The sequence below is a fragment of the Qipengyuania psychrotolerans genome (assembly GCF_019711355.1).
In the GTDB taxonomy this organism is placed as follows: Bacteria; Pseudomonadota; Alphaproteobacteria; order Sphingomonadales; family Sphingomonadaceae; genus Qipengyuania; species Qipengyuania psychrotolerans.
Genome location: NZ_CP081297.1, coordinates 793,446 through 906,179, shown reverse-complemented (window position 1 = coordinate 906,179; position 112,734 = coordinate 793,446). Strand labels below are relative to the sequence as shown.

The window sequence follows — 112,734 nt, the reverse complement described above, 5'->3', positions numbered from 1 at the left end:
GTCGCCCGATCGAAGCACTTGCCGAAGAACCGCAGGAAGTGCGCGACAGGATCTTTTCCAACATGATCGAACTCGTGGGGCGCGAGCTGTTCGACTTCGGCTTCATGCAGACGGATCCCAACTTCGCCAATTACCGCTACCGCGCGGATACCGGGCAGATCGTGCTGCTGGATTTCGGTGCAGCCAGAACGGTGGCTCCGAAAGTCGCCGCCCATTATCGCAGCTTGCTGGAAGCGGGTCTTGCCCAGGACCGCGACAGAGTCCGCGAAGAAGCGATTGCCGCCGGGTTTATCGCTCCTCAGGCGGTAGAGCGTCACCCGGACCGCATCAACCGCGCCATCGATATCGTGGTGACCGAGATTGCGCGCGATGACCGGCTCGACTTCGGCGACCGCGCCTTCGTGGCGGAAATACGTGACGAGGTCATGCCCATCGCGAAGGACAAGGCAAGCTGGCACCTGCCCCCTCCCGAAACGCTGTTTGTCCAGCGCAAGGTGAGCGGAACAGCACTGCTTGGCGCCAAACTTGGCGCACGGGTTGATGTACGCGGGATCGTGTCACGGATTTTGACGGAGACTGCGTGAGCGATCTGGCGACAGCGATCGAAACAATCTGCGGGTCTCGCGTCTCCCGGTTTTATCGGTTTCCTGGCGGAAATATTTCGGGTGCGGCCCGTGTGGTACTCGAGGATGGCCGCACTGTGGTCGCGAAAACTGGTCCGGTTGTCGACGTAGAAGCCGGGATGCTGCGCGAACTCGAACGCGCTTCCACGCCTTCACCCAAGGTCCTGGGAATAGAAGATCAGGTTCTCGTGATCGAAGATCTACCCACTTCGGGAAGTCTGACGGATGCGTGGGATAGTCTTGCCGAAGCACTGCACGGGCTGCGCGGCCTGAGTGGCGAGAAGTATGGTTGGCACCAGAACTACGCACTGCGCCACGTGACCGTCGAGAATACGCATTGTTTAAACTGGGCAGAATTCTGGGCCGAGCGACGGCTGCGTTGCCACGTGCCGCACCTCGAGACCATCCTCGGGTCGCGGGTCACGCAGTTAGCGGATGCAATGCCAGGCATCCTCCCATCCCATCCGCAGGCGGTGTTCGTGCACGGAGATTTATGGGGTGGAAACATACTGGCCGACGGCGGCAAGATCAGCGGTCTGATCGACCCTTGCGCGTATTATGGTCATGATGAAGTCGATGCTGCATCGCTGACCGTATTCGACGATCCCCCGGACCGCTTCTTCGATGCGCTGGAATTGGGTCACGGTTGGCGTGAACGTCAACCTGCCTACCGGCTATGGATGTGGCTGCTTCACGTGCGCCTGTTCGGTGACAGCTATCGGCCCGCAGTGGAACGCGAACTGGATGCGCTGGGTTTCTAGCCCCCGCGCAAAGTCTTCACGCCGAAATCCCGTTCGAACAGATAGAGCAGCGTTCGCGCAGCCTCTCCGCGCTTGCCTTCAAGGCCGCCGTCACGCTCCATCAAAAGGCGCGCATCATCATGCGCCATGGGCAAAAGTTCCGTGATTTGCTCGAAGCTGGCAATGGTGAACGGTGTATCGCCCGACTGGCGCGTGCCGAGCAGCTCGCCTCCACCCCGCAGTCGAAGGTCTTCTTCGGCGAGCAGGAAGCCATCCTGTGTCTCGCGCATCAGGGACAGCCGCTTTTGCGCCGTTTCGGAAAGCGTCTCCCCGTGGAGGAGGACACAAAAGGATTTCTGGCTTCCCCGGCCAACACGCCCGCGCAGCTGGTGGAGCTGCGCCAGACCAAAGCGTTCTGCCTGTTCGATGACCATCAGCGTGGCGTTAGGAACGTCCACACCGACTTCGATGACGGTGGTCGCAACCAGCAGCTTTGCCTGTCCGCTGGCGAACCTTTGCATCGCTGCGTCCTTAAGCTCCGGCGTAAGCTGGCCGTGGACCATGACAACATCATCGCCGAACCGTTCTTTTAAGGAAGCATAGCGAGCTTCGGCGGCGGCAATATCCTCGGGCCCATCCATTTCGCGGACCATGGGACAAACCCAGTAAGCCTGCCGTCCCTCCGAAATTTGCGCTGCCAGCCGCTCTACCAGTGCAGGCAGCTTGTCTTGGCCCATAACGACCGTATCGATCGATTGCCTGCCGGGCGGCAATTCATCCAGCTTGCTCACGTCGAGCTCGCCGTATTGTGCCAGAGTCAGGGTGCGCGGGATCGGGGTTGCGGTCATGGCGAGCACGTGCGGGGCGCGTTTGCCCTTACTAGCCAGCATAAGCCGCTGCCCTACACCAAATCGGTGCTGTTCGTCGATCACCACCATCGCGAGGTTTCGGTAGGCAACCTTCTCCTGGAAAATTGCGTGAGTGCCCACGATTATATCGATGCTGCCGTCGAGCATTCCCATCAGCGTGGCTTCGCGCACCTTGCCCTTGTCGCGCCCGGTCAGCAGCGCGACCTGCGCACCGGTCGGTTCTGCCATCCGGCGCAGGCTTTCATAATGCTGTCGGGCCAAAATTTCGGTCGGGGCGAGCAGCGCCGCCTGTGCGCCGGCTTCCACCGCAATCAGCATCGCTTCCAGAGCAACCACTGTCTTGCCCGCGCCAACATCGCCTTGAAGCAGGCGCAGCATCGGAGCTTCTTGCGCCATGTCGCCTTCGATCTCGGCAATCGAACGCTTTTGCGCGCCCGTCAGCGGGAACGGCAGCTCCAGCTTGCCGCGGTAGCTGCCATTGCCGACCAGCGGCTGGCCCTTGCGTTTGCGATTGTCCGCCCGAACCAGCATCAGCGCGAGGCTGTTGGCGAGCAGTTCGTCATAGGCCAAGCGGTCGCGTGCGGCCTTGTGCTCTCCCTTGTGAGCAAGCTGCATCGCATCGCGCCAGGCTGGCCAATCTTCTTTCGCGACCTGTGTCGGCTCGATCCACTCGGGTAGCTCTGGGCACCGCGCGAGCGCCTGCGTCACCAACCCTGCAATCCTGGGCTGCGTCAGCCCTTCCGACAATCGGTAGACCGGCTCGCACAATCTCTGGAGCGTGTCGCCGCCTTCTTCCACAATGTGATCGGGATGGACGATCTGGAGCATGTCGCCATACCGCTCCAGTTTCCCCGCGACCCACCGCGTTTCGCCCACCGGAAGCTGTTTCTTCGCTGTGTAGGACGCGCGCCCGAAATAGGTGATGGTGAGTACGTTGCCGATGCTGTCCTGCGCCAAAACCTGGTACGGAGCGCGCGGTGAACGGCCACCGCGATGTTCGGTCACGGTCAGGCGTACGACGATGTTTTCACCCTCGCCCGCCTCGTCGATTGTCTCGACCGCACGGCGCGAAACGAAGCGCTCGGGCAGGTGATAGGCAACATCCCTGATGCGGGTCAGCCCTAGCTTGCCCAGAGGTTTCTTCAGCTTCGGCCCCACGCCTTCCAGCGTGTCGGTTTCGGCAAACAGGGGGTTGAGCACGTCGGGCCGCATAGTGAGATGCGCTATAGCTGCTTGCGCGCATTTGGCGAGTGCCCTACCCGCCCATTCATGCCTGAATTACTCACTTTCGATGGCCGCAAGCAGCGCGCCCGCTTCCGTGCCTGGCACCGCGGCACCCGCGAGGCCGACTACATGATCGGCGGTTTCTACGATCGCTACCACGAAGGCTGGGGCGCTGAAGAACTGGCCTGGTTCGAGGCACTGCTCGAAGAAGACGATGTCGATGTCATGGCCTGGGCGCTCAAGACACAGCCCACTCCGCCGCGCTTCCAGGGGGCGCTGATGGAGAAGATGCAGGAACTCGACTACGTCGATATTCCTCGCTGAGGCCGCAATAGTGCGTTGACGGGAACACGCGGCGCGCTATCGCGCTGTCCCTTCAATGCCCGATCTCTCCCGTATCCTCAAAGCAAGCCAGCCGCTGACGCTGGCACAAGTCGCCCGCGGCGCCCAGCCGATGGTCATGGCGGACCTCGCGCGCGCCAGCACCGGACGCGCGGTTTTCATCGCGCCGGACGATGCGGCCATGCGCGCAATCACCGACGCCGCGCATTTTTTCGCGCCCGAGCTGGAGGTCATCGAATTTCCGGCATGGGATTCGCTTCCCTATGACCGCGCAAGTCCGGCCCTGTCTATCAGTGCAAAACGCCTCGCTGCGCTGCACCGCCTCCAGACCGGCAAAGCCAAGGCGCAGTTGGTCGTTACCACGGCCAACGCCGTCCTTCAGCGCGTCCTCACACCATTCCGAATTCGCGAAAGCGTGCGCGAATTCAAACCCGGAACCGAGATTGGGCGCGAAAGCCTTGCGGCACTGCTCCAGCGGCAGGGCTACAGCCGAACCGATACCGTGATCGACAAGGGTGAATATGCCATCCGCGGCTCGATCGTGGACGTATTCCCGAGCGGTATGGACGAGGCGCTGCGGCTCGACTTCTTTGGCGACGAGCTGGAGAGCCTGCGCAGTTTCGATCCCAACACCCAGATGAGCACCGGGCGGCTGCAATCACACCTGCTCCTGCCCGCCAGCGAAGCGCTGCTGGACGAAGATAGCATCAAGCGTTTCCGCAGCCGATACCGCGAAATGTTCGGCGCGAACGCGACGCAGGACCCGCTGTACGAAGCAGTCAGCGAAGGGCGCAGACTGGCAGGGATGGAACATTGGCTTCCCCTGTTCGAGGAGCGTCTGACCACGATTTTCGATCATCTTGGCGATGATGATCTCGTGGTCATCGACCAGGCATCGCTCGCTGCGGCGGAAGAGCGTATCGGTGATGTGTCCGATTATTACGAACAGCGCACGGCAACCACCGGTCAGGCCAAGGGCAATTACCGCCCGCTCAAGCCCGACACGCTGTTCCTGACGGAAACCGAATTCAAATCCGCGCTCGCAAAAGCCCCTGCGCACCGCGCGACACCGTTTGACGAGCCGGAGAGCGATACCGTCATCGCCTTCGGTTTTCGTTCCGGCCGCGATTTCGCCCCCGAGCGTGCGCGCGGCGACAATGTCTACCCGGTGCTTGCCGATCACCTCAAGGCGCTGGGTAAATCGGGCAAACGTCCACTGCTGGCAGCCTATTCCGCCGGCAGCCGCGCCCGTATCGCATCGATTCTCGAGGAAGCTGGCCAACCAGTCGCGCTGGCCGATACCTGGCAGGAAGCGCTCGGCCTGTCTGCCAAGGGCAAACCGGCGGCCATGGTGCTGCCGCTCGAAGCCAGTTTCGCCAATGACGAGATGGAGCTGCTCACCGAGCAGGATATCCTTGGCGACCGGCTCGTCCGCCGCAAGAAAAAGCGCAAGGATGCCGACGCTTTCCTTGCCGAGTTGCAGGCGCTCAGCGTTGGCGATCTGATCGTCCATACCGAACACGGCATTGGCAAATACCTCGGCCTGGAACCCATCGCGGTAGGCAAGTCGAAGCATGACTGCGTGCAGCTTGAATATCGCGGCGGCGACAAGCTGTTTATCCCTGTCGAAAATATCGACGTTCTCAGCCGCTATGGCTCATCGGAAGACTTGGTCCAGCTGGACCGGCTCGGCGGCGAAGCATGGCAGAAGCGCCGCGCTCGCCTGAAGGAACGCATCCGCGAAATCGCGGGCGAACTGACGCTGGTGGCCGCGCAGCGCGCGCTCAAGAAAGCGCCCGTGCTGGAGGTTGAGGAAGGCCCGTACAACCAGTTCCTCGACCGCTTCCCTTGGGAAGAAACCGACGATCAGGAACGCGCCATTGCCGATGTCCTGTCCGATCTGGAAAGCGGCAAACCGATGGACCGCCTCGTCTGCGGCGACGTCGGCTTCGGCAAGACCGAAGTGGCTCTGCGAGCGGCGTTTGTCGCGGCCATGAACGGCCAGCAAGTCGCGGTTGTCGCGCCGACTACCTTGCTCGCTCGCCAGCATTTCCAGAACTTCAGCGAACGCTTTCACGGGTTCCCCCTGAAGATCGGGCGTCTGTCGCGCCTCGTCTCGAGCAAGGAGATGAAGGAAACGCGCGAAGGCCTTGAGAAAGGCGATATCGACATCGTCGTCGGTACCCATGCAATCCTTTCGAAGAACACCAAGTTCAAGGACCTTGGCCTGGTCATTGTCGACGAGGAACAGCGCTTCGGCGTCACGCATAAGGAAAAGCTGAAACAGCTGCGCGCCGATGTGCATATGCTGACGCTGACCGCCACGCCCATCCCGCGCACATTGCAGATGGCGATGACTGGCCTGCGCGAACTATCGACCATCCAGACCCCGCCTGTCGACCGGCTCGCCGTGCGGACTTATGTCATGGAGTGGGACGATATGGTGATGCGCGAAGCACTGCTGCGCGAACACCACCGCGGCGGGCAAAGCTTCATCGTCGTGCCGCGCATTTCCGATATGGAAGCGGTGTCTGACTGGCTCCACGAACACGTGCCCGAGGTGAAGTTCATTGCAGCCCACGGCCAGATGTCCGCCGGCGAAATCGAAGAACGCATGAGCGCGTTCTACGAAGGCAAATACGAGGTCTTGCTGGCCACGACCATCGTCGAGAGCGGGCTCGACCTTCCAAGCGCGAATACGATTATCATCCACCGTGCCGACATCTTCGGCCTTGCCCAGCTGTACCAGCTGCGCGGACGGGTCGGCCGCGCCAAGCTGCGCGCCTATGCCTACCTCACCTACGAAAAAGACACCCAGCTGTCCGAGGTCGCGGAAAAGCGCCTTAAGGTGCTCGGCGACCTCGATAGTCTTGGAGCAGGCTTCCAGCTCGCCAGCCACGATCTCGATATTCGCGGTGCAGGTAACCTCTTGGGCGACGAGCAATCTGGCCATATCCGCGAAGTTGGGTTCGAGCTTTACCAATCGATGCTGGAGGACGCCATTCTGGCAGCCAAGGCCGGCGAACTTGGTCTTGAACCCAGGCGCGAAACGGTCAGCCCGCAGATTACGGTAGATGCTCCGATCATGGTTCCGGAAGAATACGTCCCCGACCTCGCTGTGCGCATGGCGCTGTATCGCCGCCTCAACGATGCCGAAAACCAGGGCGAGATCGAGGCTTTGGCAGCCGAAATGATCGACCGCTTCGGCCCCCTACCTTCGGCGACGGAAAATCTCATCCGCCTGATCCAGATCAAGCTGCAGGCGATCGAGGCGAATATCGCCAAGATCGATGTCGGCGCGGCAGGAACGCTTGTTACCTTCCATCAGGATGATTTCGCCGACGGACCCGGCCTGATCGCTTATGTCGACAGGCTCAAAGGCACCGCCAAGCTGCGTCCCGACATGAAGCTGGTCATCAGCCGTGCCTGGAATTCTCCCGAGAGCCGTCTCAACGGCCTGTTCCAGCTAACGAAGGGCTTGTCGTCGATCGCCCGCAAGGCGAAAAAGCGCGACGCTGCCTAGGCTTGGACGAGACTAAGGAAATCCGCCGCCTGCATCGGCTTTGACCGCAGGAAGCCTTGGTAGTACTCGCACCCTTCCGCGGCGCAGAAATCGCGTTGCTCGGCCGATTCCACGCCTTCCACCAAGACGCTTAGCCCAAGCGCACGGGCCATACCCATAATAGCGCGAAAAACCGCCTGGTCGCGTTCGTCATCAATGACGCCTTCGACCATCGAACGGTCCAGCTTGATGCAGTCGAGCGGCAGCACCTTCAGATAGCGAAAATTGCAGAAGCCCGCGCCGAAATCATCGAGTGCGACGCGGCAATCGAGCATCTTGAGCTGGTCGAGGACGCTGCTGACCCGGTCGAGATCGCCTAGCAGGACCTGCTCCACGATTTCCAACGTAACCCGGTCCATCGGGAAGCCGATACGCTCGGACAATCGGGCAAACTCCAGCGCGAAGTTTTCGACGGCGAGGTCGGCTGGCGTAATGTTGAGAGAGAGCCGCAGATCGCCGGGCCAGTGCATCGCGCCTTCCAGTGCCCGCTGTGCGATATGGCGGGACAAATGCGCGACATGATCCGCCCGTTCGGCGATCTGGAACAACGAAGCGGCACCCATGCGGCCAACCACCGGATGATGCCAGCGCGCCAGCGCCTCCGCCCCGATCAGCCGGTCATCCTCGAGAGAATATTGCGGCTGGTAGAGTATTTCGATTTCGTCGCGGTCAATCGCGGCGAGCAGATCGGCCTCCAGCTCGTGATTGGACCGTTTCCCGGCGGCGATGATGCCGCTCGACCAGGCGATACGGGATCCTGCCGCCTGCCGGGTGCGTGCCGCGACGTCGGACAGCCGGTCAAGCATCGTGTCGGCATCGTCGTTCTCGCTCGCCCGCATCAAGGCAAGGCGCGGCCACAGGCGCAGGTTCGCGCCGCCTTCAGGATTGGCAATCGGGCACGCAATCGCATCCGCCAAGGCCTCAGCCAGCCATTGCCAGCGCTCCCGGCTGCATTCCTCGCGCGCCAGCAACATGAAGTTACCGCCGTTGAGGCGTGCGGCTAGCCACACACCGCTCTCAAGTTCGTCGGCGGCAAAATGACCGATGCGCTGGGCAATTTCGACCAAGGCCACGTCGCCAGCACTTTCGCCGAATGCCACGTTTACGGTGTCGATCCGGCCAATCGTCACAAGCATTGCGTGAATGGGGCAAGTACCCTCGCGTCCCGGCCAGTCATTCTGCCACTGCGCAACCGTTCGGCGCAATTGCGCCGGGTCGGCCAAGCCGGTCAGAATGTCTTTGGTTTCGTCCATGTCCGTACCGATAGCGTGACCCATGAGGATTGCTTATCCCCACTCTCTGGAAAATATGCCACTTTTTCTGCATTTGTTGCCAAATGGGACGTCGAGCAATACTGGTTCGCAGCAAGGTCACGCCAATTGGGCGGACGCAGGACGGGACAGGCAATGGGCGAATTTAGCCGACTGGCACTGCTGGTCTCGGATTCCGAACGGGCTCACCAAGCCGCGGAGGAGGTCTTTCGCCCCCTGGCCGACTGGGTGCCGCTGGAAGAAGCAGACGCTGCGGTCGTCTTGGGCGGCGATGGCTTTATGCTGCAAAGCCTGCATTCCATGCTCGATGCGGACCGGATCATTCCGGCCTACGGCGTGAATTTGGGCACCGTAGGCTTCCTGATGAACCGCAATCGCCAGCCCGAAAAGCTGCTTGCGCGCATTGCCCGCGCCAAGGAACTCCACATCAGCCCGCTGACGATGGAAGCGGTAACGCAGGACGGCCACACGCAAAGATTCTGCGCGATCAATGAAGTGTCGTTGCTGCGTGAAACCCGGCAGACAGCCAAGATCGAAGTATCGGTCGACAACAAGGTCCGGATCAAGGAACTGGTCTGCGATGGTGTCCTGCTGTCGACCCCTGCCGGATCGACGGCCTACAATTTGTCTGCGGACGGGCCGATCCTTCCGCTGGATTCGCAGCTGTTCGCGCTCACCCCGATTTCCGCCTTCCGCCCGCGCCGGTGGAAGGGAGCCATCCTACCGGACCGCAGCTGTGTGACCTTCCGTGTCCTCGAATCCGAAAAACGTCCGGTCGCAGTCGTTGCCGATCAACGCGAACTGAGAGACGTGGCAGAGGTTAGGCTGGAAATCGCCCGCGACAAGGCGCTCACCCTCCTGTTCGACCCGGGCCACACCCTGGATGAGCGCATTGTCGCGGAGCAATTCCAGGTCTGAATTTAGCCGATCGCGCTCACCTGCCCGATTTTTTGCAAAACCCTGCTTGCCAAAGCGAAATGCCGCCCATATAGGCGCACCCCTGCCGTACCGGCTGCTCCCCGATAGCTCAGCGGTAGAGTAGGTGACTGTTAATCACTTGGTCGTTGGTTCGAATCCAACTCGGGGAGCCACTTTTCTTTTACATTCCGGTAAGTAGGCGCGCGCCCACCCACGCGGTGAGTGCCGCCGTGCCCCAGCGTATCCAGCGCTGCGGCAGGTATTTAAGTGCCAGCAGGCTGCCGATCTGTCCGGCGATCGCTACGCAAACCAGCAACGGCAGGCCGATCTCGATCGCCGCGGCGAAGCGCCCTTCTCCTCCCTTGAGGATCTGGCCCGCAAGGCCGAACAGCGAATTGACGAGAATGAACAGGCTCGCCGTCGCCGCAATCGCTCGCGCTGAATTCCAGCGCACGAGATGGAGCAACGGGGCCAGGAAGATGCCTCCGCCAATGCCGACTATCCCGGCGAGGAATCCCAGCGGAGCAGCCACGAACGGCGCGAATTTCGCGAGGCGCGAAGGTTCACCCCCCTCGCCGCGCACGGGCAGGAGCATGGTGAGCGCTGTCAGCACCAAAGCCCCACCGAGCAGCAGCAGGAAGGTGCTTTCTCCGACAGGTGTCAGGCCGCCGAGAAATGCAGCCGGCGCAGCAATGGCTGTCAGCGTGAACGCTCCGCGCCAAGGTGTGACCCCGGCACGGCCAAATCGAACGGTACTTCCCGCGACAACGACGATGTTGCACGCCAACGCGATCAGCGGGAGGATGCGGTAATCCACTCCGGACAGGGCCAGCAAGGCATTGTAAGTTGAACCGCCGCCAAAACCGACACTCGCATAAAGCAGCGCCGTGATGAAGAAAGCGATCAGGAGCGCAGCCATGCCACAACCTAGACCGTGCATCGCGGCGCTACTAGTCTAACCAGCAGGGGGAACTGAAAATGCGAGCGGAAGATGTCGAGCTTGGGAGCGAACTCACTCCTTCGCGGCAGGAAGAGTGGCGGACCTTCGGCGATATTACTGCGGATGCCTTCCGCAACGATCCCTTCAATCTGTGGCTGTTTCGCAAGTTTGCCGGGATCAAGGCCCTGTTCCGTCACCAAGCCCGCCGGATATATCTCCCGCGCGGCTTCGCGTACCGTCTGGGGGACGAAGGGGCCTGCATGTGGGCGATGCCCGGCACCGATACGCAGTTCACCTTCGCCGATTACGCGATATTTGCCGTGCCAACATTGCTGACCTGCGGACCCGGTGCAGTCTCGCGCGCAATCGCGACGGGCGAAGCGATGGAACAGGCACACCCCAACTTCCCGCACGCTTACCTCTTCAGCATCGGAGTGCGGCAAGCAAGTCAGGGCAAGGGAATGGGGCGCAAGCTGATCCAGCCAGTGCTAAATGCGTGCGACCGCGCCAATATGCCTGCCTATCTTGAGAATTCGAACCCGGCCAATGCCGGCTTCTACGCCAGCTGCGGGTTCGAGCAGACTGGCGAAATCAAGCCGACCGATGACGCGCCGCCGTTGATACCGATGGTACGCCAGCCCCGCCGCCTCTGACAGCGGGGCTGAGCTAAATCAGGCCTTGGCGCTGACCGAGCCGTGGCAGTGCTTGTATTTACTGCCTGAACCGCACGGACACGGCGCATTACGGCTGATTTCCATGCCGGCAAACGGGTTTTCGCCCGCACCCGCCCCGCCCGGACTAGCGGCCGCGCGGGGGCTACCCGCGAGCGATCCGAAAAGTTCTGCTCGCTCCGCCGAACCGTCACCGTCGTCGGAATTATCGATGCCGGTAAGTGGATCGATATGGCCGGTCAGGAAGTCCGGCAGTTCCGGAAGTTCGACTTTGGGCAGCGGAGCGGGTTCTGCCAATTCGATACGCAGCAGCTTGGCGGTCACGTCCACGCGCAGACCTTCGAGCATGCGTTCGAACAAGGCGAATGCCTCCTGCTTGTATTCGTTGATCGGCTGCTTCTGCGCATGGGCGCGGAGCCATACCACCTGACGCAACGCATCGAGGGTGGAGAGGTGTTCCTTCCACTGGTGGTCGAGTTCCTGCAGCAGCAGGCTCTTCTCGATACGGCGCCATAGGCCAGCGTCAGCCTTGGCGATCTTCTGCTCCATACGGGCGTCGGCCTCGGCGACGATCCGTTCTTCGATCAGTTCAGGCTCGATCTGGTCTTCCTGCAGCCATTCCTCATAGGGGAACGTCATGCCGAAGGTTTCGTCGAGGCGCGTCTTCAGTCCTTCGATGTCCCATTGTTCGGGGTAGGATCCCGGCGGGCAATGTTCGGAGACGATGGCATTGATGGCGTCATGGCGCATATCGACGACCACATCGTCCACGGCCTCGCTATCCATGATTTCCGAGCGCTGTTCGTAGATGACCTTGCGCTGGTCGTTCATCACGTCATCGTATTGGACGACCTGTTTGCGGATTTCGTAGTTGCGCGCCTCGACCTTCTTCTGGGCGGTCTCGATGGCTTTTGACAGCCACTTGGAGCCGATGGCTTCACCGTCTTCCAGGTTCGAGTTCATCATGCGTGAGAACAGCGTGTCGGGGCCGAAGATGCGGAGAAGATCGTCTTCGAGACAGAGGTAGAAGCGCGACAGGCCCGGGTCACCCTGACGGCCGGCGCGGCCGCGCAGCTGGTTATCGATCCGGCGGCTTTCGTGGCGCTCGGTACCAAGTACGAACAGGCCGCCAGATTCGAGCACTTTCTTGCGCTCTTCGGCGACCTCTTCCTTGATCCTGGCGATAGCAGCGTCACGCTCTGGCCCTTCGGGCATCTCGGCGAGTTCTTCTTCGACGCGGAATTCGACGTTGCCGCCCAACTGGATGTCAGTACCCCGGCCCGCCATGTTTGTGGCGATGGTGACTGCACCGGGACGGCCTGCCTGCGCCACGATGTGCGCTTCACGCTCGTGCTGGCGCGCGTTGAGCACTTCGTGGACAACGCCTTCCTTTTCGAGGAACTGGCTCAAGAGTTCCGACTTTTCGATCGAGACCGTACCGACCAGCACCGGCTGGCCGTTGTCGTGCTTCTCCTTGATCGCCTTGGCGATGGCGGCAAACTTGTCGAGCGTGTTCTTGTAGAATTCATCGTCTTCGTCGATGCGTTCGACGGGAACATTGGTCGGGATCTCGACCACGTTCATCTTGTAGATGTCCCAGAATTCTGCCGCTTCCGTGGCCGCTGTACCGGTCATGCCGGACAATTTGGGATACATGCGGAAATAGTTCTGGAAAGTGATCGAGGCCAGCGTCTGGTTCTCCGGCTCGATCTTCACGCCTTCCTTGGCTTCGACTGCCTGATGCAGACCGTTGGACCAGCGGCGTCCGTCCATCATGCGCCCGGTAAACTCATCGATGATGACGACTTTTTCGTCCTTCACGATGTAGTCCGTATCCTTCTTGAACATGATGTTGGCCTTGAGAGCCTGGTCAAGATGATGGACGACCTGCGTGTTCTCGACATCGTAGAGGTTGTCGGTCTCGAGGAGGCCGGCTTGCTTCAGCTTTTCCTCGATCGCGTCAGTGCCCTCTTCAGTCCAAGTGATGTTCTTGGTTTTCTCGTCGGCATCATACCATTCCGCGTCGAGATCCTTCACGATCGCGTCGATCGAGGCATAAAGGTCCGACTTGTCTTCGGTCGGACCGGAAATGATCAGCGGGGTCCGCGCTTCGTCGATGAGGATGGAATCGACTTCGTCGATTACCGCGAAATTGAACGGACGCTGCACCATCTGGCCGCGCTCGTGCTTCATGTTGTCACGCAGGTAATCGAAACCGAATTCGTTGTTCGTACCGTAAGTGATGTCGGCGCCATAGGCATCGCGGCGTTCCATCTCGCTCAGGTTCGGCACGATCACGCCAATGGTCAGGCCCAGGAACTGGTGGAGACGCCCCATCCACTCGGCATCGCGGCTGGCGAGGTAATCGTTGACGGTGATTACGTGGACACCCTTGCCCTCGATAGCGTTGAGATAGGTTGCCAGTGTCGCAACCAGCGTCTTGCCTTCGCCGGTGCGCATTTCGGCGATCTCGCCGCGATGGAGGACAACGCCCCCGACCATCTGCACATCGAAATGCCGCATCCCGAGAACCCGGACCGACGCTTCGCGTACGGTGGCAAATGCTTCGGGCAGGATATCGTCCAGAGTGCTGCCATCCTGGAGCATGGCGCGAAACTTGTCAGTCTGCGCCCTCAGTTCATCATCCGAAAGGTCCTTAATTTGCGGCTCCAGCGCATTGACTTCATTGACGATTTTGCCGATCGACTTGACGTAACGATCGTTGGATGAGCCGAAAAGCGACTTGGCGACAGTCTTGAACATGATGGGTTGATTGCCTCGAATACGAGTAAACAGGGGAGCCTGTCTGGATAGACTCTAGGCGTGCATTGAAGAACGCCGATGTATGGAAAAATGCCCGCGCACAACGATGGTGCCGGGCAGGAAACTGGTTATTTCAGACGGGCGCTATTCGAAAGCGCGGTCTGGACCGAACATGACGGTGGGGATGTAGATCGTGACCGGCTGCTGTTTCTTGCAGGGGGTCATCTTGTCCGTGCGGGACTTCTGCTTGCGCTGCTTGTCTTCACAAGCGTTCTGCGCGTCCTTCGCATCGTCGGGATCGGCACGCTGTTCCACACCGATGCGGACATTGTTGTCATACGCCTGCGCAGGCACGCCAACGGCCGTAAGGCCAGTCAGGAGTGCAAGGAAGGCAAGGACTTGTCTAAGCATCTGGCCAGTTAGGTAGCGCAACTCGAGAATAGTTTAAAGTCATGCTGCCAAATTTTCTTCCACTGTGGGCATATTGCACAGCAAGACTGCGCGCTATAGCGGGAAACCATGGACATTGCCCCTTCACCGCTTGCCCGCCCGTTTCCGGAAATGCCCCCCATCGACGGCGCAATCTTGCGCGTCGCACGGGCGCACTACAAAACATGGGACCGCGCCGACCTCACCTATGCCGAACTGGCACCGGGTACTACGGTGGCCGGAGTTTTCACGACTAGCGCCTGCGCATCCAGCGAAGTCGAACTGGGCCGCGAGCAGGTCAAACTGGGCAGTGCCAGGGCGTTGATCGTCAATGCAGGCAATTCCAATGCCTTCACCGGCTTCCGAGGGCGCGAAGCGGTCGAGCAAATCATGGCACAGGTGGCCACCGCGCTTGGCTGCGAGCCTAGCGAAGTGCTCGTCTCTTCGACCGGGGTTATCGGAGTGCCCCTCCCCAAGGACAAGGCACGCGACGGCGTAGCTGCCGTTCTGGAAGCACAGCCTTGCAGCTGGGATGAAGCGGCCAGCGCCATTGGCACGACGGATACTTTCACCAAGGGCGCTCATGCAGCGGCGATGCTGGGCGACAAGCGCGCCGAGCTATGCGGGTTCATCAAGGGCAGCGGCATGATCGCACCCGATATGGCGACCATGCTGGGATACATCTTCACCGATGCAGCAGTCGAAGCCGCATTCCTGCAGGAAATGCTGGCCAAGGCGAATGCACAGACGTTCTCCTGTATCACTGTGGATGGCGACACTTCGACCAGCGATACCGTCCTAGCATTCGCAACAGGCAAGGCTGGCAATCCTCCGATTGCCTCATGGGACGATGCGGGTGCGGATGCCTTTTATGCCGCACTCCTCGCGGTCTGCCGCGAACTTGCGCAGCTTGTCGTGCGGGACGGCGAAGGCGCACAGAAGTTTATCGAGATCGCGGTTACGGGTGCCGACAACAACGCCAGCGCACAGCGCGTTGGCATGTCGATTGCCAATTCTCCCCTGGTCAAAACGGCGATCGCTGGCGGTGATGCGAATTGGGGCCGCGTGGTCATGGCGGTGGGCAAGGCAGGCGAGCCAGCAGACCGGGACAAGCTTTCTATCGGATTTGGCGGGGTCTGGGCAGCCAGGGACGGTCAGCCTCTGGCAGATTATGACGAGGCACCGGTCGCGCGCCATCTCGAGGGGCAGGAGATCCGCATCGATGTCGATCTGGGCATTGGCGATGGCCGCGCCACGGTATGGACCTGCGATCTCACGCATGGCTACATCTCGATCAACGCGGATTACCGGTCTTGAACGCACTCGACGCGGAAATACTGGCGCTGATGCAGCGTGTTAGCCAGCAGGTTATCCTGCCGCGCTATCGCAATCTTGCCAGCGGAGAGATCATCGAGAAAGCGCACGATGACCTGGTAACGATTGCCGACCGAGAGGCCGAGGACATGCTGGCCGAAGGCTTGGCCCGGATCGATTCCTCGCTCGCCATGGTCGGAGAAGAAGCGGCCCATAGTGATGAGGCTGTCCTCGATCATCTTTCCGGCGATTGCTGGATTATCGACCCCATCGACGGCACGCACAATTTCGCTCATGCGAAGCCGCCCTTCGGCATCCTGCTCGCCCAGGCCAGCGGCGGTTTGGCGCAGTCCGGGTGGATATATGACTGCCTTTCCGGCCGCTTCTGCAGCGCGCACCGTTCCGGCGGAGCGTTCGTAAATGGCGAGCGCATCGCCGCAAAGACTACGGGTGAGCCGTTACCTGTTGCTGCGATTTCGCTGATCTTCCTCGACCCGGAGCGGCGAAAATCAGTCGAACGGCATATTTCGACCCATTACCGGACCGTGGACATTCCGCGCTGCGCAGCCGAGCAATATCCGCGCCTTGTGCTGGGGCAGAACGATGTGTCCTTTTTCGAACGCACATTGGCTTGGGATCACGCCGCAGGGGCACTGTTCCTGCAAGAAGCCGGCGGCAGGATTGCGCGCCCGGACGGGTCCGAATACCGGGTGGACGAACATGGCCGTACCGGCCTGCTCGGTGCCGCCAGCCCCGACCTCTGGGATGATTTGGCGCGGCTCTACGCCCAATTGTAACAATTGCCCTGCATCCTCCGCTTTCGGAAATGCACACAATGGCTTTCCAATATTCTGCACGCCCCCTACTTTGGGGGTGAAGCCAACAAAGGATACTGAGTGACCTTAGGCAATTCTCCGAGTTCCGGTGACGACACCGAAACTGGCGATTCCCATCCCGGTGCACCGGTGGAGCCGCTGGCGTTGGAGGACCGCTACACCAACCGCGAATTGTCCTGGCTAAGCTTCAACCGGCGCGTTTTGGCGGAGAGTGAGAACGAACGTTATCCGCTGCTGGAGCGGCTGCGCTTTCTGTCGATTTCGGCCAGCAATCTCGATGAATTCACTACTGTTCGCATTGCCGGCCTCGAAGGACAGGTCCAGCGCGGCATCGAGACGCCCGGCATTGACGGGCTCAGCCCGCGCCAGCAGCTGGACGCCATTCGCGAACAAGTTCTCAAGCTCGAAGACAGGCAGCAAGACAGTCTTGAAAACCTGTGCAAACTGCTGATCGAGGAAGGCATCGAAATCTCGCCTGTCGGCAATCTGGAAAAGTCCGACCAGGCCTGGCTGGAAGAGTATTTCAAAACGGATATTCTCCCGCTTATCACCCCTCAGGCAATCGATCCGTCCCACCCTTTCCCCTTCGTCGCCAGCGGCGGAATGGGCCTGCTATTCCGCCTCAAACGCGCCAAGCGCAAGGGCGAGCTGGTCGAGATGGTATTGATCCCCAGCGGCGCTCCGCGCTTCGTCCGCCTGCCGGGCGACAAGGCGATATACGTGCCGATCGAGCAGTTGATCACTCAGTTTGCGAGCACACTGTTCCCGGGCTTCAAAATCCTGGGCGACGGAATTTTTCGCGTCCTGCGCGACAGCGACATCGAAGTGGAGGACGAGGCTGAAGATCTGGTGCGTTACTTCCGCACCGCAATCCAGCGCCGCCGCCGGGGCCGCGCCGTGATGCTCGAACTTGATGACGAATGCGACGCGTCGGCAGAAGCGCTGCTGCGCGAACAGTTCGATGTCGATGCGGCAATGATCGTGAAAACCGGCGGGATGCTGGGACTTCATGACCTCGATGCTATCTGCGAAGAACCGCGACCTGATCTCAAGTTTTCGCCATTCTCGCCGCGCTACCCCGAACGCATTCTTGCACATGACGGAGATTGCTTCTCCGCCATCCGCGAGAAGGATATCGTCATCCAGCACCCCTACGAAAGTTTCGAGGTGGTGGTCGATTTCCTGCACCAGGCAGCGATCGATCCGCACGTCGTCTCGATCAAGCAGACCCTTTATCGCGCGGGCGACCAGTCACCTGTGATCGCCGCCCTGGTCGAGGCTGCGCAGAACGGCAAAGCGGTTACTGCAGTCGTGGAATTGAAAGCCCGCTTCGATGAAGAGCGCAACATCCGTTGGGCCAACGAGCTTGAACGTGCCGGTGTGCAGGTCATCTACGGTTTCACGGAGTGGAAAACCCACGCGAAAGTCAGCCTCGTCGTGAGGCGGGAAGAAGACGGATACCGGACCTATTGCCACTTCGGGACAGGCAATTACCACCCGGTCAACGCGCGGATATACACCGACCTGAGCTACTTCACCGCCAATGCCGCGCTCGGGCGCGACGCGGCAAAGATGTTCAACTTCATCACCGGCTATATCGAACCCGGCCATCTGGAAAAGATCGCAATCTCGCCCGTAGGAATGCGCGAGCGGTTATACGATTTGATTGATGCAGAGATCGCAAATGCCAAGGCTGGCGAACCTTCCGGTATCTGGGTGAAAATGAACTCCGTCACCAATCGCGCGATGATCGACAAGCTTTACGAAGCCAGCCAGGCGGGGGTCGAAGTGAGGATGGTCGTCCGCGGTATATGCTCCCTGCGTCCCGGCGTGCCCGGCCTCAGCGAGAACATCAGCGTCAAATCGGTCATCGGCCGGTTTCTGGAGCATGGCCGCATGTGGGCCTTTGCCAACGGCAAGACCCTTCCGAGCAGGCAGGCCAAGGTTTTCCTTACCAGTGCCGACGCGATGAGCCGCAACCTCGACCGGCGCGTCGAAGTGCTGGTTCCGGTCACCAACAAGACAGTGCACGACCAGCTACTCGGACAGGTGATGCTCGCCAATATCCTCGACACAGAACAAAGCTGGCGGCTTGGTGCGGATGGTCAGTACGAACGAATGCGCAAGGGTGAAGACGGCTTCAATTGCCACGAATACTTCATGTCCAATCCATCGCTGTCGGGCCGCGGTTCGGCCCTGGAAACGCATGACGTGCCGCGTCTGACATTAGCCGGAGCGAAGGAATGACTTCAGCAAAAGGCCGCAGCGCTAAATGGCAACGCCGCCTGATCCATCCGCCGCGGGCAGTCATCGACATTGGCTCGAACACGGTCCGGCTGGTCATTTACGAAGGCACCGCCAGAGCGCCGGAAACCGTCTGGAACGAAAAAGTCGCCGCGCGGCTGGGCCGTGACCTCTCCGAGACCGGACGCATTCCTGAGGAGGCTATGGAAGAGGCCTTGGCCGCTCTCGCGCGCTATGCGGTAATTATCCAGGACCGCGGCATCGATAATGTGCAGACGGTTGCAACCGCTGCCGCACGCGACGCCGAGAACGGTCAGGAATTCCTCGACAAGGTTGCCAGGCTAGGTCTTTCGCCGCGATTACTTTCCGGCGAAGAAGAAGCCTGCGCCTCTGCCTTTGGCGCCATCGGCGCATTCCCCGGCGCACGAGGAATGATTGCAGACCTTGGTGGCGGTTCGCTCGAACTTGTTTCGATTGGCGATGGTGATTGCCAGGATGCCGTCAGCTTGCCGTTCGGCACACTGCGCCTTCCGGCACAGCGCGCCGCCAAGGGCAAATTTTCAAGCATGGTTCACGAAGCCTTGTCGGGTGCCGGATGGGCTTCAGGACACGGCGGCCCGCTTTACATGATTGGCGGCACATGGCGCGCGCTGGCCCACTACGCGATGGGCGATAGCGATTACCCGCTAACCGATCCGCATGGCTTCAGCCTGTCGGTAGAAGAAGCACGGCAACTGGCTGGAAAGCTGGTGGACACAAAGCCGGAAGACCTCATGGGGATTTCGGGCATCAGCGAAATGCGCGCAGGCTATTTGCCCGATGCTGCGGCGCTGTTGCAGGCACTGCTGGACGAACTTACGCCGCAATGCCTTGTTTTCTCGAGCTGGGGTATCCGCGAGGGATTGCTGTTCTCTCAACTTCCCGACCTCACGCGCTCACTCGACCCATTGCTGGCCGGGGTGCATGCTTTCGCAGAACCGCGCGATGCACCGGTGGTCGATGCGACACGGATTGTCGGCTGGACCGTCGATCTGGCGAATGGTCAGGGCAAGCGAAACGAACGCCTCCGCCTTGCCGCTGCTCAGCTGGCCCTTGCGCTCCAACGCGTAGAGCCCAACCTGCGGGTCAATCATGCGACGGAATGGGCGCTCGACAAGCGGTGGATCGATTGTGATGCTCGCGACCGCGCGATGCTGTGCGCGGCACTTTTCGGCAGCCTGGGCCGAACCGCCCTGCCCGCGAAACTTCGGGTTCTGGCAAGTGATGATGATCTGCGCGAAGGGATAACCTGGGGCCTTGGGTTCCGGCTTGCCCGAAGGCTCGGGGCCGGTGCCCGCATCGCGCTCGCATCGAGCAGGCTGCGCCTGAAGAAAAAGTCGCTAGTCCTGTATCTGGACGAAGCCCGGTCAGCCCTGGCAACATTGCCGCTGACGAACGATCTGGACTTGCTGGCCCAATGGCTGGAACGCAAACCGAAGATCAAGATCGGCGAATTCAAATTCGAGAACGACTTCGACGAAGACGAAGATTAGTTCGCGGTTGCGGGTGCTGCCAGCGGGAAGAAGGGAATACGAACCTCGAAGGGCGAGCCATCTTCGCGGTGGAAAGTATAAAATCCCTCCATCGAACCGAAAGGCGTTTCGAGCGGGCAACCCGACACATAGTCATGGCTTGCGCCCGGCGCGAGTAGTGGCTGTTCGCCAACCACACCTTCACCGTCCACATGAGCGACTGTGCCGCGCGCGTCGGTAATCCGCCAATGGCGTGTCTTGAGCTGAACGCTTTCGTGCGAGCCGTTTTCAAGCCGGATGTGATAGACCCAGAACCACTTGTCAGCCTCTGGCTGGGACTGTTCTGGCAGAAAATTCACGGCGACCCGGACGGTGATACCGTCGGTCGTGGCTGCGTGCTGAAATAGCTCCTTGATCACAGCTTATAAAGTAGGAATTCAGCCGTCCACGACAAGCCCTGTGATGCCAGAAATGGACGGTTATCCTCCGATTTTCACTCCGCGAAGGGAGGATTGTGCTTCTCGAGAAAAGCAACCAGCGCCTCGAGGAACTTCAATTCTTCCTCCTCCTTGAGCAGGTTGTGATTATCGTCGAGTTCGAGAGTTTCGATCGCGGCGCCGGTTTTCACGGCTTCGCTCACAAGGTCTTCGAACTGCGAAATCGGGACGCGCCGATCACTCGTGCCGTGCGCTACGAACAGCGGACGCTGGAGCCGGCTGATCTGGTCAGTCACCGAAATGGTGGAAAGGTCAAATTCCTCGTCACCGGTGATCCGCGGCACCCACTCCTTGTAATCCCGCCTGCCCATGAGATGGCGACCGAAGTATTCCCGGTCGTATTTGAGCAAGTCTTCCCAGTCGGTAACCCCGGCGAAGCTCGCTCCGCAGCGCCACCGCTCGGGATTGCGGATCACGCCCCACATCGACGCGTAACCGCCATAGCTCGCCCCATAGAGGCAAATGCGTGACGGATCCGCATAACCCTCGCCCACAGCCCAATCCATTGCATCACCGAGGTCATCCTGCATGGCTCGGCCGATCTGCCCGTCTCCAAGCTGCTCGAAAGCATCGCCATATCCGCCGGAACCGCGGTAGTTTGGCCGAAGCACGGCATATCCGCGGCTCGCGAGTAGCTGGGTCCAGTCGTCATAGACCATCGTGTCCCTGATCCCGTAGGGACCGCCATGAGGCATGATGATCATTGGCAAATTCCGCGGCTCGCGCCCTTGGGGTAGAGTAAGGAATGCGCGAAAGCTTGCCCCATCGCGAGCACGAATGCTGTGCGCGCTCGTCTCGGAGAGCTGGGTTTCGTCGATCTGCGGACGCAGATTGGCAAACAGATCAAGCCGCCCCTCGGCAGGCGTGAACACATAAAGCGCCCCGGGGTCGGACGAGCCGTTTTGAACAACCAGCATCCGATCCGTCCCAGACCGGTCGATTATTTCGATACGGCTACCGGGAAGTGCGGCTTCGAGCGCCTTCTGCCAGCGGTTCATTGCAGGGTCGAACCACTCGGTCCGCGGTTCGTCATCGGTAAAGGTCACACCCAACGGGCCAACCCCGGGCTTCATCATGACCCTATCGAGTCCCCAGCGCGGATTTTCCCAGACAATCCTGCCGAGCTGGCCGGTAGGATAATCGATTTCCCGCAAGATTGTCCGGCCATCTCCGGAATCAACCATCGCGTATCCGCTGTCACGGCCGGCGTAGATACCCATAACGTCCCACGCATCACGCCCTGCTTCATCATCGTTCTTGAGTTTCGTGACCCGTTCGAATTTCGATGAGGCGTCAGGACGATAGAATATCTTCACCGAACCACCGGTCGTGAAGCTCATCCCAAGGCGCACGACGCCCTGATCGTCGGCCCACCATTCATCGACGTCCTTCTGGGATTTAAGGATTCTCTCCGCGCCATCTTCACCGCTGCCGTCCAGCGGGAAGCGCCAAACCTCCGGATTTCGGAATGCGCGCTTGCTCACGGACAGAATGACATGTCTGCCAGCCGGATCGACGTGGAGGATGTCGTCCCCCTCCAGGCCTTGCCGGTCAAAGCCGATATATCGCGCTTCTTGAGTTTCAATGTCGTAGACCATCAGCCGCGAAATCGGCAGGAAAAGAAACCCGGCGGCGTGGGATCTTATCGAAATCAGAACCCGGTTGTCGCCAGCCCAGCGGAACCAGCGAAATTCATTGCCCGTGCCAAGGTCCACGGCAGCGAGCTGGTCCCGGCTATCGGAGTTATGAATCGACAGGACCAGTTTTTCGCCCTGCCAACTGATGAAAGCGAACCGTGAACCGTTTTCCGACAGGCGGGCCGAAGACAATTGGCTCTTCCCTGCGAAAGCGGAAATCGGAATATCCCGCGGAGAGGATACGCTCGACCTTTCGACATCGGCTTCCGGAGAACCACTGGGTTCTTGCGCGGAAAGCGAAACCGCAGTCGCCGCCAATAAAAGTGCCGCAAGTGAAATGAAACGCAAGTGCAACCTCATGAAATCCTTGCGATCTACTCTATTGGACTTTCAGTAAATCACAAGCGAACGCCTCAGAAATCCGTGAATTGGTAACTCCCGCACTACCCAGCATGGTTAAGATGGGTTTACCGCGGTTCGCGACGAACTCTTAGTTACATCTCGAATAATCCCTCAGCATCGAGAACCGCATAGACCGAGGGGCACGATGATGCGTAAGCGTATCGGGACATTTCTGGAGCGTCTCAGGAAAGATACCGGGGGCAATATCCTGCTGATGGCAGGGGCCGGGATCACCGTACTGGTCGGTGCGGCCGGCATCAGCGTGGACACGGTGCAGTGGTATCTGTGGAAGCGGCAAATGCAGCAAGCCGTCGATACCGGCGCAGTCGCCGGGGCCATGGCGATGACCTTCGGGCGCGATCACAATGGTGCGGTCACCAGTGAGGTTGGCCGCACAGCCAACACCACACATACGATCGAGACCGTCAACACGCCGCCTACCAGCGGAGCATGGTCCGGCGATGCCGGCGCCATCGAAGTCATCGCGACCACCAGCCAGGCGCTGCCCTTCTCGTCGGTATTCCTCAGCACTCCGCCAACCATTCGTACCCGTGCAGTGGCGACCGCCGTTGCGGTCGGCAACCCATGTGTTCGCGCACTGGCGGTGGACGGCACCGGCGTCGACGTATTCGGCGGCGCACAGGTCAATCTGGGCTGCCCTGTGTCTTCAAATTCACCGGGAGGCGTGTCGGTAGATCTTGGCGGCTCCAGCTATCTCAACACCGATCTGATCATGAGTGTGGGCGGCATCGACTACAGCGGCGGCAATGTACCCAGCGATGCCGCCCTGGTTTCGTACGGATTGCCAGTCGAAGATCCTCTCGCGAGCCGGTCGCTCGATTGGTCGCACATGACCTGTTCGCTCAACAACATGAATATCACACCGAGCCAGACAGTGGAGCTGGATCCATGCGTTTATCGCAACGGGTTGCGTATTCAGGGCGATGTTACGCTGAACGGCGGGCTCTACGTCATTCATGGCGGGACCCTCACCATCAACTCGAACGCCCGCATCCGCCTTGCAGGGACGGGCGGCGTAACCTTCATCCTGACAGGCAATACGCCCACAACCGTGGCCACGTTGTCCATAAATGGCGGCGCGGACATCGACATCCGGGCCCCCACCGCTGCCGAGGCGGCGAGCGCACCGGCCCATAATTTCGGGAGCATCCTGTTCTATCAGGATCCCATCGCATCGGACCTCAACAACACCATCAACGGCGGGTCCGACATCAACCTCCAGGGCGCGATTTACTTCCCGACCAACGACCTCGTCTACAATGGCGATTCCACGCAAACCGCCCAATGTCTCCTCATTGTTACCCAGCGCGTGCGCTTCGGCGGCACCAACAACATCGATAACAATTGCGATCCGGATCTGACCACGATCAATTCATCCGCGTTCACGATCCGGGTGGTGGAGTAAGACCATGCTGTATCACTTCCTGCGCAAACTCTATCGCGACTGCTCAGGCGTTGCCTTTGTCGAATTGGCCTTGGCGGCTCCGCTGATGGCGCTGATCTTCCTTGGGATGGTAGACCTTTCGGTGATTGTCTCGACACGGATCGATCTTGAGCAGGCGGCCCAGCGCACCACCGATTATGCCTTGGCCAAGCGGCCCACCAGCACAGATGTGAGCTACCTCGTGACCGAAGCTGCCACTGCCAGCGGCCGTCCGGCCAGCGACATCCGCGTGGATCTCATTCTTGAATGCGACGGCACGCCAATTGGCACATTCAATTCGTCATGCACTGCCGGCCAGGTCCAGAAACGCTTCGTCAGCGTCGAAATCGACCAGGCCGTTTCCACCGGGTTCAACTGGCGCGGAATGGCCGCGATGTTCGATGGCAACACCATCCCTTACGCCCCCACCACCGTGACCGGTGACAGCATCGTGAGGCTCCAGTGATGAAACTGCTACGTCAGCTACGCCGGGACGACACCGGATCTTTCGCCATCGAGTTCGCGATCGCACTGCCTGTGTTGATTGCGATGATGATCGGTATTCTCAATTTCGGCCTGGTCCTAAACGCCAACGGTTCGATGCGTAACGCAATGGGCGAAGGGCTGCGCTTGGCGAAGGTCGATCCGACCGCGACCGACGCCAGTGTGATCGCGGCGACGCGCTCGGCGCTGGTCGGAGTTGACCCGAATGCGGTCCAGGTTCTGACCTTCGCCCGGGGCACGTCGAACAATACCGAAACTGGCGCGATGACCATGTCGATCACGCTTCGGCCGATCATTCCCTTTGCGGAAATTCCGCCGATTGTGCTGACGGAAACCAAGCAGATTTACCTGCCGAGCTGAGACTGATCAGGGCTTGCCGCCGGCCAAATATTCTTCGATCTGGCCGAGCCGTTCCTTCCCGAACCACATTTCATCGCCAACGAAGAATGTGGGGATGCCAAAAGCACCGCGTTCAACCGCGTGCTCGGTATTATCTGCCAGCAGCTGCTTCACGTCGGGGTCCTGGGTCGCTGCCAGAAGGCGTTCTGCATCGAAGCCTGCATCTTCCAGCACGCTGCGCACTGCATCGGCGTCGCTGCAATCGATATTGCGTTCCCAGACCGCGGGCTGGAGCGCGTCGACCAGGGCCTGCATTTCGGCCTGGTTTTCAGCTGCGCACAGTATCCGTTGCAGCATGATGGAATTGAAGGGCAGCGCCGGATGGATCTTGAAACGGTCCATTTCGTGCCGGTCGAGAAATCGCTGAAATTCCAGCGCCGCGTAAGGCACCTTTCCCTTCACATCGGCGTCGCGCATCATGGGCGGCGAATTGCCCGTCATCTTGTGCATCCCGCCAAGGAACACGGGTGTTACAACCAGTTCTGCACCAGTTTTCGCCGCGATTTCCTTGAGTGGATACCACGCGAGATACCCATTGGGCGCAGCGAGATCCAGGATGAATTCAACCGTTTTGGTCATCAGAATTGCTCCTTCCAGGGCCGCAAATCCAGTTCATGCGTCCAGGCATCGCGCGGCTGCTTCCACAAACGAACATACTCCTCGGCGATATGGGCGGGCGTCAGCAAGCGATCATCGTCAAGCCGCTCTTGCCAATCGGGATAGAGCCCGCGGATGAATTCTCCATCGACCGCTCCGTCCAGCACGATATGGCCGACGTGGATTCCCTGTGGTCCCAACTCTCTTGCCATCGACTGGGCCAGCGCTCGCAGCGCATGCTTGGCTCCGGAAAAGGCGGAGAATCCCGCAGCGCCGCGCATGCTGGCAGTTGCCCCGGTAAACAGGATTGTCCCGCGGCCGCGCGGGACCATGTGCCGGGCAGCTTCCCTGCCTGCCAGAAAGCCTGAGAAGGCGGCCATCTCCCAGACCTTGCGGTAAACCTGCGCAGTCGTTTCGCGGATGCCAAAACGGACGTTGGCGCCGATGTTGAAAACCACGAGTTCCAGCGGCCCGACCTCACGCTCGACCTGCTGGAAGAGGTCAACGGTGTCTGCTTCTTCCCTCGCATCGACACCGAAACCGCGTGCTTTGCCACCTGCCTCTTCAATCTCGGCGACAAGTGACGCCAGCTTGTCTTCATGGCGCGGACGGCGGGTGACGCAAGCGGTAAGCCCTTCTCTGGCAAAGGCCTTGGCAATGGCCCCGCCGAGGCCGTCGCCAGCGCCGATGACAAGGGCGGCCCCGCTACTCAAAGGCCAGCCGCACCCAGCGCCACTTCGAGGTCTTCTTTCACGTCTTCGATATCTTCCAGTCCCACGTTGATCCGCAACAATCCTTCGGTCACGCCCATCGCGTCGCGGTCTTCCTGGCTCATCCCTGCGTGAGTGGTACTGGCGGGGTGGCACATGAGGCTGCGCGCATCGCCAATATTGTTCGAGATATCGACCAGTTCGAGCGCATCAAGAATGGCAAATGCCGTCTCCCGCTTCCCAACGTCGAACGCAAATATCGGACCGGTAGCAGTCATCTGGCTTACGGCGAGTTCGTGACGCGGGTGGCTGGGCAGGCCCGGGTGCAGCATGCGCGGCACCCGCGCCTCGATCGCCTTGCCCAGTTCGACAGCATTTTCGCTTTGACGGCGCGCCCTGAGGTCCAGCGTTTCCAGCCCCTTGAGCACGACCCACGCGTTGAACGGCGCGATATTCGGACCGGTATTGCGCTGGAACGGGAGGAGGACTTCCTCAATCCATTCCTGGGAACCGCAAACGGCACCGGCCAGTACGCGGCCTTGCCCGTCCATCAGTTTTGTCGCGCTATAGGCGACCACATCTGCGCCGAAATCCATCGGCTTCTGGAGGGCGCTGGTGGCAAACGCATTGTCCACCACTGTAGTAATACCGTGCGCTTTGGCCACACTGCAGACATGGGCCAGATCCACCACGTCGAGGGTGGGATTGGCAGGGGTTTCAAAGAAGAACACCTTGGTATTGGGGCGGATTGCCGCTTCCCATGCGTCATCATCAGCACTGTCGACTACCGTGGTTTCGATTCCAAAGCGCGGCAACAGGTGATCGAGCAACCAGCGGCACGATCCGAATGCTGCACGTGCGCCCACCACGTGATCGCCGGCAGACACCTGGCACAAAAGCGCCGTGGTCATGGCCGCCATTCCGCTGGCCTGTGCGCGGCAAGCCTCTGCGCCTTCCATCAGCGCGATGCGCTCTTCGAGCATGGCCACGGTTGGATTTTGCAATCGCGAATAGGTCATGCCCTGCGCCTCGCCCGCGAAGCGGTCGGCCACGGTCTGGGCGTTGTCGTAGGTGTATCCAGAAGTGAGGAACAGCGCCTCGCTGGTTTCCCCATGCTCGCTGCGCCATGTGCCGCCGCGAACAGCCTGCGTGGCTGGGCGCCATTTCGATGTGATTGAACGGTCGGTTCCGGAAGTCTTCTTCATGGCGCCCGGGATAGCACGCGCTGGCGCGGCGGCAAGCGTGTCACCCTTCGAGGGCGGCAAGCGCAGCTTCAGCAATATCCTGCCGGCCAACTGCGCCGAGCATTTGCGATCCTTCAATCAGCGTCAAAAGTAGCCGCGCCCCGCCCTTGGGATCGGGATCCTGCGCGGGCATATTCTGCTCCAGCCAGTCCAGCAGCTGTCCCATCGTCGCAGCAGCACTGCTGCGAAACGTGTCATTGCCTGCCGCTGCGGCTGCGACAATATCCCACCAGAGCCGAAAGAACGGTTGGAGTTCGGGCGAGGACGTCACCTGGAGGATGCGGGCAACCGTCGTCTTGCGGTCGGACGCGGGTTCACTGGGAAGCGCGCTGTCCAGAACGGCGGAAAAGAGATTCGCAAGATATTCGAGGAGCGCGTCGACCACACCCTCGCGATTGCCGAAATGATAGATCAGCATCCGGTCGCTGGTCCCGGCTGCCTTCGCCAGTGGACGCAGGCTGACCCCGGTGATGCCGTTCTCCAGAACGTAGGCGGCCATGGCGGGCAGCAGGGTTTCACGGCTCAATCGCTGTTTTGACATTCCGTCCTTGTAGCGGGTGCTACATAAGCCTACAAGTGTAGCACTCGCTACACCCGAATCGGAGCAGGCAATGTCACCTTTTGAAATTCTCGCTGCAAGCGGTGCCGCTGCCGCAATGGTGGTCATCATCTATATCGCGGTCAGCCACGGGCGGATCGGCAGCGCCGGTTTGGCCGCAGCGCTATCGGGAGCCTTCGCTGCCTTTACCGTGGTCACGATTGCGACCGAGGGTGTAATTCCCGTTTGGCTCAACCACACCCAGAACCTGTGGGGCGTGCAGGTCTGGTGGGACCTGCTTATTTCGGTCGGTGTGGCTTTGTTCTTCGTGGTGCCCCGCGCACGCGATCAGGGAATGAATGTCATTCCGTGGATCGTCTTGGTAGGCACGACTGCCAGCATCGGCCTGCTTGCAATGGTCGCCCGCCTGTTCTGGCTGGAGCAGCGCGCCGAAGCCTAATCGCGCTTGCGGCGCGTGCCCGGCTTTCGTAAGCCTGCCCGCGATGATCCGCACCCCCGAGCAGCCCCGCGATCCGTTGGCCTGGTGCGCCGCCTTTGCGCTCGCATTCTGGCTATTGCTGGTGTGGAACCTTGCCGTCCCATCGGCGCCTTATTTCGACGAGGTCCATTACATTCCAGCCGCCCGGGAATTGCTGGCGCTGGAACGTTATTCTAACCGCGAACACCCGCTTTTCGGGAAAGAGATGATTGCGCTTGGGATCGCGATCTTCGGCGATAATCCCTGGGGCTGGCGCATCTTCCCGTCACTGGCAGGTGCTACTGCATTGTTCGCAATCATGCGTGCAGTCTGGTTCGGAACGCTGAGCCGATTTGCAGTCATTGCCGCCGGTATCCTGATTGCCACGGGTTTCCCGCTCTTCGTCCATTCGCGCATCGCGATGCTCGACATCTTCATGGTCGCAGCGCTCGCGGTCGCATTCTGGCAATTGGCTGCAGCCATGCGAGAACCTGAAGAAGGGCGCTGGCGGCTCGCGCTAACCGGTATTGCACTGGGACTGGCAATGGCCAGCAAGTGGAATGCCATTCCGATAGCGGCTGTGCCAGGTCTGGGCTTCCTTGTGCTGCGATGGTCTGCCGGACGGCGACGGCTGTTTCTATCGCGCCGAGGTTCGCCGGTGCCCGGCATCACCCTGCTGGAAGCTTCTGTCTGGCTCGGGATCGTCCCCCTCGTTGTCTATGCCGTGACATTCTGGCCCGGCTACTGGTTCGAAAATTACCACATTTCACAAGGTATTGCTGCCCACCACCGGTTGATGTTCGAGCTTCAGACACAGGTTCTGAAAAGTCATCCTTACGAATCCACGTGGCCGGAATGGGTGCTGAACCTGCGCGCCATCTGGTATCTCTACGAGAACGTCGACGGCGCGCAGCGAGGCGTCATGCTGATCGGCAATCCGCTGACCATGTTGCTTGGCCTGCCTGCACTGCTGTGGTGCGCAACTCGCGGAGTGGCCCAGCGTGCCCCGGTGCACACGGCAGTCGTGATCCTCTACGCCGCGAGCCTGGGGCTGTGGCTGTTCGCCGCCAAATCGACGCAGTTCTATTATCATTATTTTCTGCCAAGTACGTTCCTGCTGGTGGCACTTGCTCTTACACTCGATGACGTCTGGAAGGCGGGCTGGCGCAAGATGGCGGCGGGCACCCTGGTCGCCAGCACGCTGATCTTTGCATTCTATTACAAGATCCTGGCCGCAGAACCGCTTGCCCGGCCAGACAGTTTCGCGGCCTGGACGTGGCTGGAAGGGTGGCGGTAGACGGTTAGAACCGGCCCCATACGAAACGGCTCGACAGCGCGTAATTCCATACCGAACCGATTGCGATGCCTACCAGCGCCGCGAGCATTTCATACAGGCCGCGCTCGTGGAGCATAGTCGCCACCGCGACATTGGCGAATGCCCCGATCGAACAAGCGGCGATGAAACTCGCCCACCCCCAGAATACCTTGCCTGCGGTTTTCAGGCGGCGATCGCGGTAAGTCAGGAAATTATTCAGCCAGAAGTTGAACGTCATCGCGCCAAAGGTCGCCGCCGTTTGACCCCATGTGAAACTGGCGCCAACGAAAACTAGCAATGCATACAGGATGGCCATGTGGACCAGCACGCCCAGCGCCCCGACCGTGCCGAACAGTGCAAAGCGGGTCGGAATGACACGGCCGAAGCTCTTGTCATAAAGTCCCGCAAGAAAATCGAGAGCAATAGCGCGGTCGAGCTTGCTTTCCCCCGACCGGCGCGCGCCGAATTGCATTGGAAAGTCCTTAACCTTCAGCGGTGTGTCCGAAGTGGCCAGAAGGTCGAGCAGGATCTTGAACCCGATACCCGAAAGGCCGGGAACAAGGCGCATGGCCGTTCGCGTGGGCAGCAGGAAGTAACCGCTCATGGGGTCGGACAATTCCACGCCGGTAAGTTTGCGTGCCAGGGCATTAGCCGCCCCGGAAAGCCGTTCGCGATCTGGCCTGTCCCACTCCTGGGTGCTGGCGCCTTCGGCAAAACGGCTGGCTACAGCGACCTCGGCCTCGCCCGTTTTCACGCTCAGGAGCATCGGGATCAGCAAATTCGGATCATGCTGGTGATCGGCATCCATGACCGCGCAATACGGTGCGGCGGTTGCACAGAAACCTTCGATCGCAGCACTGGACAGACCGCGGCGCCCGATTCTCTGGATTACACGCACCCGGTTGTCGTTCTTCGCCAGCCGGCGCGCTTCTTCTGCGGTGCCGTCTGACGAATTGTCATCCACCACCAGAACTTCCCAGCCCACACCTGTCAGCGCGCTTTCGATACGCTCGACCAAGGGGGCCAGATTGTCACGCTCGTTCAGCGTCGGAAGGATAATCGCCAGTTCCAGCGGCAGGTTAGCCGCCTCATCGCGGCGTGTTGGATTGGCCGGGGTCATGCAAGTTTCATCCCCGACAAACCGCAAAACCTCAAGCGATGCTTTTCAGGTTCCCGATCACCGCATCGCCGATTTCCTGGGTAGTTGCAGTTCCGCCAAGGTCTGCACCGCGAATGTCGCCGGTCAGCGTATTAGCCACGGCGCGTTCGATCTGGCCCGCTTCCGTCTCGCGTCCCAGCGAATGCCGCAGCAGCATTGCGAGTGAAAGGATCGCGGCAACCGGGTTTGCCTTGCCCTGCCCGGCGATATCGGGAGCGCTTCCGTGGATAGGCTCGTAAAGACCGAAAGTGCCGAGGTCGGTCTGCCGTTCTCCCAGGCTGGCACTGGCCAGCAATCCGATTGAGCCGACGCATGCGCTTGCCTGGTCGGACAGGATATCACCGAACAGATTGCCGGTCAGGATCACATCGAATTGGCCGGGGCTGCGCACAAGCTGCATTGCGGCATTGTCGACGTACATATGGTCGAGTTCGACGTCAGGGTATTGATCAGCGATTTGGACCACCACTTCGCGCCACACGCGGCTGGTCTCCAGTACATTGGCCTTGTCCACACTGGTCAGTTTCTTGCGGCGCTTTCGAGCGGCGCGAAATGCCGTGTGGGCGATCCGCTCCACCTCGGCCTCGTTATAGGACATCGCATCCCAGCCTTCGCGCCCGCCAGCACTTTCGCGCTCGCCCTTTTCGCCGAAATAGACATCGCCGTTGAGTTCGCGGACCACCAGCAGGTCGATCCCGCGGGCGAGTTCGGGTTTGAGCGGAGACAGGTCTTCAAGACCAGGGAAACCAGCTGCGGGCCGCAGGTTTGCGAACAGTCCAAGCTCGCTCCTCAGGCCAAGGATCGCCTGCTCGGGCCGGTGCTGCCTCGGTAGACTGTCGCATTCAGGATCGCCGACAGCACCAAACAGGACAGCATCGGCCGCTCGTGCCATGTCCAGTGTTTCCGACGGCAATGGGTGGCCGTGACGCTTGTAAGCGATGCCGCCAACATCGCCTTCGAACAGGGTGAGCTGCGGCAGGCTGAGCGCGTCCAGCACCTTGAGCGATTCGCGCGTGACTTCCGGACCAATCCCGTCTCCGGGCAATACCGCAATTTTCATCCGTCAATCCGTCCCAACCGCTGCCTCAATACAGTCCTAGCGGCTAGAACGTCAGCGCGTGTGTCGGCAAGCAGATAGCGTGCAATTTGGGGCTCCAGGCGGTCGAGAATTTCCAGAGCTTGCCCAAGCCCCGCTATCTCCGGCTTTTCGCCGCCATACCCAAGCTCACGCAGCAAAAGGCTTTCATAGCTCGCCAATGCAGGCGCCCAGCCGCGCGCGGACGGTGCGTTGCAGACTGCATCGAGCAAGGCAGACAGGGCATTGTAGAGGCTGGGATAGGGGTTGCGTTCGGGAAGCACGCTGGCGGTCAAAGCGCAGACCCATGAAATGGCGGATGCGGGCAGAGGTTCGGACAGCCACGGTCCCCGGCTTTGAGAAAGCTCCAGCCGCGCGAAGGGCAATTGGCTGTCCGATTTGGCGCGGATCTCGGCCTCGACCAGATTGCCCGGTATGACGACCGGGCGAAGCTGGCGCCCCCTGCCCCCTGCAACATAGCCAGCGACGACGCCGCTTTCTTCAGTGAACAGGCGTGCAATCACCGCCGTCTCGCCGTGTGGGCGAGCCGATATCAGGATTGCTGGAGCGCGCAGGTGCATCATTGCCCCCTACCCGAAGGCGGGGGTGAGCGTCACTTGTGCTTGGCTTCGAGGGCGGTGATGCGGTCGGCCAAATTGTCGCATTCTTCACGTGCCTTGCTGGCCATGGCCTTCACCGCGTCGAATTCTTCGCGGGTGACGAAATCCATGCCGCCAAACGCTTCCTTGGCGCGTTCACGCGCGGTTTCGCGCGCTTCACGGGTCATGCCCGCGAATGTTCCGGCAGCCGAATTGGCGAGTTTCACAAAATCGGCGATGAGCGGGTTCTGGCTTTGCATGACTGCTATCTAGGAGCGTTCGGCTCCGGCTTCAATTGCCGATGCGCACACGTTCGGACATACCTGCCGGCGTTCCGCCATCAGCGTCCGGATTAAGCTCGAGGAATTGCCAGTTCAGCGCTGTCGCGAACAGCACCCATGCGAGATACGGAAGCAGCAGCATTCCGGCGAGGCGGCGCACTTTCCAGAACAGCGCGATCACGATCACCAGCGTGATGTCGATCACGACCAGCAGCACCAGTGCCCAGGTAAGTTCCTTCATGCCGAAAAACACCGGCGTCCACGCCAGATTGAGCAGGAAATGGATAGCAAATGCGGTGAGCGCCGCACCCCGGCCCCGGGCACCCCATGCGGCGCAGATCAGCGCGACCGCCAAACCAATCATCACATACAGAATCGTCCAGACGATGCCGAATGCCGCTGGCGGCGGGTAAATGCCGGGCTTTTCAAGCGAGCGGAACCAGAAGCTGTCAGGCCCGCCAAGCTGCCCGGCAAGAAAGCCGAGCAGGACGCACAGCGGCACAGTGAAAAGTGCCCAGCGAATGAAACTTGCGCGCAACTGTCCGCGCGAAGCCAATACGTTCATCGAAAACCCCTAAGGCGATTCGTTTGATGGTGTTCTGACTACCGACAGGCGCGCTGGCAACACGCAGACGCAAACCATTCCGCAGCGGGACGGTTCAAACTTTAACGACGCCGTGTTCGATCAGGCTGTTGGCACAGTCCACAATGCTTTCTTCGGCAGCACGCGTTTCCCAGCCCAGCCGGTCTCTGGCGTGGCTGGCATCGACGTTTCTGGTCTTGCCCACCTCGTTCTTGATCGATGCGACGCCGGGATTGAACAGCGCGAGGACGGATACCATCCAGTTCGGCATCACGCGTTTCGGTACCTTGCGGGTTTTGTCTGCTGGCAAACGCTGCCTAAGAATGTCGGCGATCTCGATGATCTTCATGAACTTGCCCGCGGCAAGAAAACGCTCATTCGCAAGACCAGGCTCTTCCAGGCAGCGGACATGCAGATCCGCGACATCGCGTGTGTCCACAATGGCAAAACCCAAGTCGGGCGCCATCGGCATTTCGCCGCTAAGCACCTGCTTCACAGCTTCGACAGAAGGCGAAAAGTCGGCATCGTCCACAGGGCCGAGCACCATGGCCGGATTGACCGAGACAAATTCCATGTCGCCGCCCTCCGCTGCGATCCAGTCGCGGGCGGCGCGTTCGGAAATGGTCTTGGATTTGACGTAAGGATAGATGTCCGGATGCGTGATGTCCGTCCAGTCGCTCTCATCGACGGTATAGACTTTCTCAGCGCGACCATAGGCGACGGCTGCCATGGAACTCGTCTGCACGAACCTCTTTACGCCCGCATTCTTGGCGAAACGCAGCGCCCGCAGCGTGCCTTCACGCGCGGGGACGATCATGTCGTTTTCGTCCTTGGGTGTGGAAGTCGCGATCGGCGAAGCGACATGGGCGACATGCGTGCAGCCAGCCACCGCGTCTGCCCAGCCATCGTCGCTCATCAGGTCCGCTTCAAAAACTTTCAGCCGGTCATCGCCAGGGTCACCGAACAGGTCGCGCAGGCGAGCCTCGCTTTTCGCCTTGTTGCGCACAGTCGTATGGACGTTCCAGCCCTTTGCCAAAAGCTGTCGGATGAGTTCACCGGCAATATAGCCTGTGCCGCCGGTTACGAGTACTGTGCCTGTCATCCGCTTTCTCCCTCGGCGCGAACCTAGGGCGAAGGGTTGCAAAGGGCAACGTAGTGACGATGCGCAAGATCGATTTCGTGGTGATCGGCGCCGGTATCGCCGGACTTTCCGCCGCCAACCGGCTCGCTCGGCGCGGTTCGGTCCTGGTGTGCGAGACAGAGGAAGCTTGCGGCTTCCATGCTTCGGGGCGAAGCGCCGCATTTGCGCATTTCGATATGGATTCCCGACTGGTCCGTGCGCTCACCGCAGCAAGCCTGCCGTTGTTCGGCCGCACTGCCGCCCGGTTCCATCCGGCGCTTTTCATCGCCCTTGATGGCCAAGAGCGCAAGCTGAACTCCCTCGCTTCAGATTACCGGGAATGGGCGCCCCGCCTCGAGCGGTTGAGTGCAGATGAGGTACAAGGAATGGTGCCGATCTTACGCACCGGAAAAGGTGGAGTGGTCGGCGGCTTGCTCGATAAGGACGCGCGCAAACTCGATGCCCACGCGATGCTGGAGACGCACCGCAAATCGATCATTTCCGCTGGCGGGGAAATCGCCCTGCGTTCACCGATAAAAGGGCTCTCCAGGCAAGCTGGCCGCTGGATTGTCGACACCCCTTCGGCGAGTTATTCGGCCAAAGTCGTCATCAATGCGGCAGGTGCGTGGGTCGATGAAATTGCCCGCTTGGCTTCGGTCGCACCGATCGGCATCGCGCCGCTTCACCGGACCGTCATCACTTTCGATGTGGTTGGCCAGCACGATATGCGTGCCTGGCCCTTCACCAAGACTGCCGGTCCAGGCTTCTATATCGAGGCTGAAGGCACGAGCCGCCTGCTCGCATGCCCGATGGACGAGCACCCTAGTGCCCCCTGTGATGCGCAGCCTGGAGAAGAGGACGTGGCCCTCACCGCCTGGCGGATCGAACAAGCGACAACCCTCACGGTACCGCGCATAGCGAGTAAGTGGGCAGGCCTGAGAAGCTTCGCACCGGACCGGGAACCGGTTGTCGGCTTTGACGCCGCCGCTCCTGACTTTTTCTGGCTGGCCGGACAGGGCGGGTTCGGTCTGCAAACCTCGCCCGCGCTCGCCCTCGCTGCGGAAGCGATCGCTGCAGGTACCGACTGGCCCGAAGAATTGCGCGCCGTGGGTGTGGAAGCGGGCGCGCTTTCGCCTGCCCGCCTCGACTAACGCATCAGGACCAGTTCTTCCGCCATCGTCGGATGGATGGCGGTGGTTGCATCGAAGTCTGCTTTGGTCAGCCCTGCCTTCACCGCGATTGCTGCCGCCTGCATCATCTCCGGGGCTTCGGGCGCGATCATGTGGATGCCGACAATCTTGCCGCTGTCTCCGTCGCAGATCATCTTCATGAGGCTGCGTTCGTTGCGGCCTGCAAGGACGTTCTTCATGGGACGGAAATCGGACAGATAAACCTTGACGCTGCCGAGCTTGTTCTTCGCTTCGCCCTCGGTCATGCCGACTGCCGCGATGGGCGGGTGGCTGAATACTGCGCTGGGAATGCAGCTATGATCCACGGCAATCGGATCGCAGCCGCCGAAGACTGTATCGGCAAAGGCCTGGCCTTCGCGAATGGCAACGGGGGTAAGCTGGACGCGGTCGGTCACATCGCCAACGGCATAAATGTGATCGGCGCTCGTCTTGCTGAACTTGTCGACCTTGATCTCGCCATTGTCGCCCAGTTCGACGCCCGCATTCTCGAGGCCGAGACCTTCGGTGTTGGGAAGACGTCCAACCGCAAACATGACGAGGTCGGCATGTTCTTCCTCGCCGTCGGAAAGCTTCACGAAATATCCGCCGTCTTCGCACGGCTTGATGTATTCGAAGGTCGTGTTGAAGCGGAAGTTGATCCCCTTCATGATCGAAATCTGCAGCAAGCGGTCGCGCACCGCCTCGTCATAGCTACGCAGCAAGGTATCGCCGCGATTGACGATATCGACCTTGCAGCCGAATTCGTTGAAAATACCGGCAAATTCGTTGGCGATATATCCGCCGCCTGCGATAATGATCTTCTTCGGAAGCTCATCGAGATGGAATGCCTCGTTCGAGCTGATCGCGTGCTCTGCACCCTGGCATTCGGGCATCCGCGGACGCGCGCCGGTGGCGATAAGGATGTGCTTTGCAGTGACCTTCTTGCCGCTGGCCAGAGTGATCTCGTGCGGCCCGGTTATCTCGGCCCGCTCGTGAAAGATCGTGACGTCGTGGTTTTCCAACGTCTCGGTATAGGCGCCTTCGAGCCGGTCGACGTCGGCCAGCACATTGTCGCGCAGTTTCTTCCAGTCGAAGCTCTTGCCTTCGATTTCCCACCCGAACTTCTGGCAGTCCTCGAGATCTTCGGCAAAATGCGCGCCGTAGACGAGCATCTTTTTCGGCACGCAGCCGCGGATGACGCAGGTGCCGCCTACGCGGTGCTCCTCCGCAATCGCGACCCTGGCCCCATGAGCAGCCGAGACCCGGCTGGCGCGAACGCCACCCGAGCCAGCACCGATAGTGAAAAGGTCAAAGTCGTAATCGGTCTCGGCCATGCGGCGCTCCTGTCAGCGTGAGGGGGCGATATCGCTATCCGATAGGCGTTTGCCAAGCGCGCAGTTACGAACGCGTCCTAGTTAAGCGGAGGCTCCTCCGCCGCGAGACGTCTTGCGACTTGTGCAGTTTGCACCGCAAATAGCACAATCAAAAGCAGGCCAACTCCGCCAACGAACAAATCGAAAGGATTGAGATACCCGACTACCGGCGCTTCATGACCGACAAAATACATGGACATCGTCAGCGCGATCAGGACCAGCCGGAGCTCGGTTGGCCCGGCATTCATATAGGACAGACGCAGTTCACCCATCACTTTGACTGACAGGAAGGCATGGATGGACATGAGCAGATACCCTGCCAAAGCGACAAGCGCGACCTCGAGCAAAACATAGGGCGTCAGGCCAATTCCCACCACAAGCAGTGTGGTCGCAAACCCGTCGCAGCTGTGATCGAGGAAGTAGCCGTAACGTGGCCGTTCGATCTTGCGAAAGCGCGCCACACTGCCGTCGAGTGAATCTCCGAACCAATGAACAATGTAGCCTGCAACAACCAGCCACAACCAGTCCCGGTCAGCATTGCTGCCAATGTAACCAGCAAATACGAGCACAGCGCCGAACATCCCGAATGCGGTCAGCATGTCGGGGGAAATTTGACGCGGCAGATGAGCACATAGCCAGTCCAATGCACGCCGCTCGACACGAGCAACCAGATTGTGCTGGATCCTGTTGATGGGCGAAACAACCGGCTTCATGTCGGATTCCATTGAACTACTTTCGTAGGGCTGGGGGACCGCCGGCGTATATGCACCGGCGGCTCCGCACTATCCAGCATTTCATCTTTTATGCCGTGCGACTGGCACCCGACCTCCGGCGGCGATTGCCGCCGGGACGTCCGCCACGCGCCTGCCCGCCGCCGCTCGCGCCATCGCGATTGGGTGCGCCTGCACGGTTGGGGTGCTTGTTCTTGGGCTTGGGCTTCTTCGCTGCGCCGCCGGTGGGGCGCACCTTGGGCTTGGCCATGCGCTGGCCCGGCGCTGCGCGCTTGGTCGGGCCGACGCCTTCCACGACTGCTCGGAAATTGTCGGGCAGCGGCAGACGTTCGAATTCCGCGTCGGTTTTCTTGCGAATATCCTTGAGATAATCGCGTTCGTCCTCGGCGCAGAATGCGATGGCCACACCGTCGCGGCCTGCGCGTGCGGTACGGCCAATGCGGTGAACATACTGTTCCGGCACATTGGGCAGTTCGTAATTGATGACGTGGCTGACGCCCGGAATGTCGATCCCGCGCGCGGCGACATCCGTGGCGATCAGGATCGGTGTCTTGGCCCGCTTGAATTCGTTCAGGGCCCGCTCGCGCTGGGGCTGGCTCTTGTTACCATGGATGGCATTGGCCGGGATACCGACTTGAGCAAGCTTCTTCACGACACGGTCGCAGCCGTGCTTCGTACGCGCGAAGATCAGCACGCGTTCGAACTTGCCCGGAACCTGATGGCGTTCGGACAGCATCATTTCGAGCAACGTTTGCTTCTCGTCCTGCTGTACCATGAAGAGATACTGGTCGATGCGTTCAGCGGTCGAGCTTTCGGGCGTGACGCTGACAGTCACAGGATTGCGGCAATATTTGCCGACAAGTTCCTTGATCTGGCTCGGCATGGTGGCGCTGAAGAACAGCGTCTGGCGCTGTTCCGGCACGAGCTGGCTGATCCGGCGCAGAGCGTGGATGAAGCCGAGGTCGAGCATCTGGTCCGCTTCGTCGAGAACGAGGATCTCAACCTTGTCCAGCGTGAACGCCTTCTGGTCGATCAGGTCGAGCAGGCGGCCGGGCGTCGCGACGAGGATGTCGGTGCCGCGGTGCAGCTTGTTGCGGTCCTTGTTGACGGACGTGCCGCCGACGATCGAGTGGACCTTCAGGCCTGCCAATTGGCCGTAATCCTTGGCGCTTTCGGCGATCTGGCCAGCCAGTTCGCGCGTCGGTGCAAGCACCAGCATACGGCAGGACTTAAACGGAGTCTGGTTTTCGGCCTCACGGAGGCGGTCGATGCTGGGCAGCATGAAAGCTGCGGTCTTGCCGGTACCGGTCTGCGCGATACCCATGAGGTCGCGCCCCGAGAGCACTGGCGGGATAGCCTGCGCCTGAATGGGAGTGGGTTCGGTGTAGCCCTTGAGGTCAAGCGCTTGAAGCACGGGCTGCGAAAGCCCGAGGTCTGAAAATTGTGTCATGAAAACTCGCATAGCATGCGGCGCGCAGACGAATTTGTCGCGCGGCGCGGGTGTCAAACGACCCGCGTGAAAAGGGAAGTCTTTGGGAAAAAGACCGAGGCGCGGCTGGGGCAATGCGTTGTGTTCGCATCGCCGCTTCACGCTGGCTAGCGCGCTTCGATGGCCGGCATGTGGGCGCAACCGGCCGAAAAGTCAATGAGCGCCCGTTTTAAAGTGCGCCCACTGTGTAGATTAAGAAGCCGGCGTAGGCCGCCATCAACACGGCACCCTCGCGTCTGCCTAGGCGGCCGCCAGTCCAGGAAAATACGATCGCCGCGCTCGCCGCCGCGAACAGGATCCACAGATCCACGGTCAACACGCTATCGGGGATCGGTCCCGGCGCGACCAACCCGGTGATCCCGCCGATGAAGAAGATATTGTAGATGTTCGAGCCAAGCACGTTGCCGAGCGCAATATCGCTTTCCTTGCGGAATGCCGCGACCACGGTGGTGGCAAGTTCGGGCGCAGAGGTTCCGGCAGCAACCACGGTCAGGCCGATAACCGTATCGGATACGCCGAGATCCTCGGCGATTTCGATGGCCGCATCGACAAGAATAGTACCGCCCGCCACGATGACGCCGATACCGATCAGGAAGAATATGACCGCCTTGAGGATGCCTGTGCGATCTTCGTCTGGATGGCCGTGCAGGCCGGGGTCCACATGTTCAGCCGCTGCCGTGCGCTGGCTGGCAGCCTGCGGCGAATGACCGGTCTTCTCCTGATGATAGGCAAACGCCAGATATGCGATGAGGATTGCCAGGAACCCGAAACCTGCACCTCGGCCAAGGCCGATCGAATTGCCCGCAGCAAGCAGCACCGCGACCCCGAGCAAGCCCACCATCCCGTCACGCCATAGCACGCTTCCGCGCACCGTAATCGGAGCGATCAGGGCGGCTGCACCCAAGATCAGAAGCGTATTGGCAAGGTTGGACCCGACGATATTTCCGATCGCGATCCCCGGCGAACCGGCGAGCGCGGCCTGCACGCTGGCCGCGAGTTCGGGTGTCGATGTGCCCAGCCCCACGATCACGAGACCGACCAGCATTGGCGAAAGACCAAGCTCTTCAGCCAGGCGCGAAGCGCCGCGCACGAGCAGCTCGCCGCCGACCATCAGCAAGGCGAGCCCGGCCAATAAAAGCAGAATTGTCTCGGTCATTCGTTTAGCCCCGCAGCAGCCAGAAGACCTTCGGTGCTGGCGTCAAATTCATTCCCGCCTTCTTCGATGGCATTGGCCATCTGCTTACCAAGTTCGACACCGAACTGGTCGAATGGATTGATGCCCATCAGTACCGCATTGGCGAAGGTGCGATGCTCGTGGAACGCGATCAACGCCCCTAGAGTGGCGGAATCCAGATCGTCACACAAAATCGTCGCGGAAGGACGGTCCCCCGGATAATTGCGCGCAGGGTCCTTGCCCTTCTTGCCTGCCATCAACGCCGCGCCCTGGGCAAAGCAGTTCATAAGCAGGATCCGATGGTGCGCAGGGTCGAGATCATCGCCCGGCGCAATACTCGCGATGAAATCGACCGGGATCAGGTGGGTGCCCTGATGGAGCAGCTGGAACACAGCGTGCTGCGCGTCAGTACCGACACCGCCCCAGGTAATGGGCGCGGTCGGCCCATCGACCGGCTGCATGTCTGCCGTAACGCGCTTGCCATTGCTCTCCATCTCCAGCTGCTGGAGGTAGTCGGGAAACAGGCCCAGCCGCTCGTCATAGGCGAACACGGCACGTGTCTCGCATTTACGAACCCGCGAATAATACAGGTCCGAGAAGGCAGCGCGCAGGACCAGATTGCCGCGTCCATCCGTGTCACGGAAATGCACGTCGATCGCAGCAGCGCCCGCCAGCATTTCGCGGAAATCTTCCATCCCCACCGCCATCGCGATAGGAAATCCGATCGACGACCAGATGGAGTACCGGCCGCCGACACTTTCCTGAAACGGCAGAATGCGGGTCTCGTCGACGCCCCAATCCACCGCGCCTTGGGGATTGGCAGTCAGCGCAATTACGCGGCCCGAAGGATCATCGACGTCGTTGTCGGCGAGCCACTTCAGCGCGCTTTCCGCATTGGTCATGGTCTCGATCGTGGTGAATGTCTTGCTGGCGACCGCAATCAAGGTCTTGGCCGGATCGCATTTGGCAAAGGCGGCTTCCAGTGCCGCGCCGTCGATGTTCGAGACGACGTGCACATCGCAGAGCGACAGGTCCCGGCTGAGCGCATCCACACCCAGCGCCGGTCCAAGCGCGCTGCCGCCGATACCGATGTGGATGAGGTGGGCAATTTCGCCGAACGCGCCCTGGTGGATGGCTTCGACAAGCATTCCCATGCGGTCGATAAGGGCCGCCGCCTCTTCGACTTTTGCAGCGTCGCCGACACCGCGCAGCGTCGTGTGATCGGCGGCGCGGCCCTCGGTCGGATTGACAATCTCGCCCGCGAAAAGTTTGCTCCGGTGTTCGCCGAATTTCATCGCATCGGCCAGTTCTTCGAACTTGCCCAGCACAGCCCTGTCCAGATGGGTCTTGGACCAGTCAAACAGGATGCCGCCCGGTGCCATCGGATCGTCTTCGCGCCCGGCACCAAGTTCGAGTCGGCCAGTGAGCATTTCGACCCGCGCCTTGCCGCCCGGTTCGTCCACGCCCTCACCGCCATCGCGCTGCGAACTGAACAGTTCAAGCAGCGTTGGCTGAGGTATGCTTTCAAGCTCGTTCCACAGGTCTGCGGCAGTCTTGGTCATGGCTTGGCGAAAGTCCTTTCGTGACGGTCTTTGTGCGACTAGGGAATGCGGCGATGATTGAGAACCCCGCAAAGAGCGAAACCCGCGCGGATACGAATGTGACCGGTGCGAAAGAGGAAGACGAAAGCTGGGGCAGCTTTCTGAAATTCTGCCTCAAGCTCGTCCTTGTCGTGCTGTTGTTTCGTACGCTTGTCGCCAGCTTTTTCACGATTCCTTCCGAAAGCATGCTGCCGGGCCTGCGCATCGGGGACTATCTGATAGCGGCCAAATGGCCTTACGGTTACAATGAAAATTCGATGCCGCTGGGCCTCCCCGGCCCGAAAGAGCGCGTTTTCGGCAGCTTGCCCGCACGCGGTGACGTCGTGATTTTCAAGCACCCGGTCGACAAGACCGACTACGTGAAACGCGCCATCGGCCTTCCGGGCGACACCATTGCCGTGCGGGACGGCCAGTTGATCCTCAACGGTCAGGCTGTGCAGCGCGAAGATGCAGGCTACGTCGATATTCCAATGAGCACGAATACCGCCTGCCGCAGCGACGGCGGCCAAATAATCGACAATTTGTGCCGGTATCGTCAGTTCAAGGAAACGCTGCCCTCGGGCAAAAGCTACATGACCATCGATTTCGGCAGTTTCGGTGCGCGGCCATTGCGGACAGCCAGTGGACAATTGCTGGTCGACGCAAGCGGTCGCCCGGTCATGGTGGATCCCGACAACACTGCGCCGTTTATCGTTCCGGCAGGCAAAATCTTCGTCATGGGTGACAACCGCGATAATTCGCTCGACAGCCGGTTCCCTGCGGTGGGCGGACAAGGCGTCGGCGTCATCGATCAGGAATTGCTGGTCGGACGTGCAGGCTTTGTCCTGTGGTCGACCGATGGAAGCGCCGAATGGCTGTTGCCGTGGACATGGTTCACGGCGGCGCGGTGGGACCGTATCGGAGAAAGCATTTGAGCCAGCTCGAACCCGAAGCACGCGAATGGCTCGAAAAAACCGGCTTTACCGTTCGTGACGAGGCACTTTGGCAAGCCGCCCTCACGCATGGCAGCATGGGCGAGAAGCGCGATTACGAACGCTTGGAGTTTCTTGGCGACCGGGTACTGGGCCTGTCGATTGCCCAGTGGCTTTTCGACCAGAGCGACGCGCCCGAAGGCAAACTGGCCCAGCGCCTCAACGCTATCGTCAGCCGCGAAATGTGCGCAACCATTGCGCGCGGCATCGACCTGTCGGAGCATATTCGCATTTCACGCCAGGCGCGCGCGGATGGTGGCCGTGATAGCGACAATATTCTGGGCGATGTCATGGAATCGCTGCTAGGTGCGCAGTTCATCGACAACGGTTTCGACGAGGCGCGCGAGCTGGTCCAGCTCCTGTGGCGCCCCGCTCTCGAAGGCGGCGCAGGCGAAAGCAAGCATCCCAAGAGCGCGTTGCAGGAATGGGCAGCCGGCAGTCGGCGCAAACCGCCCGAATACGACGTCATCGACCGCAGCGGACCCGACCATGCCGCCAGGTTCACGGTCAGGGTAAAAGTTCACAAGGTCGGCGAAGCAGAAGCTACCGCCGCCAGCAAAGGCGAAGCCGAGAAGGCCGCCGCAAAGGCATTTATGGAGAAATACGCGTGACCGAAACCAGCAACACCAGATGCGGCGTGGTGGCCGTGCTGGGCGCGCCGAACGCCGGCAAATCCACGCTGGTGAATCAGCTCGTCGGCCAGAAGGTCGCGATCACAAGCGCCAAGGCACAGACCACGCGTGCCCGCATGATGGGCATCGCGCTGCATTCGGCCCCCTCCGGCGAAACGCAGATGATCCTGGTGGATACACCCGGCATTTTTGCCCCCAAACGCCGCCTCGACCGTGCAATGGTCAATGCGGCATGGGAAGGCGCTGAAGCTGCCGACGCGCTGCTTCTGCTGGTCGATCCGATCAAACAGCGCCGCCACGAGCTCGAGCCGCTGATTGAACAGATTGCAAAGCGCCCTGAACGCAAGATCCTCGTTCTGAACAAGGTGGACCGCGCGAAAAAAGAGCCCCTGCTGGCTTTGGCACAGGAACTTGGCGATCAGGTGGATTTCGAGGAAGTGTATTTCATCTCCGCGCTGACCGGTGACGGTGTGCCCGAAATGAAGGACGCGCTTGCCAAGATGATGCCCGAGGCCGAGTGGATGTATCCTGAGGACCAGGTCAGCGATGCGTCGGAACGCCTGCTCGCAACCGAAATCACCCGCGAACAGCTTTACAAGCAGCTGCACGAGGAACTGCCCTACGACAGCGCGGTGCGTCCCGAAAAGTACATCCAACGACCAGACGGCAGCGTGGAAATTCACCAGCAGATCGTGGTCATGCGCGACAACCAGCGCATGATCGTGCTCGGCAAGGGCGGCAGCCGTATCAAGGCAATCGGCCAGGCCGCGCGCGAGGAGTTATCCGAACTGCTAGGTCAAAAAGTCCATCTGTTCCTGCACGTCAAGACCGACGAACGCTGGAGCGATGACAAGGAAATGTTCGAGGAAATGGGCCTCGACTGGGTGAAGTGAGCCACGGCTGACTATGGACTGGACAGCGCAGCTTCCAAACCTCGGCGGAGCCCTTGCCATCGGATTGATGATGGGGCTGGAGCGCGGGTGGAACTTGCGCTCGGAACAGGATGGCCAGCGCGTTGCAGGCATCCGGACCTTCACCCTTCTCGCCTTGCTGGCCGGTCTCGCTGGGGTGCTTGGCAGCCTCGGCCAAATTCTGGCCGGAGGTGCGCTCGTTGTCGGCGCCGCGGCCATTGTGGCGATTGGCTATTCGCGCTCACTGTTGGCCAGTGGGAAACCCGATGCCACATCCGCAATCGCGGCATTGGTCGCTTTGGCGTTGGGCTATCTCGCTGGTTTCGGTGAGCCTGCTCTCGCCGTTGCTGGAGGGGCGGTCGTCACCCTGCTGCTCGCCCTGCGCAACGAGGTACATCGCTGGGTTGGCTCACTGGCGGAGGCCGACATCAAGGCGTTCGCGCGCTATGCCGTTATCGCCTTGGCTGTGTTCCCGTTCCTGCCGCAAGGTCGTTTCGGACCTTACGAGGCATGGGAACCGCGCACGCTGTGGCTGGTGGTCGTCATCGTCACCGGCTTTTCCTTCGCTGGCTATGTCGCGAACCGCTTGTTCGGTGCGCGCCGCGGAACGATCGCAACCGCAATCATCGGCGGAGCCTACAGCTCAACGGCAGTCACGCACTCATTCGCCCAGCGGGTCGGATCTGGTGAAGGTTCCGGCGCTGAAAATGCCGGTATCGCCCTGGCAAGCGCCGTAATGTACTTGCGCGTTATCGTGCTGGTCGCTATCCTTGCGACGAGCCTCCTGATCCCCTTCGTGACCATCGTTACGCCTGCCCTGCTTGCTGGCTTCGCGGCGGCATATTGGCTTTATCGCGATGCCCCGTCGAGCACCGGCCCAGCCCCTCCCGGCAATCCGATTGCGCTCTTGCCCGCCCTCACCTTCGTGACCTTCGTTGCCGTCGCAGCCGTCGCAGCGCGGTGGGCCGAAAGCCAGTTCGGGGAGCAAGGCATTGCCATCCTCCTGCTGCTGATGGGCAGCATGGACGTTGATGCCGCAATCGTGACTGCTGGCGGACTTGGACCGGGTACCATTTCACCTGATCTGGCCGCACTGGCCATCGCGGGCACGATCCTGGCCAATATGGCGGTTAAGCTGGGCGTGACACTCGCCTACGGCAAGCGCGAGGCGCGTCCGGCCGCACTTGCGCTGGCGGCCAGCATGGCTGCGCTGTCAGCCAGCCTCGTGGCAGGATACTTGCGGCTCTGATCGCCTGAGCGTTACCGCTTCTTCATGATCTCGATCTTGTTCTTCTTGGCGAAGTCCTTGGTCGATTCCTCGCTGCGGCCGATAGCTTTGGCAATTTCCTTCAGGCCCTTGCCCTTGCCCGCAAGCAACCTCAACTGACCGGCCTCTTCGGCCTTCCAGGGCTGCTTGTGCCGCTCGAAGCGTTCCTTGGCCATTATTCGGCCTTCTTCTTGGCTGCGGGCTTCTTTGCAGCGGGTTTTTTCGCTGCAGCCTTCTTCTTCGGCGCGGCCTTCTTCTTGGCCGGAGCCTTCTTCTTGGCTCCCTTCTTTTTGGCCGGTCCCTTTGCAGCACGAGCGTTGATGAGCTCGATGGCCTGCTCTTCGGTCACGTCCTCTGGCTTCACGTCCTTCGGGATCGTGGCATTGGTGGTGCCATCGGTGACATAGGGACCATAGCGGCCGGGCATGACCTTGATCTCGCCGCCTGAGGTCGGATGTTCGCCCAGCGTCTTGATCGGCTCGGCCTTCCCGCGCGTGCCGCCCTTGCGGTTGGCAGCCTCCGCCAGCAGCGTGACTGCCGTATTCATGCCGGTATCGAACACATCGCGGGTGCTGGTCAGCTTGGCGTACTTGCCGTCATGGCGCAGATACGGACCATAACGGCCGATGGCTGCTTCAATTTCCTTGCCGGTTTCGGGATGTGCGCCGACAATGCGCGGCAAAGCGAGCAGCTTCAGCGCCCATTCCAGATCGAAATCGTCGAGATCCTTGGGTATGCTCGCGCGCTTGGCCTCCTTGCCCTCGCCCAATTGGACGTAGGGGCCGAAACGGCCGGTCTTGCGTTCGACCGGCAGGCCCGTTTCCGGGTCTTCGCCGAGAACCGCATCCTGCCCGCCGTCATCGCCTTCGCTGCCCGGTTTGGCAAACTGGCGGGTGAACTTGCAGTCGGGGTAATTGGCGCAGGCAACAAAGGCGCCGAACCGTCCGCCGCGCAAGGCAAGTCGGCCGCCATCGCGGCCTTCCGTTTCGCACAGCGGGCAATGGCGGGGGTCCTTGCCGTCGGCCCGTTCGGGGAAGAGATAGTCGGACAGGAATTCGTCCAGAACCTCGGTGACTTCCGAGGGCTTCTTCTCCATGATCTCTTCGGTCTTAGGCTTGAAGTCCTTCCAGAATTCCTTGAGCAGCGCCTTCCATTCTTCTTCACCAGCGGAAACCTGATCGAGTTCATCCTCCATGCCGGCAGTGAATTCATAGGCCACGTAACGCTCGAAGAAGCGTTCGAGAAATGCCGTCAGCAGACGGCCCGATTCCTCTGCAAAGAAACGGTTTTTCTCCATCCGCACATATTCACGATCACGGATCGTCTGGATTGTACTGGCGTAGGTCGAGGGGCGGCCGATGCCGAGCTCTTCCAGCTTTTTCACCAGGCTCGCTTCCGAAAAACGCGGCGGCGGCTGGGTGAAATGCTGGCTGGCTTCGACCTGCTTCTTGGCAGGCGTGTCGCCCTTGCTCATGTTGGGGAGCAGGCCGTCCTCATCATCGTCGGAGCTATCGTCGCGGCCTTCCTGGTATACAGCGAAAAAGCCGGGGAATTTAACGACCTGGCCGGTCGCGCGAAGTTCATGCCGGCCGGTGCCGTCGCGCATGGTGACCGTGGTGCGCTCAAGCTGCGCGGAGGCCATCTGGCTGGCCATCGCTCGCTTGAAGATGAGGTCGTAAAGCTTGCCCTCATCGCCTGATCCGGCGCGGTCCCGGGTGAAATCGGTGGGGCGGATCGCTTCGTGAGCTTCCTGCGCATTCTTGGCCTTGCTCGAATAGAAGCGCGGCTTGTCGGGGATATAATACGCATCGTAGCGGTCGGCGATGGCTTTGCGGCACGCGTCGATTGCGCTGCCGTCCATCTGGACGCCGTCGGTACGCATGTAAGTGATCGCACCCGCCTCATACAGCGACTGGGCGCAGCGCATCGTGTGGCTGGCTGAAAAGCCGAGCTTGCGGGCCGCTTCCTGTTGCAGGGTCGAGGTGGTGAACGGCGGCGCAGGATTGCGTTTGAGCGGTTTGGTCTCGATATCCTCGATGGTGAAGCGCGCATCCTCGACCGCCTTCTTGGCGGCCATCGCGCTGCCTTCATTGCCGAGCGTCAGCTTGCCGAGTTTTTGTCCGTCGAACTTGACCAGGCGGGCATCGAATTCGGTCCCATCCTGCTCCATCTTGGCGACAATCGACCAGTATTCTTCAGCCTTGAAATGTTCGATCTCAATCTCGCGGTCGACGATGATGCGCAGCGCGACAGATTGCACGCGCCCAGCACTCTTTGCGCCGGGAAGGCGGCGCCACAGCACTGGAGAAAGGGTGAAGCCGTAAAGATAGTCCAGCGCACGGCGAGCGAGGTAGGCATCGATCAGCGGTTGATCGAGCTCGCGCGGGGCCTTCATCGCATTGGTGACAGCCTGCTTGGTGATCGCATTGAAGGTGACCCGGTCAACCTTGTCAGGCAGCGCCTTCTTCTTCTGCAGCAATTCGCGCACGTGCCAGCTGATGGCTTCCCCTTCGCGGTCAGGGTCAGTCGCGAGAATGAGGCGCGTCGCCTGCTTGGCCGCGTCGCTGATTTCCTTGAAGCGCTTTTGCTTGTCCCGGTACAGCTCCCAATCCATCGCGAAATCTTCGTCCGGGCGCACGCTGCCATCCTTGGGCGGCAGGTCGCGGACGTGACCGTAGGAAGCCAGGACCTTGAAGTCCTTGCCGAGGTATTTTTCGATTGTCTTCGCCTTGGCGGGCGATTCGACGATGACCAGTTGCATAGGTGTCTGGGAAGTCCCTTACGTGTGTACGTGCGTATACGCGCGAAAATGGGGGGCCGTTTCGGGGGGCGTCAAGCAGAATAGGCGCGCGAAATGTGAATGCTTGGCCAGACGGCTAGCGGCCAGTGATGGCTAAACCAAGATCCTCGCGGTAATGATAGCCAGCGTCAATCATAGCCGGCCGGGCTTCTTCACCCTTCTTCAATCGAAACTGCCCCTCCCTCACAATCGTTTCGCAACCTTCCTTTTCCAATTCCCGATAGCGCGGGACTGTGCTTAAACGACACGAGGTCGGCTCGGCATTTGCGTCCAGAAAAACGACAAACTCAACGAAGACATCTTTACGTTCCTGAATTCGCTGCCGAATATCTTGAGGAAGAAGTGGCAACATTGAGACCATGATTTTCTGCCGATTGCGAAACTCGACAGGCCTGTGATTTTCCCTCGCGTCATCGCGAGTCAAACCGTTCGCCATCATGACAGCATCATAACAATCGGTCAGTTGCTGACGAAGTCCATCTATTGGGCCGATTGGTAAGACTAGATCACTATCAAACAAACTCTCAACCTCAAGGGTCTCTACCTGCTTTCTATATGCATCCGGACCGTTCGCCGCATAGTAGCGGTCCCATTCTTCCTTAGAGATATCGCGCTTGGATGCTTCCCTGATATCGTGCTTCCAAACAGACCAGATCGCGCCTGTTGAAGCCCGTTCCCGTCCGACCATAGATGGAGAAAAAGCGACCCCGCCGGGCTTCAATGTCGCCTGGAAAGGGCCGTCAGCCATCGCGAAAGCACCGCTGGTTATTGCGATGTCGAAGCCGCCGTTCATTGGCTCGTCACGTCGAAACTCAACCACGGTCGGTTTTCCGGGCGCACCAAAAGATCGCCGCACGGCGCAGCTTTGCCGCCCTTGATCCAGTATCCACTCTGATAGAGGTTCCAGGACAATCGGTTGCGAATTGTCGACCTGATTGGTCATCGAAGCCTGTGCCAGCATGGCCCACAGCATTGCCTTCATCAGTTCATTTCCCCTGCCGGTATTCAACCGGCTTATAGACCAAACTCACTCGCCCTGCTGCATGGCGTTCAAGCTGCCCGGCTATCTCCAGCTCAAGCAGCGCCAATTGTACCGCAGCCGCACTCTCGCCCGACTGGCGGATGAGTTCGTCGATCGCCACTGGCGCCGTGGTAAGCAGCGAGGCGATATCTGCAGGCTCTGCCTCGGCCAGTTCCTCGGGCCCGTATTCGAATGTCGCCGAAGGTTCGCGGAAGGTGGAGCGAGGCTGACCGCCGAACCCGCTCAGCAGTTCGGCGACATCTTCGGGCGATTGCACCAGCACGGCGCCTTCGCGGATGAGGTGGTTGCAGCCGTGGCTGCGCGCCTCCAGCGGGCTGCCGGGGATCGCCATGACCTCGCGCCCAGCCTCACCTGCAAGACGAGCCGTGATCAGGCTGCCGGACTTGACCGCAGCCTCAACGACCAGCGTGCCGCTCGCCAGACCCGCAATAATGCGATTGCGGCTCGGGAAATGGCTGCCGCGCGGTTCAGTGCCGGGAGGTTGTTCGGCAATCAGCAAGCCCTCGCTCGCGATCCGCTCCTGCAAATCCTTGTGTTGCGGAGGATAGGCGATGTCGATGCCGCTGGCGATCACACCGATGGTGCGCGGAAATGCGCCTTCATGCGCAGCGCCGTCGATCCCGCGGGCAAGGCCGGAGACGACCGTGAAGCCTGCTTCGGCCAATCCCTGCCCGAACTCGCGCGCCAGCTTCACGGCTGCGGCGCTTGCATTGCGCGCCCCGACCAGCGCCACACAAGGCTGCGCCGCGAGGGACAAATCGCCGCGATAGGTGATGATCGGCGGGGCGCTGTCAATCTCGGCCAGGAGCACGGGATAGTCGGGCTGGTCGTGGAACAGGTAACGCGCCCCGGCCCGCCGGACATTGTCCACCTCAGCTTCGATCTGGGCGATGGGCGCAGCGCGGTATTGCCGGCGACCCTTGTTGCCGAGGTCCGGAAGCCCTTCCAGCGCCGCGACAGCATTACCGTAACGCGCTAGGAGCATGGCATAGCTGACAGGTCCGATGTTTGGCGAACGCAGCAACCGGATACGCGCGAACGCTTCCGCCTGCGTCAACGGCGCGGCTTCTGGGTGGGTCGCTTCGTTCACTCCCCGGCGTCGGTCTTTGAACCACCGATTTTCGGTTCGGCACCGGCCATCAGGCGCTTGATGTTTTCGCGGTGCAGCCAGATCACCAACACTGCGATGACGGCAAGCACCTTGGCAAAGGTCGGGACGCCCAGCAGGAAAGCCCCCACCGCTGCGGCGACCACCGCGCTCATCCCGGCGAGCGAACTGATGCGGGTGATCGCCAGCATTCCAATCCACACTACCGCGTAAGCCACGCCGATCGGCCAAGCGAGCGCGAAGCTGACGCCGGCGTTGGTCGCCACACCCTTGCCGCCCTTGAAGCCGAGCCAGACCGGAAAGGCATGGCCGATCACTGCGAACAATGCGGTCCAGCCCATGTCCTGCCAGAACCACATCGCGGCCAGCCACACGGGGACAAAACCCTTGGCCAGGTCAAGCAGCAGCGTCGCAGCCGCGAGCCCCTTGCTGCCGGTGCGCAGGACATTGGTGGCGCCGATATTCCCGCTGCCCTGCTGGCGAATATCGCCCTTGCCCGCCATCTTGGCCAGGATCAGGCCGAAGGGGATCGAACCGAAAGCATAGCCGAGCAATGCGGCCCAAAGCACGTTGATCGTCAATTCGGTCGGCACCGCATTTCCCCTCGTCGGTTGGGCAAAGGCTTGTCCTTACCCCATAAATCCATCTACCGCCCTAAAATGAATTGCGGCCCTTCGACAAGCGCGGGGCACATGAAAAGGACCGAAGTGAAGGCATCTTCCCCCATACTGCTGTTCGATTCCGGGGTCGGCGGGCTTACAGTCCTGGCGCAGCTGCGCGCGATTTTGCCGAACGCGCCGGTGATCTATGCCGCAGACATGGCCGGTTTGCCATATGGTTCGAAGAGCGAGGCAGAGGTCGCGGCGCGGGTGGCCGGATTGCTTGGCCGAATGGCTGAACGATACCAGCCGCGCCTGATCTGCATCGCTTGCAACACGGCCTCGACCATCGCGCTGGGCATGGTCCGCGAGGTGCTGGAAACGCCGATTGTGGGAACCGTACCTGCCATCAAGCCAGCCGCCGAAATCACCAAGACCGGCACGATCGGTCTGCTGGGCACAGAAGCAACTGTTCGCCAGGCCTATGTTGACGATCTGGAAAGGAAATTTGCCAGCTACAAGACTTTGCTGCGGTACGGAGCCAATGGGCTCGTGGCATTGGGCGAAGCGAAGCTGCGCGGCGAAGAAGTGTGCATCGACGAGGTTACCAAAGCAGCATCGGGCCTCGTGCTGCAGGCTGGCGGCGACAAGCTCGACACCGTGGTCCTCGCCTGCACTCACTTCCCGCTGCTGGAACCTGAACTACGCGAAGCTTTTGGCAAGCATGTCACCTTCGTCGACGGGGCGGGCGGCATCGCGCGGCGCATTGCTGATCTGGTTCAGGGACAGAAATTCCCGCGCCGGCCGCAGCATTTTGCCGTTACCACAGGCGATCTGGCAGATTTCAAGCGACTGTCGGCGACATTTGCACAGCACGGCATCGAAAAGCTGGTGCGCTTTTGAAACCTTTGCGAATCATTCGCAAAGATCGCTGTGGCGAAAGCCCGATTGATCGCTTATGTGACCTGCGAAATTGCCGCTGCAGGGCGGCGCTGACGGGCATACCCGGGTGAACTACGACCAGATCTTCGACGAAGCGATTGACCGCCTCCATACGGAAGGCCGCTACCGCGTGTTCATCGACATCATGCGTAACAAGGGCTCGTTCCCCAACGCGCGGTGCTTTCACGGTCATAACGGACCCAAACCAATCACGGTTTGGTGTTCGAACGACTACCTTGCGATGGGCCAGCACCCCAAGGTGATCGAAGCGATGGAAAACGCGCTGCACGATGTAGGCGCGGGTTCAGGCGGGACTCGCAACATTGGTGGCAACACCCACTTCCATGTCGAACTCGAAAACGAGCTGGCTGACCTCCACGGCAAGGATGGCGCGCTGCTGTTCACCAGCGGCTATGTCTCGAACGATGCAACGCTTTCGACGCTCGCCAAGCTGCTTCCCGGCTGCATTATCTTCTCGGACGAACTCAATCACGCCAGCATGATTGCAGGCATCCGCAACTCCGGCTGCGAAAAGCGCGTCTTCCGTCACAATGATCTCGATCACCTCGAAGAATTGCTCGAAGCCGAAGACGCAGACACGCCCAAACTGATCGCTTTTGAAAGCGTTTACTCGATGGACGGTGATGTCGCTCCTGTTCACGCGCTGTGCGACCTCGCCGAGAAGTACAACGCCCTCACCTATGTCGACGAAGTCCACGCAGTCGGCATGTACGGACCGCGCGGCGGCGGCATCACCGAACGTGACGAGGCAGCGCACCGGATCGATATTATTGAAGGCACGCTGGGGAAGGCATTCGGCGTGATGGGCGGTTATATCGCCGCCGATACGCGCGTCATCGATTGTATCCGTTCCTATGCGCCGGGCTTCATCTTCACCACATCGCTCAGCCCAGTGCTGGTCGCCGGTGTGCTTGCCTCGGTAAAGCATCTCAAGGCATCCAGCGAAGAACGCGATGCGCAGCAAGCGGCTGCGGCCATGCTCAAGGACAAGATGCGCAGCGCCGGTTTGCCGGTCATGGATAGCACGACGCACATCGTCCCGCTGATGGTGGGCGATCCTGTACGCGCCAAAAAGATCAGCGATATCCTTCTGGCGGAATACGGCGTCTATGTTCAGCCGATCAACTTCCCCACTGTGCCGCGCGGCACCGAGCGCCTTCGCTTCACGCCGGGCCCTGCCCACAATGAAGTTATGATGGACGAACTGGTCGGCGCACTGGTGGAAATCTGGGATCGTATGGAACTGGAGCTGCGCAAAGCAGCCTAGTCAGACTATCGGGCGAGCCGTGAGGGATCGCCTGAACTTACATCGGGCCGCTATTGAGAGGATACCGATGTACGACGTCCATCTTGCTGAGAGCCATTTCCCAGCGCAAACCGATCTCGATCTCCGAGAAACGACCGTCTCCAGCATCCTCAGGTTCGCTGCGCAAAAATGGCCAGACGAGATCGCATTGCACGAGGTCGACGAGGCTGGAACAGATGGCCGCACATGGACCTATGCGCAGCTGCTTGCGGATTGCGAAAAGCTTGCAGACGCCCTGCTGACCCGGTTCCGTCCGGGCGAGCGGCTGGTAGTCTGGTCACCCAACATCCCCGAATGGATCCTGTGCGAATACGCATTCGGGATCGCCGGTCTTGTCCTAGTTACCGGCAATCCAGGTTACCAGGAGCGCGAACTGGCTTATGTCACTGAGCAGTCCGGGGCAGTCGGCCTGTTCATCGTCGAAAGCTTTCGCGGCAATCCAATGGGCGAAATTGCCCGGCGTGTGGCCGAGCAGAATGAGGCGGTCCGCGAAGTCGTCAATTTGCAGGATCATGACGCGCTGTTTGCCAAAGGTTCGCAGTCGAACCAAAGGCCCGAGGTAACACCGCAGGACATCGCGCAAATCCAGTATACCTCCGGCAGCACCGGTTTTCCCAAGGGAGTGCTGCTCCACCATTACGGACTCACCAACAATTCCCGCCATGCATTTGAGCGGATCGGGATGGAAGAGAAGATGACCGGCCTGCTGGTCGCCCCCCTGTTTCATACCACCGGATGCGCTGTAACGGTGCTTGGCGCCTGCCAGTCAGGCGCGCGCCTTGTCGTCCCCCCGATGTTCGACCCCAATCTCGCTAATCTGCTTGTGGAACGCGAAAAGGTGCAATCGATCATCGGTGTGCCAACGATGTATATGATGATGCTTGAGGTGGACGATGCAAACCCGCGCGACCTGACCAGCATCGAAGTTGTCGGCGCAGGCGGCTCGATGGTCGCGCCAGAGCTCATACGGCGGATGAAAGATCGCTTCGGCTGCAAATTTACCAACGGCTATGGCATGACTGAGACATCGCCCCTGCTGACCGGGACGCGGGACAGCGATCCGATGGAAAAGCAGACCGAAACGATCGGCCAGCCTTTCGCACAGCTCGATGTATCCATCCGCGACCCGCAATCAAACGCGGTGATGCCGCTGAATACAGTGGGAGAGATTTGCGCGCGCGGTTATTCGGTCATGGCCGGGTATAACGACAACCCTCAAGCAACCGCCGATGCAATCGACGAAAACGGCTGGATGCATACCGGCGACCTTGGCCGCATGGATGCCCAAGGTTTCATCACCATTACCGGCCGCGTGAAGGAAATGATCATCCGAGGCGGCGAGAATCTTTACCCGGTAGAAATCGAAAACGCTCTGCTGGAGCATCCCGAGGTGGCGCAAGTCGCCGTAGTCGGACTGCCGGACGAAAAATGGGGCGAGATCGTCGCCGCCTTCATCCGTATGCCAGAGGGGTCCACCATGGATCCGCAGGCGATGAAAGGGCACTGTCGTTCGCTCCTCGCCGCGCAAAAGACACCTTCGGTATGGGTGCAGGTGAGCGAATATCCGATGACCGGTTCGGGCAAGGTGCAGAAGTTCCATCTGCGGGATGCCTACCTCGCAGGCAAGTACGAAGCGGCCACTCCGTAACGTCCTTTGCGCATCGCGATTGCTCCGCTACTCATTCGGCCAACATGAGGAGAGAACATGAGCGGTAATCCCGACCAGACCTACGCCGAGATCGTCCAGGGCCGCCGCAGCATTCGCGGATATCAGGACAAGCCGGTTCCGCGTGCGCTGATCGAAGAAGTGCTTGCCTTGGCAATGCGCTCTCCATCCTCGATGAATACGCAGCCGTGGCATTTTCATGTCATCACCGGCGAGCCGCTCGACCGGATTCGCAAGGGCAATACCGAGCGCATTCTTGCCGGCGAACCGGACAGCCGCGAGTTTCGCCGGGGCGAACCCTTCGCAGGCGTTCACCGCGACCGCCAGATCGGCGTTGCCAAGCAATTGTTCGGCGCGATGGGTATCGAACGTGACGACAAGGAAAAACGACAGGACTGGGTGCTCCGCGGCTTCCGCCAGTTCGATGCACCGGTGTGCGTCATCATCGCCTACGACCGCGAGCTTTCCGGCAGCGATGATACCTCGTTCGATTGCGGCGCTGTGACCACCTGCCTCGTGAACGCCGCATGGAGCCGCGGGCTAGGCTGCGTGATCAATTCTCAAGGCATCATGCAGAGCCCCGTTGTGCGCGAACACGCGGGCATCCCTGACGATCAGGTCATCATGAAAGCTGTTGCACTTGGCTGGCCTGACGAAGAGTTTCCCGCCAACGCCGTGGTCAGCACCCGCAAGAGCGTTGACGAAGCGGCACGATTTGTCGGGTTCGAGGGATAGTTATGCGCTGCCGACTGTTGAAGCTGCAAACAAGAGGGCACGGCGATGACTGACAGATTGGTAAAATTGGCAGACGGCTTCTGGTCGGTGCGCGGCGAATTTCGGATAGGGCTGCTCGACATTGGCACGCAGTGCGCCCTCGTCCGGCTTGCGGACGGCGATTTCGTCTTCCTGGACAGCTACACCCTGTCGGATTCCATCATGGACGAGGTGGACGCGATCATCGGCGACCGGAGCAAGGTTCGCGCCATCCTGAACGTGCACCCCTTCCACACCATTCATTGCGAATGGATGCATAATGCGTTCCCCGAAGCGGATTTGTACGGAACAGCGCGGCACCTCAAAAAATTTCCGGAATTGCCATGGCAAGACGTCCAGTGCGAAGAATCTGCAATGGCCGAGCGTTTTGGCGACGATTTCGCCTTCTCGGTTCCTCGCGGGGTTCCGCTCGTGTCCGATGACGAAAGCGTGCATTTCTCGTCCGTTCTCGTGTTCCACCGGGCAAGCGGCACCATCCACGTGGACGACACGTTCAACTATCTGCGCAAGGGCTTTCCGCTATCGCTGCTGCCGATCACTGGCCGGCTCGATTTTCACATGACCTTGGGCAAAGCACTGGAGCCCCGCGCAGGAGCAGCAGACGAATTTCGCGACTGGGCCATCAACCTTGGCATCGAGTGGGCTGACGCGAAGCGCCTCGCCTCCGCGCACAACGCGGTTTTTTCATTCGACAAGGTCGCCTTCCCGAACATGCTGGGCGAGGCGCTGGGACGAGTAAAGCCTGTGCTGGATCGTCACCCCAGCAAATACGGCTAGATCCAGCGCACCAATTAGCGAAGGCTCACCACGTTGTCCGTTTCCGGGCGCATACGGCTGCCATCGTAGAGACTGGCCATCGGTTCGTCGGCCACGATGAAACGCTCTGCTGATCCGAAGCCGTTGAAATCGGTCTTCATCGCCGCACCATATGCGCCAAGCATGCCGATCTCGATATAGTCGCCAGCCTGAATGTCTTCCGGCAACGCGAACGGGCCCGGCATGTAGTCGGCATCATCGCAGGTCGGGCCGTAGAATGCGAAATCCATTTCCGGCTTGATCAGATCGTCTTCAAGCGGGCGAACGGGGAATTTCCAGTCCACATGGGCCGCATCGAATAACGCGCCATATGCGCCGTCGTTGATGTAAAGTTCATCGCCCCGGCGCTTCTCGACCTTCACCACCAGGGATGAATATTCCGCGCAAAGCGCACGGCCCGGCTCACACCACAATTCAGCATTGTAGGCGATCGGCAGCGCATAGAAGTGCTGGTGGATGAGCTTGAAGTAATCCTCAAGCGGGGGAGGTTCCATGCCAGGATAGACACTGGGGAAGCCGCCACCGACATCGATCATGTCGATTACGACCGAAGCTTCGGCAATTGCTGCACGCGTCCGGTCCAGTGCCTGGACATAGGCGAACGGCGTCATGGCCTGGCTACCCACGTGGAAACAGACACCGAGCCAGTCGGCAAACTGGCGGCTCTCCTGAAGCAGCGCGGGCGCTTCGATCAGGTCGCAGCCGAACTTGCTGGCAAGGCTGAGGGCCGCATGCTCGCTCGATACGCGGAGGCGGACGCACAGCCGCAGGTCGGGCGCGTCATTGCCATCACCGTCGCGCGTAGCCTCGACGATCTTCGCAAGCTCTTCGCTCGAATCGAGGCTGAAGGTCCTCACCCCGTGTTCGAAATAGGCTTCGCGGATTGCGCTGCGCGATTTGACCGGGTGCATGAAGCACAGTGTGGCATCAGGCAGCACCGAACGCGTCAGGCGCACTTCTGCGATCGACGCGACGTCGTAATGCGTGACACCATTGTCCCACAGGATGCGGATCAAGTCTGGCGAAGGGTTAGCCTTTACGGCGTAGAGCGACTTGCCCGGAAACTTCTCGACAAAGAAGCGGGCAGCGCGCGCAGCGGCGTGCGGGCGGTTGAGGATGATTGGTTCGTCCGGCGAAAGGTCGCGGACTACAGCCTTGGCATCGGGATAGTGGTGCAACTCAAGGGACCCCCTGAACGGTAAAGTTTCAGACCAAATCGGTACTAGGGGCTGCCTTGCGGTTTAGAGTCCCCTTGGGGCAGCGGAGCGGCGCATATAAATTCTGGATCATGAAACGCAAGTGAATAGTGCAACGCGAAATTCAACTGCGCCGCACGCTGCGGCGGGGCAAAGGTGCGGTGAGATGACCCGTTAGAAGCCGACCGTGGGCACCTGATCGACCACGCCCTTCTCGCTATCGTCCAGCCGGTGGAAGTCGGCCTGGTTGAAACCCAGCGCCCCTGCAAACAGCACGGCCGGAAAACTCTCGCGGCCGGTGTTGTAACGCGAAACGGCGGCATTCAGCGCGCGCCGGGCGGCTGCCAGCTTGTCTTCGACATGCGTCAGTTCGCGCTGCAATTCCTGGAAATTGGCGCTCGCCTTGAGGTCTGGATAAGCTTCGCCCAAGGCCAGCAACCGGTCCAGTGCAACGCGCAAGCCCTGTTCATCGCTGGATGAGATCGGGCCGTTAGCAGCCTGATTTCTGGCGGAAATCACCGAATCCAGCGTTTCCTTTTCGTGCCCCGCATAGCCTTTGACCGTTTCAACGAGGTTGGGAATGAGGTCGTGGCGCTGGCGTAATTGCGCGTCGATATCGGCAACGCCCTGATTTACCGATTGGCGAAGGCCCACCAGCCGGTTGTAAATGCCGACCACCACGATAGCCAGCAACACCACCACGCCGATCACGGCGAATGTCAGAACGTTCATTTCTTAACCCCCTATTCGACTTGCCTCGCTATGATAGACTGCAAGGGTTAAGGGGGAAAGTACGCGTGATCGAATATCCCGATGCGGACCGGCTGATGGCGGGTGAGCTGGGCGATTGGCTGAATGGCCAGCGCACGGTTCGCGAAGATGCCATCGCGCAATCGCATGACCGGATATTCAAGGCAGGCCTTGTACTGCTCCCGCTTGCCGCGTTCATGTTCATTCTCGCTCCGATCCCCACCGAACCCAAGATGTGGATGACTGCGGCCGCATTCGCAGGTGCCTGGGCGTGGAGCCAAATTCCCAAGACCAAGGCCAAGAAACAGGTCAAGACCGGGATCAACGAAGCAATCGCGAATGCGCTGGGCCTGGAATACTGCCATGACTGCGAACGCAGCGACCCGTTCGACAAGGCCAAGGCTTTTTCGATGCTGCCTTCCCATGACCGGTCAAGTTTCGAAGACATGTGGTCAGGCGAAACCGGCGGCCACACACTCATGCTACACGAAGCGCATCTCGAAGAACGCCGCGGCTCTGGAAAGAACCGCCGCTGGGTCACCGTATTTCGCGGCGCAATCCTGTCGATCAGCTTCGAACAGAACTTTCACGGCTCCACTTTGCTCGCCCCAGATCGCGCTTTCGGCAAATTTTTCGGCGGGGCGAAAGATACCATCAAGATCGACGGCCACATTCTCGACCGCGCTCAAATGGTAAGCCCCCAATTCGAGGACCGCTTTGACGTTTACACGACCGACCAGACAGAAGCGCGCTGGCTGATGCATCCGGAATATATCGAACGCCTGCTGGCAATGGAGCAAGCACTTGGCGGCAAGGACAGCTCGGTTCTGTTTTCCGGCGGCAGCATGGTGATGGCCATCAAGAGCGGGAATATGTTCGAAAGCGGCTCTCTCGATCACACCGAGGATGGCCGCATGGTGCGCCAGACTATCGACCAGTTTGCCAAGCTGGCAGACCTCGCGCTGACGCTTAACAAGCTGCGTCCGGATGATGAACTGAGAGCATGACTTGATTGTCCGAACGCAGCGAGGCCGCAAATATACGTATCCAGTCCCCCGATTGCGTCCCCTAGACCGTGACACGAGCAGGAACTTACCTAGAAGTGTCTGATGGTTGGCTCTGAAAAGAATGGCGTAGTGAGTGCGCAAGAACCCGCTGGCTTGAAGCCGCGGACAGGAGCCACGGCCACAGGGGTTCCGCTCGCGTTCAACCGTGAACCTGACTGGCGGCTGCGCAAATGGGTCAGCCGGTCGATGGTGGCGGTTGCTGCTGCGGAAGACGATGCCTCACTTGAAGGGCTGCTTTGTAACGACGCAGCCTACCTGCGCTCTGCCGTCGAGGTCGATTGGGTCGCTACCACCGCAGACGGTCCGCTGGAAATCCGCGACGAGACATTCCTGTGCGGCCAACATTCCAAAGCGATGCCGCTGCGTTACAAAGGGGGGATAAAGGTTGCGGGACTGATGTTTCGCCCGGGCGCGATGCGCGCCCTCTTCGGACTGGATGAGCACGATATGCTCGACCGTATCACCTCGATCGAGAGCGTGGGCATCGGCGATCATACCGTAACGGGTTTATACGAACCCGGCATCGATCCGGGCAGGTGGCTGAAGAAGATCGAGAGCTGGCTGGCGAATTATATCGAGAAGAATAACGTCCCCGCGCCGGACCCGCTTTCGCAAGCGCTGGAGTTGCAGGCGTTTCGAGACCCCAACGTGATGCTCAACGACTTCGCAGACCGCGAAGGCGTCACCCCCAGGCAGCTCCAGAGAATAGCCAAGCGCGATTTCGGCCTTACTCCAAAACAGATTATGCGCCGCGCGCGGATCCTGGATCTTGCCGCGCGGCTCTGCGGTGTAGCTGACGAGGAAGAGCAGGACATTCTGCTCAGGTTCTTCGATCAGGCCCACCAGATACGCGAATTCCAGGCATTCTTCGGCACCACTCCCGGCTCATTCAAGCGGCGGAGATCTAGTCTGCTAACGCTGAGCCTCGAGATCCGGCAGGCCCGGCGCCTGGAGATGCTCGAACGCATCCAGCCGGGCGCCGTGCGGCCCTGGATGCGCAGCCCGCTGCGATAACGCTGCCGCGCCTTTAGCTCAGCCGGTCGCGAAAGGTGTCGTATCCGAACTCTTTCACCAGTTCGAGCTGGTCGATGTCGCTATCCCAGAGGTAAATGCTCGGAAGCTGGACGCCGTTGAAAGTGTTGGTCTTGACCATCGAATAATGCGCCTGATCAAGGAAAGCGAAGCGCTTGCCCACCTCTGCGCCGCCTTCAATGCGATAATCACCAATGACATCGCCAGCGAGGCAGGAGGGTCCGCCGATCCGCACTTCAGGAGTGTCCGCGCCTTGAGCTTCGCCCAGCATGGCGGGGCGGTAAGGCGCTTCGATCACGTCAGGCATATGGCAAGTGGCCGAGATGTCTGCGACTGCCACCGGCAGTCCGTTGTGGCCGGTATCGAGGATCGTGCCGACGAGGATGCCGGCGTCCAGCGCAACTGCTTCACCGGGTTCGAGATAGATTTCCGCACCCGTGTCTTCCTTGGCGTCCTTGAGAAACTCGACCAGCTCCTCGCGCTGGTAGTCGGCCCGGGTGATGTGATGGCCGCCGCCCATATTGATCCACTTCAACTGCCCGAACCACGGTTCGATCGCGTCGAACACCTTGTCCCAGGTATCGTGGAGCGGCTCGAAATCCTGCTCGCACAGGTTGTGGAAGTGAATGCCGTCCACGCCTTCCATGATTTCTGGCGTAAGCTGGTCGATCGGAAAGCCAAGGCGGCTCCCCGGGCTTGAAGGATCATATCGCGGCACCTCGCCGGTGGGATGCATCGGATTGATGCGCAGGCCCACGTCGAAATTCTGACCGGACGCTCGGGCCGCTTCGAGGATCAGCGTCGCGCGTTCCATCTGGCCGGGCGAATTGAAGATGACATGATCCGACAGGCGGCAAACCTCGTCCAGCTCTTCGGGCTTGAACGCAGCGGAATAGGTGGCGATTTCCCCGTCGTAGAATTCGGACGCGAGGCGCGCTTCCCACAGGCCCGATGTGCAAACCCCGTCGAGATATTCGCCAATGATCGGCGCGGTGGCCCACATCGAAAATGCCTTGAGCGCGGCCAGCACCTTGATGTCCGCAGCGTCGCGGATATCGGCCAGTATCTGGCAGTTCGAACGCAGTTTCGCAGCATCGACTACGAAGGCGGGGCTGTCGACACGATTGAGATCGAAATGGGCGAAAGCGCCCGGATCGCCGGCTTTGGTTTCCATGTCCCGCGACTTAGGGTGTGCGCCCGCGTAGGGAAAGAGGGCTATTCGCTTTCAGTTGGTGAAGATGGCGTAAGATCGAACCGCACGACACGGTTGCCATAAACATCGATCATGTATGCGCGCCCCTGCCTGTCGAGGGCGATGTCGTGTCCAAGGCTGGCATTATCGCCCGGCAGGCGCAGATCGAAGGACCGGTCTACGGTGCCATCGGGCCGGTAGACACGCACCATTGCGCCATTTCGATCGATCATGTCGCGCCCCTCCACCGCAACTGTCCAACCCGCACCCAGCGGTTTGACACTGTAAGTGTGGCCGCGATCGACCCCGCGCCATTGATCCACGGGTTCGCCGGCAGTCGAGAAAACCGAAATGCGCGCGTTCTCGCGGTCGGCGACATAGACCTTGTCCCCATCGGTGGAGACACCGTGCGGCAGGTCCAGCTCTCCGGCGCCCTGCCCTTCCTCACCCCACGCGCCCAGATATGCGCCTTGGCGGTCAAAGACGGCGATGCGGTCGTTGGTGTAGCCATCGGCCACAAGGACCTTGTCACCGAGAAAGGCGACGTCTGCCGGGCGGCCGAAATGCTTGCCGTCCTGCCCAGCCTCGCCCCGCACGCCCCATGCAGCTTGCTCGGCTCCCTCGTGGGAGAACCGCAAGACCTGCTCGCGGGCGACGTCGGTGATCCAGACGTTATCGTCCTCGTCCACCGAAAGGCCGTGCGGCATGATTAAGGTGCCTGCTCCCCACTGCGCCAGCAAGGCGCCGTCGGGCGAGAACATGAAAACGGTCGGGTCAGCAATCGTCTCGTCGGTAAACGGCTCCTCCCATTCCCGGCCCGCGCGGTGGAGCACGAAGACGTGTCCGTGGCTGTCGACATCAACCGCGCTGGGCTGCCCGAAAATCGCGCCTTCGGGGATCGTCGGCCAGTCCGCCTCGATCTGAGCAGAGGGCGCTTCCTCGCGTGCGGGACCGCCGCAAGATGCAAGGAACAGTGCAAGGGTTGCGGGCGCAAAAGCCAATCGGTTCGTCATGCGCCCGAGACTAGGCGCAGTTTTGCTGCCTTCAAAGTGCAGATACGAAAAGGGCGGAAACGATTTGCACCGTCCCCGCCCTTTCGATTGCATTGCGACCGTGCCTAGTCGTCCTTGTCCGTACGATAGACCAGAGCGCGGACCGGACCTTCGTACGAGAAACCGCGCGACATCATCGCTTCGTGGCCGCTGCGCCAGTTTGACGCACCGAAGCCGGTGTAGATGGTCGTCGTCGATGTTCCCGAGACGATTGTATCGTGGCTCTGACCGATGGGTTCGGGATCTACCGTGACCATGGCATAACGCTCGTTTTCCTGCGGTACGAACTGCACCGAAAGAAGACCCGGGCGGAACATGTACTGATCACGCGTGAAGGAGCGGGTTTCCACGCCTTCTGCATCCAGCAGTACCACCTGCGGCGACAAGACGCGGGCAAGATCGAGACCCGCACCCAGTTCCACCATCTTCGCACGGCCCGGCTCGGGCAGCGCAAAGACCATGTACGGTGCCGAATGACCGGCACGCTCCAGACAGGGACCGGAAGCTGAAAGCTCGTTATCGAGCACCCAGACCTTCTTGTCCTTGTCCGGCGTCAGGCTGATCGCCGTCACCGTTTCGGGCGTAGTCGAGCAATCTGCCCGGTCGAACGCAAGCGTCGCCGGATAGATCGGAGCCGTCGTGGCACAGCCAGCGACAACTGCCGAAGCAGCAGCCAGCGCGAGGAATTTGGTCCGCATCGGTCCCAGCTCCCTAGCGCATCAAGCGAACGGCGGTGTTGGCAACTTCCTTGAGCGCCACGTCGATGCCTTCAGCGAGGCGTTCCGGCTGCGAAATCATGTCTTCACGGTTCTGGAACACATAGTCAGGGTTCGGTGCGATGGTGACAACACCGGCCTGTGCATCGACAGCATTGTAAACGATGCGGTTTTCCATCAGCGTCTTGCCGGTTCCAGCATCGATCATCTTGACGTCTGCAGCCACGGTCGGGCGCCACATCTGGTTGCCAGCATTGACGTAACCGTAGGTGGTGACGTTGAAGTCGATAAGCGCCTGCACACCAGCCGGAGCGGTTGGATAGCTTTCAAGGAACTTGCGCTTTTCGCGGTCCGGACCTTCGAGCATGGCGGCTTCGATATTAGCTTCGGCAAGTGCTTCGATCAGGAATGCTTCGAAATTGGCTTCCGGCGTGTGGTTCACGCTTTCAAGGGCGTCGTTCACGCGGTCCTTGCGCGATGCCTGCACGCCTGCGTCGATAAGTCCGCCGATCAGGCCGAAATTGCCCATGGTCGAAGCGGCTTCGTAAGCCACAGCGTCATCGGCCAAGGTATCGTCCACAATGGCAACTGAAGTTACCGGCACTGCGGGTGCGGTATACGGCGTGCCGACATAAGGCGAAGCGCAGGCACCAAGGCTCAGCAGACCAAGCGCTGCAAACGATTTTTTCATCTGGAATTTACCCCTGTTCCACCGACCGAATGATTCCGTATCGATGCGTCACGATGGACGTCGCGAAATATAATTCAGCGAAATTCTGGGTCAATACAGACTGTGGGCAGTCTATCTCCAGACTGTTCGGCGTGGCCCGAAAGCCACGCCGTAATTAACATTCCTCAATATTTAAAAGTCCACGGGACCGCCGAGTTCCTTCACCTGCCAGGGAAGGCCGTGTTCGTTCAGCATTTCCATGAACGGATCGGGATCCATCTCTTCCATGTTGAAGACGCCGTCCCCAGCCCACTTGCCAGTGACCACCATCGTGCTGCCAATCATCGCGGGAACGCCCGTGGTGTAGGATACCGCCTGATTACCTGTTTCCTCATAGGCGGCTTCGTGGCTGCAGATGTTGTTGATGTAGAACGTTTTCTCACCCGACCCGTCCAGGGCTTCGCCGGTGGCGATGACGCCGATGTTGGTGTTGCCCTTGGTGGTTTCACCCAGCGATTCCGGTTTGGGCAGAACTGCGGCGAGGAATTGCAGCGGGATGATTTCCTTGCCCTGATACCGGATCGGTTCGATCCCGGTCATGCCGACATTTTGCAGGACGGTCAGGTGCTTGATGTACTCATCGCCAAAGGTCATCCAGAACCGTGCGCGCTCAAGCTCGGGATTGAACTTGGCGAGGCTTTCCAGCTCTTCGTGGTACATCATGTACATGTTCTTCTGGCCGACGGCTTCGAAATCGAATTCGACCCGCTTGTCGAGCGCGGGCGTTTCGACCCACTCCCCGTTTTCCCAATGCCGCGCGGGTGCCGTAACCTCACGGATGTTGATTTCCGGATTGAAGTTGGTGGCAAAGGCCTGCCCGTGATCGCCGCCATTGCAATCGAGAATGTCGAGCTGGCGAATGGTCTTCAGCTTGTGCTTCTTGAGCCACATGGTGAATACGCTGGTCACGCCGGGATCAAAGCCAGACCCCAGCAGCGCCATGATGCCGGCTTGCTTGAAGCGGTCGTGGTAAGCCCACTGCCAGTGGTATTCGAACCGGGCCTCGTCCTTCGGTTCGTAATTTGCGGTATCGAGATAATCGACACCGGCCTCGAGGCAGGCGTCCATGATCGGGAGATCCTGATAAGGCAGTGCCAGATTGACGACGAGGCTGGGTTTCACCTGTCGGATGAGGTTGATCATCGCAGGGACTTCTTCAGCATCGATTTCGTAGGTCGATATGCTTTGCCCGGTACGCTCCTTCACGCTTGCAGCGATCGCGTCGCATTTCGACTTCGTACGACTGGCAAGATGGATGTCGCCAAAGATATCGGCGTTCATCGCCATCTTGTGAACGCAGACCGAGCTGACGCCGCCCGCACCGATGACCAACACTGTCGACATGAAAAACCTCTTCGTTTGATACGATTCTTGCGCGCCCTCTAACCGAATGCGCTATCCCCGCCAAATGATCCGAGACAATATGCAGCTGCCAACCCGACAAGGCGTTCAGAACGCCGCCACTTCCATCGCGCAAATCCTGGCGCCGACACCGCTGCTGCCCGTCGATATCGGCGGTGTGCAGTGCCATGCCAAGGCCGAGAGTCTCCAGCCGGTCGGTGCGTTCAAGATACGCGGCGGGTGGTGGCGGCTGTCGAACTTGTCCCCGGAAGAACGGTCACGCGGCGTGGTCGCAGTTTCATCGGGCAACCACGCACAAGGAGTGGCGTGGGCTGCACGGCGACTGGGGATCAAGGCGGCAATCGTCATGCCGCGTAACGCTCCGAAGGTAAAACTGGACGCAACCCGCGCATTGGGCGCGGAAATTATCCTCTATGATCGGCCCGGCGAGGACCGCGACGAAGTCGCAGCCCGCGAAATCGAGAAGAGCGGTGCGGTACTTGTCCATGCTTTTGCTGATCCATGGGTGATCGAAGGCCAGGGCAGCGCAGGCATCGAAATCGAGGCGCAGCTGGGGCGCGCACCATCGCGTCTCGTGGCCTGCTGCGGCGGCGGCGGGCTGGCCGCTGGCCTCGCCCTCGCCTGTCCCGGCAGCGCGATCCACATCGTCGAACCTGCTGGATGGGACATGGTGGGACAGGCCATCGAAGCAGGAGAGATCGTGCGCGTTGGCAGCTCCCCGCCGACTACGATTTGCGATGCGTTGCAACCCGATGCGACCAAGGACATCAATTTGAAAGTGCTCCACGGGCGGGCAGAGCCGGGCGTCACGGTCACCGACGATGAGGTGAAAACCGCCCAGCGGTTCGCCTTTTCAAAGCTGAACCTCGTGCTCGAACCGGGCGGCGCGGCGGCGCTGGCAGCAGCGCTGGCAGGCAAGGTGCCAGTCGATGAAAGCACGGTCATCATGCTCACCGGCGGCAACACAGATGCGGAGAGCTTCGCCGAAACCTTGCGAGAGGTTTGACAATCCCTTCCCGCCGACGCACCCATGCGCGGCACATAGGGAGGGAGATTACCTGATGCAGGCTCAAATTCTTGCACCGGCAGCGGTGCTGATCGCTTGGTCGCTCGTCATGCTTTTATGGATGGCATTCACGCGCTTTCCGGCGATGAAGAAAACGGGAATGGACCTCGGCAATGCCAAGCCCGGTGGCCGCGGGCAGGATCTCGAGGGTGTTCTGCCCGACAAGGTCCAGTGGAAATCGCACAATTACGCGCACCTGATGGAACAGCCGACCATTTTCTATCCGGCGGTCGTAATCCTGGCCTTGCTTGGCGCCACGGCGATGGATGTACTGGTGGCGTGGATTTACGTTGGTCTGCGGATTGTTCATTCGGTCTGGCAGGCAACCGTCAACACGGTGACGATCCGTTTCCCGCTGTTCGTCCTTGCCACTATCGCGCTTGGCTGGCTCGCTTACCGGGCTGTCGCGCTCACCCTCTTCGCGGTTTAAGGACAGACGAAATGGAAATCGCCCAATCACCGATCCTCCAGGCGGTTGTCGCTCTGGCGGCATGGACCATGATCATGTGGATCTGGATGTATGCCACCCGCATTCCGGCAATGAGCCGCAATCCCAAGCTTGATCCTGCCCACATGGTGGGATCAACGGGCACCAGCCTCAGGGCGGAGTTGCCCGAGAAAGTCAGCTGGAAAGCGGATAATTACAACCATCTGCACGAAGCGCCGACCGTGTTTTACGCGATCGCGATCCTGCTGGCGATCACCGGCTATGGCGACGGAATGAATGCTCTTTTGGCTTGGATTTACGTCGGCCTGCGCGTCATTCATTCACTGGTACAGTCGACAAGCAACCGCGTATTGGTGCGCTTCGTACTGTTCGCCCTATCCAGCATCGTCCTGATGGCGCTGATCTTTCACGCCTTTATCGTGACGTTCGACGTACACATGTAATGCAGGGGCGGCGGAGGTTTACTCCGCCGCTTCGCGCTGAGCCACTTCCAGCGTAGCCAGGAAGCGTTCGCCATCGAGCGCTGCCATGCAGCCGGTCCCGGCAGCCGTCACGGCCTGGCGATAGGTGTGATCCATGACATCGCCTGCAGCGAACACGCCGGGGATCGAAGTCTTCGGAGTGCCTGGTTCGACCAGCAGGTAACCGCTATCGTCCATCGGCAGCTTGCCCTTGAACAGTTCGGTCGCAGGAGCGTGTCCGATCGCCACGAACGCGCCCTCGCAGGCAAATTCGCTATCTTCAGAAGTCTGGGTATCGCGCAGGCGCAGGTGCGTCAGTGCGCCGTTTTCGCCAGCCTCAAAGCTTTCGACCGTCTTGTTCCACAGGACCGAAATCTTGGGGTGGTTCAGCAGGCGGTCCTGCAGGATTTTCTCGGCGCGCAGTTCATCTCGGCGGTGGATCAGGGTCACATCGTCGGAATGGTTGGTGAGGTAGAGTGCTTCCTCGACCGCGGTATTGCCGCCGCCGATCACCGCGACCTTCTTGCCACGATAGAAGAAACCGTCACACGTCGCGCAGGCCGAAACGCCCTTGCCGCCCAGCTCCTGTTCACCCGGAGCGCCGAGCCATTTGGCCTGCGCACCCGTGGCAATGACCAGGATGTCACCGATGTATTCATCGCCGCTGTCGCCAATTGCGCGGAAGGGTGAGCCGCCCTCTAGATCAACTTCTACGATCGTGTCCCACATCATGCGGGTGCCCACGTGTTCGGCCTGCGCCTTCATTTCTTCCATGAGCCACGGGCCCTGCACTACATCGCGGAAGCCGGGATAATTTTCCACATCGGTAGTGATGGTCAGCTGTCCGCCGGGCTGCAGGCCTTGCACCACGATCGGCTCCATCATCGCGCGCGCGCCATAGATGGCAGCGGAATAGCCGGCGGGGCCGGAGCCGATGATGAGCATTTTGGTGCGATGGGTAGCCATGAATCAGTCTCTAGATCGTCAATTTGGAAGTAAGGGCGCTATATGGGGACTGGCGCGGCCGGAGTCACGCCAGGTAGGCGTTGCGGAGCCGCTCGCGCAGGGCGTCATCCACACCTAATGCGCCCGAGATATACGCGTCGAGCGATCCGTGATCGGCCTCGACCTCGCGCCAGAAGGTCGCGAGGTAGTCTTCGCGCACACCGAGCAACGCTTCGATTGCACTCTTGTCCAGTTTCCGTCCGAGCCGCTCTTCGATACCGGGCACCGACTGCGCGGCGAGCACCTCCATATTCGGCGCATCATTCGTCCGCAAAAACTCCGCCATCTGGCGGTCACGGTCCACGCCGAGAATATGGAGCAGCAGCATCGCAGCAACGCCCGTCCGATCCTTGCCAGCGAAACAATGGACAAGGCTTGCCCCGTCGCGTTCAGCAAGAATGCGCAAGTAGCGCGAGAACATCTCTGTCATCGCAGGATTGCGGGGCATTCGCGTATAGACCGCAATCATGCGCTGCCTGGCAAATTCCGCCGTGGTTGTCTCGGCATCGACGTCCATGTGCGGCGGACTGGAGGTGGTTTCTCCATCATAAAACAGAACTTCGCCGTCGAAACCTTGCACACGGCGGCAAGGATTGCGTTCGCGTTCGCTCGCGCCGCGCAGGTCGATCACCGTACGGATGTGCATCTTTGCAATCGCAGCCAGATCGTCGTCACTTGCAGCGACATGCTGTCCCGAGCGCCACAGTAGCCCGCGCTTTACGCTGGCCCCTTCGGACGTCTCCCAGCCTCCGTAGTCGCGGAAATTGTGGATGCCGTCGGTCTCGATGAATGGGTCACGAATCATGTGCAGCGGTGTGGCAGGCCGCGCAGCCACCGGCAATGGCACCTAGGGGCAAATCCCTATGCTGCCTGAAAGGCTGAATTGGGACGCTGGCAGTAAGCCCGATGACTATCGAAATTCGGCTTTATCAGGGAATAGGCATGGCGCGCATTGTGATCGTTGACGACGACGAAATCGTTTCAGAAATGGCCAGCAAGGTGTTGTTTGACGCCGGCCACGTGTGCGGCTGCGTCGGCGACGGAGAAAAGGCGCTCGATCTCCTGCGTTGGCGCCGACCCGATTTGCTGTTGCTTGATCACGATATGCCCGGGCTAACCGGTGCCCAGGTGCTCCGTTCGATCCGCAGTTCGCCGGACAATTACGACTTGCCTGTCATCATGTTTACCGGCCTTAGCGGGGCAGAAGATGAGCAGCACGCCTATTACAACGGGGCCCAGGGGTTCATCCGCAAACCGTTCAATGCGCAGATGCTTCTGCATGAGGTAAACCTGGTGCTGAAATCGCGCGAAGAACGTCCGCAACATCGAACCCTTACCGAGCATCTGGAACAGGCGGCTGGACGTTGGCGAGATTCGCCCGACCGCAGAATAATGCTTTAAAGCTGACCTGCTGAATCGAGGTCGCGCAGGAAGTTTTCGGTCCAATCCTGCACATTGTCGTCGCGTACGGTCCCGATCAGGCTCTCGTAGCGGCGGCGGCGTTCTTCCAACGGCATATCGAGCGCCTTGCCGATTGCATGCGCCAAATCATCTGGGCTGTGAGGGTTCACGAGCAGCGCATCCTCCATCTGCGCAGCCGCTCCGGCAAATCGCGAAAGAATAAGGACACCCGGGTCTTCCGGATCCTGCGCCGCGAGATATTCCTTGGCCACCAAATTCATCCCGTCACGCAGCGGTGTGACGAGACCGATCTTCGCCGCGCGGAAGAAGCCGAACAGTTCAGCATGGCTATAACCCCGGTTCACATAGCGAACGGGGACCAGATCTACTTCGCTTCGCGCTCCGTTGATCTGCCCTGCCTTCTGTTCGAGTTCGGCACGGATCTTCTGATAGCTTTCGACGTCCTCGCGGCTCGGCGGAGCAATCTGGATGAAGACCAGATCGCTGACGCGGTCCGGGTGCTGGTCGAAAAATCGCGATATCCCGTCGAGTCTTTCAGGCAGGCCCTTGGAATAATCCAGCCGGTCCACTCCGATCATGGCCGTGCGCCTGCGAGTCGAATTCAGCAGCCGCTGCTGCGCGCGCTGCGCGGCTTCATCTTCGCCAAGCTTGCTGAAGTGATCCCAGTCGATCCCGATCGGATAGGCACGCGCAATCGTGGTGCGTCCGTCCAGAGTGATCGCACCGGTCTCCTCGTCGATCTCGGCACCCAGTTCGGTGCGGCAATAATGCAGGAAGCTGTCGAGCCATTCGTGGGTCTGAAAGCCCAGCAAGTCGTAGTGCAGCATCGTGCGCACAAGGCGCTCATGATAGGGCAGCGATACGAACAAGCGTGTCGCGGGCCACGGTATGTGCAGGAAAAACCCGATCCGGTTCTGCACACCGCGCGAACGCAGACGTTCGCCCAGCGGGATCAGGTGATAGTCGTGAACCCACAGGACATCATCGTCTTCCAGAAGCGGATGCAACGTCTCGGCGAAGCGTTCATTGACTCGCTCATAGCCCTTGGCAGTCTCGCGCTCATATTCGGCGAGATCGAGGCGGTAATGAAACAGCGGCCAGAGGGTCGAATTGGCGTATCCGTTGTAATATTCATCAACGTCGCGCTTGGACAGATCGATTGTCGCAGTCGTCACGCCGTCAGTGGTCTGGGTCGAGATTTCGCCCGTGTGTTCTTCAGCTTCTTCACCGGACCAGCCGAACCAGACGCCGCTGCGCTCTTTCAGGGCCGCGTTCAGCGCGCCAGCCAAGCCGCCTTGTGCACCCGCAGCGCCGCGCGCCTTGGGTACAGCGACCCTATTCGATACCACTACCAAACGCGCATCTGCGCTCACCTGACATCACTCCATGGTTTGGACAGCAGCCCCGCCGAATTGATTATACCAACCAGCGAGTAGGTCTGCGGGAAGTTCCCCCATAGTTCACCCGTATCATAGTCGAGGTCTTCGCTCAGAAGCCCCGAGCGGGTTGTGTGGCTGAGCATGGCGCCGAACAATTCGCGCGCCTCTTCGCTGCGGCCGGTCAGATGTAGCGCTTCGATCAGCCAGAACGTGCAGACGTTGAACGCCGTTTCGGGTGCTCCGAAATCATCCTCAGCCGCATAGCGCAGCATGTAATTGCCGCGCCTGAGGTCGCGTTCGACCGCGGCAAATGTCTTCAGGAAGCGTTCGTCGTCAGGTTTGAGGAAGCGCAGTTCCACCATCTGGAGCAGGCTGGCGTCGAGATAGTCGCTTTCGAAACTGGCACCGTAATGGCCGCCTTCTTCGCTCCACGCTTCGGTTTCGATCTTCGCGCGGATGGCTTCTGCACGCTCCGTCCAAACGCGGGCGCGGTCCGTTTTGCCCAGCTGCGCTGCGACATTGGCCAGCCGGTCGCAGGCCGCCCAGCACATCACCGCAGAATAGGTGTGGACCTCCTGGCGCGTACGAAATTCCCACAGTCCGGCATCGGGCTTGTCGTGCTTTGCCCAAGCTGCCTCGCCAACTTCTTCGAGATGCGCGAAATCGGTTTCATCGGCCATGCGCAGGAGCCGGTTGTCGAAGAACGCCTGCGCAGTCGGCATGACGATCTGGCCGTAGCAATCATACTGGACCTGCTTGTATGCCGCATTGCCCACGCGAACCGGGCCCATCCCTCGGTATCCGGCCAGGTTCTCGGCAAAGCTTTCGTGCAGCTCCGCCTCTCCCATCACCGAATACAGCGGCTGTATCTGCCCTCCGCGCGCCTGATCGACGATATTGCGAAGGTAGGCGAGGTACTTCTCCAGCACATCCAGCGCACCGAGCCGGTTCAGGGCCTGAACCGTGTAATAACTGTCCCGGATCCAGCAATAGCGGTAGTCCCAGTTCCGCTCGCTGCCGGGCGCTTCGGGAATGGAAGTCGTGAGTGCGGCGACGATCGCGCCCGTTTCTTCGTGCTGGCACAGCTTGAGCGTGATCGCAGCGCGGATGGTTTCTTCCTGCCATTCCAGCGGGATATGCAGGCCGCGCACCCAATGCTGCCAATATTTGCGTGTATTGGCTTCCATCCGTCGCAGCTCGCTGCGAATATTGCCTACGAAGGGCTCGTCCGGGCCGAGGAAGAAATGCTGGTCGCTTTCGACGCGGTAGCTGCGGCCTTCCAGCACATAGCCTACCGGGGCATCGGTGGAGAGACGCATGGTCTGATCGCCCACCTGGTAACGGATGTGGTTTGTCCCATTGGTAGTGGTCGCAGTGCCAGCACCATAATTATGCATGGGTACGAGGCGCACACGCAGGCGGGGCGCGCCGGACACGGGGCGAACCATGCGGATCAGGGCGACAGGGCGGTACATCCGGCCCGACCCTTCATAGCGAGGGGCGAAATCGGTGATTTCGAGCGCGCTGCCGTCTTCAGCTTCGAGGCGAGTGACAAGGATCGGGGTATTGCGTTCATAATGCTGGGTCGCGGACACCTGCCCTTCCAGTTCAAAACGCCAGACGCCCTGATCTTGCTTGTCGCCATTCAACAGCGAGCAGAACACGGGATCACCGTCGACCCGGGGTATACAGCTCCAGACAAAGCCGCCGGTCTTGTCGACCAGTGCACTGACCTGGCAATTGCCGATCGGGGAAAGTTCAAGGGAGCTTTGGGTCACAGTTCCAGCCATTCATGCACGGCTGCCACGCCGCTGAGGTGATACCGGGCACTGTCGCTGTCGCGCTCGCCCACGGCAATGCCAAAACCTCCGCATTCGATTGCGGCCCTCATTCCGTCCTCGTCAGTGACGTCGTCACCAAGGAAAATCGGGACCGCCCCGACAAATGGCGGCTGCGACATGAAGGTCTGGACCGCAGAGGCTTTGCTCGTCCCTGGAAATACCAGTTCAGCCACGCATTTGCCGTGCTTTACTTCGAGGCTGAACTGCCGCGCAACCTTGGCGGCAAATGCATCGACCTGATCCTTGCGAGAGGGGTCGGACCGGTAATGCAGCGCACCGCCGTGGCTTTTCGTTTCGTAGCGAAGTTCGTTTGCCTGCGCAAAGACGCGCAAGGCTTCGACTGCATCACCCGGCAATGCTTCCGGGCTGCGCCCTGCCAGCTCTCCGTCAGCCCGGACGGTGTGCAGGCCATGAGAGCCAGCCATGGCGATTTCGCATGAGCCTAGATGCCGCGTAAGATCATCAATTGCGCGCCCGCTGACCAAGGCAAGACGCCCCTCCAACCGGGCCTTCAGTTCGTGCAGACGTAGATTGAGATGGCCGGGCACCTCGATCGCATCGGGCTCGGGCGCAAGTTCGACCAGAGTGCCGTCGAAATCGAGGAAGACCGCCGCCCGTTCCTGCGACAGCAGGTCGGCGAAGGGAGGCGGGGATGGGAGCGGATGCTGGCTTGCCATCACAGTGGCAATAACGGCTGGCACGCCTGCGTCAAACGCTGGCTACTGCAAATCACCTGCGACGGGGGTGAGGATAAGATCCCCCTCTTCGACCCGCCAGCCTTTCAGCCGCGAGAGGAAATTCATTCCCAGCACATTGGTGCGGCCCAGATTGGGCGCAATCACTGCATCAAGGCCTTCTGCGCGAATATTGCCGAATGAAAGATCCTCAATGGTCGTCAAATCTGCTGTCACGGTGCCATTGGCGGTGTTGAGCATGACCGGCAGACCTCCCGGCCTGGGCCGAAGCCCCGCTGCATCGGCAGATGGAGTGGAAAAAGCCGTCAATGTCGCGCCAGTATCGACCATCAGGCGCGTCGGCACACCGTTGACGTTCGCACGGAGCCAGTAATGACCGTCGGGCGCCATCGGGATGACCGTTTCCTCGCCAACGATCGTCTGGTCTGGAAGGCCGATTTCCGTCATCGAATCGAGGCGCGGATCGAAGCGGGCGATCTGAAGGAAAACGGTCACGAGTATCCCGACCAGAGCCAAGGTGCTGACAGTGCGCACCATCCTGCCGCCAGCGACTTTGCGGCGAAGCATGATCGATCCAATGAAGCCAAGCGCCAGTGCGCCAATTGTCCCGATCAGCAACCCCGAACGCGGGACCATGCGGATCAATTCGGCTGCGGCAGAGAGGATGGCTTCCGGCTCCATCCTTCAGATATAGGTGCTTCGCATTAGCACGTCCATGAACAGTTAGGGTGCGTCGCGGTGCTCGCTGGCTTCGGCAAGAATGAGCGAAAACCTGCCTTGGCTGTCAGTCCAGCGTTTCAGCGGTGTCCAGCCGCCTGCAAGCAACAGCAGATTGGCACTGCGCCGCGTGAACTTGTGGCTGTTTTCGGTGTGGATCGTCTCGCCCTTCTGCATCGCGAAGCTTTCGCCCGATACGGTGAAGGCAATGTCGCGCTGCGCCTCGAGGTGCATTTCGACGCGCGCGAAATCATCGTTCCACACCGCGCGGTGTTTCAGCGATTCCACTGGCAGCGTGCCCTCAAGCTCGCGGTTTATCCGCCGGGCGAGATTAAGATTAAATGCCGCAGTGACGCCCTTTGCGTCATCATAGGCCGCCTCAAGAACCGAGGCGTCTTTCACAAGGTCCATCCCGATCAGCAGCAACGGTCTGTCGGCTTCCGTGCCGCCAAGCGTCGCGCGCATTGAGCGCAGCAGGTCAACCGAAGTGCGCGCAACCATATTGCCGATGGTGGAGCCCGGGAAAAAGCCAAGCTTCTTCATTCCCCGAACCTCACTTGGAAGCTGGACTTCGCCCATGAAGTCCGCCTCGACCGGATATACCGGCAATCCGGGAAACTTCTTTGCCAGAGCCGCGGAGGATTCGCGCAGGAAATCGCCTGCGATATCGAGCGGCACGTAAGCACCCGGGGCAATGGCGGACAGCAGCAGAGGCGTCTTCACGGAACTGCCAGAGCCGAATTCCACCACCGCCCTGCCCTCGCCGATCAGTTGGCGAAAGGTATCGCCTTCCGCGCGGAGGATTTCCGTTTCGGCGCGTGTCGGATAGTATTCTTCGAGGCCGGTAATATCCTCGAACAATTGCGAACCGGCGTCATCATAAAGCCACCGCGCCGGCACCGCCTTTTGCGGCTGGCTGAGCCCGCTCAACACGTCTTTACGGAATGCGCGGTTCACACCGCCTTCGTCCAGATCGACCAGCGCGATCCCTTGTTTAGCCGTCATACGTCCCTCGCAAGCCTCAGGCCGGTAAACTGCCAGCGCTGGTGCGGATAAAAGAAATTTCGGTAACTTGCACGTGAGTGCCCGCGCACCGTGGCGCAGCTCGCACCCTTGAGCACGAACTGTCCGTTCATGAACTTGCCATTGTATTCACCAACTGCGCCTGCAGCAGGCTGGAAACGCGGATATGGCAAATAGCCGGAACGAGTGAATTGCCAGCAATCGCCGAACAGCCCCTCGCTACCTTGCGGCGACGGAGGAGCAGCTTCATCGAGCTGGTTTCCGGCGCACGGATCGTGTGCTGCACACTCGCCCTCCTGCCCGCGCGCAATCGCTTCCCATTCGAATTCGGTCGGCAATCTCATGCCTGCCCATGCCGCAAACGCATCGGCTTCGAAATACGAGATATGCGTGACCGGCGCATCGGGATCGCGGGGCTGCCAGCCGGAGTGCGTGAAATGTTTGTCGCCTCGCCAATATGACGGCGCGGTGATCGCGTCTTCCCTGACCCAGGCCCAGCCGTCGGAAAGCCACAGGGACGCGGTTTCATATCCGCCATCGGCGACGAATTCGCTCCATTGGCGATTGGTGACCAGGCGGACATTCAGTTCGAACGGCTCGAGCAGGACGCGGTGAACAGGCCCTTCGTTGTCGAACGCAAAACCGGCTTCCTGGTGGCCGATCCGCGCAATGCCGCCGGGGTGGGAATGCCATCCCTCGGCGTGTGATGCAGTTTTGCCATCGGGCTCTTCCCACATCGACGAGCCAAGCGGGTTCTGGAACAGAGCGTGCTTGATATCGGTCAGCATCAATTCCTGATGCTGCTGTTCATGCGCAATGCCGAGCGCGATCAGCAAAGCAAGCTCTTCCCGTTCGAACAGAGGCTCCATCGCCGCATCGACTTTTTCACGCCAGTCGGTGATCTGGGACAGCGTGGGCCGCGAGAGCATGCCTCGTGAAAACCGGGCGATCCGCTCCCCTTCGGCCTCATAATAGGAATTGAAAACGAACGGCCAGTCTTCGTTGTACAGCGTGTAACCATCAAGGTGGTCGCGCAGCAGGAATGTTTCCCAGAACCATGTCGGATGAGCCAGATGCCATTTGGCGGGCGACGCATCTTCCATGGACTGGAGTGTGGCGTCCGCTTCTGACAGGGGCGCGACCAGACATTCGCTGAGCGAACGCGTGTCACGAAAGGCCTTCGACAATTCCGAAGGGCAAGTTCGAACCTGATCTGCCCGGGCTGTGATGGGCATATTCTCCGCACGGTCAAGTTGCCGGAATTGAACAACTGCCGCCCTTCATGGCGCATTTAGATGGCGGTTGGAAGGCCGTTAGGCGCGTTATATCAAAATCCTAACTAATGATGAGCTTCCCATATCATGCCGCCCGGATAACTCGGTTACGACCACTTCGTTTCGCGTCATACAACCCCTTGTCAGCCCTCGCGAAAAGCGAAAGTGCTCCCTCACCCTCGCCCAGCGTTGCGTGACCAGCACTGATTGTGACCTGCGGAACCGGTGCGGAATGCGTGCCCACTTCGATTGCCCAGCGCAGCCTTTCCGCGGCATCCTTCGCAGCATCTTCGTCACAATCGGGCAGGAGCCAGAGAAACTCTTCGCCGCCCATGCGCCCGACACGGTCCGCGCCGCGCGCCTGATGGATGGCGATCTCGGCAAGCTTCGAGAGCACCCTGTCACCCACGGCGTGGCCGTGGCGGTCATTGATCCGCTTGAAGTGATCGACGTCGATGACGACAACCGAGAAGGCCTTGCCCGATTTGTGCGCATCCAGCACCGCCCGGTCGAGAGCACTCATGATGGCGCGGCGACTTGCGAGGCCGGTCAGCGCATCGGTATTAGCCTCGCGGCGTGCCTCTTCTGCCAATTTTAGAGCCCGCTGTTTTTCGATCTCCGCCTCACGAACACTGGCGTATTCCTCGCTATTGTCGCGAACGACCATGAACACGCACTCTCGCTCTCCTTCACGGCTGAAGACATAGCGCGCGCGCGCCCTGAGAATGCGCGGTCCGCCGCTTGGGTGGATAAGCTCGAACTCGGCAACGAATGGCTCGGTGTCAGAGGCGTGGGCATCCAGGGTCACCTCTAGCTGAGACAAACCTTCGGGCATTATCCGGGCGAGCAGGGCCTTGCTCGGCGCAGTGCCGGCAGAAAGGCCTGCGATGTGACACATTTCCTCCGACCACAGATGGCGCTTTTCCGGATATTCAATGCACCATCTCCCGATACCGGCCAGCCCTTCCGCTGCCTCCAGATGACGAACGCTGCGTTCAAGATCGGCGGTTTTCGAAGCTAACAGCCGCTCCCTTCGCTGGTATCGCCACAGGAGCGCTCCGAGCCCTAGGCCCGCTAGCGGGAAGCCAATAGCCGGATTGAACGCAGCGACGAAGATCGCTGCGGCCAGCGCCAGGCCTCCTGTCATTCCCAGCGTAAAATCCGCCAATCCTGCCGTGTCGCTCGTGGGCAACGCAAACTCCTCTAACCGTTGGCATCACAATGCCAACGGTCCGGAAAGTTTGCGTCGAGAATCAGCTAGGTAAGAAAGCGTAGTGGCCGAGGATCAGGCCGCGTCTGCTTCCAGTTGTTCCTGCTCGACATTGAGAGTTTCCGCGATGAGAAATGCCAATTCGAGGGATTGGGCTGCGTTCAGGCGCGGATCGCAATGCGTGTGGTAACGATCCTTGAGCGCCTCGTCCGTGATCGCGACAGCGCCGCCGACACATTCGGTGACATCCTGCCCCGTCATTTCGACATGGATACCGCCGGGATGCGTACCTTCTGCACGGTGAACGGCGAAGAACCCTTTTACTTCGGTCAGGATACGGTCGAACGGGCGGGTCTTGTACCCGCTATCCGATTTCACAACGTTGCCGTGCATCGGATCACAGCTCCACACGACCGGATGACCTTCCGCTTTTACCGCGCGCACGAGACGCGGCAGTCCCTCTTCCACCTTGTCGTGACCAAAGCGGCTGATCAGGGTGATCCGGCCCGCCTCGCGCGCCGGATTGAGCGTGTCGAGCAGGCGCAGCAGCGCGTCAGTCTCGAGGCTGGGCCCACACTTCATGCCGAGCGGATTGCCGATACCGCGCGCAAATTCGACGTGGGCACTGTCTTCGAACCTCGTGCGGTCGCCGATCCACAGCATATGCGCGCTGGTATCGTACCACTCGCCGGTCAGGCTATCGCGGCGGGTAAGCGCCTGTTCGTAAGGCAGCAGCAACGCTTCGTGGCTGGTGTAGAAGCTGGTGCCCTGAAGCTGGGGAACGGTCGCGGGGTCGACACCGCAGGCTTCCATGAAATCGAGCGCTTCGCCAATCCGGTCGGCCAGATTGCCGAACTTGTCGGCCCATGGACTGCGGCCCATGAAGTCCAGCGTCCATTGGTGAACCTGGCGCAGATTGGCATATCCGCCGCCTGCAAACGCACGCAGCAGGTTGAGCGTGGAGGCGGCCTGAAAATAGGCGCGCACCATCCGCTGCGGATCGTTGCGCCTGCTCTCCGGATTGAAATCGATGCCGTTGATATTGTCGCCAAGGTAACTCGGCAGCGTCATATCACCCTGCGTTTCCGTTTCCGAACTGCGCGGCTTGGCAAATTGCCCGGCCATCCGGCCAACCTTGAGTACCGGCTTCTTGCTGGCGAAGGTCATGACGACCGCCATCTGCAACAGCACACGGAAAGTGTCGCGAATATTATTGGGGTGGAATTCGGCGAAGCTTTCGGCGCAATCGCCGCCTTGCAGCAGAAACGCCTTACCCTGGGACACCTCGGCCAGATCAGCCTTGAGCGCACGGGCTTCGCCCGCAAAGACAAGCGGCGGATGGCTGGCCAAAGCCATGGTCGCTTCTTCAAGCGCAGCAGCATCTTCGTAGCGCGGCAGATGCCGTGCTTCGAAGTTCCGCCAGCTATCGGGTGCCCATTCGCGTGCCATCATTAATCCAATCGTTTCGTATCACAGCCGTCACAGCAACCGCATCCGCCTCTTTCGCGCAAGCAGCATAAACTTGGCCAGCACAAAAGCTCGATTGCCGTGATCGGTGATCAGCGTCCGCTTGTTGCGGGTGATGACGACACTGCGGTGGCCAGATCCTGGCCCTGGGGTATCACCGCCATGCGCCAGCCCGATTTGTCGCCGAAATACTCCTGCGCGAGGGCCTGCATCGCTTCGGGCGTCGTCTGCGAATAATCGTTCAGGAGGCCCCGCAGAGACCGCATCCGGCGAGGATCGACGGTCGAATTTTCCAGCTGCAGCAGGAAGAAGTAATTCCCGCTCGAGATACGCTCGTAATAATTGCGCAGCGGCTCGGTGGCCTGCGACAGCTCGTCCACGGTTGGCGGTGTCTGGGTAAGATCACGCGCTATCTTGTCTGCGGCGGCGAAGAACGAAGGCACATCGCCGGGGCGCAATTGGGCAAGCGCAGTGACAGTTCCGCCAGTCTCCACGTCGATTGGCCAATCGAGCCGAACAACAGGAGCATAGCTTGCCCCGGCCTGCTCGCGCATCGCATCGCGCAACCGGTTGTTGAAGACTTCGGTCAGAATGGCGAGCTGGCGGGATTTGCGGATTTCTGCGGGACCGGCGCCAACCGGCCATGCAACAACGGCCGCTGCCTGGTCCGCTTCACCTTGATGGTAACGCACGAGCGTTTCGCCGGGGGTGGCGAAACCAAGATCGCGATTGAGATCCTCGGCCGGGATCGGCTCGCGGTCGGGGAGCGCCCCAAAGGTCCGCCTCAGCGTTTCGATGGCCGCTTCCTTGTCGTAATCCCCGAAGATCAGGACCTCGATCGGGCCTTGGCGCAGGGCCGGTTCCCACAGGTTGCGGAAATCCTCAAGCGTGGCCGCGTCAAGCATCTCGGGCGTGGCAGTCTTGAACCGGCTATCTTGGCCGTAGACGAAATATTCGAGGTCGCGGTTGACGATGCCGGCCGGACTGGATTCGTAGCTGTCGAAGGCGCTTTTCGCAGCTGCCTTTGCCCGGGCGAATGGCAGTTCATCCCAGCGCGGCATACCCAGCTTGGCCGCAAACAGATAAAGTTGGTCTTCGAGATCCTGCTTCCGGGTCTGCGCATCGAAGGTGAATGCACCCTCACCGATACCGAATTCGAAACCGAACTTGCGCCCGGTTGCGAGACGATCAAGATCGTTCTGACCAATGTCGCCAAAACCCGACTGGATCAGCGCCGCTTCACCGAGCTGAATGAGTGCTGCGTCTTCCGGAGCGAAGGCGCGGATACCAGCACCAAAGCGCACCTTGACTGCGACCCGGCCCGGCTCGTTCTCGTTGGCGAGCAGCAGTGCCTGCACACCGTTGTCGAACTTGACCCGCTCGACCTGTCCGAAGGCATGCACCGCACGCTCGACCAGCGTTCCCGGCTCTCCAACCGGAGGTAAATCATCGAACGATACCGTTTGGGCCGCCACACGGGCGTCTCCGTCAGCCATTACCGTGCGCGAAAGTGCTGCTTGCAAGCTTTCTTCGGTCGCCTCGCCTGCTGCCGGGGTGATGTAGGTTGCGCGGATGACATTGCCTTCAAACAGTTCACGCGTTTCGGCGAGCACGCTCTCAGGCGTGGCCTTCTCGCGCATCGAATTGAACACCATCAGGAATGTTTCCGGCGCCGCGATCGCTTCGCGAATATCGACTGCGTTCACCAGGTCGTCGGCATATCCCGAACCGGCAAGGACCGAGCGCTGTTCGACAAGGTTGGCATAGCCAACTTCCATCTCGTCGAGCTCGCGCTGCAGTTCTTCGAGGGTAGGCGGTTCGGCAATCGCATCGGCAATCACTCCGCGGACATCGTCCAGAGCGGCCTGCCAATCTTCGGTCAGCGGCGCGAACTGCACCAGTGTGGCATGGGTCGAGCGGCTGATCTTGGCCTCGCTGACCTGTGCATAGAGATAGCTTCCGCCGCCGCGCGCCCGGGATTCGAGACGGCGGTTGATGAGCTGCAATGCCAGCTGCTCGCGCAGGCGGCCTTCATTGTAGATGACGGTGTCCTGGACCTGGCGCCAAGGGCGGAAGTATCCGTAAGTCATGGCGCGCGGAAGGGTCGGCTCGACCATCACCGCAACTTCGCCCACGGGATTGTCGGCGTCCGCACCTGCAGGAGCGATCGGGTCGCCAAAAACGGGCGCTGGCGCCGGTTCGCCGGAAACCGACCAATCCTGAAAATACTTCTCGACCAGAGATGCGAACAGGATCGGATCGAGGTCTCCGACAACCGAAATGACCGTATTTTCCGGACGATACCAGCGATCATAAAACGCCTGAACTGATCGGCCGGTGGCGCTTTCGAGGCTTTCCTCAGTACCAATTGTGAGGCGTTCGGCTAAGCGCTGCCCTGCAAACAGCGTCTTCATCGACGTTTCCGCCACGCGCTCACCCACGCCGCCGCGCTCGCGCTTTTCGGCAAGGACAATCGGGACTTCGGTGCGGACATTCCCATCGGAAAGAACCGGTGCGCGAACCATGCCGGACAGCAGCTTCATGCTCTCTTCCAGCTTGGCCGGATCTACATTTGGTAGGTCAAGTTTGTAGACCGTATGCGTCGGGCTGGTTTCGGCATTGGTATCGCTGCCGAAAGTCGCACCCAGACGCTGCCACGTGGGGATCGCTTCCGAAACGCCGAGGTATTTGCTTTCGCGGAACAGCAGGTGTTCCAGCAGATGCGCGTAGCCAAGCTCGTTGTCATTTTCGTACAGCGAGCCGGCATCGATGCGCACCCGGATTGAAACCTGGTTTGGCGGGACACCATTTTCGCGCACACCATAGCGCAGGCCGTTATTCAGCTCGCCAAACAGCCATTCCTGATCGCGCGGGACATCGCTGCCCTCATATATCCACGGAACCTCACCCTCGGCCTGTAGGGAAGCAGGTACAGCTGCTTCCTGCGCCGCCATCGGCTGCGCTGCCAGAAAGGCAAAGGGGAGCAAAATCGCGAAACGCCGTGCGGCGCGCGGAAAATCAGTCATGCCGGCCATATAGAGACCCACGAAGTGAAGCACCAGTGAACACGTTGAAATCATCGCGTCGCTTGTCGGCGGACCTCCCCGCCCCTACATGGCTGGCATGTTCATCGAGACCGAAACAACGCCCAACCCTTCCAGCCTGAAGTTCCTGCCCGGTCGCCCGGTCATGGGACAGGGAACCCGCGAGTTTGCTTCGCCCGAGGCGGCGGAGGCCAGCCCGCTGGCCCAGGCGGTGTTCGACACCGGTGAAGTCGTGAACGTATTCTTTGGCGGTGATTTCGTCACCGTTACGGCGGCCCCCGGCGTGAGCTGGACCGACCTCAAGCCGCAGGTACTTTCTATCCTGCTCGATCACTTCGTATCGGAAGCCCCGCTTTTCACGCCGGGCAGCGCGGGCGGCATCGCCGTCCCCCCCGAAGACGAAGCGATGCTGGTCGAGGAACGCGCGGAAGATTCCGATATCGTCGCACAGATCAACGAACTGCTCGAGACCCGCGTTCGCCCCGCTGTTGCGGGCGACGGCGGCGATATCCAGTACCGCGGCTTTCGTGACGGAGTGGTCTATCTCCAGTTACAAGGCGCCTGCGCCGGCTGCCCGTCGTCCACCGCAACCCTGAAGCACGGAATTGAAGGGTTGCTGAAACATTACGTGCCGGAAGTGGTTGAAGTTCGAGCCGCCTGATTCTCCCCACTTACGCGAGTATTCGATGACCAAGCAGTTTCACGATCACACCCTTTCCGCAGACGCCCTCGATCAGGTATTCCGCGAGGCGCGCAGCTATAATGGCTGGCTGGAAAAGGATGTGTCGGACGAGCAGATTCACGCGATCTACGAACTGCTGAAGATGGCGCCGACGTCTGCGAACATGCAGCCTTCACGCATTGTCTGGGTCAAGTCGCAAGACGCCAAGGCCAAGCTCGCCGAATGCGCGTCCGACGGGAACAAGGACAAGATCCTTGCGGCCCCGGTCACTGCGATCATCGGCTATGATATCGATTTCCACGAAGAATTGCCGTGGCTGTTCCCGCATACCGACGCGAAAAGCTGGTTTGAAGGCGACGAAGAAGGCCGCAAGGAAGGCGCCTTTCGCAACTCCGCACTTCAGGGAGCCTATCTGATGATTGCCGCGCGGGCCGTTGGGCTGGATTGCGGTCCGATGTCGGGTTTCGATTCAGAAGCGGTCGACAAGGCTTTCTTCGGCGACAACCCTCGCCACAGGACGAACTTCATCTGCTCGATCGGATATGGCGACGTGACCAGCATCTTCGAACGCAGTCCGCGTCCCGATTTCGAAAAGTTCAACAGCATCGTCTGACTTGAAGCCCAGGCTTGGCTAGGGCAGGCCTGCCGAATGCGTTTGTTAGCTATAGAAACCGCGACCGAGGCCTGTTCTGTCGCGCTGTTCGAAGATGGCCGCCTGCTGGGAGCGGCACATGAAACCATTGGGCGCGGCCATGCCGAACGCCTGGTGCCGATGATCGCCGATCTTGAAGGTAAAGGCCGGGCAGACGAAATACGCGTCTCGCTCGGCCCTGGCAGCTTTACCGGTATCCGCATTGGCCTGGCCACTGCACGTGCATTAGGCGTCGCATGGGGCGCGCCCGTACGCGGCTATCCGACATTGGCCCTCGTGGCCTCGATGGCACGAGGTCAGGGCGCGCAGGATGTCACCGTCTGCATGACCGGTGGGCACGGCGAATGGTTTGTCCAGGACTTCGGTGATGACGGGCTTCCAGCAGAAGAGCTATTGTCCCTGACGCCCTCTGCTGCAGCCGCGCATGGCGCACGCCCGATCGTGGCGGGCAGCAAAGCGGAAGAGCTTGCAGACTTGCTTGATGATCGCCCGGCGATTTTCGCAGACGGACTTCCCAACGCTTCGCAGTGCCTCAGCTTGCCCGAGCAATTGCTCACCGATATCCTCACGCCTCACTATGGACGTCCGCCGGACGCAAAGCGGCCCGCCAAATGACGAACCTCGATAAATTGATGGTAGTAATGGAAGCGGCATTCGATCCGCATTGGCGCGAGGCATGGACACGCCGTCAGGTCGACGATTCGCTGGCCTTGTCTTCCGGGTTCATGATGCTGATCGACGAGGATGGGCGCGAACCTGCACCGGAAAGCGGGGCTGCCGGTTTTATCCTTGCCCGAAAAGTCCTCGATGAGGTCGAGTTGCTTTTAATCGGCGTGCTGCCCGAAATGAGGGGCCGCGGACTTGGCCGCATTTTGTTGAACAGCTTCACCGAATACTCTCGCAGCGTCGGTGCGGCGCAGGTTTTCCTTGAGATGCGCGCCAACAATCCGGCGGAAAGTTTTTACCGCAGCGCCGGATTCGCGCCCATTGGAAGGCGCAATGATTACTACCGGACGCTGGACGGCACCCACATCGACGCTGTGACATTCGCCAAGATATTGTAATTTCACGGCTTGAATATTCGACGCTTGTATATTCGCGACAAAATTGTCGGATTTATACAATTCCTAGTAGACTTCCCCTATTCGCAATCCTAATAAAAGCAAAAGGGAGAGTTTACATTATGGATCAATTCGAAACCGATATGACCGAAACGCTGATTACCTTGACCTCCGATATTGTGGCGGCGCACGTCAGCAATAACAGCGTATCTGTCGATGACGTACCGGTCCTGATCTCTAATGTTTACACCGCACTTGCGGGCCTTGAAGGCGCCGGTCCTCAAGAAGAAGTACGTCCCGACCCTGCAGTTTCGATACGTGCTTCGGTCAAGAAGGATCACATCGTCTGCCTCGACTGCGGCAAGAAGATGAAGATGCTCAAGCGCCATCTTTCGACCGAACACGGAATGACGCCCGACGATTATCGCCAGCGCTGGGATCTTGCGTCGGATTATCCGATGGTTGCGCCCGATTACGCCGATACCCGCCGCGATCTGGCCAAGAAAATCGGCCTTGGCCGCAAGCCTGGCCAGAAGCGCGGACGCAAGAAAGCGTCTTAAGTCCAACACCTCGCTTGAGAACAGCGCCCCGGCCCGATAAGGGTGCGGGGCGTTTTCATTCGGGGAGCCCCATTGCACCAGAAGATCGATCTCGAACAGCTATGTGCTGACAAGGGTCTCCGTATCACGGAGCAACGCCGCGTCATTGCCAGAGTGCTGTCGGAAAGCGACGACCATCCCGACGTGGAAATGCTCCATGAACGGGCGAACAAGATCGATCCGGGCATCTCGATTGCCACGGTCTATCGGACTGTCCGCCTGTTTGAAGAAGCAGGCATCCTCGACCGGCATGATTTCGGCGATGGACGCGCACGCTACGAAGCGGCGCCCGAAGCGCACCATGACCATCTGATCGACGTAGAAAGCGGCAAAGTCGTCGAATTCGTCGATCCCGAACTGGAAGCTCTGCAGAAACAGATCGCCGAGAAGCTGGGTTACCGGCTGGTCGATCACCGCATGGAACTTTATGGCGTCCGGCTCGACCGCGAAAGCTGACCGCCGCCTGGGGCGCTACACGGAAAAACGCCTCGCTGCGGCGCGCGGCGAAAATGTGCCGTTGACGGTTGCAGGTTGGCTACGCTTCGGGCTGCGGACTATCGCGATCCTGATCCTGTTGATCATCTTTGTGCCGCTGCATTATGCGTTCCGCATATTCGCGTATGGTTCGCCCTTCCCGATGTATTTCTTGCGCTACACTGCCCGCGTGGTGGGTGCGCGTGTAGAAGTTATCGGCACACCTTTGCGGCGCGACGTATTTTTCATTGCCAACCATTTGTCGTGGATCGACATCCTCGCGATGGCCGGTGCGAGCGGCACCGCCTTTGTCGCAAAATACGAGCTCAGCCAGGTTCCGGTTATTGGATGGCTCTGCGGCCTGAACCGGACGGTCTTCGTGAAACGCGAACACCGCATGGGCGTGGCTGAACAGATCAACGCCCTGCGCGAGGCGCTGGCCGATAATTGGTCCGTCACGGTCTTTCCCGAGGGGACGGTCACCGACGGTCAATCCCTGCTCCCGTTCAAATCAAGCATGATCTCCGTGCTGGAGCCTCCACCTCCGGGTGTGATGGTTCAGCCCGCGGTCGTCGATTATGGCGAAAACGCGGAAGAAATTGCGTGGGTCGGGGAAGAGAATGGCCTGCACAACGCAATGCGGGTCATGGCGCGCCGCGGGACGTTCGCGCTGCGCATCCATTACCTCGAGCCATTCAGCCCGGAAGAGCATCACGGTCGCAAGGCGATCGCCGCGAAGGCACGCGAGGAGATCGAAGAAAAGCTGATCGCCAATCTCGGCAGGCCACTACGGGACTATAAACATGTGGTCGAAGCGGTGCGATATCGGCCGCCCAGCACCGGCGACAACGAAGCTTAAAGCTCTGCTTTTACCAGCCAGTCATGGAATAGCCTGACGGGCCGTTCTTCCAGCGCAGTCGGCTTGCAGACGAACCAATAGCTATACGGACTTTCGACCTCCACGCCGTATAGGTCGGTCAGCCTGTTGTCGGCCGCCCGGCGCAAGTGATCGTCATGCATGATGGCGATGCCCAGACCCTGCGCTGCCGCTTCCAGCATCAACTGACCGGAATCGAAATGATCGATTGCGGTCGGCTCCAGATCGCGCAGTTCGAGCTCGTCTTTCCACGCAACGAAGCTTTCGGGCAGTCCGTTGTGGATGAGGAATGTCTGACGCGAAAGCAGCGCTGCATCGGGGACTTCGCCCAGCTTGCTCGCCAATTCCTTGCTGGCAATGGCATGCACCATATTGAAATCGAGCCGCACTGCGTGAAGCCCGGCGGCGGGTCCGCGCGACAGGATGATCGCAGCATCCAGCGTGTCGCCCACCCTGTCTTCGAGATGCGGACCGGTATCAATGTCGATATGGAGCAGCGGATGACGCGCGCGCAGTTCTGCGAGGCGCGGAAACAGCCGCTGGCTGCCGAAAAGCGGCAACACACCCAGATGCAACCGAAGAACGGAAATATTGTCCGACTGGCTTTCTACCGCCCGGGCCAGGGCCTCCAGCTGCGGATTCACTGCCTCGTAGAACGCGTGGCCATCATCGGTCAGTTGCATGGCCTGGCGGGCACGCGTGAAGAGCTTCTTGCCGACGAATTCCTCAAGATTGCCGATCCGCCGGGATAGTGCCGACGGGCTCAGCCCCAATTCGTCAGCAGCCGCCCGAGCCGAACCCAGCCGGACGGTACGCACAAATGCTTCCAAAGCGCGAAGAGGTGGTAATCTGCGGACAGCCATCGTCTATCGGACTATGGCCCAACCGTCGCGCTGTCGAGCGTCAACGTGCAGTTTCTTGCAACAGCGGTGTCACGAGCCGTCCGACCCTGCCTGTTCCGGCTGATGCAGACGCATCCGAGTGACATGGGTTTCATCGCCATCAAGTATCTCTATGCGCCAGCCGCTGGCATGTTCCAGCACCTTGCCAACCGGCGGCACCTGCTCGGCCAGAACAAACGCCAGCCCGCCCAGGGTGTCGACCGATTCCTCTACCTCAGCCAGACGCGGATCGACCTTTTCGGCGACGTCGTCCAGCTCTGCCCGGGCATCACAGTCCCACATACCTTCGCCGATGGAGACGATCCATTCTTCTGGCAGCTCGTCATGCTCATCTTCGATCTCGCCGACGATTTCTTCGACCAGGTCTTCGATGGTGATGAGGCCGTCGGTTCCGGAAAATTCATCGATCACGATGGCCAGGTGCGTCCGCTGAGCGCGCATATCGGCAAGCACGTCGATCGCATTGCGTGTCTGCGGCACATAGAGCGGCTGGCGCATCAGCACCGTCCAATCGGACGGCGGCGCTTTCTTGTCGGCGAGGAACGGGAAAACGTCCTTGATGTGAACCATGCCGATTACGTCATCAAGCTGGCCGCGATAGACGGGCATCCTCGAGTGACCGTGTTCGGAGAAGGTTTCTACCAGCTCGTCCCAGGTCGCATCGGCCGATATGGCGATAATTTCGCCGCGCGGTACGGCTACATCGTCGGCGTCATGTTCGGAAAAGTGCAGGAGGTTGCGAAGCATCTGCCGCTCGACGCCGGAAAGGTCACCCTTCTCCGCGGATTCGGCGGTGTCGTCTCCGTTTTCGTCTTCGTGCTCGTCGATAACCTCTTCGAGCTGCGCGCGGAGGGACCGCTCGCCGCTCTCGGGGTCGAACAATTTACGGATCGCGGGCCACAGCCCGCTGCTACTCTCCGCGTCTCCGGCGGGGGGTGAAGAATTGGCCATGGGCCGAATGCGTACTCCTAGTTGTCGCGATCACCATATGGGTCCGCAATACCCAGTTTTGCAAGCGCCGCGATCTCAAGTTTTTCCATTTCTGCAGCCTGATCGTCAGAATCGACGTGATCGTGGCCTGCGAGGTGCAGTAAACCGTGGATGATCAGATGCGAAGTATGGTCCGAAATACTCACACCCTTTTCCCTTGCCTCGCGCTCACAAGTCTCGAACGCGAGGGCAATATCGCCGAGCATTTCGGGTCCGCCTGACGATGATAGCGCCAGCAGCTGTTCTCGCTCCAACATGGGGAAAGAAAGCACATTGGTCGGCTTGTCCTTGGCGCGCCATTCCCTGTTCAACGTCTGGACTTCCTCATCGACGGTGAACAGGATGCTGGCCGAAAGGCGCGAGTTCGCTAGCGCAGGCTCCACTTCGGACACGGCTTCATTTGCGCGTTCGGCAAGGTCCGCCCAATCGGTATCACCGGGCCAGCCGTCGATGTCGATATCGAGTTCCACTTAGGCGGTCGGCCCTTCGTAGGCCTCCACGATGCGGCCAACGATCGGGTGACGAACCACGTCGGCGGCAGTGAAGCGGATCGTGCCGAACCCTTCGACACCTTCCAGCTTGCCGACAGCATCGGCGAGCCCGCTCATCCCGTCGCCGCCAGGAATATCGACCTGACGCGGGTCCCCGCAGACGACCATGCGGCTTTTCTGGCCGAACCGGGTGAGGAACATCTTCATCTGCTCGCGCGTGGTATTCTGCGCCTCGTCGAGGATGATGAAACTGTCTGCCAGCGTCCGTCCGCGCATGAAGGCGATAGGCGCGATCTCGATCTCGCCCGATGCGAGCCGCCGCTCGACCTGTTCGGGCGGCATGCAATCATACAGCGCATCATAAAGCGGGCGGAGGTAGGGATCGACCTTTTCCTTCATGTCGCCGGGCAGGAAGCCGAGCTTTTCGCCCGCCTCCACTGCCGGACGCGAGAGGATCAGGCGCTGGACACTGCCATTGATCAGCTGTGCCACAGCCTGCGCCACAGCAAGATAGGTTTTGCCGGTGCCTGCCGGGCCGAGCGCGAATATGATGTCGTCACGGCTCAGCGAACGCATGTAATGCGCCTGCATATCGCTGCGCGGCACAATGGTCTTGCGGCGCGTGCGGATCATGATCGGCGGGCCCTTGGGGTCCGCGTCCATGATGCCGTGCAGTGTGGGTTCGTTCGACATGGCAATCAGCGCTTCGATGGCGCCGGCATCAAGGTCCTGACCCTGAGAGAGCCGGTCGTACATTTCGTTAAGAACATCGCGCGCACGCGCCACGCTGTCTTCCGGCCCTTCGATATGAAGGTCGTTGCCCCGCGCCGCAATGAACACGCCCAGCCGGTTCTCGACCTGTACGAGGTTGGCATCGAACTGTCCGAACAGCGCACCCAGAAGGCTCTGGTTCTCGAAGTTGATATCGATCTGTGCGCGGCGAACTTCGCGCTGCGGACTTGGCGGCGGTGTGAAAGCCTGATGGGCCTTCGGTGCGGGTTTGCGGGCCATGCGCTCCTTTCGATTGGTACTTAGAAGGTAAGCCACAATCTGCAGGTGACAAGCTGGAGGGCGCAATTTGACGGTGGAAAGTCACATACTTGTCATCGCGCGCTCAAAAGCACATCCTTGTGTTGCTCAAGGTTAGCCAGTGGAGATTGCATATGAAACCGGCCCTTTCCGCTTTAGTTCTGCTTTTTCTGATTAGCGCGTGTTCGGAGCAAACCGAGGCTCCAACACCTGTGAATACGGCACAAGAAACTGGCGCAGAAGCGGCGCCACCGCCCGAATCGGCACAGCAGCCCCGGCTCTCACCCGAATTGGCTGGCTGGGTGCGCGAAGAATATGGCGAATACGGCACCCCGTCCTATCGGTTTGGGGAGGTTGATCTTGATGGGGACGGAAATGCCGAGACGCTGATTTACATTGGCGGTCCGGGCCTTTGCGGCACGGGCGGTTGCACGCTCGCGGTGTTTCAGCAAACCGCTCAGGGTCCTGATCTTATCGGCCGTATCAGCGTTGCGCGCCTACCCGTCGGTGTCTTTTCAAGCAGCACAAATGGCTGGCGTGACCTGGCGGTTACGGTCGGCGGCGGAGGATTGGAAAGCGGTGCTGCGCGTGTTCCGTTCGGCGACAATAGCTATGTTGGCAATCCGACCGTGGCACCTGCCGAAATTACGACAGACGCGTTCACGACAGTCATTGAAATGGGCGAGATGCAGCCGCTGGATTAAACTGCTACGGTCTCGCGCAACATTCCGGCCATGGAATTGGGCCCTGCCTCGAGCAATTCAGCCTGCACCAGATCACCGATGGCCGCGTCGCCTTCGAACCACACCGATTGCAGCCAAGGTGATTTGCCAAGCCATTGGCCCTCGAGCTTGCCCTTGCGTTCGACCAGCACTTCGCAAGTGCGGCCAACAGTCGCCTGATTGAAGGCGAATTGATCGCGATTAAGTGCTGCCTGCAGGCGCTGAAGGCGCTCGTCCATGACTTCCCTTGCCACCTGGCCGTCCATCGTGGCGGCAGGCGTTCCGGGACGCGGCGAGTATTTGAAGCTGAAGGCCTGCGCGTATTTGACCTCGTCCACCAGCGCGAGGGTTTCCTCGAACTCGGCATCGGTTTCGCCCGGGAAACCGACGATGAAGTCGCCTGACAGCGCAAGGTCCGGCCTTGCAGCGGTGAACCGTTCGAGCAGCCTGAGATAGCTTTCCGCCGTGTGACTGCGGTTCATGGCCTTGAGGACCCGGTCGCTGCCCGCCTGCACCGGCAGGTGGAGGAACGGCATGAGCTTGTCGATCTCGCCATGTGCAGCGATCAGATCATCGTCCATGTCGGCGGGGTGGCTGGTGGTGTAGCGAATGCGCGCGAGGCCATCGACCTTTGCGAGATCGCGGATCAGGCCCGCAAGGCCGACCTCATGACCGGTGTCGTTTTCACCGCTCCAAGCCGAGACATTCTGGCCGAGCAGGGTGATCTCTTTTGCGCCTGCATCGACCAGCTTCTTCGCTTCGGTGACGAGGTCGCCATAGGGCCGCGAAATTTCCGCGCCGCGCGTATAGGGCACCACGCAATAGGTGCAGAACTTGTCGCAGCCTTCCTGCACGGTGAGAAAGCTTGCCGGATTGGTCCGCTTGCGCTCGGGCAAGGCGGCAAACTTGGCGATGGCAGGCATATCCGTGTCGGTCGCCCGTTCGCCCTTCACTGCCTTTTCGAGCATTTCCGGGAGGCGGTGATAGGCTTGCGGACCCACGACCATGCTGACCGCAGGCGACCGCTTCATGATCTCCTCGCCTTCGGCCTGCGCAACGCAGCCGGCGACCGCAATCAGCGGTTCCTTGCCGACCTTCCGGCCGGCCTTGGTCAGGCGTCCGATGTCGGAATAGACCTTTTCGGCCGCCTTTTCGCGGATATGGCAGGTGTTGAGCACGACCAGATCGGCTTCTTCACCCTCGGGCGCAGGCGTAATGCCCTGCTCGCCCAGCATTTCAGCCATGCGCTCGCCATCATAGACGTTCATCTGGCAGCCGAAGCTCTTGACCCTGTAGGTCTTGGGGGAATTGGTCGGTTTCATGGGTGGCGTGCCCTTACCCATTCAAGCTGTCACTTTCAATGAAAAGGGCGGCACACGGCCGCCCTTCTCTATTCGATGATTATATCGAACGTTACGAAACGGTCGCCTTCACGATCTTGCCCGGCTCACGCGGCGGTTCGCCCTTGGGCAGTGCGTCGACGTGCTCCATGCCGCTCTCGACCTGGCCCCAGACAGTGTACTGGCCGTCGAGGAGTTCGGCGTCGTCGAAGCAGATGAAGAACTGGCTGTTGGCGCTGTCGGGCATCTGGCTGCGAGCCATCGAGCAAGTTCCGCGCGTGTGCGGTTCGCTGTTGAATTCAGCCTTGAGGTCGGGCTTTTCGCTACCGCCCATGCCGGTACCGGTCGGATCGCCGCCCTGCGCCATGAAGCCTGCGATAACGCGGTGGAAAATCACGCCGTCGTAAAAGCCGTCTTTCGCCAGCTCGCTGATACGTTCGACATGGCCGGGTGCCAGATCGGAACGCAGCTTGATGACGACATCGCCGCCTTCTCCGTTACCGGTGTCGAGGGTGAAGGTCAGTTTGTCGGCCATCTTGTATATCTCCATTGGAATTTGCGCCGCCTACATAGGGATTGACGCAGCTATGTCACCCTCTGCTTGCTTTATACGCTCCCTTGCCTAGAGCGGGCAGCATGGCGGAGGACAAGCGCCCTGATGAGTATGAAGACGTAATCCTGGCCCCCGAGGCGCAGGACGAAGGCGCACGTCCCGACGACCGTATCGACGACGAACGGATGGACGAAGAGAACACGCTCAAGCGCGAGTTCGTCCGGTCAGTCGACGATGCCCTGGAGGCCGGTGATACGGCTAGGGTCTACGATCTTGTCGAACCGCTGCATCCCGCTGACGTGGCCGACCTGCTCGAGCTGTTCGACCGCGACGAACGGCACCAGCTTGCCGCTGCAATTACAGATCTGATGACCTCCGACGTCGTTGCCGAACTCAACGATTACGTCCGCGAAGAAATGATGGAGGCCCTGCCCGCCGATGCGGTGGCGCAGATTGCCGAGCAGCTGGAAACCGACGACGCCGTCCAGTTGATCGAGGATCTGGACGAAGTCGACCAGCAGGCCATTCTTGCCGAGTTGGAACCGGAAGACCGGATGGCGATCCAGTCGGCCCTGTCCTATCCGGAAGAAACCGCCGGCCGCCTGATGAACCGCGACTTTGTTGCGGTGCCGGAACACATCACCGTGGGCGATCTGATCGATTTCCTGCGCGAGGGGCGCGAATTGCCCGAAGATTTCTTCGAAGTCTTCGTCGTCGATCAGCGCCACCACCCGGTCGGGACCTGCAACCTGTCGTGGATCCTGCGCACGCCGCGCAACATCTCGCTGGGCGACGTGATGAAGCGCGACCAGACGCTGATCCCGGCCATGCTCGACCAGGAAGAGGTCGCGCTGATGTTCCAGAAATATGGCCTCATCAGCGCCGCCGTGGTGGACGAAGACGGGCGCCTCGTGGGCCAGATGACCGTCGACGATATCGTGCACATCATCGCGGAAGAAGCGGGCGAGGATGCCCTGCTGATGTCCGGTGCCGGCGAAGGCGACATCAACGAGCCGATCCGCGAAGCATATTCCAGCCGTGTGCGCTGGCTGGTGGCAAATCTGGGTACGGCGCTGGTGGCCAGCCTGATCATTGCAGCCTTCGGGTCGGCCATCGAAAAGCTTGTCGCACTGGCAGTACTCATGCCCATCGTCGCCAGCATCGGCGGCAATGCCGGCACTCAGACGATGGCCGTCACCGTACGCGCCATCGCCATGAACCAGCTGACGCGCTCCAACACCGGCCGCATCTTGATGCGCGAATTCCGCGTGGCCATGCTCAATGGAGCAACGATCGCGGTGCTGATCGGTGCAGCAACGGCAGTGATTTTCACTCCTTTGCTCGGCGCAGTCATCGCGCTTGCCATGATCATCAATGTCGCGATTGCCGGTCTGGCCGGCGTGCTTGTGCCCGTGGCGTTCGACCGGCTGGACCAGGACCCTGCAGTCGCCAGCAGCGTCTTCGTGACCATGATTACCGATTCGATGGGCTTCTTCGCATTCCTCGGCCTGGCGGTGGTGATGGGGGTTGTTTGACTTGAGCCTCGCGGTGAAGTCCCTATCTCGGTGCCATGCCGCTTAACCTGACCAAAATCGCCTTCGGTGCGCAAACTTATGGCGAAATCGAAAGCTGGTATGCTGCGCGGCGCAGTCCCAACCTGACCACTCGCTATAGACCCACCAAGTGGGAACAATGCATTGGCGGCTCGCTTTACTGGATCCACCAGCACAGCATCGTCGCGCGCAGTGAAATACTGGGCTTTAGCGAAACCCCCGATGGCCGCTGGTCGATCGACCTGAAGCCCGAACTGGTCCGCGTCATGCCCCGCCCCAAGCGCGCCCACCAAGGCTGGCGTTACCTCAAGGGTGACCCCCCAAGGGATCTCGAAGAGGGCGAGGACATTGGCGATGCGCTGCCCGGCAAGCTCGCCGGAAAGCTGGAGCGGCTAGGGTTGATCTGAGACGGTTGCCGTCTTGAGACTAGCAAATGTCTCTACTGCGCAAATGCAAGGGCGAGACGAAGCTCGGGCGCCTTGGCATTGGCCGCGCCATCATCGGTAGCGAAACTTGACCGATTCTGCACAGTGATGCACCCCCTAGCCGGAGCTGGACGCGGGGGCGTTCGACGGTACGGGGGAATAGCCATCGAAACTGCGATCGCCAGCGAACGCGCCAGTCTGTTACGCTTTGTCGTGCCCTCCACGCTTGGCGCGGCATTTTTCCTTTTGCCGGTTCCCAACGACGGGATCATTACTGTCCCGATGGGCCTTCTATCAGACTGGATTCGGGAGCAATTTGCCCCCGTCCTTCCCGCCCTGGTCGTTTCCCTTTGCGTGTTTTCAGCATTGGCTACCCTAGCCTATTTAAAAGTGCGACCGAGCTCACCGCAGAGCACTGCCGAAAAACTGCTTCGCCCTGGCATAGTGTGGACGCTGCTGCGCGTAGCCGGAGCAGTGAGTGCCCTTGCCATATTCTTCCAGATAGGGCCGGAGTGGATCTGGGGAGAGAATACCGGCAACGTCGTCCTGAACGATCTTTACGTGCCGGGGCTCGTGACCATCGGCATCGCCTGCCTGGTTCTTCCATTCATAACCGAATTCGGATTGATGGATTATGTCGGAGTGTTGGTCCAACGTCCTTTCAGGGCCCTATTCCGCGTTCCCGGACGCAGTGCCATCGACGCGACCGCATCCTGGCTCGGTGGGAGCTCCGTCGGCGTCATCGTGACCGCGCAGCAATATGAAAGCGGTCAATATTCCGCGCGAGAGGCTGCGATCATCGCCACGAACTTCTCAATCGTGTCCATCGCTTTCTGCTACGTCATCGTCGATGTCCTGCGACTGGAAGCCTACTTTCTTCCCTTCTATGGAGTCCTGACGCTTACGGGCATCATCTGCGCGGTAATCATGGCCCGCATCCCGCCGCTGAGCCGGAAGCCAGATACTTATCTCGTGGAGGGTCAGGCATTAGATACTCCTATCGGCGAAGGGAGTTCACGATCGCGTGCGCTTGATGCGGCCTTGAAGAAGGCATCCAGCGCCCCTCCCTCTTCCAAAATGGCCAAGGGCGTCGCCATCAACATCCTGGATATTTGGCTGGGCCTGATACCTGCTGGGATCTTCATCGCGCTCGTCGCCGTGGTGTTGGCTGAATACACACCGATTTTTGCCATCATCAGTCAGCCATTTGTCCCGCTGCTCTCGACGCTGAGTGTGGAAAGTCCTGTAGAGGCGGCACCTGCAATGGTGATCGGTTTCGCAGAGATGTTCCTGCCTGCGCTGACTGCCGCGGACATCCCATCGATAGCTACGCGATTTGTCGTTGCTGTCGTCTCGGTCGGCCAACTTATCTTCATGTCCGAGGTGGGTATTCTGATGCTGAAATCGTCGCTGCCGCTGAACTTGCTCGACCTCGTGGTGATCTTCCTGCTCCGCACCCTCATCCTGCTACCGATGGCGGTAATTGCCGCTGCGATTATTTTCTAGCGGAAGCCCGGCGGATCAAGTGGCCGCCGCAGTCTTCTCCGCCACCCGCCGCAGTGCGTTGGCATAGGCTTCGGGCGGCTGGGCACCGGGTACCATGAATCGGCCCTCCAAGATCATCGCAGGGACCCCGCTGATGTTCATGTCCCAGGCCGCGCGCTCTTCTGCCCGGGTTTTGTGGGCGACCTCTTCGTCATCGAGCGCAGCTGACGCAGCGGCTCGGTCGAGGCCCACCTTTTCGGCCAGATACAGGAGCACTTCCCGTTCGCCGATCCGGCGGCGTTCATTGAAATGCGCCTTGAACAGGGCAAGTTTGAGCTGGGTCTGCTTGGCTGCGCCATGCTGCTCGGCGGTCCAAGTGAGCAGCTTGTGCGCTTCGAAAGTGTTCCACATCATCGCATCGGGCGCAGGGTCATCACCCTCGTAATCGAGCGAGACACCCGCAGCTTCGGCAGCCGTGCGCATCTGCCCCTGCACATCGCGTGACTGCTCGATCGTTCGGCCATATTTGCGAGCGATGTGAGCGGTACGCTCCTCGCCCTCCTCGGGCATGTCGGGATTGAGTTCGAAAGCGTGCCAGCGCACATCCGCCTCGATCTCTCCGTCCAGCTGATCCAGCGCCTGTGACAGATTGCCCCAGCCGACCAGGCACCAGGGGCACATGACATCGGACCAGATGTCGATCGTGAGTTTTCGCGGCTGGCTCATTTGTGGATCCACCAATGCATCAGGTGATGCGCTATAGCATGGGGCGGCGGCGCTTTGAACGGGCCATCACCGGCGAGCGCGGCTTTCACCTCGTCCCTTGTGTACCAGTTGATCTCGGCCATTTCGGTTTCGTCGATTGTCAGGGCATCGTCATCGGCATGGGAATGACAGCCGATCATCAACTGGCTGGGAAACGGCCAAGGCTGGCTGGCGACATAGGTCACGTCGCGAACGCGCACGCCGCTTTCCTCGAACACTTCGCGGGCAACGCCTTCCTCGATACTTTCACCGGGTTCGACAAAACCTGCGAGCGCTGAAAAACTGCCTTCGGGCCAGCCGAGGCCGCGACCGAGCATCAGGCGGTCTTCGTATTCCACCAGCATGATCGTGACCGGGTCGGTGCGCGGGAAATGGCTGGCACCGCATGCGGTACAGTCACGCTGCCAGCCGCCCTTGGCCAGCTTGGTATCGCCGCCGCATTGCGCGCAGAAACGGTGGCGCGCATGCCAGTCGACGATACTGCGCGCACCGCCATAGAGCGCCAGATCGTCCGGCTGGAGAGTGGCCATGAGCGACCATAGCGCCGGGTTCGCCATACGCGGGCTGGCATCACCGCGCGGCGGGACGGCAGCAAAGCAGGCTTTCCCTTCGTCCAGGCCGAGGAACACCAGTTCTGCATCCTCTGGCGCATCGACCAATGTGCCCCAGACCAACCGGCCGTCATCGCCCATCGAGGGCATCAGCCCATCGAGCGCGAGCAGCTTGGCCTTCCAGTTCATATAGCCTGCCAGCCGCTCCGGATCGGCGCGGACATGATCGGCGCGGTCGAGGCGCGAACCGGTGAACGACAGCATGCCGGGTTACGCCCCAGCCATTGCCATCAAGTCTGCTTGCACCGCGTCGGGAAATGCAGAATGAATGGGATAGGCTTCAGACGGCATGTACTGCGTGTACAGGCTGGCGCGCAGGTTCGCCTTGTAGCTGACGAACGCGACTGTGCCGGCAGCACCGCCCCAGCCATAGGCACCGTCCGAAACGCGTCCGCCAGCACCGAAGCCCTGGCCTTCGATCCATGTGCCGCTGATATCCGCGCTTTCGGGCAGAAGGTTGGAAGTCCCCAGCTTAACCGCCGCTTCGCTCATCACGCGTTTGCCGTCGATTTCACCATACCCCAGCAGCATCTGCAGGAAGCGGTCGTAATCGCGCGGGCTGGACACCAGTCCGGCGCCGCCAAACGGGAAGGCAGGATCGTCGAGGTAAATCGATGCTCGAGCGGGGTCGAGCGGCAACGGTGTTCCGCCCATGATGCCGTAATTGGTCGTGAACCGCGCAACTTCGCTCTGCGGTACGCGGAAGAAAGTGCTGCTCATCCCTGCGGGCTCGAAAATCTGAGTGCGCAGGAATTCGTCGAAGCTCATGCCGCTGGCGACTTCGATCACACGGCCCAGAAGGTCGAGACCGACCGAATAGCTCCATTTGCTGCCTGGCTGCAGGACAAGCGGAAGCTGGGCGAGGTTGTTGGCAAATTTGTCGAGGCCCCTGATCGCTTCCTCGCGGCCGAGGCCAGGGATCGGCAAACGCGTTACCTGGCCGGGAACGACACCGTATTTAACATACTGGTCGCGGATCGGGCCCTTCTGGATGATCGAGTAGCCCAGGCCGGCGGTGTGGGTCAGCAGGTGACGAATGGTGATCGGGCGCTCTGCAGGCACGAGATCGGTGACTGACCCGTCATAGGTTTTCTGGACCATCATGTTGGAAAAGGCTGGGAGCGTCTCGGCCAGCGGCTGATCAAGGCCGAGCTTTCCCTGCTCGATCAGCATCATGGTGGCCATGCCGGTAACCGGCTTGGTCATGGAATAGATACGATAGAGGCTATCGAGATCGGCAGGGGTAGATCCGCCCAATGCAAGCGTGCCGCGCGCGATCAGCGTGGGATCACCCTGACCCCAACCGAGCGCCGCTGACATATTCGCGACCTTGCCTTCAGACACATACTTCTGGACCATGGCCGACACTTTCGGCCAGCTTGCCGCATCGCTGTGTGCCATCGCCATGCGGCCCATCGGCATACCAGCCAATGCCGCACCCGCTGTGAGCCAGGCACCGCCGCGAAGGAGTGAACGACGGGAAAGTTCAGAATTCGCGAATTCGCGGTAGGCCATGAAGTATCTCTCCGGATTGAATTTTGCGTACTGATGCGGATGCGAAGCTGAACGGTCAATTGCGAATTGAAACTCTTGATTTGCTTCGGTGTAATAGCCATATAGGACACATGCTTAACCTACTCTCGTTCCTTTTCGGAATCGTCTCGCTGATCATCGTCATTCCTGCGACCATCCCATTGCTCGGCTGGGCGAACTGGTTTGCCCTGCCGCTGATCGTAATCGGCATCATTGTCGGTCAGCTTTCGTCCAGTAATTCGGGACGCAATTTTAATATCGTGGTTTTGCTGATTGCCGCGATCAGGTTGTCGCTGGGCGGCGGAATTATCTAGGCAGTCACCAGCCGGGCAGCTTTCGCAAACAGCGTCGGCAGTCCGGCATCTTCCACCTTTTCAAGCGGCCACCATTCGCCCTCGCCCACAGGTTGAGGCGAGTTTGTATGCGCGAGCACGGAAAGTTCGACCGTGAAATGCGTGAATGTATGCGTGACCATTCCGGCAGGCTTCCAGTCGCCCTCATGCGGCGGATCGCCTGATCCGTCTCCGCGCGCCGACCAGCCATCGTCCGGCAGCGCCCGCATCCCGCCAAGCATTCCGGTGCCTTGCCGCGTGACGAGCCAGACTGCATCCTCCCGTTCGATCCAATAGGCCTGTCCTTGCCGCACCGGCTTGGCTTTCTTGGGCTGTTTCGCCGGAAGCCGCGCAGGGTCACCTGACGCACGCGCCTGGCACCGGTCCGATAGCGGACACAGCAGGCACCTTGGGTTTCGATTGGTGCAGATCGTCGCACCCAGATCCATCATGGCCTGCGCGAAATCGCCAGATCTGTCAGAGGGCGTGATCGTGTCCGCTCTCGTCCGGATTTCCTTGCGAGATGCGGGAAGCGGAGTGGTTATCTCGAACAGCCGCGAGACCACTCGCTCGACATTTGCATCCACGACGACCGCGCGCCGACCAAAGGCGATCGCAGCCACGGCTGCCGCGGTATAGTCTCCCAGGCCAGGCAACTTTTTGAGCGCATCTTCAGTATCGGGAAAAGTGCCCAATTCGCTGATTGCTACCGATGCTTTCACCAGATTGCGTGCCCGCGAATAATATCCGAGCCCTGCCCACGCCGCCATGACGTCCTCTTCAGGAGCGGCGGCGAGCGCTTCTACGGTCGGCCACCGGGCAGTGAACTTCTCGAAGTATGGCTTTACCGCAGCAACGGTGGTCTGCTGCAACATGACCTCTGACAGCCACACCCTGTAGGGCTCTGTCGCCGGCGAACCCGGGCGCGCGCGCCACGGCAAATCGCGGGCGTGCCTATCGTACCAGTCGAGAAGAATATCGGAGATGCTGGCGGCCACGCGGCGGCTATGGCATGAGCGAGGCCGAAATGGAAAGCGACAAGCCCAAACCCGTGAAAAAGCCCCGCAAGGCAGGCAAGCCTTACGAGCGCCCGCGCGGAGGTGCGGCAAAGGCGATTTCCGATCTCATGCCCCAGATCGGCAGACCGGCCTTCAGGCGCTTTGGATTTGTCCAGTCCTCGATCATCAGCCGGTGGCCTGAAATCGTCGGCGATACGCACTCCCGTGTCTGCACGCCGGAAATGATCCGTTTCCCGATGGGCGAAAAGTCCGAAGGCATTCTCGAACTCGTCGTCAAGCCGGCCCATGCACCGCTTATCCAGCAAGTGCTGCCGGAAATTATCGAACGGGTTAATCGCTTTTTCGGCTACCGCGCAGTGGCCCGGATCAAGCTTCGGCAAGGTGCGGTTAAGCCTCCGGAGGCGAAGCGGGTTAAAGCTCCGCCTTCACTCAAGCCGATCCCCATGCAATTGGGGGACAGCTTGCGCGATGTCGGCGACCCGGAATTGCGTGCCGTGCTCGAATCGTTGGCGCGCGGTATCGGAACCCAGGATGAGAATGGACCCGATTGAAATTATGAAGTTTGCCAAGCCCGCATTGCTAGCTGCAGCGACCGCCCTCATTGCGATCCCTGCCACCGCACAAGAACGCTCTTCCGCGTTCGAGAAACGCACCGGGAACTGGAACACGGTCGTTTCCGAAAAGGAGGGCGGCCACGTCATCGGGAATCCCGAAGCGGAGGCCCGGCTGGTTGAATTCATGAGCTACACCTGCTCGCACTGCGCCGATTTTGCCCGCTCGGGCGAAGGTGCGATCAAGCTTCTGTACGTGCCGGGCGGCAAGGTCAGCTACGAGATTCGCCATCTGATCCGCGATCCCGTCGATCTGACCGCTGCGCTCGCCGCGCAATGCGGGGGCCCGGAAAAGTTCTTTGCCAATCACACCGCATTGCTGACCAGATATCCCGACTGGATGGCCAAGGCCCGCAGCATGACCCAGGCGCAAATGGCACGGTGGAACTTCGGATCATTCAGCTCGCGGGCGCAGGCGATTGCCAGCGATCTCGACTTTTACGAAATCATGCAAGGGCGCGGATATTCGCGGGTCGATCTCGACGCCTGCCTGACCAACGAGGCCAAGGCGGAAGCTATTGCGGCGCAAAGCAACGCCGATATCAAGAAGTACGGCCTGCGCGGCACGCCGACCTTCTTCATGGGCGGAAAACAAATCGATGCACACGACTGGCCGACTCTCCAGCCGCACCTCGATGCGCTTTATCGCTAACTCACCTGCAACCTGCCGGCTGCCTTTGCCGGGGATAGTCCTGTGGACACCTGCTGCCAGCCGCTTCACGCGCTGCACCCCCTAGCCTAGCCTGCACGTTCCATTCGAGAGGATACCAATGAATACCAGCCTGCGTTTTGCTTTCGCCGCACCCCTTGCTCTCGCGCTCGCCGCCTGCGGTGGGAATGCAGAAGAAGCCGGAACAGGCTCGCTCGAAGGTGACGCGATCGCCGCGATCCCGGCCCCCGAAGGGTCCAGCTGGCTGGAAGTTGGCAGCAAGACGGAAAAAGGCGGGTTCGTCATCGGCAACCCCGATGCCCCGCTCAAGCTCGTGGAATTCGCCAGCCATACGTGCGGGGCCTGCGCATACTTCGCCGGAAACGGCTCTGCGCCGCTCCAGCAAGATTACGTCAGCACGGGCGTGGTTAGCTATGAAATTCGCCCGCTCCTGCGTGATCCGCTCGACGTGACGATCTCGACCCTGGCGCAGTGCGGTGCGCCGGAAAGCTTCCACGCGCTGTCAGATCAGGCATGGGCCGCCCTGCCCCAGTTCGGCGCGGCACTGGAGACGAACGGCGCTTATGAATCAGCGATGTCGGCAGCGCCCGATCAACGCTTTCTCCTGATCGCACAGGGCGCAGGGTTGATCGATTTCTTCGCATCGCGCGGTCTTTCTGCAGATCAGGCACGATCCTGCCTGACCGACACCGCAGCGATTGAAGCCCTGGCTGATGCATCACGCGCCGCTTCCGACGAAATGAATGTAACCGGCACGCCGACATTCTTCCTGAATGGGCAGCGCCTCGACGGTAACCAGTGGCCACAGATCGAACCGGCACTTCAGACAGCTGGCGCCAGGTAAAACTGGCCAATTAGGGCCAAATAGGGGGGGAGGATAAGGCGGCGATGCTCATCAAACAGCTCAGACTGAGCGGTTTCAAGAGCTTTGTCGAACCATCCACCCTGCGCATCGAACCCGGGCTGACCGGCGTCGTAGGCCCCAATGGCTGCGGCAAATCCAACCTGCTTGAAGCAATCCGCTGGGTTATGGGCGAAAGCTCGCCCAAATCCATGCGCTCGGGCGGTATGGAAGATGTTATTTTCGCAGGTACAGCCACTCGGCCGCAGCGTGACTTTGCCGAGGTGCAACTGTCCGCAGAAACCGATGAAGGCGACGAGCTCGAAGTCATCCGCAGGATCGAGCGGGGAGCCGGCTCGGCCTACCGCGTCAATGGCAGCGACGTGCGCGCCAAGGATGTCGCGCTTACCTTTGCGGACGCCGCGACCGGTGCGCACTCTCCAGCCCTGGTGAGCCAGGGCAAGATTGCACAGGTTATTGCTGCAAAGCCGGTCGAAAGGCGGCAAATGCTCGAGGAAGCTGCGGGCATTGCGGGACTGCATGTCCGCCGCAAGGATGCCGAGAGCAAGCTGCGTCAGACCGAAACGAACCTGTCGCGCCTCGAGGATCTGATGGCAGGTCTCGACAGCCAGATCGCTTCGCTCAGGCGGCAGGCCAAGCAGGCGGAACGTTACAAGACGCTGTCCGACCAGATAAAGTCCGCCGAAGCTCGCCTTGTCTTTGCGCGCTGGCGTGACGCGGCAGCAGCCGCTGATGAGGCCAAGAAAGCGGCGGCCAAGGCCGACACGCAAGTGCGCGATGCGCAAGTAGCCGCAGATGAAGCGCAGAAGGCCCAGCGCCAGGCGGCTGAGGCTCTCGCCCATGCGCGCGAAGAGCAGGCTGACCGGCGTGATGATGCCAGCGCGCACGGGCACCGGATGGCGGCCCTCACAAGCCAGCTCGAAGCCGCCGAACAGCGGCTTGCAGACCTGAACCGCCAGAAGACACGGCTCGAAGAAGATCGCGGTGATGCCGACCGGTTGACCAAGGACGCGGCAGAAGCATTGGCCCGGCTTGAAAAGGATCTCGCCGCAAGCGAAAAAGATCTCGCGGCCAATGAGGAACGTCGGCCTGCCCTCGTCGCGCAAAGCGACGATGCAGAGCGTGCCAGCCGAACCGCCGAGCTGGCGCTTGCCAAGGCCACTGCCGACAATGCCGGGGTCGAAGCCGAATGGCGCGTGGTCGAAGCCGAGATCGCGCAGGCGCGCGCACGTCTGGAACGCGTGGAGGCTGAAGGCCGGCGCATGGCGCAGCAGCGCGGTGCACTGGCCAGCGAAGATGTCGGAAGCGCGGTTGTACGGGCGAAGCAGGCAGCGGAGCAGGCCGCGCTCACTCTGGCTGAAAAGCGCAGCGCCATCGAGGCCATGCAGGCCCGCAAGGGTGAACTCCAGAGCGCACGGGACGAAGCCTCCAGCGCATATTCGACCGCCAAAGCCGAACTTTCGGGCATCCAGCGCGAACATGATGCTCTGCTGCGGGACCGCGAGGCGCGCGAACGGGCGACCGCCAAGCGGGCTGGCCGCAAACAAGCGATTGACGGACTCAAGGCCGCCAAGGGTTACGAGCGCGCCGCTGCCGCAGCGCTGGGACGCGACGGGAAGGCCCTGCTCGGCCTGCCCGATGGCGGTGCAGATGGCCGCTATTGGACAGGCGCAGACGCGCCGAAGAAAGTCACCAACAGCCTCATCGACTATCTCGACGACTGCCCTGACGAATTGCGTGCGAGGCTCGCCCTGGTGTACGTGGCCGAGAAGGATGACGGCGGCGCGCTCGCGCCGGGCGAATGTCTCGTCACCATGGACGGGAAGCTGCGCCGCTGGGATGGCTTGGTCGTCCGCGGAGAAGGCGCGGCCGAAGCTGCACGCCTCGAAGCAGACAATCGTTATGCCGAGCTGGCCGCCCAATTACCCGATTTGCAGTCCGCCGTTGCCAAGGCTGAAGCCGCGCAGGCTGCCGCGTCGGAAGAGCTTGCCTCCCTCCAGCGCGACCTCGTCGCGGCCGACCGCGAGCTGGCAAGTGCCGCCAACGAGGAACGCCAGTCTCTTCGCGCGCTTGACCAGGCCGATGCTGCGCGCGAACGCATCGCCAATCGGCTGGCGGAACTCGAACAGTCGGAAGTTGAGCATGCCGAGTTGCTCGCGTCCGTACAGGCCGATCTCGCTGCGTCAGAAGCCAAGCGAAGCGCACTGCCTGACCCCGAAGCTGGCCGTGCCTCTCTGGAAGCCTCCCGTGCCAAGAACGAGGCTGCTCGTACATCCTTGCAGGCCCGCGCAGCGGAATTGGCGGCGCATGACCAGTCGCTAGCAGTGGCGCGCGAACGAACCGCCGCCCAGCGGTCGGACATGGCCAATTGGCAGGCCAGGTCTGGCGAGGCCGCTCGCCGCCTGTCCGATATGGCGCGGCGCTTTGATGAGATCGAAGAGCAGCGCGCAATCTTCGCCGCCAAGCCCGAAGGACTGATCCGGGAAATCGAGCAAGGCGACCAAGTGCGCGAACGGCTCGGCACTGACCTCGCAGAGGCGGAGAAGGCGGTCGCAGCAGCGAACCTGTTGGCTCAGGAAGCCGACCAGACCTTCAGCACGGCAAACGAAGCGCTCGCCGCCGCGCGTGAGAACCGCGCAGGCCTTGCTGCGCGGGCCGAAAATCAGGATGGCCGCAGGATTGAAATGGCTCGCATTTCGGGCGAGCGTTTTCAATCGCCCCCGCCCCTGCTGCCCGGAAAGTTTGAATTCGAGGAAGCGACGGTCAAATCTGCTGAAGCAGAGGCCGAGGAGATGGACCGGCTGACCGCCAGCCGCGAACGCATTGGCCCGGTCAACTTGGTAGCCGCCGAAGAGCTTGAAAAAATCGAATCGGAACACGGCTCCAACGCTGCCGAACAGGAAGAATTGCGCGAGGCGGTGCACCGTCTGCGCGGCTCGATCGGCAGCCTCAATCGCGAGGGCCGCGAACGGCTGCGTGAGGCTTTCGAGCAGGTCAACGAACACTTCAAGCGGCTGTTCACACGCCTGTTCGAAGGCGGCGAAGCGCACCTTGCCCTGATCGACAGCGACGATCCGCTCGAGGCCGGTCTCGAGATTTTCGCGCAACCGCCAGGCAAGCGCCTGCAGTCGCTGACCTTGTTGTCCGGCGGAGAACAGGCGCTCACCGCAACGGCGCTAATCTTTGCGCTGTTCCTAACCAACCCTGCGCCAATCTGCGTGCTGGACGAAGTCGATGCACCGCTCGACGATGCCAATATCGACCGTTTTTGCGATTTGCTTGATGCAATGGTTCGCGAAACCAACACGCGTTATCTCATCGTCACCCACAATGCCGTGACCATGAGCAGGATGCACCGCCTGTTTGGCGTGACCATGATCGAAAAGGGTATCAGCCGCCTCGTAAGTGTAGACCTTGGCGGTGCCGAGGAATTGCTGGCGGCAGAATAGGGGTATGAGCCGGGTGACAATCAAGGGAGGCTTCTCGCCGGCACGGTGGGTAGTGATGTGTCTCGCGGCAACTTTCGCGTCCTATGCGGTTCCATCCAATGCGGGCGCCATCCTCCCGCCAATCATCGCCATGAGCGATGCCGAACAGACCGATCCCGCATTGCCCGAAATACTCAGCATGCGGGACAGGGCCGCATTGGTCGATCGCATCCTCGAGGAACGGCTGGAAACCGTTATCCCGCGCATCATGCGCGAAGAAGGCGTCTCGATGTGGCTGCTGATGGCGCGCGAATATTTCGAAGAGCCGGTCATCGCGACAATGCTCAACGCCGAGAACATGCATGCCCGCCGGCGCACCATTCTGATCTTTCACGATCCCGGTGATGGCAAGCCGCTCGAGCGGCTTACTGTCAGCCGGTACGGGCTTGGCGGTCTGTTCGAATCGGCCTGGGACCCGGAGACGCAGCCTGATCAGTGGAATGCTGTTGCGCAAATTATCTCCGAGCGTAACCCGGAGAATATTGCCATCAATTTCTCTGAAAATACCGCCTTCGGCGATGGCATGACGCTGAGCCAGTTCCGCGGAATTACAGACGCGCTGCCTCAGGAATTTCAGGACCGGATCATTTCCGGCGAGACATTGTCAGTCCGCTGGCTTGAAACTCGCACCCCTCTGGAACTGGAAATCTATCCGGGCATCGTGCGCACTGCGCATGCACTCATCGCCGAAGCATTCTCGAACAAGGTCATCACTCCGGGTGTAACGACAACTCACGATGTGAGATGGTGGTACCGCGAAAAGCTGGCCAGTCTGGGTCTGCGGGCATGGTTTCATCCCTCCGTCGGCATCCAGCGTCAGGGCACGGAGGGTATAATCTACTCCGATACCGTGATTGAACCGGGGGATCTGCTGTGGACCGATTTCGGGATCACCTATCTTCGGCTCAACACTGATACGCAGCACCTGGCCTATGTCCTGCGTCCTGGTGAAACGGAAGCACCGGCAGGGCTTGTCGCAGGGCTCTCCGCGACCAACCGTGTGCAGGATTATCTGCTGGAATCGTTCAAAGCCGGTGCCAGCGGGAATGAGATTCTCGCCAATGCGCGGGCTGCTGCGGTCAAGGATGGCCTTGATCCTTCCATCTATTCGCATCCCATCGGGTTTCATGGTCATGGTGCCGGGTCGCCTATCGGCTTCTGGGACAACCAGAACGGCGATTCCCGCGGAGAATATCCGGTACGCGCAGGCACGACCTGGTCGATAGAGCTGACGAATTACAGCCAAGTACCGGAATGGGGAGGACAGCGGGTCGATTTCCGGTCCGAGGAAGATGCTTATTTCGACGGCGAGCGAGTACGCTTTCTCGATGGCCGCCAGACCGAACTGACGCTTATCCCGTCGGATTGAACAGCCAGCTAAGCCGCAAGCGCAGCTTTCAGATCATCGCGAATTGCCTTCAGGCGTGACAGGATGTCTGCATCGCCGCTCTCCGGCAGGTCAATCGCTTGTGCCGCGGCCTGCGGGTCAGGGGTGCCGCGAAGGGCAGCTTTCGCGCCCTTCAGAGTGTAGCCATCCCGGTTGACCAGACGATCAATCTGTTCGACCAATTTAACGTCTTCCGGCCGATAATAGCGACGCCCACCGCTGCGCTTGAGCGGTTTCAGGCTGGGGAATTGCTGTTCCCAATACCGCAGGACGTGCGTCTTGATGCCAGTCGCCCGTGCTACTTCGCCGATGGTGCGCAAAGCACCGTCATCTTTGTGATCGTCGAATTCTGCCATGGCGACCCCTTAGCAGCTATCCGTTCGAGACGCGATCTTTCAGGAGTTGGCTTGCCCGGAAAGTCATCACGCGGCGCGGTGTGATCGGCACTTCGACGCCGGTTTTCGGATTGCGGCCAATCCGCTCCTTCTTGTCGCGCAATACGAAGCTGCCAAAACCAGAGATCTTGACGTTTTCGCCGCGCACAAGGGCATCCGACATCTTGGCGAGCACCTGCTCAACCAAATCGAGGGATTCTGACCTGCTGAGGCCAATTTTCCGATTGATAGTTTCCGCCAGATCAGCGCGGGTCAAGGTTCCCACCGAGCGCATCATATCCATTTACCTCTCCCCAGAAGCGACCCTGGGTGTATTCGAGAATCGGCAACGTACTGTATTTGGAGGGATTTAACAACCGAGTGTATCAATTGTTGAAAAAGTTTACATTCGGGCGAGCGCAGCGCCCCATGTAAAGCCGCCGCCCATCGCTTCGAACATCACCAGGTCGCCAGCTTTTATCCGGCCATCGCGCCGTGCGACGTCGAGCGCCAGGGGCACAGATGCCGCCGAGGTGTTCGCATGTTGATCCACGGTCACGATGACCTTGGAAGGATCGAGATTGAGCTTGCGAGCAGTCGCATCGAGGATGCGTGCATTTGCCTGATGCGGAACGACCCAGTCGATCATATCGACCTCGACATTAGCCTGCACCAGCACCTCTTTGAGCACGTCGGCCAAGTTCACTACAGCATGGCGGAAAACCTCCCGGCCTTTCATGCGAAGCTTGCCTACTTGTCCCGTCGTCGATGGCCCGCCATCCACATAAAGCAATTCGCGGTGAGCACCGTCGGCGTGCAATTTCGTAGCCAGAATGCCCGGCCCATTATCCGCGACGTCGCGCGCTTCAAGGACCACCGCTCCGGCGCCATCACCGAACAGAACGCAAGTCGTACGGTCTTCCCAGTCGAGAATGCGGCTGAAAGTTTCCGCGCCAATGACAAGCGCCTTTTTCGCCATGCCGGTACGCAGCAGCGAATCGGCAGTACCGAGGGCATATAGAAAGCCGGAGCATACGGCCTGAACGTCAAACGCGACTCCACCGCCGCAGCCAAGCGCATGCTGGACCTGCGTTGCGGTGGCAGGGAAGGTAAAATCAGGCGTAGCGGTCGCGAGAATAATCAGTCCGATCTCGCTCGCATCGACACCCGCATCCTCGAGCGCACGCCGCGCAGCTTCGGTCGCCAGAGTGGAAGTGGTTTCGTTTTCACCAGCGATATGGCGCTGTCGGATACCGGTGCGTTCAACGATCCATTCGTCGCTGGTATCGACTCGGTCGGCCAAATCGGCATTGGTCACGCAATTGACGGGTAGAGCGCTCCCGCTGCCGGTGACCACTGCGCGAATCATTTCGCGTTGAAGCCTTCAGTGTTCACTTCGCGCAGATCCCTGGCGATACGGTTGGTGATATCATCCTCAAGCAGCCGTGCCGCAACCTCGACAGCATTCGCCACACCGCGCGCATCGGCGCTGCCATGGCTCTTCACCACCACACCGTTCAGGCCAAGGAAGACGGCGCCATTGTGATTGTTGGGGTCAAGGTGATGCTTGAGCAATTCTGTCGCGGGACGTGACACCAGGAATCCGACTTTCGAACGGACCGAACTGGTGAAAGCGCGGCGCAACAAGTCGGTGACGAACCGCGCAGTACCCTCGATCGCCTTCAGGGCAATATTGCCGGAAAAACCGTCGTGCACGACCACATCGCAATCACCGCGGTTGATCTTGTCAGCTTCGACATAACCTTCGAATTCCATGGACAATCCGGTCGCGGCCCGCAGGGTCTCTGCGGCGTTCTGGATGTCCTCGGTCCCCTTGTTTTCTTCGGTGCCGATATTCAGCAGGCGCGTGCGCGGCCGTTCAAGCCCTGTCACGATGCGCGAGTAGGCTGCACCCATGATCGCAAACTGGACAAGGTTGCGGGCATCGCAATCCCGGTTCGCACCGAGGTCGAGCATGATGACGTCATTTTCGCCGAGCGTCGGTAGCAATGCCGCAAGGGCAGGACGATCGACCCCGGGCATGGTGCGCAAGGCAAGCTTGCTCATCGCCATAAGCGCGCCGGTATTGCCAGCGGACACTGCCGCGCCGGCTTCGCCGCGCTTCACGGCATCGACCGCAAGGCCCATGCTGGTGGTCTTGGCACGGCGAATTGCGCGCGAAGGCTTTTCGTCGCCTTCGACCACATCTTCGCAGTGCAGGATTTCGGACGCGCCCGACATGCCCGGATGATCGGCGAGCGCGGCTTTGATTCGCGTTTCGTCGCCGACCAGCAGGAACTGGAACCGGTCATGGCGGCGCCGAGCCATTGCGGCACCATCAATCATGGTGCGCACGCCTTCGTCGCCGCCCATCGCGTCAATAGCGATACGCGGCAAACTCATGACGATCTCCGGCTGCTGATGACGGTCTTAAAGACCGACGGCGATTACTTCACGCCCGTTGTAGTAGCCGCAATGCGAGCAAAGGTTGTGCGGACGCTTGAGTTCGCCGCAGTTCGAGCACTCGTGATGAGCCTCGACCTTGAGCGAATCATGCGAACGGCGGTTGCCGCGGCGGTGGGGCGATACTTTTCTCTTGGGGACGGCCATAGCGGCACCTGTTCCTCAAACAATTTCAATTAATTTCGGTGGCCGCCCTAGTGGAAGGTCGGGCAACGCACAAGTGCGCATAAACCCGAAACTTCCCGACCATGACGGTGAAGGCGCGCGTATACCGAATTTTCCCGGCTGCGCAAGCGTTGTGCGTGAACACCGTCAACCGCATTGCATGATGCGGCCCTTGCCTATAGCCAAACATGGGGTTCGCGATAAAAAATCACAAGGGAGGGACCGCATGGGCATTTTTCTACCGGTTACACTGACCGCGGCGGCGGCAGCTGCACTCATCAACCTATGGCTGGCTGTCCGTGTCGGCCAGATGCGCGGCACGACGAAGACAATCCACGGCGATGACGGCGGCGGTCCGCTCACGCGCAGGATGCGCGCGCAGCTCAATTTTGTTGAGAATACACCATTCGTCCTGGTGCTGATCGCGGCAATCGAGATTTCGGGAAAAGGCCAACCGTGGCTGGCATGGGTAGCGGGTGTCTATATGCTTGGCCGTGTGGCCCATGGCATCGGCATGGACGCCGAAACGGGGACCAAGCCGCGCATGATCGGCACCCTCATCACCATGCTCACGCTGCTGGGCCTCGCCGTTGTGGCAACGCTCATCGCGATGCGGATGATCTAGAGGTTTTTCTCGGGCCGGGAAGATTTTCGGCCCGGGCAATCATGCCAGAGCAGCATCGCTGACAAAGGCGTTGGTCTTGCGTTCCCGGCCGAATGTGCTGGTCGGGCCATGCCCCGGGATGAACGTCACATCATCGCCAAGCGGCCAAAGCTTCTGGGTAATCGCGTCGATCAAGTCCTGGTGGTTACCCATCGGGAAATCGGTGCGGCCGATGCTGCCCTGGAACAGCACATCGCCGACAATGGCGAATTTGCTTTCACGATTGAAGAAGGCCACGTGCCCCGGTGTGTGACCTGGGCAATGGATGACCTCCAGTGTCAGCTCACCAACTGTGACGGTGTCGCCATCTTCCAGCCAGCGGTCCGGCTCGAACACCTTGCTGTTCATGCCATAGCGCGCGCCGTCTTCCTCAAGCCGGCTGATCCAGAACCGATCGGCTTCGTGCGGACCTTCGATTGGCAGGCCGAGCTCTTTCGCCAACACGCCCGCCTCGCCGCAGTGATCCATATGTCCGTGGGTGATGAGGATTTTTTCCAGTTCGACCCCGGATTTCGCAACCGCCGCTTTCAACTTGTCGAGATCACCCCCGGGATCAATCAGCGCACCCTTGTTGG

Annotated in this window: 110 protein-coding genes and 1 tRNA gene (2 of these 111 running past the window's edge); 50 read left to right on the top strand and 61 right to left on the bottom strand. The window is 60.4% G+C overall.

The window, feature by feature from the left end; translation table 11 throughout:
- Both K3166_RS04465 and K3166_RS04460 read left to right on the top strand, forming a co-directional pair.
- Window positions 1-584, top strand: the 3' portion of a protein-coding gene (locus K3166_RS04465; RefSeq protein WP_221423482.1) for an ABC1 kinase family protein. It extends 748 nt beyond the left edge of the window; 584 of the gene's 1,332 nt are visible here — the last part of the coding sequence; its start codon lies beyond the left edge, outside the window; the stop codon is at window positions 582-584.
- Window positions 581-1,384, top strand: a complete 804-nt coding sequence (locus K3166_RS04460; RefSeq protein WP_221423481.1) for a fructosamine kinase family protein — start codon at window positions 581-583, stop codon at window positions 1,382-1,384. Before K3166_RS04465 ends, K3166_RS04460 begins: the two co-directional genes overlap by 4 nt.
- Here the strand turns inward: K3166_RS04460 and recG are convergent.
- A complete protein-coding gene (recG, locus tag K3166_RS04455; RefSeq protein WP_221423480.1) occupies window positions 1,381-3,444 on the bottom strand; it encodes an ATP-dependent DNA helicase RecG in 2,064 nt (687 codons plus the stop codon). The two genes, K3166_RS04460 and recG, sit on opposite strands and share 4 nt — an antisense overlap.
- Window positions 3,445-3,501: 57 nt before the next feature.
- Between recG and K3166_RS04450 the strand changes: the two genes are divergently transcribed.
- Window positions 3,502-3,780, top strand: coding sequence for an FAD assembly factor SdhE (locus K3166_RS04450; RefSeq protein WP_221423479.1), 279 nt, complete (start codon window positions 3,502-3,504; stop codon window positions 3,778-3,780).
- Window positions 3,781-3,835: 55 nt separating this feature from the next.
- Window positions 3,836-7,321 carry a transcription-repair coupling factor gene (gene mfd / locus K3166_RS04445; RefSeq protein ID WP_221423478.1) on the top strand — a complete coding sequence of 1,162 codons (3,486 nt, stop codon included), beginning with the start codon at window positions 3,836-3,838 and terminating at the stop codon, window positions 7,319-7,321.
- Here the strand turns inward: mfd and K3166_RS04440 are convergent.
- Window positions 7,318-8,613 (bottom strand): bifunctional diguanylate cyclase/phosphodiesterase, encoded by a 1,296-nt coding sequence (locus tag K3166_RS04440; protein WP_247714729.1) that lies wholly within the window; start codon window positions 8,611-8,613, stop codon window positions 7,318-7,320. The two genes, mfd and K3166_RS04440, sit on opposite strands and share 4 nt — an antisense overlap.
- Before the next feature lie 153 nt (window positions 8,614-8,766).
- Between K3166_RS04440 and K3166_RS04435 the strand changes: the two genes are divergently transcribed.
- Together K3166_RS04435 and K3166_RS04430 are read left to right on the top strand one after the other, a co-directional pair.
- Window positions 8,767-9,549 (top strand): NAD kinase, encoded by a 783-nt coding sequence (locus tag K3166_RS04435; RefSeq protein WP_221423476.1) that lies wholly within the window; start codon window positions 8,767-8,769, stop codon window positions 9,547-9,549.
- A 98-nt stretch (window positions 9,550-9,647) separates the two neighbouring features.
- Window positions 9,648-9,722, top strand: a tRNA-Asn gene (locus K3166_RS04430).
- An 8-nt stretch (window positions 9,723-9,730) separates the two neighbouring features.
- Here K3166_RS04430 and K3166_RS04425 read toward each other — a convergent pair.
- The gene (locus tag K3166_RS04425; protein WP_221423475.1) at window positions 9,731-10,468 is read right to left on the bottom strand and encodes a sulfite exporter TauE/SafE family protein; all 738 of its coding nucleotides are present in this window, start codon (window positions 10,466-10,468) and stop codon (window positions 9,731-9,733) included.
- A gap of 59 nt (window positions 10,469-10,527) precedes the next feature.
- Between K3166_RS04425 and K3166_RS04420 the strand changes: the two genes are divergently transcribed.
- A complete protein-coding gene (locus tag K3166_RS04420; protein ID WP_221423474.1) occupies window positions 10,528-11,142 on the top strand; it encodes a GNAT family N-acetyltransferase in 615 nt (204 codons plus the stop codon).
- 18 nt (window positions 11,143-11,160) lie between these two features.
- Here the strand turns inward: K3166_RS04420 and secA are convergent, their stop codons facing one another.
- On the bottom strand, window positions 11,161-13,923 hold the full coding sequence (gene secA, locus K3166_RS04415; RefSeq protein WP_221423473.1) for a preprotein translocase subunit SecA: 2,763 nt from the start codon (window positions 13,921-13,923) through the stop codon (window positions 11,161-11,163).
- A 144-nt stretch (window positions 13,924-14,067) separates the two neighbouring features.
- Window positions 14,068-14,334: a hypothetical protein gene (locus K3166_RS04410; protein ID WP_221423472.1), complete on the bottom strand. Its 267-nt coding sequence runs from the start codon at window positions 14,332-14,334 to the stop codon at window positions 14,068-14,070.
- 108 nt (window positions 14,335-14,442) lie between these two features.
- On the opposite strand from K3166_RS04410, the gene argJ reads away from it, so the two are divergent.
- The 4 genes from argJ to K3166_RS04390 all read left to right on the top strand — a co-directional run bounded on the left by argJ (window position 14,443) and on the right by K3166_RS04390 (window position 20,278).
- Window positions 14,443-15,669, top strand: a complete 1,227-nt coding sequence (gene argJ, locus K3166_RS04405; protein WP_221423471.1) for a bifunctional glutamate N-acetyltransferase/amino-acid acetyltransferase ArgJ — start codon at window positions 14,443-14,445, stop codon at window positions 15,667-15,669.
- A 29-nt stretch (window positions 15,670-15,698) separates the two neighbouring features.
- Window positions 15,699-16,463, top strand: a complete 765-nt coding sequence (locus K3166_RS04400) for an inositol monophosphatase family protein (RefSeq protein ID WP_247714776.1) — start codon at window positions 15,699-15,701, stop codon at window positions 16,461-16,463.
- Window positions 16,464-16,562: 99 nt separating this feature from the next.
- A complete protein-coding gene (locus tag K3166_RS04395; RefSeq protein WP_221423469.1) occupies window positions 16,563-18,749 on the top strand; it encodes an RNA degradosome polyphosphate kinase in 2,187 nt (728 codons plus the stop codon).
- Window positions 18,746-20,278, top strand: coding sequence for a Ppx/GppA phosphatase family protein (locus K3166_RS04390; RefSeq protein ID WP_221423468.1), 1,533 nt, complete (start codon window positions 18,746-18,748; stop codon window positions 20,276-20,278). Before K3166_RS04395 ends, K3166_RS04390 begins: the two co-directional genes overlap by 4 nt.
- Here the strand turns inward: K3166_RS04390 and apaG are convergent.
- Entirely contained in the window at window positions 20,275-20,673 is a 399-nt protein-coding gene (gene apaG / locus K3166_RS04385; protein ID WP_221423960.1) for a Co2+/Mg2+ efflux protein ApaG, read from the bottom strand. The two genes, K3166_RS04390 and apaG, sit on opposite strands and share 4 nt — an antisense overlap.
- Window positions 20,674-20,750: 77 nt before the next feature.
- Entirely contained in the window at window positions 20,751-22,751 is a 2,001-nt protein-coding gene (locus tag K3166_RS04380; RefSeq protein WP_221423467.1) for an alpha/beta hydrolase family protein, read from the bottom strand.
- A 187-nt stretch (window positions 22,752-22,938) separates the two neighbouring features.
- On the opposite strand from K3166_RS04380, the gene K3166_RS04375 reads away from it, so the two are divergent.
- The 3 genes from K3166_RS04375 to K3166_RS04365 are packed head-to-tail and all read left to right on the top strand — an operon-like array spanning window position 22,939 to window position 25,101.
- Complete coding sequence (locus K3166_RS04375) at window positions 22,939-24,219, top strand: TadE/TadG family type IV pilus assembly protein (RefSeq protein ID WP_221423466.1); 1,281 nt, start codon at window positions 22,939-22,941, stop codon at window positions 24,217-24,219.
- A gap of 4 nt (window positions 24,220-24,223) precedes the next feature.
- Window positions 24,224-24,703: a TadE/TadG family type IV pilus assembly protein gene (locus K3166_RS04370; protein ID WP_221423465.1), complete on the top strand. Its 480-nt coding sequence runs from the start codon at window positions 24,224-24,226 to the stop codon at window positions 24,701-24,703.
- Window positions 24,703-25,101 carry a TadE/TadG family type IV pilus assembly protein gene (locus K3166_RS04365; protein WP_221423464.1) on the top strand — a complete coding sequence of 133 codons (399 nt, stop codon included), beginning with the start codon at window positions 24,703-24,705 and terminating at the stop codon, window positions 25,099-25,101. Before K3166_RS04370 ends, K3166_RS04365 begins: the two co-directional genes overlap by 1 nt.
- Before the next feature lie 6 nt (window positions 25,102-25,107).
- Here the strand turns inward: K3166_RS04365 and K3166_RS04360 are convergent, their stop codons facing one another.
- Genes K3166_RS04360 through K3166_RS04345 form a run of 4 tightly spaced genes read right to left on the bottom strand, consistent with a single transcriptional unit; the run spans window position 25,108 to window position 28,217 of the window.
- A complete protein-coding gene (locus K3166_RS04360; protein WP_221423463.1) occupies window positions 25,108-25,719 on the bottom strand; it encodes a 2-hydroxychromene-2-carboxylate isomerase in 612 nt (203 codons plus the stop codon).
- Entirely contained in the window at window positions 25,719-26,450 is a 732-nt protein-coding gene (locus K3166_RS04355; protein ID WP_221423462.1) for an SDR family NAD(P)-dependent oxidoreductase, read from the bottom strand. Before K3166_RS04355 ends, K3166_RS04360 begins: the two co-directional genes overlap by 1 nt.
- Window positions 26,447-27,652 carry a trans-sulfuration enzyme family protein gene (locus K3166_RS04350; RefSeq protein WP_221423461.1) on the bottom strand — a complete coding sequence of 402 codons (1,206 nt, stop codon included), beginning with the start codon at window positions 27,650-27,652 and terminating at the stop codon, window positions 26,447-26,449. The genes K3166_RS04355 and K3166_RS04350 overlap by 4 nt, the downstream gene beginning before the upstream one ends.
- Before the next feature lie 40 nt (window positions 27,653-27,692).
- Window positions 27,693-28,217, bottom strand: coding sequence for a TetR/AcrR family transcriptional regulator (locus K3166_RS04345; RefSeq protein WP_221423460.1), 525 nt, complete (start codon window positions 28,215-28,217; stop codon window positions 27,693-27,695).
- An 85-nt stretch (window positions 28,218-28,302) separates the two neighbouring features.
- Between K3166_RS04345 and K3166_RS04340 the strand changes: the two genes are divergently transcribed.
- Both K3166_RS04340 and K3166_RS04335 read left to right on the top strand, forming a co-directional pair.
- Window positions 28,303-28,689 carry a hypothetical protein gene (locus K3166_RS04340; protein WP_221423459.1) on the top strand — a complete coding sequence of 129 codons (387 nt, stop codon included), beginning with the start codon at window positions 28,303-28,305 and terminating at the stop codon, window positions 28,687-28,689.
- Between the two features lie 43 nt (window positions 28,690-28,732).
- A complete protein-coding gene (locus K3166_RS04335; RefSeq protein WP_221423458.1) occupies window positions 28,733-30,004 on the top strand; it encodes a phospholipid carrier-dependent glycosyltransferase in 1,272 nt (423 codons plus the stop codon).
- 4 nt (window positions 30,005-30,008) lie between these two features.
- On the opposite strand, the gene K3166_RS04330 is transcribed toward K3166_RS04335, so the two are convergent.
- The 6 genes from K3166_RS04330 to K3166_RS04305 form a co-directional block, all read right to left on the bottom strand.
- Window positions 30,009-31,142: a glycosyltransferase gene (locus K3166_RS04330; protein ID WP_221423457.1), complete on the bottom strand. Its 1,134-nt coding sequence runs from the start codon at window positions 31,140-31,142 to the stop codon at window positions 30,009-30,011.
- A gap of 31 nt (window positions 31,143-31,173) precedes the next feature.
- A complete protein-coding gene (gene leuB, locus K3166_RS04325) occupies window positions 31,174-32,241 on the bottom strand; it encodes a 3-isopropylmalate dehydrogenase (RefSeq protein WP_221423456.1) in 1,068 nt (355 codons plus the stop codon).
- The gene (gene recO, locus K3166_RS04320; protein WP_221423959.1) at window positions 32,238-32,837 is read right to left on the bottom strand and encodes a DNA repair protein RecO; all 600 of its coding nucleotides are present in this window, start codon (window positions 32,835-32,837) and stop codon (window positions 32,238-32,240) included. The genes leuB and recO overlap by 4 nt, the downstream gene beginning before the upstream one ends.
- A gap of 32 nt (window positions 32,838-32,869) precedes the next feature.
- Window positions 32,870-33,115 carry an accessory factor UbiK family protein gene (locus K3166_RS04315; protein ID WP_221423455.1) on the bottom strand — a complete coding sequence of 82 codons (246 nt, stop codon included), beginning with the start codon at window positions 33,113-33,115 and terminating at the stop codon, window positions 32,870-32,872.
- Between the two features lie 31 nt (window positions 33,116-33,146).
- Window positions 33,147-33,701 (bottom strand): TspO/MBR family protein, encoded by a 555-nt coding sequence (locus K3166_RS04310; RefSeq protein ID WP_221423454.1) that lies wholly within the window; start codon window positions 33,699-33,701, stop codon window positions 33,147-33,149.
- A 94-nt stretch (window positions 33,702-33,795) separates the two neighbouring features.
- Window positions 33,796-34,821 carry an NAD-dependent epimerase/dehydratase family protein gene (locus tag K3166_RS04305; protein WP_221423453.1) on the bottom strand — a complete coding sequence of 342 codons (1,026 nt, stop codon included), beginning with the start codon at window positions 34,819-34,821 and terminating at the stop codon, window positions 33,796-33,798.
- 59 nt (window positions 34,822-34,880) lie between these two features.
- On the opposite strand from K3166_RS04305, the gene K3166_RS04300 reads away from it, so the two are divergent.
- Entirely contained in the window at window positions 34,881-35,990 is a 1,110-nt protein-coding gene (locus K3166_RS04300; protein WP_247714774.1) for an NAD(P)/FAD-dependent oxidoreductase, read from the top strand.
- Here the strand turns inward: K3166_RS04300 and gorA are convergent.
- The 5 genes from gorA to pgi all read right to left on the bottom strand — a co-directional run bounded on the left by gorA (window position 35,987) and on the right by pgi (window position 42,337).
- Window positions 35,987-37,342, bottom strand: coding sequence for a glutathione-disulfide reductase (gene gorA, locus K3166_RS04295; RefSeq protein WP_221423451.1), 1,356 nt, complete (start codon window positions 37,340-37,342; stop codon window positions 35,987-35,989). The genes K3166_RS04300 and gorA overlap by 4 nt on opposite strands.
- A 77-nt stretch (window positions 37,343-37,419) precedes the next feature.
- Window positions 37,420-38,094 (bottom strand): CDP-alcohol phosphatidyltransferase family protein, encoded by a 675-nt coding sequence (locus tag K3166_RS04290; protein WP_247714728.1) that lies wholly within the window; start codon window positions 38,092-38,094, stop codon window positions 37,420-37,422.
- Between the two features lie 88 nt (window positions 38,095-38,182).
- Window positions 38,183-39,562, bottom strand: a complete 1,380-nt coding sequence (locus K3166_RS04285; RefSeq protein WP_221423449.1) for a DEAD/DEAH box helicase — start codon at window positions 39,560-39,562, stop codon at window positions 38,183-38,185.
- Window positions 39,563-39,770: 208 nt separating this feature from the next.
- On the bottom strand, window positions 39,771-40,757 hold the full coding sequence (locus K3166_RS04280) for a calcium/sodium antiporter (protein ID WP_221423448.1): 987 nt from the start codon (window positions 40,755-40,757) through the stop codon (window positions 39,771-39,773).
- Window positions 40,754-42,337 (bottom strand): glucose-6-phosphate isomerase, encoded by a 1,584-nt coding sequence (gene pgi, locus K3166_RS04275; protein WP_221423447.1) that lies wholly within the window; start codon window positions 42,335-42,337, stop codon window positions 40,754-40,756. The genes K3166_RS04280 and pgi overlap by 4 nt, the downstream gene beginning before the upstream one ends.
- A gap of 53 nt (window positions 42,338-42,390) precedes the next feature.
- Between pgi and lepB the strand changes: the two genes are divergently transcribed.
- Genes lepB through K3166_RS04255 form a run of 4 tightly spaced genes read left to right on the top strand, consistent with a single transcriptional unit; the run spans window position 42,391 to window position 46,139 of the window.
- Window positions 42,391-43,290: a signal peptidase I gene (gene lepB, locus K3166_RS04270; RefSeq protein WP_221423446.1), complete on the top strand. Its 900-nt coding sequence runs from the start codon at window positions 42,391-42,393 to the stop codon at window positions 43,288-43,290.
- Window positions 43,287-43,958: a ribonuclease III gene (gene rnc / locus K3166_RS04265; RefSeq protein WP_247714727.1), complete on the top strand. Its 672-nt coding sequence runs from the start codon at window positions 43,287-43,289 to the stop codon at window positions 43,956-43,958. Before lepB ends, rnc begins: the two co-directional genes overlap by 4 nt.
- The gene (gene era / locus K3166_RS04260) at window positions 43,955-44,872 is read left to right on the top strand and encodes a GTPase Era (protein WP_221423445.1); all 918 of its coding nucleotides are present in this window, start codon (window positions 43,955-43,957) and stop codon (window positions 44,870-44,872) included. The genes rnc and era overlap by 4 nt, the downstream gene beginning before the upstream one ends.
- Before the next feature lie 13 nt (window positions 44,873-44,885).
- Entirely contained in the window at window positions 44,886-46,139 is a 1,254-nt protein-coding gene (locus K3166_RS04255; protein ID WP_221423444.1) for an MgtC/SapB family protein, read from the top strand.
- A gap of 11 nt (window positions 46,140-46,150) precedes the next feature.
- Here K3166_RS04255 and K3166_RS04250 read toward each other — a convergent pair whose 3' ends face one another.
- The 5 genes from K3166_RS04250 to plsY all read right to left on the bottom strand — a co-directional run bounded on the left by K3166_RS04250 (window position 46,151) and on the right by plsY (window position 51,700).
- Window positions 46,151-46,333, bottom strand: a complete 183-nt coding sequence (locus K3166_RS04250) for a hypothetical protein (protein ID WP_221423443.1) — start codon at window positions 46,331-46,333, stop codon at window positions 46,151-46,153.
- Window positions 46,333-48,918 carry a type I DNA topoisomerase gene (gene topA / locus K3166_RS04245; RefSeq protein WP_221423442.1) on the bottom strand — a complete coding sequence of 862 codons (2,586 nt, stop codon included), beginning with the start codon at window positions 48,916-48,918 and terminating at the stop codon, window positions 46,333-46,335. The genes K3166_RS04250 and topA overlap by 1 nt, the downstream gene beginning before the upstream one ends.
- A 115-nt stretch (window positions 48,919-49,033) precedes the next feature.
- The gene (locus K3166_RS04240) at window positions 49,034-49,939 is read right to left on the bottom strand and encodes a hypothetical protein (protein WP_221423441.1); all 906 of its coding nucleotides are present in this window, start codon (window positions 49,937-49,939) and stop codon (window positions 49,034-49,036) included.
- Window positions 49,940-49,943: 4 nt separating this feature from the next.
- Window positions 49,944-51,089, bottom strand: a complete 1,146-nt coding sequence (gene dprA / locus K3166_RS04235) for a DNA-processing protein DprA (protein ID WP_221423440.1) — start codon at window positions 51,087-51,089, stop codon at window positions 49,944-49,946.
- Complete coding sequence (plsY, locus tag K3166_RS04230) at window positions 51,086-51,700, bottom strand: glycerol-3-phosphate 1-O-acyltransferase PlsY (RefSeq protein WP_247714726.1); 615 nt, start codon at window positions 51,698-51,700, stop codon at window positions 51,086-51,088. Before plsY ends, dprA begins: the two co-directional genes overlap by 4 nt.
- Window positions 51,701-51,799: 99 nt before the next feature.
- On the opposite strand from plsY, the gene murI reads away from it, so the two are divergent.
- From murI to K3166_RS04205, 5 genes are all read left to right on the top strand, one after another.
- Window positions 51,800-52,609 carry a glutamate racemase gene (gene murI, locus K3166_RS04225; RefSeq protein WP_221423439.1) on the top strand — a complete coding sequence of 270 codons (810 nt, stop codon included), beginning with the start codon at window positions 51,800-51,802 and terminating at the stop codon, window positions 52,607-52,609.
- 106 nt (window positions 52,610-52,715) lie between these two features.
- Window positions 52,716-53,936, top strand: coding sequence for a 5-aminolevulinate synthase (gene hemA / locus K3166_RS04220; protein WP_221423438.1), 1,221 nt, complete (start codon window positions 52,716-52,718; stop codon window positions 53,934-53,936).
- Between the two features lie 67 nt (window positions 53,937-54,003).
- Window positions 54,004-55,623, top strand: a complete 1,620-nt coding sequence (locus tag K3166_RS04215; RefSeq protein WP_221423437.1) for a class I adenylate-forming enzyme family protein — start codon at window positions 54,004-54,006, stop codon at window positions 55,621-55,623.
- A gap of 57 nt (window positions 55,624-55,680) precedes the next feature.
- Entirely contained in the window at window positions 55,681-56,376 is a 696-nt protein-coding gene (locus K3166_RS04210; RefSeq protein WP_221423436.1) for a nitroreductase, read from the top strand.
- A gap of 45 nt (window positions 56,377-56,421) precedes the next feature.
- Window positions 56,422-57,192 (top strand): hypothetical protein, encoded by a 771-nt coding sequence (locus tag K3166_RS04205; RefSeq protein ID WP_221423435.1) that lies wholly within the window; start codon window positions 56,422-56,424, stop codon window positions 57,190-57,192.
- Window positions 57,193-57,206: 14 nt separating this feature from the next.
- Here K3166_RS04205 and K3166_RS04200 read toward each other — a convergent pair whose 3' ends face one another.
- Window positions 57,207-58,409 (bottom strand): type III PLP-dependent enzyme, encoded by a 1,203-nt coding sequence (locus K3166_RS04200; protein WP_221423434.1) that lies wholly within the window; start codon window positions 58,407-58,409, stop codon window positions 57,207-57,209.
- 192 nt (window positions 58,410-58,601) lie between these two features.
- A complete protein-coding gene (locus K3166_RS04195; protein WP_221423433.1) occupies window positions 58,602-59,159 on the bottom strand; it encodes a LemA family protein in 558 nt (185 codons plus the stop codon).
- A gap of 65 nt (window positions 59,160-59,224) precedes the next feature.
- Between K3166_RS04195 and K3166_RS04190 the strand changes: the two genes are divergently transcribed.
- Window positions 59,225-60,184, top strand: coding sequence for a DUF3137 domain-containing protein (locus tag K3166_RS04190; protein ID WP_221423432.1), 960 nt, complete (start codon window positions 59,225-59,227; stop codon window positions 60,182-60,184).
- 153 nt (window positions 60,185-60,337) lie between these two features.
- Window positions 60,338-61,258, top strand: coding sequence for a helix-turn-helix domain-containing protein (locus K3166_RS04185; RefSeq protein ID WP_221423431.1), 921 nt, complete (start codon window positions 60,338-60,340; stop codon window positions 61,256-61,258).
- Window positions 61,259-61,271: 13 nt separating this feature from the next.
- Here K3166_RS04185 and K3166_RS04180 read toward each other — a convergent pair whose 3' ends face one another.
- The 5 genes from K3166_RS04180 to K3166_RS04160 form a co-directional block, all read right to left on the bottom strand.
- Window positions 61,272-62,450: a carboxynorspermidine decarboxylase gene (locus K3166_RS04180; protein ID WP_221423430.1), complete on the bottom strand. Its 1,179-nt coding sequence runs from the start codon at window positions 62,448-62,450 to the stop codon at window positions 61,272-61,274.
- A gap of 41 nt (window positions 62,451-62,491) precedes the next feature.
- Complete coding sequence (locus K3166_RS04175; protein ID WP_221423429.1) at window positions 62,492-63,481, bottom strand: peptidyl-alpha-hydroxyglycine alpha-amidating lyase family protein; 990 nt, start codon at window positions 63,479-63,481, stop codon at window positions 62,492-62,494.
- Between the two features lie 104 nt (window positions 63,482-63,585).
- A complete protein-coding gene (locus tag K3166_RS04170; protein WP_221423428.1) occupies window positions 63,586-64,218 on the bottom strand; it encodes a hypothetical protein in 633 nt (210 codons plus the stop codon).
- Window positions 64,219-64,231: 13 nt separating this feature from the next.
- Window positions 64,232-64,927, bottom strand: a complete 696-nt coding sequence (locus K3166_RS04165) for a hypothetical protein (RefSeq protein WP_221423427.1) — start codon at window positions 64,925-64,927, stop codon at window positions 64,232-64,234.
- A 171-nt stretch (window positions 64,928-65,098) separates the two neighbouring features.
- Window positions 65,099-66,310: a saccharopine dehydrogenase family protein gene (locus tag K3166_RS04160; RefSeq protein WP_221423426.1), complete on the bottom strand. Its 1,212-nt coding sequence runs from the start codon at window positions 66,308-66,310 to the stop codon at window positions 65,099-65,101.
- A 64-nt stretch (window positions 66,311-66,374) separates the two neighbouring features.
- Here K3166_RS04160 and K3166_RS04155 point away from each other — a divergent pair, with 64 nt between their 5' ends.
- From K3166_RS04155 to K3166_RS04145, 3 genes are read left to right on the top strand one after another with little or no spacing between them, the layout of a single operon-like run.
- Window positions 66,375-67,334: a threonine ammonia-lyase gene (locus K3166_RS04155; protein ID WP_221423425.1), complete on the top strand. Its 960-nt coding sequence runs from the start codon at window positions 66,375-66,377 to the stop codon at window positions 67,332-67,334.
- A gap of 55 nt (window positions 67,335-67,389) precedes the next feature.
- Window positions 67,390-67,824: an MAPEG family protein gene (locus K3166_RS04150; protein ID WP_221423424.1), complete on the top strand. Its 435-nt coding sequence runs from the start codon at window positions 67,390-67,392 to the stop codon at window positions 67,822-67,824.
- Window positions 67,825-67,835: 11 nt separating this feature from the next.
- Window positions 67,836-68,285 carry an MAPEG family protein gene (locus tag K3166_RS04145; RefSeq protein WP_221423423.1) on the top strand — a complete coding sequence of 150 codons (450 nt, stop codon included), beginning with the start codon at window positions 67,836-67,838 and terminating at the stop codon, window positions 68,283-68,285.
- A gap of 18 nt (window positions 68,286-68,303) precedes the next feature.
- Here K3166_RS04145 and trxB read toward each other — a convergent pair whose 3' ends face one another.
- Window positions 68,304-69,269, bottom strand: a complete 966-nt coding sequence (gene trxB, locus K3166_RS04140) for a thioredoxin-disulfide reductase (protein WP_221423422.1) — start codon at window positions 69,267-69,269, stop codon at window positions 68,304-68,306.
- 64 nt (window positions 69,270-69,333) lie between these two features.
- A complete protein-coding gene (locus K3166_RS04135) occupies window positions 69,334-70,113 on the bottom strand; it encodes a tyrosine-protein phosphatase (protein ID WP_221423421.1) in 780 nt (259 codons plus the stop codon).
- Window positions 70,114-70,214: 101 nt separating this feature from the next.
- Between K3166_RS04135 and K3166_RS04130 the strand changes: the two genes are divergently transcribed.
- Window positions 70,215-70,709 (top strand): response regulator, encoded by a 495-nt coding sequence (locus K3166_RS04130; protein ID WP_247714725.1) that lies wholly within the window; start codon window positions 70,215-70,217, stop codon window positions 70,707-70,709.
- Here K3166_RS04130 and otsA read toward each other — a convergent pair.
- The 9 genes from otsA to K3166_RS04085 all read right to left on the bottom strand — a co-directional run bounded on the left by otsA (window position 70,706) and on the right by K3166_RS04085 (window position 83,362).
- Window positions 70,706-72,103: an alpha,alpha-trehalose-phosphate synthase (UDP-forming) gene (otsA, locus tag K3166_RS04125; protein WP_221423420.1), complete on the bottom strand. Its 1,398-nt coding sequence runs from the start codon at window positions 72,101-72,103 to the stop codon at window positions 70,706-70,708. The two genes, K3166_RS04130 and otsA, sit on opposite strands and share 4 nt — an antisense overlap.
- A complete protein-coding gene (locus tag K3166_RS04120) occupies window positions 72,100-73,899 on the bottom strand; it encodes a glycoside hydrolase family 15 protein (RefSeq protein WP_221423419.1) in 1,800 nt (599 codons plus the stop codon). The genes otsA and K3166_RS04120 overlap by 4 nt, the downstream gene beginning before the upstream one ends.
- A complete protein-coding gene (gene otsB, locus K3166_RS04115) occupies window positions 73,884-74,627 on the bottom strand; it encodes a trehalose-phosphatase (protein ID WP_221423418.1) in 744 nt (247 codons plus the stop codon). The genes K3166_RS04120 and otsB overlap by 16 nt, the downstream gene beginning before the upstream one ends.
- Before the next feature lie 42 nt (window positions 74,628-74,669).
- A complete protein-coding gene (locus K3166_RS04110) occupies window positions 74,670-75,326 on the bottom strand; it encodes a retropepsin-like aspartic protease family protein (protein WP_221423417.1) in 657 nt (218 codons plus the stop codon).
- Between the two features lie 42 nt (window positions 75,327-75,368).
- Entirely contained in the window at window positions 75,369-76,367 is a 999-nt protein-coding gene (gene egtD / locus K3166_RS04105; RefSeq protein WP_221423416.1) for an L-histidine N(alpha)-methyltransferase, read from the bottom strand.
- Window positions 76,364-77,620: an ergothioneine biosynthesis protein EgtB gene (gene egtB, locus K3166_RS04100; protein WP_221423415.1), complete on the bottom strand. Its 1,257-nt coding sequence runs from the start codon at window positions 77,618-77,620 to the stop codon at window positions 76,364-76,366. Before egtB ends, egtD begins: the two co-directional genes overlap by 4 nt.
- A gap of 124 nt (window positions 77,621-77,744) precedes the next feature.
- Window positions 77,745-78,851 (bottom strand): GGDEF domain-containing protein, encoded by a 1,107-nt coding sequence (locus K3166_RS04095; RefSeq protein ID WP_221423414.1) that lies wholly within the window; start codon window positions 78,849-78,851, stop codon window positions 77,745-77,747.
- A gap of 93 nt (window positions 78,852-78,944) precedes the next feature.
- The gene (locus K3166_RS04090; protein ID WP_221423955.1) at window positions 78,945-80,318 is read right to left on the bottom strand and encodes a class II 3-deoxy-7-phosphoheptulonate synthase; all 1,374 of its coding nucleotides are present in this window, start codon (window positions 80,316-80,318) and stop codon (window positions 78,945-78,947) included.
- A gap of 110 nt (window positions 80,319-80,428) precedes the next feature.
- Window positions 80,429-83,362: a M16 family metallopeptidase gene (locus tag K3166_RS04085; RefSeq protein WP_221423413.1), complete on the bottom strand. Its 2,934-nt coding sequence runs from the start codon at window positions 83,360-83,362 to the stop codon at window positions 80,429-80,431.
- A 97-nt stretch (window positions 83,363-83,459) separates the two neighbouring features.
- Here K3166_RS04085 and K3166_RS04080 point away from each other — a divergent pair, with 97 nt between their 5' ends.
- The 7 genes from K3166_RS04080 to K3166_RS04050 all read left to right on the top strand — a co-directional run bounded on the left by K3166_RS04080 (window position 83,460) and on the right by K3166_RS04050 (window position 87,707).
- Entirely contained in the window at window positions 83,460-84,041 is a 582-nt protein-coding gene (locus tag K3166_RS04080; RefSeq protein ID WP_221423954.1) for a NifU family protein, read from the top strand.
- A 25-nt stretch (window positions 84,042-84,066) separates the two neighbouring features.
- Window positions 84,067-84,675 (top strand): malonic semialdehyde reductase, encoded by a 609-nt coding sequence (locus K3166_RS04075; protein ID WP_221423412.1) that lies wholly within the window; start codon window positions 84,067-84,069, stop codon window positions 84,673-84,675.
- 36 nt (window positions 84,676-84,711) lie between these two features.
- Complete coding sequence (gene tsaB, locus K3166_RS04070; protein WP_221423411.1) at window positions 84,712-85,329, top strand: tRNA (adenosine(37)-N6)-threonylcarbamoyltransferase complex dimerization subunit type 1 TsaB; 618 nt, start codon at window positions 84,712-84,714, stop codon at window positions 85,327-85,329.
- On the top strand, window positions 85,326-85,778 hold the full coding sequence (locus K3166_RS04065) for a GNAT family N-acetyltransferase (protein WP_247714724.1): 453 nt from the start codon (window positions 85,326-85,328) through the stop codon (window positions 85,776-85,778). The genes tsaB and K3166_RS04065 overlap by 4 nt, the downstream gene beginning before the upstream one ends.
- Window positions 85,779-85,897: 119 nt before the next feature.
- Window positions 85,898-86,335, top strand: coding sequence for a Ros/MucR family transcriptional regulator (locus K3166_RS04060; RefSeq protein WP_221423410.1), 438 nt, complete (start codon window positions 85,898-85,900; stop codon window positions 86,333-86,335).
- A gap of 72 nt (window positions 86,336-86,407) precedes the next feature.
- Window positions 86,408-86,830 (top strand): Fur family transcriptional regulator, encoded by a 423-nt coding sequence (locus K3166_RS04055; RefSeq protein WP_221423409.1) that lies wholly within the window; start codon window positions 86,408-86,410, stop codon window positions 86,828-86,830.
- Window positions 86,802-87,707: a lysophospholipid acyltransferase family protein gene (locus K3166_RS04050; RefSeq protein WP_221423408.1), complete on the top strand. Its 906-nt coding sequence runs from the start codon at window positions 86,802-86,804 to the stop codon at window positions 87,705-87,707. Before K3166_RS04055 ends, K3166_RS04050 begins: the two co-directional genes overlap by 29 nt.
- On the opposite strand, the gene K3166_RS04045 is transcribed toward K3166_RS04050, so the two are convergent.
- The 4 genes from K3166_RS04045 to K3166_RS04030 form a co-directional block, all read right to left on the bottom strand.
- Window positions 87,704-88,588 carry a LysR substrate-binding domain-containing protein gene (locus K3166_RS04045; protein WP_221423407.1) on the bottom strand — a complete coding sequence of 295 codons (885 nt, stop codon included), beginning with the start codon at window positions 88,586-88,588 and terminating at the stop codon, window positions 87,704-87,706. The two genes, K3166_RS04050 and K3166_RS04045, sit on opposite strands and share 4 nt — an antisense overlap.
- Before the next feature lie 69 nt (window positions 88,589-88,657).
- Window positions 88,658-89,578 carry a hemolysin family protein gene (locus K3166_RS04040; RefSeq protein WP_221423406.1) on the bottom strand — a complete coding sequence of 307 codons (921 nt, stop codon included), beginning with the start codon at window positions 89,576-89,578 and terminating at the stop codon, window positions 88,658-88,660.
- Between the two features lie 17 nt (window positions 89,579-89,595).
- On the bottom strand, window positions 89,596-90,087 hold the full coding sequence (gene ybeY / locus K3166_RS04035) for an rRNA maturation RNase YbeY (protein ID WP_221423405.1): 492 nt from the start codon (window positions 90,085-90,087) through the stop codon (window positions 89,596-89,598).
- Window positions 90,088-91,119 (bottom strand): PhoH family protein, encoded by a 1,032-nt coding sequence (locus K3166_RS04030; RefSeq protein ID WP_221423404.1) that lies wholly within the window; start codon window positions 91,117-91,119, stop codon window positions 90,088-90,090.
- 230 nt (window positions 91,120-91,349) lie between these two features.
- Between K3166_RS04030 and K3166_RS04025 the strand changes: the two genes are divergently transcribed.
- The gene (locus K3166_RS04025) at window positions 91,350-91,841 is read left to right on the top strand and encodes a hypothetical protein (RefSeq protein ID WP_221423403.1); all 492 of its coding nucleotides are present in this window, start codon (window positions 91,350-91,352) and stop codon (window positions 91,839-91,841) included.
- On the opposite strand, the gene miaB is transcribed toward K3166_RS04025, so the two are convergent.
- The gene (miaB, locus tag K3166_RS04020) at window positions 91,838-93,181 is read right to left on the bottom strand and encodes a tRNA (N6-isopentenyl adenosine(37)-C2)-methylthiotransferase MiaB (protein WP_221423402.1); all 1,344 of its coding nucleotides are present in this window, start codon (window positions 93,179-93,181) and stop codon (window positions 91,838-91,840) included. The genes K3166_RS04025 and miaB overlap by 4 nt on opposite strands.
- 91 nt (window positions 93,182-93,272) lie before the next feature.
- Window positions 93,273-93,734 carry a peptidylprolyl isomerase gene (locus K3166_RS04015; protein ID WP_221423401.1) on the bottom strand — a complete coding sequence of 154 codons (462 nt, stop codon included), beginning with the start codon at window positions 93,732-93,734 and terminating at the stop codon, window positions 93,273-93,275.
- 101 nt (window positions 93,735-93,835) lie between these two features.
- Here K3166_RS04015 and mgtE point away from each other — a divergent pair, with 101 nt between their 5' ends.
- The 3 genes from mgtE (at window position 93,836) to K3166_RS04000 (ending at window position 97,236) form a co-directional block, all read left to right on the top strand.
- Window positions 93,836-95,287, top strand: a complete 1,452-nt coding sequence (gene mgtE / locus K3166_RS04010; protein WP_221423400.1) for a magnesium transporter — start codon at window positions 93,836-93,838, stop codon at window positions 95,285-95,287.
- A gap of 35 nt (window positions 95,288-95,322) precedes the next feature.
- Window positions 95,323-95,712, top strand: coding sequence for a DUF1489 family protein (locus K3166_RS04005; RefSeq protein WP_221423399.1), 390 nt, complete (start codon window positions 95,323-95,325; stop codon window positions 95,710-95,712).
- A 492-nt stretch (window positions 95,713-96,204) separates the two neighbouring features.
- On the top strand, window positions 96,205-97,236 hold the full coding sequence (locus tag K3166_RS04000) for a YjiH family protein (RefSeq protein WP_221423398.1): 1,032 nt from the start codon (window positions 96,205-96,207) through the stop codon (window positions 97,234-97,236).
- A 15-nt stretch (window positions 97,237-97,251) separates the two neighbouring features.
- On the opposite strand, the gene K3166_RS03995 is transcribed toward K3166_RS04000, so the two are convergent.
- Genes K3166_RS03995 through K3166_RS03985 form a run of 3 tightly spaced genes read right to left on the bottom strand, consistent with a single transcriptional unit; the run spans window position 97,252 to window position 100,106 of the window.
- On the bottom strand, window positions 97,252-97,941 hold the full coding sequence (locus K3166_RS03995) for a DsbA family oxidoreductase (protein ID WP_221423397.1): 690 nt from the start codon (window positions 97,939-97,941) through the stop codon (window positions 97,252-97,254).
- Window positions 97,938-98,795, bottom strand: a complete 858-nt coding sequence (nudC, locus tag K3166_RS03990; RefSeq protein WP_221423396.1) for an NAD(+) diphosphatase — start codon at window positions 98,793-98,795, stop codon at window positions 97,938-97,940. The genes K3166_RS03995 and nudC overlap by 4 nt, the downstream gene beginning before the upstream one ends.
- Before the next feature lie 6 nt (window positions 98,796-98,801).
- Window positions 98,802-100,106, bottom strand: coding sequence for a serine hydrolase domain-containing protein (locus K3166_RS03985; RefSeq protein WP_221423395.1), 1,305 nt, complete (start codon window positions 100,104-100,106; stop codon window positions 98,802-98,804).
- Between the two features lie 110 nt (window positions 100,107-100,216).
- Here K3166_RS03985 and K3166_RS03980 point away from each other — a divergent pair, with 110 nt between their 5' ends.
- Window positions 100,217-100,438 carry a hypothetical protein gene (locus K3166_RS03980; RefSeq protein ID WP_221423394.1) on the top strand — a complete coding sequence of 74 codons (222 nt, stop codon included), beginning with the start codon at window positions 100,217-100,219 and terminating at the stop codon, window positions 100,436-100,438.
- Here the strand turns inward: K3166_RS03980 and K3166_RS03975 are convergent.
- Window positions 100,435-101,454, bottom strand: coding sequence for an A/G-specific adenine glycosylase (locus K3166_RS03975; protein WP_221423393.1), 1,020 nt, complete (start codon window positions 101,452-101,454; stop codon window positions 100,435-100,437). The two genes, K3166_RS03980 and K3166_RS03975, sit on opposite strands and share 4 nt — an antisense overlap.
- A 14-nt stretch (window positions 101,455-101,468) precedes the next feature.
- Here K3166_RS03975 and K3166_RS03970 point away from each other — a divergent pair, with 14 nt between their 5' ends.
- The 5 genes from K3166_RS03970 to K3166_RS03950 all read left to right on the top strand — a co-directional run bounded on the left by K3166_RS03970 (window position 101,469) and on the right by K3166_RS03950 (window position 108,475).
- The gene (locus K3166_RS03970) at window positions 101,469-102,026 is read left to right on the top strand and encodes a DUF721 domain-containing protein (protein ID WP_221423392.1); all 558 of its coding nucleotides are present in this window, start codon (window positions 101,469-101,471) and stop codon (window positions 102,024-102,026) included.
- Entirely contained in the window at window positions 102,013-102,738 is a 726-nt protein-coding gene (locus K3166_RS03965; protein WP_221423391.1) for a thioredoxin domain-containing protein, read from the top strand. The genes K3166_RS03970 and K3166_RS03965 overlap by 14 nt, the downstream gene beginning before the upstream one ends.
- Window positions 102,739-102,856: 118 nt before the next feature.
- Window positions 102,857-103,600, top strand: coding sequence for a thioredoxin domain-containing protein (locus K3166_RS03960; protein ID WP_221423390.1), 744 nt, complete (start codon window positions 102,857-102,859; stop codon window positions 103,598-103,600).
- Window positions 103,601-103,644: 44 nt separating this feature from the next.
- Window positions 103,645-107,067 (top strand): AAA family ATPase, encoded by a 3,423-nt coding sequence (locus tag K3166_RS03955; RefSeq protein WP_221423389.1) that lies wholly within the window; start codon window positions 103,645-103,647, stop codon window positions 107,065-107,067.
- Between the two features lie 4 nt (window positions 107,068-107,071).
- Window positions 107,072-108,475, top strand: a complete 1,404-nt coding sequence (locus tag K3166_RS03950; protein ID WP_247714723.1) for a M24 family metallopeptidase — start codon at window positions 107,072-107,074, stop codon at window positions 108,473-108,475.
- An 8-nt stretch (window positions 108,476-108,483) separates the two neighbouring features.
- Here the strand turns inward: K3166_RS03950 and K3166_RS03945 are convergent, their stop codons facing one another.
- The 5 genes from K3166_RS03945 to rpmF all read right to left on the bottom strand — a co-directional run bounded on the left by K3166_RS03945 (window position 108,484) and on the right by rpmF (window position 111,477).
- The gene (locus K3166_RS03945; protein ID WP_221423388.1) at window positions 108,484-108,849 is read right to left on the bottom strand and encodes a MerR family transcriptional regulator; all 366 of its coding nucleotides are present in this window, start codon (window positions 108,847-108,849) and stop codon (window positions 108,484-108,486) included.
- A gap of 16 nt (window positions 108,850-108,865) precedes the next feature.
- Window positions 108,866-109,165, bottom strand: a complete 300-nt coding sequence (locus K3166_RS03940; RefSeq protein WP_221423951.1) for an integration host factor subunit alpha — start codon at window positions 109,163-109,165, stop codon at window positions 108,866-108,868.
- Window positions 109,166-109,270: 105 nt separating this feature from the next.
- Window positions 109,271-110,236, bottom strand: coding sequence for a beta-ketoacyl-ACP synthase III (locus tag K3166_RS03935; protein ID WP_282098807.1), 966 nt, complete (start codon window positions 110,234-110,236; stop codon window positions 109,271-109,273).
- Complete coding sequence (plsX, locus tag K3166_RS03930; RefSeq protein ID WP_221423387.1) at window positions 110,233-111,270, bottom strand: phosphate acyltransferase PlsX; 1,038 nt, start codon at window positions 111,268-111,270, stop codon at window positions 110,233-110,235. The genes K3166_RS03935 and plsX overlap by 4 nt, the downstream gene beginning before the upstream one ends.
- A 27-nt stretch (window positions 111,271-111,297) precedes the next feature.
- Window positions 111,298-111,477, bottom strand: a complete 180-nt coding sequence (rpmF, locus tag K3166_RS03925; RefSeq protein ID WP_221423386.1) for a 50S ribosomal protein L32 — start codon at window positions 111,475-111,477, stop codon at window positions 111,298-111,300.
- Window positions 111,478-111,721: 244 nt separating this feature from the next.
- Here rpmF and K3166_RS03920 point away from each other — a divergent pair, with 244 nt between their 5' ends.
- A complete protein-coding gene (locus K3166_RS03920; RefSeq protein WP_221423385.1) occupies window positions 111,722-112,120 on the top strand; it encodes an MAPEG family protein in 399 nt (132 codons plus the stop codon).
- A gap of 39 nt (window positions 112,121-112,159) precedes the next feature.
- Here K3166_RS03920 and K3166_RS03915 read toward each other — a convergent pair whose 3' ends face one another.
- A protein-coding gene (locus tag K3166_RS03915; RefSeq protein WP_221423949.1) for an MBL fold metallo-hydrolase crosses the window boundary here: on the bottom strand, window positions 112,160-112,734 show its 3' portion. The gene runs 67 nt beyond the window's last position; only the last 575 of its 642 coding nucleotides appear in the window; its start codon lies beyond the right edge, outside the window — the gene reads right to left on this strand; its stop codon occupies window positions 112,160-112,162.

Coding starts and splice junctions, on each gene's coding strand:
- K3166_RS04400 (WP_247714776.1), top strand. CDS start 15,699: ATGCAGCGTGTTAGCCAGCAGGTTATCCTGCCGCGCTATCGCAATCTT.
- K3166_RS03940 (WP_221423951.1), bottom strand. CDS start 109,165: ATGATGCGCTCGGTGGGAACCTTGACCCGCGCTGATCTGGCGGAAACT.
- K3166_RS04300 (WP_247714774.1), top strand. CDS start 34,881: ATGCGCAAGATCGATTTCGTGGTGATCGGCGCCGGTATCGCCGGACTT.
- K3166_RS03980 (WP_221423394.1), top strand. CDS start 100,217: ATGCTTAACCTACTCTCGTTCCTTTTCGGAATCGTCTCGCTGATCATC.
- K3166_RS04005 (WP_221423399.1), top strand. CDS start 95,323: ATGCCGCTTAACCTGACCAAAATCGCCTTCGGTGCGCAAACTTATGGC.
- K3166_RS04340 (WP_221423459.1), top strand. CDS start 28,303: ATGTCACCTTTTGAAATTCTCGCTGCAAGCGGTGCCGCTGCCGCAATG.
- K3166_RS04450 (WP_221423479.1), top strand. CDS start 3,502: ATGCCTGAATTACTCACTTTCGATGGCCGCAAGCAGCGCGCCCGCTTC.
- K3166_RS04135 (WP_221423421.1), bottom strand. CDS start 70,113: ATGATTCGTGACCCATTCATCGAGACCGACGGCATCCACAATTTCCGC.
- K3166_RS04180 (WP_221423430.1), bottom strand. CDS start 62,450: ATGGAAACCAAAGCCGGCGATCCGGGCGCTTTCGCCCATTTCGATCTC.
- trxB (WP_221423422.1), bottom strand. CDS start 69,269: ATGGCTACCCATCGCACCAAAATGCTCATCATCGGCTCCGGCCCCGCC.
- K3166_RS04250 (WP_221423443.1), bottom strand. CDS start 46,333: ATGGCCAAGGAACGCTTCGAGCGGCACAAGCAGCCCTGGAAGGCCGAA.
- K3166_RS03960 (WP_221423390.1), top strand. CDS start 102,857: ATGAATACCAGCCTGCGTTTTGCTTTCGCCGCACCCCTTGCTCTCGCG.
- K3166_RS04210 (WP_221423436.1), top strand. CDS start 55,681: ATGAGCGGTAATCCCGACCAGACCTACGCCGAGATCGTCCAGGGCCGC.
- gorA (WP_221423451.1), bottom strand. CDS start 37,342: ATGGCCGAGACCGATTACGACTTTGACCTTTTCACTATCGGTGCTGGC.
- K3166_RS04375 (WP_221423466.1), top strand. CDS start 22,939: ATGATGCGTAAGCGTATCGGGACATTTCTGGAGCGTCTCAGGAAAGAT.
- K3166_RS03920 (WP_221423385.1), top strand. CDS start 111,722: ATGGGCATTTTTCTACCGGTTACACTGACCGCGGCGGCGGCAGCTGCA.
- K3166_RS03970 (WP_221423392.1), top strand. CDS start 101,469: ATGAGCGAGGCCGAAATGGAAAGCGACAAGCCCAAACCCGTGAAAAAG.
- K3166_RS04160 (WP_221423426.1), bottom strand. CDS start 66,310: ATGTCGACAGTGTTGGTCATCGGTGCGGGCGGCGTCAGCTCGGTCTGC.
- leuB (WP_221423456.1), bottom strand. CDS start 32,241: ATGAAAATTGCGGTATTGCCCGGAGACGGGATTGGTCCGGAAGTCACG.
- murI (WP_221423439.1), top strand. CDS start 51,800: ATGAAAAGGACCGAAGTGAAGGCATCTTCCCCCATACTGCTGTTCGAT.
- K3166_RS04040 (WP_221423406.1), bottom strand. CDS start 89,578: ATGGCCAATTCTTCACCCCCCGCCGGAGACGCGGAGAGTAGCAGCGGG.
- K3166_RS04130 (WP_247714725.1), top strand. CDS start 70,215: ATGACTATCGAAATTCGGCTTTATCAGGGAATAGGCATGGCGCGCATT.
- K3166_RS04030 (WP_221423404.1), bottom strand. CDS start 91,119: ATGGCCCGCAAACCCGCACCGAAGGCCCATCAGGCTTTCACACCGCCG.
- K3166_RS04305 (WP_221423453.1), bottom strand. CDS start 34,821: ATGACAGGCACAGTACTCGTAACCGGCGGCACAGGCTATATTGCCGGT.
- K3166_RS04155 (WP_221423425.1), top strand. CDS start 66,375: ATGATCCGAGACAATATGCAGCTGCCAACCCGACAAGGCGTTCAGAAC.
- K3166_RS04060 (WP_221423410.1), top strand. CDS start 85,898: ATGGATCAATTCGAAACCGATATGACCGAAACGCTGATTACCTTGACC.
- K3166_RS03955 (WP_221423389.1), top strand. CDS start 103,645: ATGCTCATCAAACAGCTCAGACTGAGCGGTTTCAAGAGCTTTGTCGAA.
- K3166_RS04120 (WP_221423419.1), bottom strand. CDS start 73,899: ATGGCTGGAACTGTGACCCAAAGCTCCCTTGAACTTTCCCCGATCGGC.
- K3166_RS04075 (WP_221423412.1), top strand. CDS start 84,067: ATGACCAAGCAGTTTCACGATCACACCCTTTCCGCAGACGCCCTCGAT.
- K3166_RS04165 (WP_221423427.1), bottom strand. CDS start 64,927: ATGAAAAAATCGTTTGCAGCGCTTGGTCTGCTGAGCCTTGGTGCCTGC.
- K3166_RS04110 (WP_221423417.1), bottom strand. CDS start 75,326: ATGGAGCCGGAAGCCATCCTCTCTGCCGCAGCCGAATTGATCCGCATG.
- K3166_RS04420 (WP_221423474.1), top strand. CDS start 10,528: ATGCGAGCGGAAGATGTCGAGCTTGGGAGCGAACTCACTCCTTCGCGG.
- K3166_RS04065 (WP_247714724.1), top strand. CDS start 85,326: ATGACGAACCTCGATAAATTGATGGTAGTAATGGAAGCGGCATTCGAT.
- K3166_RS04195 (WP_221423433.1), bottom strand. CDS start 59,159: ATGAACGTTCTGACATTCGCCGTGATCGGCGTGGTGGTGTTGCTGGCT.
- topA (WP_221423442.1), bottom strand. CDS start 48,918: ATGCAACTGGTCATCGTCGAATCGCCCGCCAAGGCGAAGACAATCGAA.
- K3166_RS04330 (WP_221423457.1), bottom strand. CDS start 31,142: ATGACCCCGGCCAATCCAACACGCCGCGATGAGGCGGCTAACCTGCCG.
- K3166_RS04390 (WP_221423468.1), top strand. CDS start 18,746: ATGACTTCAGCAAAAGGCCGCAGCGCTAAATGGCAACGCCGCCTGATC.
- K3166_RS04050 (WP_221423408.1), top strand. CDS start 86,802: ATGGCGTCCGGCTCGACCGCGAAAGCTGACCGCCGCCTGGGGCGCTAC.
- pgi (WP_221423447.1), bottom strand. CDS start 42,337: ATGACCAAGACTGCCGCAGACCTGTGGAACGAGCTTGAAAGCATACCT.
- K3166_RS04170 (WP_221423428.1), bottom strand. CDS start 64,218: ATGCGGACCAAATTCCTCGCGCTGGCTGCTGCTTCGGCAGTTGTCGCT.
- secA (WP_221423473.1), bottom strand. CDS start 13,923: ATGTTCAAGACTGTCGCCAAGTCGCTTTTCGGCTCATCCAACGATCGT.
- K3166_RS04150 (WP_221423424.1), top strand. CDS start 67,390: ATGCAGGCTCAAATTCTTGCACCGGCAGCGGTGCTGATCGCTTGGTCG.
- K3166_RS03985 (WP_221423395.1), bottom strand. CDS start 100,106: ATGGCCTACCGCGAATTCGCGAATTCTGAACTTTCCCGTCGTTCACTC.
- K3166_RS04290 (WP_247714728.1), bottom strand. CDS start 38,094: ATGAAGCCGGTTGTTTCGCCCATCAACAGGATCCAGCACAATCTGGTT.
- K3166_RS04425 (WP_221423475.1), bottom strand. CDS start 10,468: ATGGCTGCGCTCCTGATCGCTTTCTTCATCACGGCGCTGCTTTATGCG.
- recO (WP_221423959.1), bottom strand. CDS start 32,837: ATGCACCTGCGCGCTCCAGCAATCCTGATATCGGCTCGCCCACACGGC.
- K3166_RS04240 (WP_221423441.1), bottom strand. CDS start 49,939: ATGAAGGCAATGCTGTGGGCCATGCTGGCACAGGCTTCGATGACCAAT.
- K3166_RS04310 (WP_221423454.1), bottom strand. CDS start 33,701: ATGAACGTATTGGCTTCGCGCGGACAGTTGCGCGCAAGTTTCATTCGC.
- K3166_RS03950 (WP_247714723.1), top strand. CDS start 107,072: ATGAGCCGGGTGACAATCAAGGGAGGCTTCTCGCCGGCACGGTGGGTA.
- mgtE (WP_221423400.1), top strand. CDS start 93,836: ATGGCGGAGGACAAGCGCCCTGATGAGTATGAAGACGTAATCCTGGCC.
- K3166_RS03935 (WP_282098807.1), bottom strand. CDS start 110,236: ATGATTCGCGCAGTGGTCACCGGCAGCGGGAGCGCTCTACCCGTCAAT.
- K3166_RS04090 (WP_221423955.1), bottom strand. CDS start 80,318: ATGGCACGCGAATGGGCACCCGATAGCTGGCGGAACTTCGAAGCACGG.
- plsX (WP_221423387.1), bottom strand. CDS start 111,270: ATGAGTTTGCCGCGTATCGCTATTGACGCGATGGGCGGCGACGAAGGC.
- lepB (WP_221423446.1), top strand. CDS start 42,391: ATGATTGAGAACCCCGCAAAGAGCGAAACCCGCGCGGATACGAATGTG.
- argJ (WP_221423471.1), top strand. CDS start 14,443: ATGGACATTGCCCCTTCACCGCTTGCCCGCCCGTTTCCGGAAATGCCC.
- miaB (WP_221423402.1), bottom strand. CDS start 93,181: ATGAAACCGACCAATTCCCCCAAGACCTACAGGGTCAAGAGCTTCGGC.
- K3166_RS04255 (WP_221423444.1), top strand. CDS start 44,886: ATGGACTGGACAGCGCAGCTTCCAAACCTCGGCGGAGCCCTTGCCATC.
- K3166_RS03945 (WP_221423388.1), bottom strand. CDS start 108,849: ATGGCAGAATTCGACGATCACAAAGATGACGGTGCTTTGCGCACCATC.
- K3166_RS04360 (WP_221423463.1), bottom strand. CDS start 25,719: ATGACCAAAACGGTTGAATTCATCCTGGATCTCGCTGCGCCCAATGGG.
- K3166_RS04145 (WP_221423423.1), top strand. CDS start 67,836: ATGGAAATCGCCCAATCACCGATCCTCCAGGCGGTTGTCGCTCTGGCG.
- K3166_RS04205 (WP_221423435.1), top strand. CDS start 56,422: ATGACTGACAGATTGGTAAAATTGGCAGACGGCTTCTGGTCGGTGCGC.
- K3166_RS04080 (WP_221423954.1), top strand. CDS start 83,460: ATGTTCATCGAGACCGAAACAACGCCCAACCCTTCCAGCCTGAAGTTC.
- K3166_RS04380 (WP_221423467.1), bottom strand. CDS start 22,751: ATGAGGTTGCACTTGCGTTTCATTTCACTTGCGGCACTTTTATTGGCG.
- K3166_RS04215 (WP_221423437.1), top strand. CDS start 54,004: ATGTACGACGTCCATCTTGCTGAGAGCCATTTCCCAGCGCAAACCGAT.
- K3166_RS04285 (WP_221423449.1), bottom strand. CDS start 39,562: ATGACACAATTTTCAGACCTCGGGCTTTCGCAGCCCGTGCTTCAAGCG.
- K3166_RS04435 (WP_221423476.1), top strand. CDS start 8,767: ATGGGCGAATTTAGCCGACTGGCACTGCTGGTCTCGGATTCCGAACGG.
- otsB (WP_221423418.1), bottom strand. CDS start 74,627: ATGGCAAGCCAGCATCCGCTCCCATCCCCGCCTCCCTTCGCCGACCTG.
- K3166_RS04280 (WP_221423448.1), bottom strand. CDS start 40,757: ATGACCGAGACAATTCTGCTTTTATTGGCCGGGCTCGCCTTGCTGATG.
- tsaB (WP_221423411.1), top strand. CDS start 84,712: ATGCGTTTGTTAGCTATAGAAACCGCGACCGAGGCCTGTTCTGTCGCG.
- K3166_RS04410 (WP_221423472.1), bottom strand. CDS start 14,334: ATGCTTAGACAAGTCCTTGCCTTCCTTGCACTCCTGACTGGCCTTACG.
- K3166_RS04085 (WP_221423413.1), bottom strand. CDS start 83,362: ATGACTGATTTTCCGCGCGCCGCACGGCGTTTCGCGATTTTGCTCCCC.
- K3166_RS04335 (WP_221423458.1), top strand. CDS start 28,733: ATGATCCGCACCCCCGAGCAGCCCCGCGATCCGTTGGCCTGGTGCGCC.
- K3166_RS04365 (WP_221423464.1), top strand. CDS start 24,703: ATGAAACTGCTACGTCAGCTACGCCGGGACGACACCGGATCTTTCGCC.
- egtD (WP_221423416.1), bottom strand. CDS start 76,367: ATGACGGCTAAACAAGGGATCGCGCTGGTCGATCTGGACGAAGGCGGT.
- K3166_RS04370 (WP_221423465.1), top strand. CDS start 24,224: ATGCTGTATCACTTCCTGCGCAAACTCTATCGCGACTGCTCAGGCGTT.
- K3166_RS04315 (WP_221423455.1), bottom strand. CDS start 33,115: ATGCAAAGCCAGAACCCGCTCATCGCCGATTTTGTGAAACTCGCCAAT.
- nudC (WP_221423396.1), bottom strand. CDS start 98,795: ATGCTGTCGTTCACCGGTTCGCGCCTCGACCGCGCCGATCATGTCCGC.
- K3166_RS03965 (WP_221423391.1), top strand. CDS start 102,013: ATGGACCCGATTGAAATTATGAAGTTTGCCAAGCCCGCATTGCTAGCT.
- recG (WP_221423480.1), bottom strand. CDS start 3,444: ATGCGGCCCGACGTGCTCAACCCCCTGTTTGCCGAAACCGACACGCTG.
- K3166_RS04440 (WP_247714729.1), bottom strand. CDS start 8,613: ATGGACGAAACCAAAGACATTCTGACCGGCTTGGCCGACCCGGCGCAA.
- K3166_RS04015 (WP_221423401.1), bottom strand. CDS start 93,734: ATGGCCGACAAACTGACCTTCACCCTCGACACCGGTAACGGAGAAGGC.
- egtB (WP_221423415.1), bottom strand. CDS start 77,620: ATGCCCATCACAGCCCGGGCAGATCAGGTTCGAACTTGCCCTTCGGAA.
- rpmF (WP_221423386.1), bottom strand. CDS start 111,477: ATGGCCGTCCCCAAGAGAAAAGTATCGCCCCACCGCCGCGGCAACCGC.
- K3166_RS04175 (WP_221423429.1), bottom strand. CDS start 63,481: ATGACGAACCGATTGGCTTTTGCGCCCGCAACCCTTGCACTGTTCCTT.
- K3166_RS04350 (WP_221423461.1), bottom strand. CDS start 27,652: ATGAAGAAGACTTCCGGAACCGACCGTTCAATCACATCGAAATGGCGC.
- mfd (WP_221423478.1), top strand. CDS start 3,836: ATGCCCGATCTCTCCCGTATCCTCAAAGCAAGCCAGCCGCTGACGCTG.
- K3166_RS04045 (WP_221423407.1), bottom strand. CDS start 88,588: ATGGCTGTCCGCAGATTACCACCTCTTCGCGCTTTGGAAGCATTTGTG.
- K3166_RS03995 (WP_221423397.1), bottom strand. CDS start 97,941: ATGAGCCAGCCGCGAAAACTCACGATCGACATCTGGTCCGATGTCATG.